Origin of the sequence: Enterococcus sp. FDAARGOS_553 (genome assembly GCF_003812305.1) — a bacterium.
GTDB classification, from domain to species: domain Bacteria; phylum Bacillota; class Bacilli; order Lactobacillales; family Enterococcaceae; genus Enterococcus_D; species Enterococcus_D gallinarum.
Genome location: NZ_CP033740.1, coordinates 1941029 through 2025000, shown reverse-complemented (window position 1 = coordinate 2025000; position 83972 = coordinate 1941029). Strand labels below are relative to the sequence as shown.

The window sequence follows — 83972 nt, the reverse complement described above, 5'->3', positions numbered from 1 at the left end:
GGCTTCATGTAGGCGAGTTGCAGCCTACAATCCGAACTGAGAGAAGCTTTAAGAGATTAGCTTAGCCTCGCGACTTCGCAACTCGTTGTACTTCCCATTGTAGCACGTGTGTAGCCCAGGTCATAAGGGGCATGATGATTTGACGTCATCCCCACCTTCCTCCGGTTTGTCACCGGCAGTCTCGCTAGAGTGCCCAACTAAATGATGGCAACTAACAATAAGGGTTGCGCTCGTTGCGGGACTTAACCCAACATCTCACGACACGAGCTGACGACAACCATGCACCACCTGTCACTTTGCCCCCGAAGGGGAAGCTCTATCTCTAGAGTGGTCAAAGGATGTCAAGACCTGGTAAGGTTCTTCGCGTTGCTTCGAATTAAACCACATGCTCCACCGCTTGTGCGGGCCCCCGTCAATTCCTTTGAGTTTCAACCTTGCGGTCGTACTCCCCAGGCGGAGTGCTTAATGCGTTTGCTGCAGCACTGAAGGGCGGAAACCCTCCAACACTTAGCACTCATCGTTTACGGCGTGGACTACCAGGGTATCTAATCCTGTTCGCTCCCCACGCTTTCGAGCCTCAGCGTCAGTTACAGACCAGAGAGCCGCCTTCGCCACTGGTGTTCCTCCATATATCTACGCATTTCACCGCTACACATGGAATTCCACTCTCCTCTTCTGCACTCAAGTCTCCCAGTTTCCAATGACCCTCCCCGGTTGAGCCGGGGGCTTTCACATCAGACTTAAGAAACCGCCTGCGCTCGCTTTACGCCCAATAAATCCGGACAACGCTTGCCACCTACGTATTACCGCGGCTGCTGGCACGTAGTTAGCCGTGGCTTTCTGGTTAGATACCGTCAAGGGATGAACGTTCTACTCTCATCCTTGTTCTTCTCTAACAACAGAGTTTTACGATCCGAAAACCTTCTTCACTCACGCGGCGTTGCTCGGTCAGACTTTCGTCCATTGCCGAAGATTCCCTACTGCTGCCTCCCGTAGGAGTCTGGGCCGTGTCTCAGTCCCAGTGTGGCCGATCACCCTCTCAGGTCGGCTATGCATCGTGGCCTTGGTGAGCCGTTACCTCACCAACTAGCTAATGCACCGCGGGTCCATCCATCAGTGACGCAAAAGCGCCTTTCAACTTTCTTCCATGCGGAAAATAGTGTTATACGGTATTAGCACCTGTTTCCAAGTGTTATCCCCTTCTGATGGGCAGGTTACCCACGTGTTACTCACCCGTTCGCCACTCTTTTTCTTTCGGTGGAGCAAGCTCCGGTGAAAGAAAAAGCGTTCGACTTGCATGTATTAGGCACGCCGCCAGCGTTCGTCCTGAGCCAGGATCAAACTCTCATAATGATTTGTTTGAACGATCCATAGGATCGTTAAGCTCAAATAAAATTAACTTTGCTAGCTATTGCTTGCATGTATTTTGCTTCATATAATGAAGCGCCCTACACATTGGTTCGTTTGCTTGCTTTGTTCAGTTTTCAAAGGTCTACTGCGCTGCGTTAGCAACTTTTAAATCATATCAGATCAACAAGTGAATGTCAACTCTTTTTTTAAAAGTTTTTTCAAGCGATTGTTATTTAATCACTCTTTATCTCTCAGCGACTTTTATATCTTATCATCTCAAAAGCTTTGTGTCAACAACTTTTTTGAAAGTTTTTTCTAACTTTTTAAGTTTTTTTACCTAATGCTTTCTGACGACTTTGTTATAATAACATCTGTCTTGATCTTCGTCAACATTTATTTTGAAAAAATATTTGAAAGATTTAAACAGTGACTATCACAAAGACAAATACTAATATAGCAATTCTACTGCGAAAAATCAACAAAAAACAAAGCTTTTTCTCAACATTTTTTTTAGCCGAATCTTTCTTCTATTCTTTATCTCATCGTTCGCTTTTATAGCAATAATTGCGTTTTATAACTATTCGTGTTCCTCAATCGTTCCTGTTTATATGAACAAGCAGAAACGCTGTCCATTAAGTAAGATCCCTTATAAAGAAAAAAGGCTCTATAATTTATGGGACTGATGAATCAGAATTGATTCTTCAGCCCCATTTTTATTTTAGGTATTAAAAAACATATCGTTCTCTAGTATGATTAAATCACGACAAAATAAACAACTGAGAGGACGATATGCTATATGAATGATTCTATCAAAAAAATGCTGCGATTAATAGAGAAAGATTTGATGATTACAGAGGTCTCTTACGAGACCTTTCAGAAGAAAAAGACGTTGATCGTCGATGCTGTTTTCTCACCTGCTCCCCATACCTGTAGAAATTGTGGTTCTACTGTGGTAGATGGAAACGGGAAAGTAATTGTAGTGAAAAATGGGAAGAAGGAAACGATTGTCCGCTTTGAACAATACAATCACATGCCTTTGGTTATGCGCTTAAAAAAGCAGCGCTATACCTGTAAAAACTGTCGAACCCATTGGACGGCTCAAAGTTATTTTGTTCAACCCAGACATTCAATCGCGAATCATGTCAGATATAAAATTGCTTCTTTGCTGACTGAAAAAGTATCTTTATCTTTTATTGCGAAAAATTGTCAGGTATCTTTGACCACCGTTATTCGTACGTTGAAAGAGTTTAAAAGCTACTTACCAAAGCAATCTAAGAGGATTCTCCCCAGAGTATTGATGGTTGATGAATTTCGTTCGCACGCTTCCATAGAAGATAAAATGAGCTTTATTTGCGCAGATGGCGAAACAGGACAATTAATTGATGTCTTGCCTACGCGTAAATTGCCTCGATTAACAAGCTATTTCTTAGGCTGCACTAATCCTGAAGAAGTAAAATTTTTAGTCACAGACATGAACGCCGCCTACTTCCAGCTTACCAAACGTATTCTGCCAAATGCGAAAGTAGTGATTGATCGGTTTCATATTATCAAACACATGAATCAAGCCTTTAATGAGTTGCGTATCCGTGAAATGAATGAACTTCGTAAAGTAGGACAGAAAAGTCAGGCAGAAAAACTGAAAAAGAACTGGCGCTTTTTGCTAAAAAATCGTGCAAACATCAACCATTATGAATACAAAACATGGAAAAGTTTTCGATCACCAAAATACCCATTTCTTACGGAAGCGATGATGATTGATCGATTGCTTGGCTTTTCTACGTCCCTGAAGGAGGCGTATCCCTATTTTCATGAATTAGTTGAAGCCTTTCGAGACAAAGACCCTGACTTATTTTTCTCCTTATTGGCAGAACTTCCCGAAACGTTAGATGACGGCTTTCGGGAAAAGCTCCAAAACCTTCTGACCTATGAAGAAGGCATCACCAACGCGATGATCTATCCTTACACCAATGGAAAAATAGAAGCGAAGAATACCCATATAAAGACAATGAAACGAGTATCCTACGGATTTAAATCATTTGAGAACATGAGAATTAGAATCTTTTTGATCAATCAATTAATCAAAGTAAGATAACAAAAAATCTGAGCCAGAATGAGGTTCATTCTGACCCAGATTTGATTTTGTACAACCCATCAGTCCTTATTGACAAAGAGCCAGAAAAAACCAGCTGATTGTCGCTAACCTACAACAACCAGCTGGTTTCTTCGCAGAGGATCTGCGCTATTTCAAAACATCCTTACTAGATTGAACCACAGGAATATATATTCTAAAAATCGTTCCTTGCCCAATCACACTTTCTGCAGTAATGCGCCCTTTATAACTTTCCAATAATTGCTTAGCAATGGATAGTCCTAACCCATTTCCCCCTTTGGTTCTTGCTCTCGCCTTATCCACTCGATAAAATCGATTGAAAATTTTATCCAAGTCATCTTTGCTGATTCCTTCACCAAAATCCTGAATTGCAATCTCAAACGTTTGTCGATCAGAAGAAATAGATAAATGGACCTCTTTGCGATCTGTGGAGTACTTGACGGCGTTATCTAAGATGATAATAATAATTTGTTCGAAATGATTCCGATAAATTTTTAAAGTCAATTCGTGGTAAAGATCATCATCCAATGTGAAAACAAATTCCGGGTAAAGAATTTTAAAATTATTAAATACTTGGTATACGACTTCTTTGGCTTTTGTCGTTTCATTCGCATAGTGGACATCTACTTGCTCAGCTCTGGAAAGGTCGAGCATTTCCTGCACAAGTGTCTTCATTCGACTGATTTCTTGCATGCTGGCTGCAAGCGATTCATCTAATACTTCTGGATCGTCCTTGCCCCAGCGCTGCAACAGACTCATATGTCCTTCAATGATTGCCACTGGCGTCCGTAATTCATGAGAAACGTCCTCTACAAACCGTTCTTGCTGCTCGATATATAGCCGCATACGGTCGAGCATCTCATTAAAGATGTCTGCCAAATCAGATAATTCATCATTTGTATTCAGTTCAGGCATATGCACGGTCGATTGGGGATTCTTTCGAACGGTTTCCATTGTATCCCGCAAAACTTTCAGTGGCTGCAAGAAATAAGCAGATAAGAAAAAACCTAAAACGCTACTGAGAATCAAGGAAACGACTTCAAGTATGATTAGCGTTAACAAGAGCTTACTGCGAATTTCATAAAAGGAGGTCAGTTCATAAAATGTTTGAGCATAACCAATTTTTTCTCTCGTTTCTTTTGAGTAGATTGGCTGGATCGACAAAAAGCCTGTAATATTGTCCAATGTCACGATCGTGGGCGACTTTCGCTGCACATCGATCAGAGAAAGATTATTTTCATGGGTTTTGAAAATCAATTCCTGATTCAGATTATAAACAAATAAGCTCAAAGGAGACTGGCCTAACTCGGAAATAAACGAGTCGATCTTCATTAAGTTCCCATCAATTGTTGAAGTTCGGTCGTAGATGCTCGTATCACCACTATCGTTCTTAGTTAAATTGCGATAGGTACGCACCAATGTCAATTCTTGGTCTGAATTGGCTAACCTAGAAGCTACTTCCGACATCGTACGCTCCACGTTATTTTCTTCTTTAGCCACAAGCAGGTTGATAGACGTTTTGTAGGTGATGACTGCAAAAATTGTAAAAACAACAAATATAAAGAAAGAACTTGCGAAGGCCCACTTCACAGTCAAAGAAGGCCCCTTCAGTTCTTTTAGTTTTTTCATTCTTTTTTTTAAGCTCACGAACGCATCACGTATCCTGTCCCCCGAACAGTTTGGATATAGCTTTCTTCTCCAGGTACGTCGATCTTATTCCGTAGATAACGAATATACACATCGACTACGTTTGTTTCTACTTCTGTTTCATAACCCCAAACTTTGTTCAGCAGAACATCACGGGCTAAGACGACATTGACGTTCTCCATCAAAGTAAGAAGCAACTCGTACTCACGCTTCGTCAATTCAATGACATCACTGCCTCGACGCACCACACGGTTTTCTTTCTCGATGGTTAAATCACGATAAGTGATCGTCGTTTGTTTGGCAACATTTTTGTCTCCTTCAATGTCGATTCGACGTAACAGCGCACGCAAACGAGCTAGTAGCTCTTCAATCGCAAAGGGTTTCACAATATAATCGTCTGCTCCGTGATCTAGCCCTGAGACCCGATCGATCACTGAATCTCTTGCTGTCATCATAATGATTGGCGTATTTTTGGTCTGGCGCACACGACGGCAAACTTCTAATCCGTTTAGTTCTGGTAGCATCAAATCAAGTAAGATGGCATCCCATTCATTGTTCAACGCTGCATCCAATCCAGTTCTGCCATTATAATGTACTTCGGTATTATAGCCTTCATGCTTTAATTCTAATTCCACGAATCGAGCTAAGTTCTTTTCATCTTCAATGATTAGAATATTACTCATTAGTTAGAGCTCCTTTATCGGTTATTCTGCATATAGTTAGACACTATCTGCTTTATTCTATCATGTAACTAAAAAATAAAAAAGAGATTGACCGAAAGTTCTCACTGTTCGGTCATTCTCTTAATTTGTTCTCAATTGTTCGACTTATTCTTCCTCATACCAAGAGTAGTGGTAAATTCCTTCTTTGTCCGTACGTTCATACGTATGGGCACCGAAATAATCCCGCTGTGCTTGGATCAAGTTTGCAGGCAAACGATCTGAGCGATAAGAATCAAAATAAGCAATTGCTGAAGAGAATGTTGGGACTGGTACGCCAGCTTGGACTGCCAATGCTACGACGTCACGAACGGATTGTTGATAGCGTTTTGTGATTTCCTTGAAATAGTCATCAAGCAATAAGTTTTCGATATCCGTATCTTTTTCATAAGCATCGGTGATTTTTTGCAAGAATTGCGCACGAATGATACAACCTGCACGCCAGATTTTAGCAATTTCACCAAATGGCAGTTGCCAATCATACTCTTTTGATGCGGTCCGTAATTGCGCAAAACCTTGTGCATAGCTCATGATTTTGCTGAAATACAATGCTTCCCGAATTTTCTCAACAAATTCTTGTTTGTCTCCTGTAAATTCGAATCCTTCAGGTTTTGGTAAGACTTGGCTAGCATTCACTCGTTCTTCTTTATAAGCAGAAATATAACGCGCAAAAACAGACTCTGTGATCAACGGCAGTGGAACACCAAGATCTAATGCACTTTGACTCGTCCATTTCCCCGTTCCTTTGTTGCCGGCAGCATCTAAAATCACATCAACGATTGGTTTCCCAGTACCTAAATCGTCTTTGCGTGTTAAGATGTCTGCTGTGATTTCGATCAAGTAGCTATCTAATTCCCCTTTATTCCATTCAGAGAAGATCTCCGCCATTTCAGAAACAGATAGCCCTAGAATTTTTTGCATCAAATCATAGGATTCAGCAATTAGCTGCATATCTCCATACTCGATACCATTGTGAACCATTTTTACATAGTGTCCTGCACCATTTGGTCCAATGTAGGTAACACAAGGAGTGCCATCTTCTGCTTTTGCTGAGATTTGTTCCAAAATAGGAGCCACTAACTCATACGCTTCTTTTTGTCCGCCAGGCATGATTGACGGGCCTTTCAATGCGCCTTCTTCTCCACCAGAAACTCCGGTACCGATAAAGTTGATACCAGAATTTGCTAATTCTTCATTACGACGGATCGTATCTTTGAAGAATGTGTTTCCTCCATCGATCAAGATGTCCCCTTTTTCAAGATGAGGCAATAATTCTTGGATGGTTGCGTCTGTCGCAAAACCCGCTTTGACCATCAAAAGAATGCGTCGTGGTGTTTCGATCGATTGTACGAACTCTTCAATCGTATAGGTTGCTTTAAAGTTTTTATCTGGATGTTCTTTTACTACTTCTTCTGTTTTAGATCCTGTACGGTTGAATAGGGCAACTGAATAACCGCGGCTTTCAATGTTCAACGCTAAGTTTTTTCCCATGACTGCCATACCGACAACGCCGATTTGTTGTTTTGTCATCACTCATCCTCCTAAGATTCAGTTATCTGTTTTATTATAGCGCAAAAGATAGTTGTTTTGAACTATTCTCTTTCAAAGAGTAAGAATTATTTCAGAAAAGTTCTAGTTTTCATGAAACTAATCTGAAACAAAAAGAAAAATCCTAAGGCTCCATGGTTAGCCTTAGGATTTTGAAATCCCTTTTTCTGTAAAAAAGGATTATGCTTCTTTTGTTGCTACATCTTTTCCATCGTAATGACCACAGTTTGAGCATACATGGTGGCTTTTTTTCATTTCACCACAGTTTGCACATTCGTTCAAACCGTTGATTGTCAATTTGTAATGAGTACGACGTTTTGCTTTTTTCGCTTTAGAAGTTCTTCTTGCTGGTACTGCCATTTTGCTACACCTCCTTGTAAATGAAAGCAACCTTGAGGCTGCAATTTATTCCAATCCTACGCGTTATCATCTTCTGAATCATTGAACAGTTCCGATAATTTTGCAAGACGAGGATCAATTTGTTGGGCTTGCGCTTCTTTTTGGTTTGCATAGTCTTCTTCTGATAAAACAGCCCAGTCATTTCCTGACGGCATTTCTGTGCTCTTTTTCTCTTCCTCAGTAAGGACTTGCATGGGAATCGCAAGTAATAGGTTATCAGCAACTGAATCATCCAAACTGATCGTCTGACCTTCAATGATCAAGACATCTTCTTCTGGAATCATTTCATCTCGCCGCTGAAATTGCTCTGGTGTCATGAAGAGTTCATCCACTGTAAAATCCATTGGCAAAGCAACTGGAGTCAATGAGCGTGTTGAAGGTAACGTGATGGTTGTCTCCACTCGATAATGTAGGAGATATTCATGTTTTCCAACAGACATCATGCCAGTGATTTTCACAGGAGACAAATCAATGATCTGTCCATCGCGTTTTATCAATTGATTTTTTAAGTTCAACGCTTCGTCGAACATTAGCGGTGTCTCTTGGTATTTTTTTAATTCCAATAAAGACCATTTCATTTTTATCACCCCTAAGCAACAAAAGCAATTATACAGGGGTTATTTCCCTTTGTCAATGAAATTTTCTTGACACCTTTTTCATTTCTACAGCTGTAATTTTACGCACAAAAAAGTGATTGCTTTTAGAGAAAAAAACAACAGACTCGCTACTTATGCACGAGCCTGTTGCCTCCATTAATCAATCTTTCGAAAGAAGATTAGATAGCTGTTGTTTCTCCACGGTAGACGATTCCACGACGAGAATCCACAGTAATCAATTCACCATCTTTGATCGTTGTTGTGGCATCTTTTGCCCCAACGATCACTGGAAGGTCTTTCGCAATGCCGACAACTGCTGCATGAGAAGTCAAACCGCCGTCTTCAACAACAAGTGCTGCTGCTTTCTCGATTGCAGGCATATATTCTTTATCTGTTGTTGGAACAACTAAGATCATGCCATCTTTTGCTTTAGCAATTGCTTCTTCTGCACTGTTGGCTACAACGGCATTAGAAACGATTGATTTTTCACCGATTCCTTGTGCTTCAAGCAATTTAGAACCGATCATTTGAATTTTCATCACGTTCGTTGTTCCACGTTCTCCAACTGGCACACCAGCAGTGATCAAAATCAAATCGCCTTCTTTGGCAAAACCAAGATCCACAGCTTGTTTAGCTGCTAATTCGAACATTTCGTCAGTTGTTGAAGGTTTTTCAGCAACTGTTGGATAAACACCCCAGTTTAACATCAAACCACGTTTTGTACGTTCGTCGAAAGTTACTGCCAAGATATCTGCATCTGGACGATATTTTGAAATCATTTTCGCAGTATAGCCAGATTCAGTTGCAGCAACGATTGTTTTTACGCCAAGATTTTTAGCTGCACGTGCCACAGAAAGACCAATTGTTTCTGTTACATCAGTTTTATCAAATTGGTTGATTTGGAAAGTACTCATTTCTGCTAAAGCATTTTCTGCTTCGATATCGATACGAGCCATCGTTGCAACAGCTTGTACAGGATAGTCTCCGTTTGCTGATTCTCCAGATAACATGGTTGCATCTGTTCCGTCAAAGACTGCATTGGCAACGTCAGAAGCTTCTGCGCGTGTTGGACGAGGATTTTGTTGCATTGATTCTAACATTTGAGTTGCAGTGATAACTGATTTACCTACCGCATTACATTTTTTGATGATTCGTTTTTGAACCATTGGTACTTCTTCTGCTGGAATCTCAACACCCATGTCTCCACGAGCAACCATGATACCGTCAGAAACTTTGATGATTTCATCAATGTTGTCGATACCTTCTTGAGATTCGATTTTAGAGAAGATTTGTACATGAGTCATGTTCTTTTCTTCAAGAATTTCACGAATTTCTAAAACGTCTTGAGCTTTACGTACGAATGAAGCTGCGATGAAGTCGATATCATTGTCTAATCCAAAACGAATATCGTCAGCATCTTTTTCAGTAATACCAGGCAAGCTGATTGATACGCCAGGTGCATTGACCCCTTTACGAGAACCCAACATTCCTGCATTTTTAACAACAACAACTAATTCACGTGCTGCTTCGTCTTTTTCGATGATCTCCATATCGATCAAACCATCATCAAATAAGATATGGCCGCCTACATATACATCATCAAATAATCCAGGATAGGTCACTGCAATCTTTTCTTTTGTTCCTTTGTGTTCTGGGTCCATTGAGATACGTGTTTGGTCACCAACGTTGAATTGGATATAGCCGGCACGACCATAATCTGCTTCAGTTGTGTCTTGAACGGTTGTACGGATTTCTGCTCCTTTAGTATCTAAAAGAATCCCTACATCTTTACCAGTTTTCTTGACCGCTTCACGCACCATTGTCATACGTCCTAATTGTTCTTCATGATCTCCATGAGAAAAATTGAAACGGAAGACATTTGCACCGGCTTCGATCAGTTCAGAAATAATTTCTACACTATTACTTGCTGGTCCTAATGTGCTGACGATTTTTGTTTTTTTCATTACTAAACGCTCCTATTCATTTATTTAAAATAGCTTAATAAGCTTTTTTTACAAAATTACTGTTGCGTTTCATACTTCCTAAACTTAAAAGGAAATTTCCTTGTTCAAGTCGTATAAAGAAATATCTGGTTGGTGACGATTGTTTTCAAGCGTTTCGATGATATCTGCAGCAACCATCTGGTTGTTTTCGATACCGATGCACAATCCGCCTTTGCCTTGTTGAAGCAACTCAACTGCGTAAGCACCAAATTTACTTGCTAGAACGCGGTCTCTTGCGCTTGGTGATCCGCCACGAACAACGTGTCCTAAAATCGATACCCGCGTGTGGAAATCGCCATATTCAGATAATTTATCAGCAAATTCGTTTCCGCCCATCACGCCTTCTGCTAAGACGATCAAGCAGTGTTTCTTACCGCGGTCCCGTCCTTCACGAATTCGGTTCGCAACAACGGCCATATCAAAGTCATGTTCTGGGATGATGATCTCATCTGCCCCACCGGCAACTCCTGACCAAAGCGCAATGTCACCTGCACCACGACCCATTACTTCGATTACGAATGTCCGGACGTGAGAAGTTGCAGTGTCACGAATTCGGTCGATTGATTCCAATACTGTATTGATTGCTGTATCAAAACCGATAGTAAAGTCCGTCCCAGGAATATCATTGTCAATCGTTCCTGGAATACCGATCGCCGGAAAACCATGGCGTGTTAGAGCCATCGCACCATGATAAGAGCCGTCGCCACCAATAACGACCAACCCTTCAATACCGAATTTTTTCAGTTGTTCAATCCCTTTCAACTGACCTTCTTGTGTCGCAAATTCAGGATAGCGCGCAGAGTACAAGAATGTACCGCCTCGTTGGATCTTGTCACCTACATCTGCCACATCAAGACGGCGAATATCTCCAGCTACCAAACCAGCATAGCCGTAATTGATTCCATATACTTCCAGCCCATCAAAGATAGCCTTTCTTACAACTGCCCGAACCGCTGCGTTCATCCCCGGCGCATCGCCGCCACTGGTTAGAATTCCAATGCGTTTCATTATCCATTCACCTCATTAGTAGATTTGTTTAGGGAATTGGAACTCCCTTATTTGATACTTTTCAAGTAATAACCACGAGTAGTATTTTACCATTATTCCAGAGAAATGTCTTGAAATAGTGGGAAAAAGTTGAAAAAAGTGTAAGTAAAATTTAACGTTTTCGGAAAATTACTTGAAAACAACATTTTCCTCTCCCAACAAGTGCCCAAGCTTTCTTTCCATTTCTTCGTCTTTTTTTAGCCAGTTCTCTTCCGTCAGCAACACTTTTTTCCCGTTGCTTTCATAGAACAACACCACAGGAACCCGGCCTCGATGCTTTCTCAGCAACTGCGACAATTCTTGCAAATGGTTCGTCTCAACATCACGTGTGATCTTCAGATAACACGTTTGATCTGTTAGCTGTGCTTGCGCTTTTTCAGCTAGCTCTATTTTATCAGCAATCAGTTGTATTTCACCATTGTAACGACTTACTTCCACTTTTCCTTCAACATACAAGACGGCGTTTTCTGCAACGTCAGATCGTATGTGACGATACAATGTGGGAAAAACAGTGATTGAGACTTCTTTACTAGCATCTGTTCCTTCAAGAAACGCCATTTGCTCTCCTTTTTTTGTACGGATTTCTCGAATTTGACGCACATAAAATAGTATCCGGACACGTTCGTTGGGAACTAAGTCAGCGATTGCTATCGTCTGCTTCAACTGTTGCAGCTTCTGATATTGTTGGACAGGATGCCCTGATAAATAAACCCCTAGATATTCTTCTTCCAACGCTAACTTTTGCTCTAAGTCATAATCAGCGACTTCGGCTTCTTTGAGAGCCATTGTCTCTAACAAATCGAGACTGCCGCCACTATAGGTGATATTTTGGATTTTCCCTTCTAATTGGATAAGTGCTTGCTTCCGATTAGTGACCAATTCATCAAACGCACCAATACTTAACAACGGAAGGATATAATCTTCTTTCAGCCATTTGTTATTCTTTTGATGCAAGCGCAACAGGAATTGATCTAAGGAGGAGAATGTTCCATTCTCCTTTCGTTCATCTAAAATATCTTGAATCAGGTCTCTACGTATTCCTTTAACACTGCTAAAGCCAAAACGAATCTGTTTTTCCGATTGAAGATAGAAACTATAGCCACTCTTGTTGATGGACGGCGGTAAGATTGCTACACCATACCGAGTCGCTTCATTCAAATATTCTTTTAATTTACCTGGATTATTCCTAACCGAGTGCAATAATGCAGCAAAAAATGGTCCTGGATAATGTACCTTTAAATACGCCATTTGGAAGCCGATAAATGAGTAGGCAAACGCATGAGAACGATTGAACCCGTAATTGGCAAAACGCTCAATATAATCGTAAACTTCTTCTGCTTTCTCCGCGGAAAAATGGTTGGCTACGGCTCCTTCAACAAAATGGCGCCGTTCTTCATCTAGGACGTCTTTTTTCTTTTTGCTGATGGCTCGCCGCAAGATATCTGCTTGACCAAGAGAAAAGCCTGCCATTTTAGAAGCAACTTGCATGATTTGTTCTTGATAAACAATGATTCCATAGGTATTTTGTAAAATCGGCACTAAAGCAGCATCCGGATAAACGACTTTTTCTTGTCCTTTTTTCCGTCGAATAAACGTATCGATATTTTGCATAGGCCCTGGCCGATACAACGCATTGACGGCTGCGATATCTTCGATACTTTCAGGTCCAAGTTTTCGCAAAACATTTCTGATCCCCGCTGACTCAAACTGAAAGATTCCGGCAGTATCGCCTTGCTGAAATAGTCGCAGCACAGCTGGGTCATTTAAAGGAATAGATTTCTGGGTAACTGTTTCATTTGTAACTCGCTTGATCCCTCTTAAAGTATTGTCAATGATTGAAAGATTCCGTAATCCTAAAAAATCCATTTTTAACAATCCCACTGTTTCCACATCATTCATTGTGAACTGAGTCAAGAGGATCTCATCACTTCCTTGTTGAAGGGGGACTAGGTCCAAGAGATTCTTGTCGCTGATCACCACACCAGCTGCATGGGTGGAAACATGTCGAGGCAATCCTTCCAGTACCTTAGCCACTGCAAACATCGTTTCATTTCGTTCATTGAAGGTAGCCAGTTCTCGTAATTGATTGGATTGTTCATAAGCTAAAGCCAATGTCATTTTTAATGCGTTAGGAATGGCTTTTGACCAGCGATTGGCTTCGCTTTGTGACAAACCAAACACTCGTGAAACATCCCGCAGCACCATTTTGGCCGCCATCGTTCCAAAAGTAGCAATTTGCGCCATGTACTCCTGACCATATTTTTGACGGACATAATGCAAAATCTCATCACGTCTGTTATCAGGAATATCTAAATCGATATCGGGCATAGTATAGCGTTCGGGATTCAAGAAACGCTCAAACAGCAAGTCATATTCAATTGGATCGACATCGGTGATGGCTAATAAGAAAGCTACTAATGAACCTGCTGCTGAGCCCCGCCCTGCGCCGGTAACAATTTCGTTCTTGTGAGCAAAATCCATCACATCCCAAATGATCAAAAAGTAATCGTCAAATCCCATTGTATGAATAACGGATAGTTCATAATCCAAACGCTGACGGTAAATATCTGTGACCTGCGTAATACGTTCAGACAACTTTTCAAAACACAGTTTTCTAAGAAAATCAGCCGCATTTTCTCCTTCTTCTAAAGGGAAATGCGGGAGCAAACGTTGATGGAGAGGAATCGTCAGAGTACATTCTTCTGCAATTCGCTGATTATTTACCAATGCTTCTGAATTCTCTCCAAATGCCTGAATCAGTTCCGCAGGCTGTTCTAAATAATACGTTTCGGAAGATTGTTCCTTCGCTTTACGAAAATCTTCGATCTGAGTACCGTTCTTAATATGTTCCATGACTTGAACAGCAAATAGTTCTGCTTGTTCCAATGCTGCTACGGGTTGATAAGCGCACAGCTCAAGACCGTGCTGTTGAAACCACTCTCTTTCTGGCGTTGCCGCTGCTTTTTGAACACCCAGGAAAAGACTCTTTTGATCAAAACGAGCGACAAAGTCTGTCAATGCTCGAGAAAGCTGTGCCAAGTCTTCCGATTGATCTGGAGAGAAACCTTGCCCTTGCGGCAAAATACCAAACAGATCTGGTAACGTTAAGTATTCAGATAGATCCAAATGACCGTTGATCATTTTCTCACTGGAAAGGCGCATCAATAATCGGTAGCCAGATAGATTCTTTGCAAAAAGGTACAATGGAAAACGCATAGTGGATGTGCCAAACGTGCAATCGAATAATACACCAATCACAGGTTTGATTCCGGCATTTTGGCATTGCTGATAAAATTCTAAGGCTCCATATAACACATTGTGATCTGCCAGCCCCAAAACTTTATAACCAGCTTTTTTGGCAGCAGCAATATAACGAGGAATTTTGATCGTACTTTGAAGTAAGGAATACGCGCTTAAGGTTGTCAATTGATGATACATAGAAAATCCCTCCGAAAATGATAATTCCGTTTGTTTCTGCTTTATTTCTAATTTGAAAAGAATAAATGAAAATGTGAAAATCTTTACATTGAAATTTTTTGTGATAAACTAAAGTCGAAAAGCAAGATACGCAGAAAAGAGGTGTCGTCATGCGCTACTTAGCAACATTATTTTGGACATTTATCTTAGGCCAAGTTGTCGGCTATCTAGGCAGCTCACTAGCGGGAGCTACTTATGATTTCCAATTGACCTCAATCATCTCTTTGGTAGCAGGTGTACTAATTATCCTTCTTGGTTTGATTGCACCTTCGCCAAAAAAGACAAGTCATTAATAGAAGAAAAACCAGTTACCTTCATTGTAACTGGTTTTTTTTTCTTTTCAACTGAGATCGTGCTTATGAAAATTTTTACGGAAATTAAATGTAGAAAGACAAATATTCAAAAAGACAAACGCACTGGTTACCCAAAACACGGCTGGGTAGCCAAAACTATGGGCAACGGTTGAACCGACCATTGGACCAAGCACTTGTCCAAAGTTAGAAAACATTTGGTTGTAACTATAAATTCGACTAACACCTTCCATTGGGGTGATTTTACTGATCAACGTATTGATCGATGGCATTAACGCACCAGTAGAGAAGCCCAAAAGAAAGCGTAGAACGCCCAATTGGAATGGTGACGTAACAAAGCCCATTGGAATAAAGCAAAGGAATGAAAGCAGTAGTCCTCCTAATAACACTTTATGATTTCCATAGCGGTCCCCTACTTTACCTAATATTGGCGAAGAAATAATAGCTGAAACACCGGCAATCGATACGATCAACCCGCTGACAAATAAAAGGTTTCCTGTATTGCCGCTTAGATCACGGATATATAAAGTCAAAATTGGACTGATACTTGTTACACCAAGTTGCAGGATCAATGAAGTAATAAATAAGCCAATCAATAGTTGTAGGTTTTTGATTTGTCCAAAAATTTCTTTGACAGATAGAAGGTCCCCTTTTTCAACAGGTGCGAAATCTTCTTGAACCAAAAAGATCGTTAGCAGCAATGTGATCAAAAGAACGACCCCTGTGATGATAAATACATTCTTCATACCAAACCACTGTGCTAAAGCACCACCCATAGAAGGCCCGATCAAGTTTCCGGCGATAGCTCCGGTTGCTAATGTTCCTAGTGCCCAGCCACTCTTTTCTTTCGGGGCTTGAGAAGCAATCAATGCTGTCGCATTTGGAATATAACCCGAAAGGATCCCCGTAAAGAAGCGCATAATCAATAGCCAGTAGACATTCGGTACAAAGGCTAATGAGCCCATGGTGACTGTCATACCAGCAGCCGCCCGAATCATCATCAATCTGCGACCTTTCTGATCTGCTAAATTTCCCCAAACCGGTGCAATGATTGCAGCTGCAAACGCAGTCACTGAGATTGCCAGACCTGAAAACAGCTCGATTTGGCTTTTTGGCGCTCCCAACTCTTCAATATATAGCGGAATAAACGGCATAACTAAACTAAAACTTGCACCAGTAAAAAAACAGCCAATCCAAGAAATTAGGAGATTTCGTTTCCAATCAATTTTCATGTCAAAACCCTCTTTCTCTTAAACTATACCGCATTTTTTAAAATAGTAAAATTAAAAAAGACAGAAGATTGTGTGATCTGTCTACAAAATAAAACTATCCCCACTACAACCGATTTCGCCTTCTTTGTTCTTTACAGCCCACATAAAGCAGCTCATCGACCAAAGAAAGAATCCGTTATAGTTTGGATAGTTCATTGTCAAAAGCACGACCAGAAATCAGTGCTCTTTATTGATTGGTACTAGCTGATCACAGCTAAAATAATGAAGTTCAAAATAAAGAGAATATTTACGACCCACAAAATTGGAGATACTTCGCGGAATTTTCCTTTTACGACTTTAACGATTGCGTAAAAGATAAAACCAGCTGCGATTCCATAAGAAATGCTGTAACAAAGTCCCATAAAGATCGAAGCAAAGAATGCTGGAACTGCTTCTTCAAGATCCGACCAATTGATATCCGCAAATGAAGCGAGCATCATCACACCGACTAAAATCAATGCCGGCGCTGTTGCTTGAGCAGGGACCACGGAAATCAATGGTGAAAAGAAACTACTAATGGCAAACAAAGCTGCTACTACCACTGAAGTCAATCCTGTTCGTCCCCCAGCACCGATCCCGGCAGCTGATTCAACATAAGTAGTGGTATTAGATGTTCCAAAGATCGCACCGATCGAAGTTGCAATTGCATCGGCAAAAAGGGCTTTGTCCATCTTTGTATTGAACCCTTTACTATCTTCCAACGCTTCTTCGTCTTTTTGAGAAAAGATTCCAGTACGGCGCCCTGTTCCAATAAATGTGCCGATAGTATCAAATGTATCTGAAAGACTAAAGGCAATAATCGTCATGATCACTTGAGGAATTTTAGCAGAATCACTAAACAATGAACCCATTCCCTCTGGGCCAAACGCAGCGCCAAAAGTTGTTCCAAGTTCATTAATTGAACTTCCCAAAGAGTTTCCTTGCCAATCAATCGTGCTTAAATCGACCACACCCATCAAAATACCAATGATCGTTGTCCCTAAGATACCGATAATAATTGCTCCTCGGACGTTTTTAACCACTAATAACGTTGTTAAAACCAAGCCAATGATTGCCAAGATAACTGGTGCATTATTAAAGTTAGCGAGTGCCGGCACGATGCCTCCATTAAATGAAGCACTAACAATCGTATCACCATCAACAGTTGATCCAGTAACTGCTGCAGTATCCGCGCTGAAACTTAATAGATTGGCATTTTTCAACCCAACGTAAGCAACGAAGATCCCAATCCCACCACCGATGGCATGTTGCATGCTCTCTGGAATGGCATGAATAATCAATTTACGAATTTTAGTGATCGTGATCAAAATATTGATCACACCACAGATAAAGACCATAGCTAATGCTTGTTGCCAAGAATAGCCTAACCCAAAGACAACTGTAAAGGTAAAGAAGGCATTCAATCCCATTCCTGGTGCTTGCGCATACGGTACGTTTGCAAAGAGACCCATGACCAGCGTTCCAATGACAGAGGCAATGATGGTTGCCAGAAAGACTGCTTGAAAAGGCATACCAGATGCGGAAAGAATCGAAGGATTAACAAAAAGAATGTAGCTCATTGCAAAGAAGGTGGTTACCCCAGCCATCACTTCTGTTGAAACAGTTGTTTTATTTTCTTTTAATTTGAAAAACTTTTCCATGTAAATCGTTCACTCCTACAAGATTAGTTAGTGTTTCTGAAAAGAAAAGAATAATTGCACTTTCCATCGAACAATTACAAATTATAGGCGAATCCCCTCTATTCCACAATAAAAAAATTAACAAAAACCAAATATTTTATCTGAATGTTCGTGTTTTATTAAGAAGCTGATTTTTTCCAGAAACTTACCATCCCCCTTTCATCTCTTGTGAAATCAGTAAAATGTGTTACACTTAAACAACTAGAAAAAGAGAATGGAGCGAGTCGAGTGAACAAAAAACTAATTGCCATCGATCTAGACGGCACTACTTTAAATACAGAGTCCCAAATTTCAAAGCGGACATTTGATGTTTTGACACGAGCAACGAAAGCTGGACATTATGTGACCATCGCAACCGGTCGTCCTTTTCGAATGAGTGATCAGTTTTATCGTCAATTAGCCCTAAAAACACCTATGATCAATTTTAATGGAGGTTTGGTACACAAACCTCGTCAAGTATGGGCAAATGAAACAGAATTCTCTGTGTCAAAAGAAATCGCTTTTGAACTAATGGCTCAAAAAGAGAACCTGAACTTAGATTTTGTTGCTGCAGAAAATCGGGAAACCTTTTTTATCGATCAACTTGAAGGCTTTGATCAGCGTTTCTTTTCTTCCGATAGTATTACTGAAGAAAACTTATTGAAGAACATGAAATCTGATCCGACTTCTTTATTGGTCAAAACACAAAATGAATTCGCTGAGTCTGTTGCTCTACGAATCAATGATCAATTCAATGACACGGTTGATGTCCGTACATGGGGCGGTCCTCATGCAATTTTGGAGATTGTTCCAAAAGGGGTCCATAAAGCATTAGGTCTATCAGTGATTTCCGATTATCTGAAGATTGATCCCAAAAATATTATTGCCTTTGGCGATGAACACAATGATCTAGAAATGTTGGAATATGCCGGCTGGGGTGTGGCTATGGCAAATGGAACCGCACAATTAAAATCTATTGCCAATGATGTAACGGATAAAACCAATGCCGAGGACGGCTTAGCTGACTACTTGGAAAATTTATTAGCCCTATAAAAAGACAAAAAGAAACACGAGGATTCGATGTCTCTCCTCTCCAAAGTCTGTATGAAAATGGACTTTAGAGGGACTACATCTGTCCTCGTGTTTTTAAATTGTTTCGTAAATGATTGTTTCTGCCTTAGGAATTTTTTCATCAATGAAGAATACTTTATACCAGGTCAAGAAAGTGTAGATCGTCCAGATTTTCCGTTGAAGTCCTTGTTTACCGGCGCGATGATCAGCCAATAATTGCAAAATCTTTTCTTGGTCAAAGAATTCTGCAGCAAAATCCGCTGTAAATAGTTCTTTGACGGTTTTGTAACCAGTCCCTTCTTTCAGCCATGCTCGAATAGGGACCGGAAAACCTAATTTTTCCCGATTGGCCCATTCTGTTGGGAGGTGACGATTTGCTGCTTGACGAAAGACATCTTTCGTATTGTACTGATTGATCAAATATTTTGTCGGAATCGTCTGAGCTACTTTCATGACTTCAATATCAAGTAATGGCACCCGTAATTCCAAAGAACTAGCCATTGACATCTTATCTGCTTTTAATAAGATGTCTTTGGGCATCCATTGATGAACATCCAAATACTGCATTTTGTTGACTTCTTCATCAAGATCTTTGACTTTTTCATAGTATGGGGCGACGATTTCCGCCACTGATGGTCCACTAGTATAGTCTGGATGCAATATCTCAGTGGCTTCTTGCTCTTCAAAGACCAGCGCTTGCCCGATAAAGAAATCTTTTGCAGGTGCGGTGGCTTCATAGAGATGAATTCGTCCATGGAAGTTTCTCATATTACCAATTGTCCGGCCTAATTTGAATCGAATATTCTTAGGTAATTTTTTCAATCCTTGAGCAAATACACGAATCATCTTGGAGTTCGTATGCCAACCATAAGCAGCATAGCCGGCAAATAATTCATCTGCGCCTTCACCAGATTGTACAACACGAACATGTTGCGAGGCGAGATTAGCTAAAAAGTAGAGCGGGACACAACTCGGATTGGAGTCGGGCTCATCCAAATGATACTGGATCAGTGGAAAAGCGTTGAAGGACATCTCGCCATCAATCACCGCTGCTGTATTGTTCAATCCCAGCATCTTGGTCAATTTTCTAGCTTCAATTGCTTCATTATAGGTCTTGTCATCGAATCCAATTGAGAAAGAATGATCTGGACGCAGAACAGCGGCAACATAACTTGAGTCGACACCGCTTGATAAAAATGACCCTACTTCTACATCACTGATTTTGTGTGCAGCAATCGATTCTTGAACGGTATCATCGATTTTTTGGACCCAATCTTCTTTGCTATAGTTTTCTTTATGACTGTAGTCTGCATCCCAATATTCATGAATGTCCATGACGCCATTTTTATAAGTAAAATAGTGACCTTCTTGTAAGCGATAAACGCCTTTAAAGAATGTTTCGCCATTTAGTGGCGAATATTGAAAAGTCAAATAGGGTTTTAAGGCATCCTTATTCAATTCTTTTTCAAAATCTGGATGTGGTAAAAAACTCTTGATTTCTGAACCAAACATGAATGTACCATTCATTTCCGCGTAATAATAAGGTTTGATTCCGAAATGATCTCTTGCCCCAAAAAGTTCTTGCTTTTCGCGATCCCAAATGGCAAAAGCAAACATGCCGCGAACTCTTTGCAATAAATCAGTTCCCCACTCTTCATACCCATGAAGAAGAACCTCAGTATCTGCATGAGTCGTAAAGACATGTCCAGCTTGGATCAATTCTTCTCTTAAAGATTGAAAGTTATAGATTTCACCATTAAAAATGATTACTTTCGTTCCATCTTCATTATAAATAGGCTGCGTACCGCCTTCTAAGTCAATAATCGATAAACGCCGAAAGCCAAGAGCAACTTGGTCATCAATGAATTTTCCAGAACTATTAGGACCGCGATGAATGATTCGATCCATCATCTGTTCAATGATTTCGGCTTTTTGGTCTTTAGTATTAACGAAACCTACAATTCCGCACATATTTTCACATCCATTTTCATTTTCCTTTTTCATTTTCCCTGAAACAAATCTTATCTTACCATAAATTGAATAAAATTAAATTTAAAAAAATATAATAAATTAATTATTTAACCCAACAAAAAGAGTTTTTCAAGCAAAACCGCTTCATACCGCTTTTTACTCAGATACTAAAGGAGCTTCCTTACAAATTTGTTATTTGATTTTTTTAGATAACTTCTGTTCTCCTTAATAAATTTTTAGTAAACTTCCTCTACCATTCAGTTATTATTGGACAGACGCCAAGCAACGTGTTATTCTGATCATGGAATTTCGTTATCAACTTAACCGTTGCCTTTCGTTACGAATAACACTGAAAGGAGAATGACTATGACATTCTATAACACAGAACTACAATATCGAGTTACTCTAGATACAAAACTGAACCTTTTTATCGTTTTTGATAAAAAAGATGCTAACCGTTTTGCAACTGGTGTGACGATCGAACAAGCTGTACAAGAATTGACTAAAACTGCATAAGGAGTTCATCCAAATGAAGGATACCGATTCGTACTGAAAGCACCTCGCTAAGACTAATAGCAGGTGCTTTCTTGTTTTGTTATGAAATTAAACAGCTACTCCAACTGCTTTTCCTCTTCTGGCTCTTTCTTTTGTCCACTCTGCTGTTCATCCAACTGCATGATCTCATCTACTGATTCATCCTTCAAAAAAACGGATAGTCCCTTAACAGCTAATTTCGTTTGGCGCATGACATAATCTTTTTCAAACTCAGCCATTTTATCACCTTCTGCTTTCTTGTTCTCTTTCTTCTAGTTTAATCGATTTCGTTCAAAAAAAGAAGCAATGGCATGACATTATCAAAACTCGTTTCCTAAGCTCTCACTGCTGCCTGAATCAACTCATTAATTAAATTTTATGAGTCGTGTACGATGCTTTTCTCATACCTCGGGCCCCTCCTCCCCATGTCTTTACTTACAAAACAAAAAAAGCCTATCACCAAGGATAGGCCAAACGCTTCAAAGCGTTACTGTAAGGAGAGTACAGGATTTGAACCTGCGCGCCGGGATGAACCGGGTCGGCGGATTTCGAGTCCGCTGCATTACCACTCTGCCAACTCTCCATAACGTTTATTTTCTACTTTTTTCAGAAAAAGTCAAGAAAAAATCTGCAATCCATCCGAAAAAATGGTTGCAGATTCGTTATTATTGAAAAATAAAAATGTCTGTTCTATCTAAAATCCCAGTGATCGTTTCCTCGATCACCTTAATGATTTGTTCCTCCGTTGGCGTAATGATTCCAGCTGACATCAATGAAGCAATGCCGGTAACAACGATCCAAGCACCATTGTGCAAGGCTGTAATCGCTTCTTCCGATAGATCCGCATACTTTGGTTCGGACTTGATCAATTTTTTGAAATAATCAGACGAAAAATCGTGCATCAATTTCCCTCCGCCATAGTCATCTACGAAAAGAGCAATATACAAGTTGTGTTTTTCTTGTGCGAAGTGAATGTAGTTTAATCCTAAATCAATGACTTTATCACCAGTCCGTTCAACAGGAAACACGTTTTCTGAAAGATCTTTGAAGACCGCTTCAACTAAAGTGTTTTTCAAATCCTGCATGTTTTCAAATTCCAAATAAATCGGTTGTGTTGAAATCCCCATTTGCTTTGCTATATTTCGGGCGGTAAAGTTGCCAAATCCTTCTTTATTGATCAACTCATAAGCGGCCTTCAAAATATGTTCTCTTGTATAGACCTTTCTTCGCATCAATAAATCCCCCTTTTCCTTTATCTAATTGTAACCGAGATTTTCCAAATTGAAAAACAATATACTCATTTCGTTATCTTATAACTGTCTGAATTGTTCTACAATTATATCCACACCGCTATTTGTGAAGTTTTTTACCAATTTAAATAAAATGGTTGCTTTCAAAAAATAAGATATTTTCTTTATTATTAGTTATTTAACTCACCGGATACTTCTCTTGTTGAATTGGAATGAAAAAGGTAAACTAATAGGAGGATTACTTTTCAAGATAGAGAGGCGTTAAAATGCAAGAAACAGATGAGTTATTGTTAGAAACTTGCCTCTTGGCAGGAAAAATCATGATGGAGAATGGTTCCGAAGTTTATCGAGTCGAAGATACCATGAATCGTATCGCTGCTAACGCTGGCGAAGCCAATAGTATCAGTTATGTGACCGCTACAGGCATCTTTATGGGATTACGAAGCAGTCACTACGCTCAAGTTGAAAATGTTCATGATCGTGTGATCAATTTGGAGAAAATAGTGGCCGTCAATCGGCTTTCCCGGTCGTTCGCAGAAAAACAGATCACATTACCGCAGTTGTATGCATCTCTTAAAGAGATCAATCAAGTCACACCAAGCTTTCCTCTCTGGTTACAAGTATTGAGTGCTGGAGTGGTCAGCAGTACATTAATGATTATTTTTGGCGGCAATTGGTCTGATTTCATTGTTACTTTTTTCATTGGCAGCATCGGGTTCATTACAGGTCTCTGGGTGAAAAAAGCGATCGATATCCGCTTTTTGGATATGTTCGTCGCCTCTTTAGTGATTGGCTGCTTAGCGATCCTATCTGTTCGCGGGGGCTTGGCGGGAAATGTTGACAACCTGATCATTGGTGCCGTGATGCCGTTAGTTCCTGGAGTGGCCATCACAAATTCATTTCGTGATATTCTAGCTGGCCATCTGATCAGTGGAACTGCGCGAGGAACTGAAGCTATCTTTACTGCAGCCGCAATCGGCGTAGGAATCGCTACAGTCTTCACCTTGTTTGGGGGGTTATCATGACCATTTTGATTCATGTCTGTTTTAGTTTTTTAAGTACCGTCACCTTTGGCATATTAACAAATATACCGAAACGTGCATTGATTGCAACCGGGATCGCTGGAACTGTTGGATGGATGATTTATTGGCAGCTGCATGAAATGGGTCATGGCATTGGTAGTACCAATTTTTATGCTGCCTTTGCGGTTGGCTGTGTCAGCATCTTTTTTTCACGACGCAAGAAAATGCCCATGATCATCTTCAATATTCCTAGTTTAGTTCCCTTGGTCCCCGGTGGTCCGGCTTATAAAGCTGTTCGTGAATTTGCCTTGGGAGATAACCTTTTGGGATTAGAGAACCTCATGATTGTTTTGATCACTGCAGGAGCAATCGCGGGCGGGTTTATGATGACGAGTGTCGTTGAAAAGACCATCGCAAGTTGGCAAAACAAACGAAGAGCACGACTTGATAAAGAGGAGACAACTAGGAAATAAATATAAAAAATGAAAGCAATAACTAAGGATGAAAACAACTTGCCTATCGATCACTCGTGATAATTTGTACATGAATTGCTAAATTTTTCTTATTTCAGACTTTAGTACAATGCCTTCTTGCTATTCTTCTTTTATAATAAGGGTATCAAATCTTACAAATTTGTTTGACGAATGTCATTTATTTTGCTGGATTTTTCTAATTACACCACGTATAGTGGAATTAGAAACGAATAAAGGAGATGAAAGTCTGTGAGTATCGCCACTTCTCGTCGTATCATTAATACGATATCAATTATAGGATTAGGGCTATCTATTGCCTTAACGATTTACTTCATTAATCTAGGTGTCTTTAAAGATATTAATGCACTGCGTGGTTTGGTAGGCAACTCTGTTATTTTGGGACCAATCATCTTCATGCTGCTACAAATTTTACAAGTTGTAATTCCGATCATTCCTGGTGGGATATCCAGTGCGGCTGGCGTCTTGATTTTTGGACCATATCTTGGATTTGTCTACAATTATGTTGGCATTAGTATTGGTTCAGTGATCATCTTCTTGCTTGGCAGAAGATATGGTAAACCATTCATCCTCAGTATGATCAGTGATAAAACATATGATAAATATATTGGCTGGTTGGATAACCAAAGTCGATTTGAAAAACTCTTTGCACTTGCTATCTTTTTACCGGTAGCCCCGGATGATGCCTTGTGTTTGATGGCTGGACTAACGAATATTTCAGTCAAGAAATTCACTTTGATCATTTTATTGGCAAAACCATTATCAATTTTCTTATATAGTATGGCATTGATTTATGGCGGTACGTTTTTAACAGGGCTATTAGGCGGCTAAGTGCCGGGCTTAATAGCAAAAATAAATACAGGAAATTCCCGAACTATAGATGGTGGTCATTCCTTTCATTACAGGAATCAAACACGATAGTTCGGTTTTTTATAGTCTAGAGTTAGGATGAACAACATGAAATATCTAAAAAATAGTTTGATCAACACTTGGGATTTTCTAAAGGCAAGCGATGCTTATTTTCGAGATGTTCTGCTAATGCATGGTTTCTTGCTTTTTTTGGTTATCCCACTGCTTTCTTCTTCAACAAAATTTATCCTGCGTCGTGGGGGATTAGCCTATTTATCTTTCGACAATATAGGTAGTATTTTTACAGAGCATCCAATGGTTCTATTCTCGCTCTCTCTAATCTTGTTGTTGATTTTATTAGCAGTTTTTTTTGAGTTTACATTCCTGCTTCTGAGTGTCTATTTCATCAAGAAAAAGCAGCCGGTCCGATTGCGACAGCTGTTGCGAATGACATTTTTACAAATTCGCAAATTACGCCCCATGACCTTTTTGTTTTTCTTGTTTTATTTCTTTTTGATTTTGCCAATTGGCGGGCTAAGTTTTAACTCAGATTTGCTCTCTAAAGTGAAAATCCCTGCTTTTATCATGGATTTCATCTTTACGAATCGTGTATTGATTATCGGAGCCGTGGTTCTTGGCTACTTACTTTTGATTTATCTAGGGATTCGTGTGATTTTTGCTTTACCAGAAATGATCTTACGTGACCTTCCTTTTCGACAGGCCATTCGAGAAAGTTTGCAGACAACGAAACGCCGTTTCTTTGCGATTGTTGGCCAATTTGTCTTTATTGGCGGCGCGATCTTATTCATTTCAACAGTAGGATTTACTTTTTTGATTATCCTGCAAGCGATCATTGAAGAACTTTTCGCTGACTATGCGCTGTATTCAGCAGTCTTCATTATGACGCTCCTTCAACTCGTTTTGTTGTTGAATATCATTTTGTCTACCGTTGCCATCTTCTATATCATTGTTGATTTTATGGACGATGAAGGTTTCTTACCTGAGATACCACAATGGTTCAGTGAAGAACCATTGCCAGCAAGAAATTTTCAACGACTAAAAGCCTCTTTGATTACTGTAGTAGCCGTCTTCTTCGGGGTAGGAGTAAGTTTATACAACATGAATTATCTGACCTCTGCCGCTAATACTCGACCATTGACGATCTCGCATCGCGGCGTCAGCAATGCTCAAGGCGTTCAAAATTCATTAGAAGCACTGCGCTTCACTAGTGAGAACTACCATCCTGATTACGTTGAAATGGATGTTCAACAAACTAGCGATGGTCATTTCATTGTTTATCACGATTTTTCATTTAAAGCGTTGACTGGCTTCAATCAGAAACCGGAGCAATCAACTTTGGCACAAGCACAAAAATTAACCGTCTCTGAAAATGGACAAACGGCTCCGATTGCTACATTTGATGACTATTTATCCTTAGCGAATTCGTTGAATCAGAAATTGCTAGTAGAAATCAAGACACAACGAAAAGATACGACAACATTAGTCCATTCATTCCTTGAACGCTACCGTGAAAATCTAGCCGAACATGAACATATTCTACAAAGCTTGACCTATAATGTAGTGGAAGAATTGAAACAAGAGGCTCCGGAACTAACTGCTGGGTATATCATGCCCTTCAACATCGTTGGCCCTCCATTAACAAGTGCTGATTTTTTAACGATGGAATATAGTACGATCAACCGCAACTTTGTTTCATCTGCCAAAACGGATCATAAAGATGTCTTTGTCTGGACTCCAAATGATGATGCCGAGATCAGTCGGATGCAGTTCTACGGTGTGGACGGCATCATTACCGATCGGATGGATATTTTGAACCAAACCCTCAGTGTGTCCACCGATGAAATGACTTACTCAGATAAGCTACTGAACTTTGTGATCGGCGTCGGCTAATTCACGCCAGCTAAAAAGAAAGACTGGACTCTAGTCAATAAAGATGAATCAGTGCCTACAAGCTGACTTTTCAGCATGCTGGCATAATACATTTTTATTAGCGAGTTCCAGTCTTGTTTTTATTAAGCCACAGCCACTGCGGTAATCTTATCAAATTTTACCAACATCCGCTGATTGCACTCCAATACAATGGATTGATCCTCCATCTCATAATCGGTCACTTTCACAAGAGCCGTATGCTCATACAGCTTCTCAATTACACCGACTAGCGTTTTTTTTGCCCCAATAGGTTGACACACATAGGCATTTCCAATTTCAATATCTAGCATCTTACCACCTCAGAACTTCTTTTCTAAAAATATAATAACAAAAATACCGATTTATGCAAGCGCTTTTATTATAAATTTGGCACCTACTTATTTCCGCAGACAAGATGACAAAATCGTTCGCTTCTTATGACTGGTGTGTTCGTGCATCTTCCAGAAAGTCCTAGTAACATAAAGGAAAGGAGATGAGCAGAATGCCAGTAATCCAAACATGTATTTTTGGTCTCTTGACAGTCGCATTATTGATTGGTTTAAAGGAAAATCGTTGATGACTCCTTGATTGGTTAACTGTTCCTAAAGACCACAAATTAATGCCCTATTGTGACGGTCATTTTATGGTTAAATGAATAAGCGTCCTTATTCTGAACCATCCGCTTATATAAATGAAAAACCAGCCCTCAGAAGAATGATCGGAGGACTGGTTCTTTTTAATTAGAACGATAAATTATAGACGTTCGTTCAATTCTTTTGCAAGCTCTTCAAAGCCTGGTTTGCCAAGTAAGGCGAACATGTTTTTCTTATAAGCTTCCACGCCAGGTTGGTCAAATGGATTCACACCATTCAAGTAACCAGAAATACCTACAGCGATTTCGAAGAAATACATTGTATAACCTAATGTGTAGGCATCCATCGTTGGGATCTTAACCAATAAGTTTGGTACATCGCCATCTGTGTGAGCCAATAACGTTCCTTCGAAGGCTTTGGTATTTACAAAATCAACTTCTTTTCCTTGTAAGTAGCCAAGTCCATCAAGGTCAGCTTCTTGCGTAGGAATTGTGATTGATTTACGTGGTTTTTCAACTTTAACAACAGTTTCAAAGATGTTGCGGCGGCCTTCTTGGATATATTGACCCAATGAATGCAAATCAGTTGAGAAGTTAGCACTTGAAGGGTAAATTCCCTTTTGGTCTTTTCCTTCTGATTCTCCAAATAATTGTTTCCACCATTCAGAGAAGTATTGCATTCCTGGTTCATAATTAATCAGCAATTCGGTTACTTTTCCTTTGCGGTAAAGGATGTTACGCATTGCTGCATATTGATACGCTTCATTTTTTTCAAGGTCATCACTGGCATATGCTTCACTAGCGTCTGCTGCACCTTGCATCAAAGCATCGATATCCGCACCGCTAGCAGCGATTGGCAATAGACCTACAGCTGTCAAGACAGAGAAACGTCCGCCAACATCATCAGGAATTACGAATGTTTCCCAATTTTCAGCATCTGCTTCAACTTTAACGGCACCTTTTGCTTTATCTGTCGTTGCATAGATACGTTTGTTTGCTTCTTCTTTGCCATATTTTTCGATCAAGCGTTCTTTGAAGACACGGAATGCGATCGCAGGTTCTGTCGTCGTTCCTGACTTAGAAATGACATTGACAGAGAAATCACGATCACCGATGATTTCGATCAAATCAGCTAAATAAGTCGAAGAAATTGAGTTTCCGGCAAAAAAGATTTGTGGTGCTTTCCGTTCATCTGATGAAAGCAAGTTATAGAATGAATGGTTTAAGAAATCAATCGCAGCTTTTGCCCCTAAATAAGAACCACCGATACCGATAACAACTAATACTTCTGAGTCCGATTGGATTTTTTCTGCTGCTTTTTTGATTCGTGCAAATTCTTCTTTATCATAATTTTTAGGCAAGTCGATCCAGCCTAAAAAGTCGTTACCTGCACCAGTACCTTCACGTAAGAGTTTATCTGCTGCTGTAACTTGACTTTGCATGTAGCTTAATTCGTATTCATTCACGAATGGTGCTACTTTTGAATAGTCAAATTTGATGTGTGACATGATTTGTCCTCCTTGAAAAAAATTAGTTTTTCATACAAGTACTACTTTACGTTTTTTTTGAACTTTTTTCAAGTAATTCCTTATTATATCGCCTATCTGGCAGAGTTAGACAAGTCCTTGAGAAAACATTGCTTTAGCAACTTTTTCAAATCCAGCCACATTTGCTCCTAGCATGAAATTATTTTTTTGATCAAATTCTTCTGCAGTGTCACGGCAAGCATCATAAATATTCTTCATGATCTCATCCAATTTTTGATCGACTTCTGCCTGCTCCCACTGCAAACGTTGTGAGTTTTGACTCATTTCTAAAGCAGAAACCGCTACGCCACCCGCATTAGCCGCTTTCCCAGGACAATAGTAGATTCCTTGCGCAATAAAATATTCTGCCGCTTCAAGAGAGCTTGGCATATTGGCACCTTCAGAAACAATCCGGACACCATTCGCTTTTGCCCGTTTGGCTTGTTCTAGATTGATTTCATTTTGAGTCGCACAAGGGAAGGCTAATTCCGCTTGAACATCGAAGTCCCAGACAGAAGCGCCTTCATGGTACTCTGCTGAGGGGCGTGCGTTGGCATATGCTGTCAAACGTTCCCGTTTCACTTCTTTGATTTCTTTCAATAATGCCAGATCGATACCTTCTTTGTCATAAATGAAGCCAGAAGAATCAGAGCAAGTGATGGCTTTTGCGCCCAACTCATGCAATTTTTCAATCGCATAAATGGCTACATTGCCGCTTCCAGATACAATTGCCTGTTTCCCTTGGAAGTTTTCCTTTAAATCTTTCAACAGATGCTTAACAAAATAGACTGCCCCGTAACCGGTAGCTTCCGTCCGATTTTTACTTCCCCAAAAGTCCAATGGTTTTCCTGTAAGGACACCAGCATCATATTGTTTCAGACGTTTGTAAGCCCCAAAGAGATAGCCAATTTCACGGCCACCAACACCAATGTCCCCCGCAGGCACATCTAAGTCAGGGCCGATATGTTTTGCTAATTCCGTCATGAAACTTTGACAAAAACGCATGACTTCTCCATCTGATTTCCCTTTTGGATCAAAGTCACTTCCGCCTTTGCCGCCACCAATCGGTAATCCAGTCAAACTGTTCTTGAAAATCTGCTCAAAAGCCAAAAATTTCAAGATACTTAAGTTGACGCTGGGATGAAAACGCAGGCCGCCTTTGTAAGGCCCTAATGCAGAATTAAATTGGATCCGATAACCGCGGTTGACTTGCCAATTGCCTTGGTCATCTTGCCATGGCACACGAAATTGAATAAATCGCTCTGGTTCTGTTAATAAATCAACCAAATTCGATTCAATGTATTCTGGATGTTTTTCTAAGAAAGGAATGATTGTTGGTAAAAATTCATCTATCGCTTGTAAAAATTCCGTTTGGTTCTGATCTTTTTCGTGCAGTTTCTCTTGGATCGCTTTTACATACTCTGAAGCATTTGTCATCAGGCACTACCTCCTTTAGTTAAATTCTATTTTATAGAAAATTTCAGAAATTGCATCTATTTTTTACGAAATTGTCAGAATTTTTTTTCGATTCATTGAACAAACAGCTTTCTCCCCGCTTGTTCCTGCAATATGGTACAATCCACAAAGAGGTGAAGGAAGATGAAGAAATCCTATGATGTGATCGTGATTGGTGCTGGTACCAGTGGCATGATGGCCGCTATTTCAGCAGCCGAAAACGGTGCAGACGTATTACTTATAGAAAAAAATAAAAAAGTTGGCAAAAAATTGCTTATGACCGGCGGCGGTCGTTGTAACGTGACCAATCATCGCTCTGTCGATGATTTGATCGCCCATATTCCCGGCAACGGAAAATTTTTATATAGTACATTCTCGCAATTCAATAATTTCGATGTGATGACCTTTTTTGAATCCCATGGTGTCCCTCTGAAAGAAGAAGATCACGGACGGATGTTTCCTGTCACAGACAAATCGAAAACGATCGTTGAAGGCTTATTACAGGCGCTCCATGAGAAACAAGTCACTCTATTGACCAATACAGTCGTCACTAAATTACTTCATGATGAGACTCAGATCCAAGGCGTTCGAACAGAATTCGAAGAATTTACTGCGCCCTGTGTGATCCTGACGACTGGTGGTCGAACTTACCCTTCGACTGGAGCAACTGGAGACGGCTACAAAATGGCCAAAAAAGTAGGGCATACCATCACACCGCTTTATCCTACCGAGTCTCCCCTCATATCAGAGGAGCCATTTATCAAAGCACGCACACTGCAAGGCATCTCTTTACAAGATATTGCTTTATCTGTTTTGGATTCTACAGGAAAAACCGTTGTCTCTCATACCATGGATCTCTTGTTCACGCATTTCGGGCTTTCGGGTCCAGCTGCACTGCGCTGCTCTTCTTTTGTCAATCAAGAATTGAAGAGTCATACACCTGTCACAGTGATGCTGGATTGTTTTCCAGAAAAAACAGCGAGTGAATTGGTGAATGAGCTAACAGTGGCAGCTCATTCGAAGAAAAAATTAGTCAATGCACTGAGCGGCATCTTGCCGGAACGTCTGCTAGAGTTCTTTATCCATCGACTGGCACTTTCTGATCTGGTGGCTGAGCAAACAACTGAAGACCAGCTACAGGCTTTAGCAGCTATCATGAAAGGCTTTTCTGTCACAATTTCTAAAACATTTCCGCTGGAAAAATCTTTTGTGACGGGTGGAGGGATTCATTTAAAAGAAGTGAATCCCAAGACAATGGAAAGTAAGTGTATCAATGGCCTTTATTTCGGCGGCGAATTACTCGATATCAACGGTTATACCGGTGGATTCAATATCACTGCTGCCTTTTGTACTGGTCATGTCGCTGGCAAGCATGCGGCAGAAATGGCGAGCTATTTCCACTATTCACAAGGATAGTCTTTATTCTCTTAACGATCTGACACAATGAAATACAAGGAATTTCGAATCTTTCGCAGACTTGCATCTGAGTAAAGTTGCTGTCACATCCCATTGCTTGCGGGGTAGTGACAAAGCTTCGTTTTTTGGTTTGCATTTCTAGAAATTGCTTATTAGTTGGCGATTTTTGTGAGAAGGCGTAGACTGAAAGAGAACTTAAAGGAGGCTGGACAAATGAAACGTATTTCAAGAGGCAAATTTGAAAAAATGCAGAAACTTTCAAATGAAGATGGGGTGATTGCGGCATTGGCCATTGATCAGCGAGGATCAATGAAAAAAATGATGAAAGCTGCCACAGGGCCCGATAATTTCAAAATGGAACAAATTTATGACTTCAAACGGTTGGTTTCACAAGAATTGACAAAGTATGTCAGCAGCATTTTATTGGATGAAGAATATGGATTTCAAGGCATCGAAGCGAAAAATCCTAATGCTGGTTTGATTCTGTCTTATGAAAAAACCGGTTATGATGTCAATACTCCAGGACGATTGCCGGAGCTGTTGCCAAATGAATCTCTGCAACGTCTAGTCCAAAAAGGAGCTGACGCAGCTAAAGTGCTGGTTTATTACAATCCTGATGAACCGCAAGAGATTCTTGATACGAAACATGCTTTTCTAGAACGTTTAGGTACGGAAGCACAAGCAGCCGATATCCCAATTTTTGTCGAACCAATCGTCTACGACGATGAAATCACCGATGATAAATCACCGGCTTTCGCTAAAATCAAACCTGGAAAAGTCATTCGAACGATTCAAGAATTGACCAAAGACAAATACCATATCGATATTTTAAAAGTTGAAGTACCCGTACAATTTGATTTGGTTGAAGGGTTTCAAAAAGAAGGCTTAGAAGCTGTGTATACCCAAGAAGAAGCTGCCAACTACTTTAGAGAAGCTAGCGATGCCGCTACTCGTCCTTTCATTTACTTAAGTGCAGGGGTTCCTGCAAACATCTTCCGAGAAGAATTACGCTTTGCCGGCGAACACGGGGCAAAGTTCTCTGGTATTCTTGGCGGACGTGCAACTTGGCGAGACAGCGTGGAAATCTATGGAAAACAAGGGGAAAAAGCACTGCTTGATTGGTTAGATACGCAAGGCCGGGAAAATGTCGAAGAACTGAATGCTATTCTAAAAGAATATGCTACCCCATGGTATGAATTTTATGGTGGATTAGATAATATTGAAGTCTTTGATATTTCCGTTATGGAATAATTGTCCATAGAACAAACAACAGAGTCGCTGCATTGAAGTATCCTACTTCAATGCAGCGGCTCTGTTGTTTTGTCTGTTCCTGTTTAGCCAACTTCAGAAATAGCAGTCAGCGAGACAAACTGTCCGCGGACTAATTTGCTCAAATCTGTTGGAGACAGTCCTATTTGTAAACCACGCTTTCCTGCTGAGATGATGATTTCTTCCAAATGTCGCGCACTTTCATCAATATAGGTTGGAAAGAGTTTCTTCATGCCGATCGGTGAACATCCACCGCGAATATACCCTGTGGTCTCTTCTAGGTCTCTTAAGTGCAACATTTCTACTTTTTTGTTGCCGCTGGCTTTAGCAATTTTCTTCAAATCTAATTCGTGATCTCCAGGGATGACTGCGACGATGGGACCCGTTTTATTGCCAACTGCTACCAGCGTTTTATAGATGGCTTCTGGATGAGCGATTTGCTGAGCAACAGACCCTGCATCCAAATGATCTTCTGACCATTCGTACGTATATTCCTGATAGGAGAGTTTCTTTTGTTCTACCATCCGAATCGCATTTGTTTTTTTTACTTTTGCCATGACGCATTCCTCATTTATCCAAACTTCTGGTTCTTTCTTTACAACTTCAATTTTAAGAGTCTCATTTAAGACTGCTCGAAACTATAGGACTAGTCTGTCCCATTTTTTTCTGTTTATGTTCCCGATTGTTTAATTTTTCATTGTTTCGATTGAAAACTCAGCTAAATAATCTTTCATCCGCTCCACTGGAATCTGACCAGGGGCAGAAGCTTGATCCAGCGCAGCAAAAGTCATGACTGAATCGATCAGACTACCACTGACGCGGCTGATTTTGCCTAGATTTCCCATTGACATGACTGCTAAAGGTAATTGATTGAATCCCCGCGCTTTATTGATAATGCCCATCAAACGCAAAACGTCCTGCACATTGTGAGGCATCATTGCTAGTTTTCCGATATCAGCGCCAAATTGATTCATAATCCCGATTTTTAAGATCAACACAGCATCTTCTGGTGTTTTGTCGAAATCGTGACTGCTTAACACCAATTTCACTTGATGTTCTTTGATTTTCTGAATAAAGTTTCTGCCTAAAAACTCAGCTTTTTCCAGTTCTATATCAATCATATCGATCAATCCAGATTCTGCAACGCCTAGACATAAATGTTTATATTGTGTCAAAGTGAAAGAGATTTGTCCCCCTTCTTCGATGGTTCGAAACGTAAACAGAAAAACTTTTGATTTTAGAGTGGTCCGAACGTGAGAAAGTACATCCAGAACGTCGGATAAACTATCGACTTTTTTATAATAATCAGCCCGCCACTCAATGATCTCTGCATCCGAAGTTTCTGCGGCTAGGGCTTGCTTGATAATCTCCTCATTAGTTGTTCCGGTCAGCGGCACACAAATGCGCGGGTGCTTGCCATCCAACTCGATTGACTTTACTTGAACCATCCGTCTCACTCCTTTTTGATTTGGTAAAAGAATACTTTTAAGTAATTCCCTTCTAAAAAGTTAGGATCAACTGCAAAATCACTTGGTAGTCGATATTCTTGTGTACATTGATACGTGACTTGTGCCTGATCCATTGCTTCTTCGATCATTTGTTGAAATTTCTTTGGGGAAAGGTTGGCAGCATTCGTTGAAGCAATCAACAAGCCTTCCTTGTTCATAATCGCCAAACTATCCGTAACCAGTTCACCATAATTTTTTGCGACAGAAAAGACTTTTTTCTTGTTGCGGGCAAAGCTAGGCGGATCTAAAATGATCATATCAAAGGTCAGCTCTTTTTTCTTGGCATACTTAAAATAGCCAAAAACATCCATCACATGAATCTTCTGTTTTTCTGGATCAAAGCCATTGATTGCAAACTGCTCTTTGGTCTTCTCCAAACTGCGCTTGGCAAGATCAACACTCGTTGTCTTTGTCGCACCGCCCATCGCAGCTGCAACAGAAAAAGCACCGGTATAACTAAACATATTGAGCACTGTCATGCCTGCTGACAGCCCTTCGGCGAGTTGTCCGCGTACTTCCTTTTGATCAAGGAAAATCCCGGTCATCAGTCCCTCATTAAGATAGGTAGCATAGTGAACGCCATTTTCTTTCACAATTAGCGGTTCGGGCGCCTCCTCTCCATAGACGGCTGCTGATTCTGGCAGATCAGAGTCAAAGCGGATTTTTTCAACCGCTCCTTTGACTTCTGGAAAAACTTGTTGGAACGCTTGGATCAATAGAGATTTATTTTGGTACAATGTTTCGTTATACCAAGAAAATACGGCAAATTCTCGATAGAGATCAATCGTTAATCCACCTAAGTGGTCGCCTTCTCCATTAACGATACGAAAAGCATCTGTTTCTTCACTGCCATAGTAAGCACTTCTTTTGGCTTTGGCTTTTGCAAAAGCTGCTTCAAAAAAGTCCTTGTTGATCGGACAATCTTCAAAAGCCAATACCCAGCCGATGCCTTTATTCTGTTTCCCTAGATAGCCGGTTCCGACAATTTTCCCTTGCGAATCGACAAAAGAGACCCAATCCTGTGTGTCTTTGACTTGCAGGAGATCATCTTCTTGGATCAATGGGTTTTTTTTATGGAATTTTTTGATTCCTTTTTTGCTTAAATTCATTTTCATCGTTTATCTGCTCCATTCATTCTATTGATAAGTATAGCAAAAACCTGTTTCTTTGTCTGTATTCTTGAAAGTAAAGAAATACTTAATTCCGCACCACGACAGGGAATTCGATTGACACTGTTTCGATGGACTAGTAGAATATAGGATGATGTAAATTCGAATCTTATTCGTTTAAGCTGGAAAGAGAGAGGAAGATTCCCTTGAAAAAAAATAGAGTATCCACTTTTGTGAATACAAGAATGGGCTTTTTTTTCATATTGGCCCTATTATTTTGGTTAAAAAATATCTTTGCTTATTTGGTGGACTTCCACCTTGGGATTGAAAGCACTGTGCAATACTTCATCTTATTTATCAATCCAATCGCAACAACTTTATTTTTACTTTCGATCGCACTGTATGTGAGACGAACAAAAGCAGCCTATATCACCATGATCGCCATCTATTTCTTGATGACACTGCTACTGTTCTCAAATGTCAGTTATTATCGAGAGTTCACGGATTTCATTACCATCAATACGATGCTTGGTGCCGGAAAAGTTGCTAGTGGTCTGGGAGAAAGTGCGATTCGTCTTTTCAGACCTTACGATTTATTGTACTTCGTGGACTTCGTCATTTTGATTGCCGCTCTCGTTATGAAGAAAATCAAAATGGATCAGCGTCCCGTTAAAGCTCGGATGGCTTTTGCTATTTCAACATTGGCAGTAATGATCTTCTCAGGAAATTTATTCTTAGCCGAAGCAGATCGTCCAGAATTATTGACTAGAACTTTTTCTCGTGATTACCTGGTCAAATATTTAGGGATCAATGCATTTACTGTTTATGATGGTGTGCAGACGTATCAAGCTTCTCAAGTTCGAGCAGAAGCTAGTCCCAATGATATGAACGAAGTCGAAAGTTATGTCAAGCAGCATTATGCAGAACCTAATGACGACATGTTCGGGATCGCTAAAGGAAAAAATGTCATTTATGTCCATTTAGAAAGTACACAACAATTTCTGATCGATTATAAATTAAAAGATGAGAATGGCGTAGAACATGAAGTGATGCCATTCATTAATAGTTTGTATCATAGTAAAAGCACATTTAGCTTTGATAATTTCTTCCATCAAGTCAAAGCTGGAAAAACCAGTGACGCGGAAACACTTTTTGAGAATTCACTCTTTGGTTTGAATCAAGGGGCTCTCTTCACGCAACTTGGCGGGAAGAATACCTTTGAAGCAGCACCAGATATTTTAGGACAAACACAAGGCTACACATCAGCCGTTTTTCACGGAAACACTGGTACCTTCTGGAACCGAAACGAGACTTACAAACGCTTTGGCTATGATTACTTCTTCGACGCTTCTTACTATGATGTCAACGAAGATAACTCATTCCAATATGGGTTGCATGACAAACCGTTTTTTGAACAATCAGCGCAATACTTGGAACGGTTGCAACAACCATTTTACGCCAAATTTATTGCTGTCTCTAATCACTACCCATACTCTGAATTTACCAATGATGAAGGTGGCTTCCCGTTAGCAACAACTTCTGATGAAACGATCAACGGGTACTTTGCTACTGCCAACTACTTGGATCGAGCAGTTGAAGAATTCTTCAACTACTTGAAAGAATCTGGTTTGTATGATAATTCTGTGATCGTCTTATACGGTGACCACTACGGTATTTCAAATTCGCGAAACAAAAACTTAGCAGAATTGCTTGGTAAAGATAGCGCTAGCTGGTCTAATTTTGATAATGCAGCCTTACAGCGTGTCCCTTACATGATCCATATTCCTGGACAATCGAAGGGCGGAATCAATCATACGTACGGTGGTCAAGTGGATGCTTTACCAACCTTACTTCATCTGTTAGGTGTAGATACTTCGAAATATATCCAATTAGGTCAAGATTTGTTCTCGAAACAAAACGAACAGCTCGTTGCATTTAGAGACGGTGACTTTGTTACACCAGAGTATACTTATTACGGAGGCGTCCTTTACAGTAACAGTACTGGCATGGCGATCCCAAGTCCTTCTGCAAGCTTACAAAAGCAAGTGGATGAATGGAAAGCCAAAGTTGATAAACAACTGTCGGTCTCTGATCAAATTAATAATGGAGATCTGTTGCGCTTCTATGCGAAAAGCGGATTGAAAGAAGTCGATCCAGATAACTATGATTACAAAAATTCCTTACAAAAATTGAGTGCCAAAGAAAAAGAACTCGGTGCCGATTCAACGAGTGTCTTCTCAAAAAATGGTGAGAAATCGACCGTCGATTTGTATCATACGAAGACCTATAAAGAATACGAAGAAATGGTCAAAGAGACCGATAAATAAGCTTCAATCAAAAGTACCGCTAGCGTTTGATCGCTCGCGGTACTTTTTTGCACAAAAAATCAAGAAGTCTCCGCTGACTTTCTTTTTTTTGTACAAGAACTTCATACTTTATTCAAACTCCCCTTTTATACTAGATAGTAGAATGAGGTGAATTGAATGAAAACTTTTCGTTTTGCTGTAGCCAGCATTCATTATCATAAAAAAGCATTGATCCTCTATGGATTGTTGACCTTTTTTGCCGTGATTGGTTTAATCATTAGTGATACTCTGCTCCACTCATTGAACCAATTATTTACACAAGCCAAAGATTATTTGATTGGCGAAGAAATGCCGGCAAAAATCGCACAAGAGATCCAAACGATTGCATCTATTTATCAGAATCTTTTTCTGTTGATCTTCATCAGTTTCCTATTGGTTTTCACAGGTTTCATTATTTTTTACCAACGAATGAAAAGAAAGGAATTTCAGGCATGGCTGATGAGCGGAGCTTCCTCGCGGCAATGGGTAGGAATGCAGCTCTTGGAAGTCCTCCTGCCACTGCTTGCAATCATCGTCCTCGTCTTTGCATTGCTGATTCTATTTCAGCCTTTCTTTCAACGAGAAATGATTACCAGTCATATCACAACTTTCGACAGAGAAGATGCCTCCTTGCAGATTTGGCAGTCGGTCAATAGCCAAACAACAGCGGATTTCGGCATTACGATTCCACAAACAAGCCAAGCATTCATTCAGAATGTTGAATTGAACAGCAATGAATGGTTGTCAATGATTCTAAAAAGTTTACGCCAAACCTTTGTCCTACTCGTTGGTTCAGTCTCAATCATTACGTTAGTCGTCGTCACCAGCCACTGTTTTTATTGGAGGAATCAGCAATGGAAAAACCAAAAAATCAACTAAACATCCCAGGTCTTTTCTATCTTGCAGCCAATGACCTTGCTGCGAAAGAGACGTTGGCACACTTTCTGCAAACTAACCAAGCGGTTACCATCGAGCCAAAATGGCAGTATGTCCCCTTTCTATCATTGAAAGATAATCTTTCCTTAGCCAATAAAAAAGAAAAACCTTTGGAAGAGCTGTTAACTGCCGTTCATTTAGAACCGACTTTTTTGAAAAGATCCTTAGATGAACTCACTTCTTTAGAAGAAGTTAAAGTACAATTGTTACTGGCACTTTTATTGGAAAAACCGGTCATAGTTTTAGAGACTCTTTCAAAAAATTTACATACCGCCGACATCCAAGCCCTTCTGCCTTTATGCAGTCAACTAGCAAAACAATTTCAGCTATCGATCTATTTAATGAATGAAGATGAACGCTTGGCTCATACCCCCTATATCACAAAACAATGAGACTTTTCTATTTTATAGGTACACAAAAAGGAAACCATCGATGACGATGGTTTCCTTTTTGTCTATCACTGCATAAAAGCATACTGTATGTTTCTAGCTTATTCTTCTATTTCGATATCGGGAAAAGTCACTTTGAAGGTCGTTCCTTGCCCCAATTCGCTATCGACTTCGATTTTACCTTTGTGGAGGCGAACCAACTGTTCCACTATCGATAACCCTAATCCCGATTCACCAAATTGTCGATTTTTTCGAGAAGGATCAACTTTATAGTAGCGATCCCAAATATTTTTGACTTGTTCTTCGGACATACCGATTCCTGTATCAGAAATCTCAATGATCGTTTCTAGATAGCCTTTTTCGATTCGCACGCGGATCTCACCATCTTGTGTGAATTGAATCGCATTTTGGAGTATGTTAACCATAATTTGAACAAACCGGTCATAGTCGGCATAGACGTCGATCGACTCCTCTGTTTCCAGAATCAAACGATCGTTTGCGACTTCTGCTTTGCTTTCCAATTGCGTCAACAGATTGGTCATTGTCTTGGTCGCATCAAACTTCTTAATGACCATAGAAATCTGATTGGTTCTGATTTTTTCATAATCCAGATTTTCATTCACTAAACGAATCAAACGATTGGTCTCATTTTTCATCAAGCGTATCGCATTGTCTCGCTGATTCTCTGGAATTGCATGGTATTCTAATCCTTCTAGCAACCCATTGATAGTGGTTAAAGGCGTACGCATTTCATGGGAAGCATCAGCCATAAATTGCCGTCGTCGTTCTTCCTGACGCTCAATTTCTTCATGCGACTCTTTCAATGACTGGGACATTTGGTTAAAGTCTTCTGCCAATTCATCAAATTCATCGCGATTATGAACAGGTAATGAGATGTCAAAATTTCCATTCGTAATTTCTTTGGTTGCCCGCTTCATCCGATTGATCCGTCGAACTTGGAAAGTCGCGAATAGATAACTGATCAATAGCGAAACAATGATCGAAATCAAGAAGACTTTGAATAAGTTCTGATTAAAAGCACTGACTAGATTCAAAATATTGCTGGCAGATTGTGAAACCACCATCACGCCATAAAAATCCGTCCGATTAACAGAAAAAGGAATCAACACATAGGAAGTCAACTCTCGTTCGCCGAATAAATTGGTATTCGAAGTCATTTGTAATCGACCACCATTTTGCAATGACTGCCAATCTGATTCTGAAATGCTAAAGTCGACCGCTCGTCCCGCCGTATCTAATGGATAGATTTGTTCTTTCGGACTTTTAAAAAAAGCAAAAGAAATATCTTGATTGCTCAGAATATTTTCAGCAAGATGTAGTGAATACTGCAAATATTCATCTCGCGTCATGTTCTGCTGAAAAAATTCTGAGTCACTGATCTGGGAAATTTTTGCTACGGAAGAGGCATACCCCATCAATTGCTCGTAATTGCGCTCTTGCAACGTCTGTCTGGTCATTTGGGTAAACGCTACTCCAATCGTCATCAAAATGACTAGAATCACAGCAAAAAACGCAATCAATTGTTGATAAAGATACCGCATTAGGCAGCACCTGCATCATCAAATTTGTAGCCAACTCCCCAAACAGTCTGAATCACTTGCGGTCCCACTTTTTCAATTTTTTGCCGCAACTTTTTGATATGCGCATCGACGGTACGCTCGTCACCAAAATATTGATAATCCCAAACCAACTCTAGTAATTGTTCCCGGGAAAAGACTTGTCGCGGTTTTTTCGCTAATGTATAAAGCAAATCAAATTCTTTGGGCGTCAGACCATCGATCAATTTGCCGTTCAAATAAGCCTCCCGAGTCTTGGTATTCATTTTAAAGTGATCGGTAACGATATCAAATGTCGTGTCTGAAGTCTCAGAACTTGCCTTCTCAGCAATTTCACTCCGTCGATGCAGGGCTTTGATACGAGCAATCAATGTTAATGGACTAAATGGTTTCGTCACATAATCATCCGCGCCCATTTCCAGCCCAATCACTTGATCACTTTCTGAATCACGGGCAGTCAGCATAATAATGGGCACTGTATTAGAAATCTTGCGAATCTCTCTGGCAACGATCATTCCATCCATGGTAGGCAAATTTAAATCCAGCGTGATCATATCCCATTTTTCTGGAGTTTCGGCAAAAGCTTCCAGTCCCTCTTTGCCATCATATTTGAAAGTCGCATCCCAACCTTCATTCAAAAAAAACATTTGCATCATTTCTGAAACAGATTCATTGTCTTCAATCATTAGAATATTCATTGTCTTCACCCCTATGTTGTTCATCAAATTGTTGCAGCTTTTCTTCGATCAAACCAAAAATCGGTACAATAAACCAAGGAATTGCAATCATTTCTAAGAGAAAGAAATTGGTCCATCCCTGCCACTTCAGTAGGATTCCTATCAATGTCATGACTCCCCCAAACAGCAGAAAATACCGCGTACAGATCTTTTGTGCATACTGCCAATTTCGTTCATTCTGTTTTGCTAAATAAGAACGATAGCCGTAGATAAAATTGATTTTCTTTGAAGGGAGAATCAAAAAAACAAAACCGATCAAAAAGAAAATCGCTCCAATCACTAAAAAAATCATATTCCCACTCCATTCTTTCTCTAGTATACTCGAAAACCTCCTATCTACCAACAACTTCACGGTTTCTTCATAAAGGTTTGCGTTTTTAGCAATCTTTGTTAAGATTGATTTTGTAACTGTCAATAAGAGTAGGAGAAAACTGTATGAATTATAAAGCTTTAGCATTTTTTGATTTAGATGGCACACTACTAGATGAACACTCCCAGATCACCCCCGAAATTTCTGAGGCCATGCATCGCTTACGCCAAAATGATGTTTTACCAATCATTGCAACCGGCAGAACGGAAACAGAAGTTCTTGCTATTCGTGAGGCTGCTGGGATCACCTCAAATATTGTCATGAATGGGGCATTCATTCGTATCGATGGCAAAGAAGTGTTTTCAGACACATTAGATAAAAATCTCTGCGCACGGATGTTGGAAGCCGTGAGAGATCATGGCGACGAACTTTCATATTATAACGAGAATGGTTACTGGGCAACTGGACACAATGATGAGATGATCGAGGCTTACAATTATGTCCGCAGCCCCCTTCCAGAAATCGATCCATTCCGTTATGAAAAAGACCGGATCAATATGATGCTCGTATTAGGTATCGCCAATGAAACAGTCTATAAAGAACAGTTCCCTGAATTGACTTTCTACCGCAATACACCTTTTTCAATTGATGTCGTGAAAAGCGGCACCTCTAAAGGAACGGGAATTAAGACATTAGTGAACTTACTAAATCTCAAAGATGTGCCAACATTTGGCTTTGGTGACGGTAGCAATGACTTCGCTCTTTTAGAAGCTTGCGACTATAAAATTGCCATGGGTAATGGCTTGCCAGAACTAAAAGAGATTGCTGATTTTGTTACTCTTAAAAATACTGAAGGCGGCATCGTGCATGCCTTGAATCATTTTGAATTGATCTAAATCTTTGCATATAGCGCAAATTATGTTATACTAGTGGTTGGTAGCGATACCCCTTTTATCAGGGGGATGTTACGGATTCGACAGGCATAGTTGAGCCTGAATTGCGCTTCGTAGGTTACGTCTACGTTAAAACGTTACAGTTAAATATAACTGCTAAAAACGAAAACTCTTACGCTTTAGCTGCCTAAAAACAGTTAGCGTAGATCCTCTCGGCATCGCCCATGTGCTCGAGTAAGGGTCCTATTCTAAGTGGGATACGTTTTAACTTTCCGTCTGCAAGTTAAAAAAGAGAACATCAGACTAGCAATACAGACTGCCTGTCACTCGGCAAGCTGTAAAGCGAATCCTTAAATGAGCTGACTATGAGCGTAGATTTTTAGGTAGCAATATGTTTGGACGCGGGTTCGACTCCCGCCATCTCCATAGACTAAAATCGAGAAGATTTTCGTAGTTTTTCCAAAGTGAGATGAACCTTGTTTCTACGAGGTTCATCTTGCTTCTTTTTTATTTTTAACCTGTCTTCTCTGAGATTATCAGTTAACAGTCAAGCTGACCAGCATCGCGACAGATGCATTCTTTTAGTCGCTTGTATAAGCAAAGAAGCCTCCTTACTCACAAATCAAGCAAGCGGGCTTCCCTTTGATCAAGCAAATTTATCCTTAGTGTGCTGGAAATTTATTTTAACTAAAATAAGAGAAAAAAACGAAAAGAAAACATCTCTTTCTTACATATATTTTTCTACTTCGTCCAACTCTTTTTGTAATTCTTTCTCATCATACGTTTCGTATTTACCTGCTTCGTGTGCAATCTTCTTGATTTCATGAATCGCTTTTTTCTCAACAATCCACTTCTTCATACTATGTTTTTTAGCATCTGCTTCTAGAGAATCCAATTCTGCTAAATTAGAATCTAACTTGTCCAAAACTTCTCCGATTTTTAACAATGCTTTTGATTCTTTTTCTTCATAGTTTGCCATAGATAACACTCCTTATATATTTGATAAAACTATCTTACGATCATTCTTAAATATTTTCAAGTTAAATGATTCACTAAAGGTTAATGGTACAGATAGCAATAAAATAAACTTTTCAGAGCAAGCATTTGCTCTTACTCATCAGATTGTGAGGGAGTGATCGTATCTTTTATTAGGGGAACCCTTTTCTTATTACTATTTGCTTTTTTACTTAAAATTACTAACGGACTATTTTGGGCTCGATTTCTAACCGAGTTTTAACTGATAGAAATGATCGAAGATATGAGATCGAGCGTAAAGCAGGCAAGTTTTTCTCCATTTTATTTTTAACTATATCCCGCCGATTTTTAGTGATTTCGCTATTATTTTAAGGCTGACATCCCTCGTTAAATAAAATTATTTGGCTTATTTAGTGATAATTTTTTAGATTTCCATTAGTCCGCTATTGTGGCGAATAATTGGCTTTAGCTCAGAATGATACTTGCATCGCTATAAAGGAAGAGTAATCGTGAAACAAAATATTGCTCTTGTCATAAATGATTACGATGAAGCAATTGAATTTAGACTGAAAAGCTTGACCACACACTGATCGAAGATACGTATCAGCCTGAACAAAACAAACATTGAGTTGTACGATCACGCCAGAATTCACCATGGGAGGATCCTATCAAAACATGGTGGACGAAATTTCGTCCATTTAATACAAACTAGCTGATATCATGATAAAATACAAAAACGAAGAGTATTAGGTGTCTACAAAAAGTCTTCCCCAAGCCTTTTGTCCTAATACTCTTCTATGATTAATGCATGTTGCTCCTTAAAGATATTTGAAATAAACCATTTTTGCAACTATTTCGAACAATAGATACGAGTTACTCATTCAATTGTTTTTTGTTTTGTCCTGTCTACTTACATAGAACTTCGTTTTTATCCTACAGATCGGCACGTATGCTTTGTAAAAAACATCTTTTCTTCCAAACGTATATTAATTAACTAAAGGGTCTTTTAAAAAAAAGGCATCCCTATAAATAAAAGGAACACCTGATGTAGCGTATCAACTTAAGAAAATATATAGTGTCTTGTTTTCAACAAATTTATTGATTCTGCCAATCTGCCGGGAAAGTGACATAAACAAAGCGGGCTTCTTCTGCGACTGAAAACTGTATTTTGCTATTTTTAGGAATTAAAATGAGCTCACCTGCACTGGCAGAGACTTTCCGTCCATCAATAATAATATCTAATTTGCCAGAAATAACATAGTCGATTTCATCATAATCGAGCGTCCAGTCAAATGTTGTTTCTTTCATTACCATCAATCCACAACCTAGACGAGGACTCTCTTCGAGTGAGAACAAATCCTTTGTATAAACAATATCATTGGGGTTCCCTGTATCCAAACGATCTTCTTCAGAAACAGTGATCTCTGGTAGCTTGATCGATGCAACACCGCTAGGATCCACTTGTTTTGTTGGCATCAATTGTTCAGTTACGATTTGACGAACCAAAGTTTCGATCATTTTACGATTAAACTCTGTCATATTTTCACCTCATTATTTTGTTTCTATTTCTGGTTTCCCTAACATACGATTAGCCATAAAAATCGCTACAAAAATAGCAGTTATCCCACCGACTAATTTACCGATGATCATAGGAAAAATCATTTCTTTTGCTACCCCGGCCGTAAAGCCTAGATGATCGCCTAAAACAAAAGATGCAGAAACAGCGAAAGCAATGTTGATGATTTTTCCTCTGTTATCCATATCTTTCAACATTTGGAACATTGGGATATTATTTGCTAATGTTGCCACCATACCGGCAGCAGCCACTTCATTCATCCCTAAAACTTTCCCTAATTTCATTAACGGTTTGTTAAACACTTTCGTAATCACAGCAACCAAACAAAATGCCCCAGCTAAAGTCAATGCGATGCTCCCTACGACTTCGATTCCTTCTGTAACAGGTGCAATGTCAGGAATGACTGTAATTCCCACAAGTAACTGAATCGCTCCGACAATCAAACCGATAATCGCAACGATGACAACACCTTGACCAAAAATCTGGAATCCTTTGATCATACCGTTTGGTGCCAACCATAATCCCACGATGATCAATGCAGCAACGATAATGATAGGTAGCAAGTTAGGAAGGATCATAGACATTGGCATTCCTGCGGTTAAACCACCGGCCAATAACCCGAAAGGAATGGTAATAATTCCACTTAACACCCCTGTGGCTAAAAACTGTTGATTTTCTTTTTGAATAATCCCCAACGCAACAGGAATGGTGAAAACAATTGTTGGTCCCATCATAGCCCCAAGGATTGCTCCAGCAAATAACCCTGCTTGAGGATCATTTGCTAATTGCTGTGCCAGAGCAAATCCCCCCATATCATTTGCTAGTAGTGTTGTCGCGAACATTGCCGGATCAGCACCCAGCAATTCATAGACGGGAACAACGATAGGACTTAAAAGATTCGCCAAGACCGGGGCTAACGTGATGATCCCTACCATTGATAACGCTAAAGACCCCATCACCATGATACCTTCTTCAAATTGTTTTCCAAGTCCTAATTTATTCCCGATGCATTTATCAATGCCTCCAATGATCATAAAAAGAACCATAATATACATAATAATTTCATTAATGCTCATAGATTCAACCTCCTTATTCTTCCTCTGCAGCATCGATGACGCCAACGATCATTGCGTCAATAGGTACTTCTGAATTTTCAGCAGAAATTCGAGCAGCATTGCCTTGACTGATCAATACTTTATCGCCAATTCCTGCGCCAGCATTATCCGCTGCAATAATAAAGCCTTGTTTTTGTTCTTCTTGATTCAAAATGTCTACCATCATAAATTTCCACCCGTTTAATTTCTCGTCTTTTCTTGTAGACCACAAACTGCCGGTAACTTTTCCTAAAAGCATGCTTTTTCCCCCTTTATAAGCAACTTTTGAGTGCGCGCATAATCTTGTGCTAATGGTGTCAATTGCGCATTCTTTATTGGAGGAATGCGGTATTCTAGCATTTTTTTCAATTGTTTTTCGGTGATGAAGGTCCGCTTAGGCAATGCCTTAGGCACTGATTTTTTCTGACAGGATTTCCAAAAATCAGCATAGTCTTGCGGGGAGCGATAGAATGTCAGACCAAACTGCTGACATTTGTCTCGATATTCTTGAATTGTCTTTTTCACTTGATATTTAAGCGGTGTTTCTTTCGGAATTGCTGGCAAAGTTTCTAAAACAAGAATTGGTTTTCCTTGTAACAAAAATGAAAGTATTCTTCGGGTCAATAGATCGTTTTCTTGCAGTAAAGCAATACTGGACATTTGAGAAATCGTTAGTTGTTTCACAATCATTCCAGCCGACTCTTGATCTTCACCGGTTCTCCACTGAACAGTGGGAAACTGGGTATATAATTCGGCAGGAATCTCTTTTTTCTCTTGCGAAAAAGCAAGAGAAAGGGTAGGCTTTGGGAGTTGCTGACAGATACGATCAGTAATTTGTTGAACCAGTTCTTCTATTTCAGAAGCTTTCATTGTCCAACCTTCTCTTACTTAATGATGTAACCATGAACACCTTTTGATAAACCACAAGCGTTTGCTTCATCATAATCAATATGCATATACGTCGCGAAATGAGGACTGACACGTATCACTACATCATCAAAAATCAATGGTCGCGTACCTAGTACTTTTACTTGGACGATTTGTCCGTTAGTCACATTGTTTGCTAGGGCATCTTCTGGTGTCATATGGATGTGTCGTTTTGCCACGATCAATCCGCGATCTAATGAAACAGTCGTTGCGCCATTCATCAATGTCACCCCTGGTGTTCCTTCAATCTTTCCACTTTCTCTAACAGGCGCGTTAATACCTAAAATTCGGGTATCTGTCATTGACACTTCGACTTGTGCTTCCTTACGTTCAGGACCTAAATTCACGACATTTTGGAACAGTCCTTTTGGTCCTGCAACAGTGATTCGTTCTTTACATACATATTGACCAGGTTGTGACAAATCTTTTACTTTCGTTAACTGATACCCTGATCCAAATAAATGATCGATTTCTCGACGAGACAAATGGACGTGACGTCCAGAAGCTTCTACTTCAAATGTGTGATTTTGTAGTTGAATTCGTTTGATAACTTCTTCAACAATTTCATTGATTGAATCCAATGTGTTCATCTCCTAGTTCAGTTTTACTACAGTCATTGTTTGGATCAACGCATCCGCCCATTCTTGGAAATACTGATAGCGCCTATCAGGCTTTTCTTCGAACAAGAATAGGATTTTGTTCAATTGAAGTTGGATTTCCTTTGAAGAATAATCCCATTGTCTTCTCTGACTGCTCTCTATCACTACTTGCTCTTGATCAATCGCTTGTTCAATCACCGAGAATTTTCCTTGAATGATATTCTCCAACCAAGCTTGTTGTTTCTCAAAGTACAGCCATAGTTCTGCAGGAAACGTGTCATCTCTCAACATAGGAAAATAAAGAAGATGCTTCAAGTGCTGTATTTCATATTCTATCTTTCGTGATAGTGACTTTGTTTTGATCGAGGAGGTCCGAATAGGACAACTATCGGCTCTTTTCTGAGTACTTGTTGTTACGCTAGTGATGGCTTGAATACTGGTACTTGTCGGTATATTGACAATCGTGATCCCGGCATCTTCTACTTGCTGCCAGACACTTTCAGAACTTGCTAAATTAATGTCATTCACATAGACGATTTGCGGTTTCAATGCAATCAATTTTTCTGCATCAATCGCCATCATATCCATTTGAGGTAATGCCTGAAGCGCTTCATTCAGTGACCCGCTTTGCATGTCAACAGCAACCAATTCATTCGTTTTTCCTATATCATCAATAACTTCTGTTACTGATGGAACCAGTGAAACGATTTTAGTTGCCTCTTTAGGCAATGAGATCTCTTTCCCACTACGGTCTTTCGTCGGCAAATTTTGTTCTGTTTTCTCAGTTGAAGCCGTAGCTTCGTTTTCTTGTTTGCCGCAACCCGCTAATCCAATCCCAGCAACTACTCCGATGGTCATGATCGTCATTAGAATTTTTTTCATCTTTTTTTCCTCGCATTCAACTTTTTTTGAATTTTTTCTTCCAACCCTTACGGATAAATCGATTATTCTTCTTTCCTACGGTTTGTCTATCCCTCCTTTTACTTTGTATCAAAAAACAAAAAAACCACTTTTCCTTTAATAGAAAAAGTGGTTCATTAACAGTACTAACAGTAGATCAAGCCAGTTATCGTCGAAGCCCCTTCTTTTTCCTACAAAAGAATGAATAGACTTATCAAGCCGGTATCCTGACTTAGCTTCTTCTTACTCCCAATCCTTCCAGAATAGAATCATTCTGTGGTTCTATTGGTTTCATCCACCATACAGTAGGTAGGTCTGTAGAGGATTCACACCTCTTTCCCTGACACTTCATAAGTATACGTTTATTGTATCTTCTTTGATAGCTAGTTTTCAAAAGGATTAGCAGACGTCCTTGTCCACTAATACACCCTCATTATAGCGTTTGCGAATATTTTGTCAATCCTCTTAACATCTTACGGGAGGTTCGATAGCATAAGAGATACAAAGATTGTGCTGGCTAGCAAATAAATCAGCTTTCTTTATGCCCTGTAAATCAAAAAAATTTTTTATTAAAAACAGGGTTTCTTTGATCAGCCAACTCATTTTATCTGCTAGATACTGGAGGGTTCCCAGTTTTTTTCTTTCGCCGCTTATACCACCAAATACAAAAAACGAGGAAGCCGCAGGCAGTAAAAAGGAGGATCCACAGAAACTGCTGTTGTTGCTGTTTGACTTTCTTTATGTCATCAGTGACTTTCGGATGATAAGGAATCCGGTGTCCTCTTACCAATAATCGATGACTATTGATCATGTAGGGAGTGCAGGTCAACAATGTGACAAGATCTTTACCAGATTCAATCTGAAGGTCTTGTGTATCGGTGGGGACAACAGTTTTGATTTGATCGACTTGATAAACGAGTGTTTCGCCGTAGACTTCTAAATAAAACTCATCGCCTTCCTGCAATTCTGGCAAATCAGTAAATAGTTTTGCTTGCGGCAATCCACGATGACCCGAAATGACGGCGTGGGTGTTTTTGCCTCCTGTAGGAAAAGAAGTCCCTTCCAGTAATGAGCTGCCTTTTTCCAACAATGCTGAATTGGTCTTGTCAAAAATAGGGACTCGTACATTGATTTTGGGAATCGTTAACACACCGATCGTATGGCTTTCAAAATACGATTTATCTGGTTTTTTACTGATTTTCTCTGCTTCAGAGAATGGATCCAGTCCGGGGGAGCCGCCTTCTTTGGCTAGCTGTTGATTTTTGTCGATCTGCGCTTGCAACTTCGCCATTGCGGCGGCATTTTCTTGATTTGCTTCTGTTTGGTAATGCGCAATGATCTGTTGGTCCAAATAATTATTCAGTGCATCGCTAATGAATGGATAGGAAAAAATCCCTACACCAATCAACAACAAAAGGATCATCAATCGATCGACTATCTGGTGTCCTCTTTTTTGTTTCATCATTTCCTCCTCAAAAAAATTAAAGGAGCTGTGACAAAAGACTTGTCACAGCTCCGTTTTCCGAACAAGTGGTTCAACAAGCGGTTAGAATCAGCTTCTTCAAAAATAGCTTTTCAAAAAAATGGGAAAAGCTATTTTTGAAAATCCTTTCTTATTTCTTGAAGCGGACCACGTCTGTTGCAACCTCCCGTTTTTATCTGACTAGGTCGAAATAGCTGAGATCTGCTTTTGAGGCTGCCAATTTTTCTAGAAGTGAAAATCTAGCAAAACAGAAAATCAACGAGTTTCTTTTCGTTTCATGAAATACAAACCCACAATGATCAAGATCAGCGTACCGCTGCCTAAATAAAGATAGATGCCTTTTCCGCCTGTAGAAGGCAATGTTCCTTTGTGTTTGTTAGGCACTTTTTCAGGAGCAACTAATTCTTCTGTGGTTCCGTAAGAATGCTCATCCACTGTAAATTGGATTCGATTTGTTAGTAATACATAATTTTCTGGCGCTGCAGTTTCTTCCAAATAATAGGAACCATATTTTAGTCCAGTAATGACGACTAAACCATCAGCTTGCGTCGTGAATGTTGTTGCATCTGCTTTGTTTGCCACCCAAGTCACTGTTTTCGCTGCTTCATCGACCTTCAAATAGTTTGCACCCTCACTATTTTGATCACGTACAACGAAAGAGGCACCTGCTAGAGCTTGCGTGGATGAAACATCCCCATCGACTTTGATAAATCGTTTCCCACCGGTGACGACTTCTACTGTTGGTGGCGTTTGGTCATTGGTATGACCATTATCAACATTGGCTTCGTTTTTAAAGCCTTTCGTTGGATCTGCTTTTTCATTTAGATGCATGAAGTAAATAAATTTTAATGTACCTCCTGGTGTTAAAGAAGGGATGAACGCTGGATCGACAGCGACGGTGAAGCCGTTTGTCTGTTCAGTTACTTGATAGTTTTCAGATGCGATCAGTGTATCACCATCATAAAGAGCATAGGCTGTATCTCCTGAAGGTGTATTGTCAAAGGTCAATGCATCATCATGGGTATCTACTAAGTTAAATTTGTTGTATTTATTGGCATTTCCTTCTTTATCAGCAATACCTAATGGAATATTGACCGCAATCTCGTACTTGATCTTTTCACCAATCGCTACATCTTTGCCGTTTAAATTAGGCGTTGTTTTTTCAACGTTTGATGTATCATTTTTAACGGTTTTTTCTACTGGGGTTTGATTATCCGCTTCAATAGTGAAGGGTGTCTTTGTTTGATCATCAATCAATTCAGCATTGTTCGGTGCTTTGACCTCTTCAAGCGTATAGGAACCCACTTCAAGATTCTTCACCGTTAGTTCACCAGTTTTCTCTTCAGATTCTGTAAAATCATCTTCGCCGATTCCATAGCTTTTACCAGTAACAAAATGCTTTGCTTGTCCTTTGTCGGTTGTCCAAGTGTGGAGACCATCTTTTACCCCTTGAATATACTTGGTCGTACTTGGGGAACCTTCATTTTTTGAGAGTACGAATTCTGCACCATTCAACGATTCATTTTCAGCAGTACCTCTTTTTTTCACATGTAATGCCCCATCATTTGAAACGATATTTTTGGGGTAAACATGAACCGTAGATAATTCTTCTGTCCCATAGTTATACGAGCCGTCTGATTGCTTGATCATCTCATAAACCGGGAAGGCAATGACCATATTGGCAGCAGCCGCTACCCCAGATTTTGGTTCTTCTTTGATGACGTAGACAGCATCTTTGTCGTTTTGTTTTTTCGGTACATTTACGGTAATATTGCCATCTGCATCTGTTATACCTTCAGCTATTGGCGAACCTGGGGTTAGACCTTGAACTGCTTGTTTTGCAGCTTCGACAGTTGCCCCGGCTACTCGTTGCGCATAAAATTCTGACGTCACATTATAAATGCGGAAAGTGACATCTGCAAGACCTTGATATTGATCAAAATCACTCATCTCTTTCCCACTATTTTGAATGAGCGGATCCGGAAGATCGGTCATTTTCTTTTTATGAATGACGATTTGGGCATTGCTTGCATTTTCCTCAGCATAAGCTGCTGTACCCAACCCATTGATAAAAACAGGTAATGTTAGTAATAGCGTACTTAGTAAGTACCATACTTTTTTTGCTTGTTTCATTTTCTTTCTCCTCGTTTTTGTTTTTGGTCAATCAGCCCAGCAATGGCAAAACCTATCAATGCTACACCGGCTAAGATCAATCCTGTTGCTTGTTGCTCATTAGTCTTTGGTAAAAAACCAGTATGTTTCTTGTTGATGATTGCCAGTGGGGTAGCTGCTTTTCCATTTGTTGTATAGGAATTTTTTTCAACCACAAACGGAATGGCTTTTTGATTAAGCAAGTAATTTTTTGGGGCTTGGATTTCTTCCAAGAAATAGTGACCATCTTTTAACCCTTTGACGGAAAATTCTCCGGCTTGATCAGAAGTGAATCGTTTAGCTCCCGCTTTTTCTCTTTGCCATTGATAACCATGGGCTGATTCATGCAAATAGGCTCCCGTTTGATTTTTTACGACGAATACGGCATTTGCCAATGTTCGCTGCGGATCTTGACTATCTCTTTTGACGAACCGTTTCCCACCAGTCCGTATGTCAACTTTTTTGTTGATGGTATGTTTATCTGTCAGCAATTGCCCTTCATTTACGATCTCTGTGTCAGGCTCTGCATTCATTACTTTCATTTGGTAAGAGACTTGCAATTTTTGATTGGCAAATTTTTCTAGCTGCTGAATAGAGAAATCCAGGACAAAGCCATGATCCGTTATTTGAAGTGTATATCCTGTCATAACGGATGTTCCTACTTTTACTGTGATCGTTTCTGGTAAGAGAAATAAGGCAGAATCTGCTGTATCCGATAGTTGGAATTGTTGGTAATCCAAGATATTTTCTGGAATATGTGTTGACAGCTGATAACCCACTCTCTCGCCATAGGTAAAATCAGAGGTTTTGGACTGCACTTCTTTTTCAAGAGGCGGCAAATCGTATGCCTTCTCTTCATTTTTTGGGTACAAATGAATCGTGGTCATTTGATTCCCTTTCTGATCAAGAACTGGCAAAACAACGACCAAGTTTCCGGCTTTCTCTTTCACGACATTAGGAGCCTCTGCTTCCACGAATAAATAGACCTTATCCCGCTGCTGGCTGTCCTTGGCTGCTAATGTGAAGCTAAGTAAACCATCTTCTCCTTGGATCTTCTCGGTCTTTCCTTCGGCAATCAGGGATCCGGCTGCAGGACCTTGCTCAGCCAACTTTCTTTGCGCAGCTTCCACCGATTCACCATCTTCCCGTAATTGATAGAAAGAATCGGTGACATCGTATACGTGATAGGTGACATCATTTAAACCGCGGTAAGCTTGAAGCAATGTACCTTCTCCGGAATTGATTTGTTCCTGGGGTAATTGCCCTTCAAGAAATAGTACCTTGTGTAACGTGATGCGAACATTCGCTTGCATTTCTCCTGCTGAAACTTGTTGGGAGAAACCTAGTAACACAACTAGAAAAATGCATACACTAAACCAACGCATGCTTTTCATCCGCTACCCCCTCCTTTCTAATCGCTGGAGGTATAAGTAGATACCAGCGATGGCGATCGAACTAAAGGCGAGTAGATAAATCCCTAATCGACCACTTCCACCTGTTTCCGGCAGTGGAACTTTCGCCTGATTGGTCACATCTAGTGTAATCTGGTTGTTTTTTTCTCCAGCAACTAACACATCAGCGACTTCTTCGCCATCAATCTGTACTGAGCCATCTTCATTGATCACAATTTCAATTGGCTCTTTCAATCCTTGATACCCTTCTGGCGTATATGTTTCCGTCAAGACATATTTTCCCGGCTGTAACTGATCAAAGACAAACGTATCCGTCTCTTCTCCTGATCGTTCAATGTCTGTATTTGGACCCATCAAACGGAATTCCGTCCCTTTTAATGGCGTCTGATCGTCGGCCTTTTTGTGGACGGTCAAGTCAAAGGCTTTTAACTGGTTTTGATGATTCAACGTCCATTCTTTACTTTGTTTATCCACATTTTTGCCGTCGTAGTGAATCTTTCCATATTTATCCACCGTAAATTCATAGTTGCCGGCGATCGTGTCATACCCCAATGGACCTGAATCTTCGACCATTCGGTATTGACCTGGCTGATCTAATATAAAATGGGCTACCCCTGAATCCGTTGTTTTTTCCGTAGCGATCGTTTGATAACGGTCTGAAGAATTTTTCTTTTGCAACGAAAATGTTGCCCCAGATAAATTTACTTCATTTCCGTCTTGCAGCGTATACTTGCGAATGTCGATTGGCAATTCTGAAAATAGATTAACCACGGTCAGTGTGATCACTTGTTCTTCTGTAGAAACCTCATCCCCATCGATTGTCACAATTCCCTCTGAAGTGACTTCGATTTGCCAAGTTGTTTTCCCACGTTCATGTCCAGCAGGAGCTTGCACTTCTGTGAGAGTATAGGTTTCACCTTTTTGCAGTCGGACATTTTGCGGCAAGGAGTAGCTGCCATCTTGATTATCGATCAATGTCGTACGGCCATTTTTGCCAGTTAATTCAAACACAGCACCTACCAGATTTTTTTCGCCAGCAGAAGAGTTTTTGATCACTTTAAGTGCTAATGGCTGAAACTGTTTCGTGTTTTTCCACGTTGTTTCATCTACTTTTTCTTGCTCATAACCGGGGACAGTTAGCTCTCGAGTCGTTTGATAGCTGAAATCTTGTCCCCGATTATTGTATTTGGGTAGACCTAAGGTTTCGGCATAGGCATCATCTGCTGACTTTGAAAGCTGTGTTACACTAGTGCGTTCCCATAAGCTTCCGGTATCATTTGACGGTTGCGAAATCTTGATGTAGCCTGTTTGCCAATTTGTCGTATCTGAAACTTGTTTTCTGGTCACTTCATAGATAACATTTTCTGGGCGGCTGCTCGGATCATGATCATATTCTTCCCAGATTTTTTTGAAATCAAGCTTGACTCCTGGTGCTTTCCCCGATGGCACGCCAAAATCTACCACTTCATCTGCTGTTGCTACTCGTTGGAAGGTTGTTCTGCCATTCATCGGGTACCAGAAATCAGGTTTGAACGTTGCTGATTCTGTCTGGATCCTGACTTGATAATGGATCTGAATTTCTTGATCTTTCCCTAAATAAATTTCATCACTATGAACGGTGTTTCCTTCAAATGAGAGTGTGGGCATGGCTTGTACTTGAAGGGACCCGACACTTTTGACTGCTAATGTATTTGGTTCGTAACTAAACGGTTCAGCAATCGGATCGGTTACTTTGCCGTTTGCCACAGTTCCAGATATCTGAACCGCTTTTCTCGCGAGATAATCAGAAATATCCGGTGCATGATCGGCTGATTCATAGTAAAGATCACCATTCTCATCCGCAGACACCATTTGCCGCATCTTGTTTTCTACTTCTTGTTTGGATAATCCCGCATTAGTATCACTTTGCAGTTGAATGCCTAATCCATGAATTTCAATTCCTCGCTGCTTTAATGCCATTGCTTCACCAATGGTTGCGATAAACGTACTGTTGATCAATTTATTGGTATTTCTTTGGTCTGGAGCATAGTAGCTGTTAGAAATACGAGAAGTACTGCCCGGCTGGTCTTGTCTATTGGTAAATTGGGTGCCGTAATAGCTGCCATTCGTTTCTGTTTGAACTTTGCTGACTTGGTAGGAAAAAGTGGGAACACCATCTGTCAGTAGAACAATCACTTTTTTGTGTCCATTTGGTGTTGCCAACATGTTTCCGGCATCTCGCAGAGCTTTTTGCGTGAAGGTTCCCCCAGTAGTACTGCTTGGAGTAATCGTCTTAATGGCATTTTTGACCGAATCAAAGGGGCCCATCGCGACCGAATCATTCTTGTATCCATCACTTGAATACCCAACATAGCCCATATGAATGTTGTCTGTGATTCCACTTTCTGCTAGCGTATCTACAAATCGATCCACCCCTTTTTGGACCTCGCCAATTCGATTGTTGTCATTCATACTACCTGACCAGTCAACTACTAAAACCAAATCTAACGGTGCGATCTCCTTTTGGACATTTCCGCGAATATTCAGGTATACATCAAATAATCCAGGTGTCGTGGTCTCTTTGGCATACTTGCGAATGGCATAGTCTGCTTGGGAACCAGTCCCACCATATTCAATATAGGAATTGGTTTTGTTCGTTGGTTCCCCGTTCCATTCCGTTTGCCCATCCCATTGTGCAGCTCCGTCTTTGTTTCCTTGATGGTTGCGCACATTCTGATTCCCAGTCGGTTGCCAGCTTGCTGTCGGATAGGTTCCTGACGCATCTGTCGTATACTGAGGCAGGATTGCTTTATGACTGCGATCGAACACTGGATCAGAAGCAACGCTAGGGAGTGAAAAAGGTTTTATCACTTCATCTGCAGCTGTTGATCTTTCAGATACTTCAGATGCTTCAGGTCCTTCTATTTCTCTGTTTTCTGCCAGCGTTTCGTTGGTATTTGATGGATTTATTGATTTTGATTCTTCGGATTCTGCTGAATGTGTATCTGTAGCAGCTGTTTCCTTTACAGCATCCGTTTCTGCTCTAGAAGTATTGTCCTGGGTGTCAGTCGGTTTTTCCTTTGTTGCCTGCGGCATGACAACAGAGACCTTTTGGATCTGACCTTCGTAAATTAATTCTGGTGCTTGCTCGGTCAAAAAAGAATTTTTCTCAACGGGCAGCGTCAGTTGAATGGTCTGATTTAGTTGAGGCTCTATTGTCAGATAGAGGGTATTGTGTTTAATTTGATAACCGTATCCCTCTTGTTTTTCTTCTACTTCTTTTAGCTTGGCATGATCCATTCTTATTTCTTTTTTTATGGGCTCATTTGTTTGATTCGTGAGTGCGACATCTAGTAATAGCTGTGGCTGCTCAGAATCATCTGATATGATTTTGGCAGATAGAATAGCTGCCCCATTAATAGTTTCTGCTCTAACGATTATGGATGTGAAATAGGAGCTAACCAGCATAAATACTGCTCCTAAAACCCACAACTTCCTCAGTAAATTAATTTTCATTCTCCCCTTTCATTTGTGAACCAATAGCAAATCCCAATAGCCTGCATGCTGGAAATTTGTTATTCTAATCAGATACCTAAGTATACATAGAAGGGAAGAATCAAATCACACCAGCTTTCATACCAAGCGGTTTCATTATTGAGATTGCGTTATTGTTTCGTTGATTGTTTTATTAAAGTAAAGGACTTGGGAGGAAATGAAATGATTAGGTTTTTGGAGAAAAATTATCGGAAGATGGAAGAAATCATTCGTGTGTTATCCATTTCTGATAAGTGGATGACTAAAAAAGAACTTGCAAGACACATTGGTAGCAGCGAATCAACGTTTATCCGATATATTGAAGAGATCAAGCAACGCTGGGGAAATGTTTTAACCATCAAAACATCGCATAAATTAGGGTATCGTCTAGAGAATTTCAATGCTACATTGTATCTTCAAACACTCACAGATATGGCGAGAACTTCAACAACGACACAACTCCTTCATGAATTTATTCAACAGCCAGGCAAAACGATCGATTATTATTGTGAGGCAATCAATATCAGTCGATCATCTTTTGCACGAAAACTAAAACATTGCAATAAAGTGTTGGCTGCCTATTCACTTCGGGTCATTGTGGATCGCGGGTATCAGTTAACGAGTCAGGACGATGAGCTGTCTCTGCGGATATTTACGACCTACTTTTTTTTGATGTATTATGGCCATTGTGATTTGCCTTATCACTTTGATAAACAAGAACTAAAACAAGTGATGCGGCGCAATCACTGCATTTTGAATAGTATCAGCTTGGACAACAGCTATGAACATGACTTTTTCATTATGTATTTTATCGTTGATTTGTTAAGAGAGAGTCAAGGATTTCGGCAACGCCCTATCACCAAGATAGCCGTGAAAGCAAAAATCAGTAATGAAGACTATTCATTGATTAAACGCCATTTGAGTGGTATTAGTTTAGAGTCTTGCCAAACAGTCATTGACTACTTTCAAAAAGGGGCTTTCCAGCAATTTTATTCAGAGAATAGATCTGTGATCAGTGAGAAGATACGTGACAATTTGACCTTCAATACTTTTCTGCAGTTGGAACAAATCACAGACGAGGTCGGCGACTTCGTTGTACACTTGCTGACTTGTCTTTATTCCTATGCGCAATTACTGCCCTTTGATACGACAGAGCTGACACAGCGTGCCACTTTTTTTACAAGACATATCAAATTTACACAGCGCCAATTGTATGCACGACTCAAAGCAGAACTGCATTTTTTTTCTGAATTGTTGGAAACGAATCTCATCAGTTATTTGTCTTCTTATGTATTCTGGTTATTGACTTCTTTTCCGGAGATCAATCAGACTTTGGTGTCAAAAAAGATCTTAGTGATCAGCGATATGGGGATCAATCACAGTCAATACATCAGTTACTATGTTCAAGATATTCTTGATCTGCATAAAATTCGTTCAGATATCCTACCCATCAATGGTGAGCAATTAGGTAACTATGACTTGGAATCCTTTGATTTGATCATCACGAATCAGCCGATTTCTGAAACAAACGTTCCCAGTGTTGTTATCAATGACGCCTTACTATTTTCAAATAAAAAAAAATTACTGGACTTATTGTATTTCAAAGATTTTTTTTAATATCTGAAAGTAAAAAAATTATTTCTTGTTTTCTTCTCGTAGTTTTAATGAACGATTATCATAAGAATACGCTTTTCCTTTGAACCGTTTTTTTCAGCATCAGAATAGATAAACTCCCCAGCTACCTACTACAAAAATTTCGACGGCAAATCACACGAAAAAAAGATCTGCGGTAATGACACACCGCGGATCTTTTTATTGGAGAGATGACTCTTCGTTAAACTAAGTTATTTTCTACTTATCTATCTTTGCATCGACCGTTGTGTGGCCGATTATTACACCATCGTTTTTGTTGTGAAACTCTTGGCAACCGCAAAAATCCGGGGCTGTTTCAATTGTAACCACTCTTTCTTCAATTCCAATGAAAAAACTTCTTGGGTTTCATAAGGATTGAAATAGTAAGTACCATTTGTCACATTATAGACCACTCGATACTGAGTATACTCAGATTGACCATTATCTTCGACCATCAGTCCTTTGGGGATCGTGGCATTATTTAAGAGATGGAACATGGCATTGACTGTTTCTTCGGCAGTCTCTCCTACATTCACAAACTGTTTGTGATAAACGGTTCGAACAAATCGTTCAGGGGAAGTCAATCCGCCCGGTAAAATAGATGTTCCATTTCCAAGACCAAAGGGGAGCACCTCTACTCCATTGACTGTTGCGGGAGGAAAATTAGCAGGTCTCGCAGCTAAATAGTTGCCAATATTTTTTACATGCCACTCCAATTCTGGACTGTTAGTCATCACGCCGATTGGATTTTCTTTTATTTCGATAAAACCACGATTGGTTTCAATGACAACACATCTTCCGGTAGTATCCGTTACAATAAAATGCAATGGGACTGTGATACCTAGTAGCGCCGTTTCTATCTGTACTAGATTGATCCTGCTGATTTTTTGGTACAAATCAGGGATGTCTGCTACGTTTCCTAATACCCAATGTAACAATTCATGGGGTGCAAGGTTTATTTTCTCCGCTGTGTATTCGCAATAAACAGCTTCATTCGAAAAGTAGAGTTCAGCAATCGTTAGTCCCTTCTCATTGACCCCATCAATAAAAAGAAATTCTTCTAACTGTTTGCCCGTTCCAACAAAGCCATAGGTATTGGTGACCTGTCCCCCTAGTTGTAAAGACCATTGATACCCCCGTGGCATGACGATTGGTTCGCCGTCTAACAAAAATGCAAAGTCCATCGTCCGAGCAAAAAAAGTCTGTCCATGAGCAGTCAGCGTGAAACTTGTACACATATGTGTGATCTCCTTTTTGTTCATCATAGCTTGGGTTGCGCAGAAGTTCAACTATTTCAGCGTGTTCCCACCAAGAAATTTGACTCCTTTTCAGATCGGAATCACTTGGTTAAAGGTCGCTGGAAAAACAGGATTATTACAATGATAGAAAGAGATTGACAACTCAAACTACAAATGAAACCGCTTGAATTCTTGCCAAGTGGATGTTAAGATAATAATGCACACGTTAACATTATTGGAAAAGGAGGAATTTTATGTCCACGATCACAGAAATCCAAACTTCCTACTATCGGATTCCCTTACCAGAATTAATGGAAGATGCCAAACACGGATTACACACTCACTTTGAGGTGCCAATCGTCAAAGTGCGCACGGATGATGGTAGAGAAGGTATCGGTTATACGTATACGGGTGGTTTCGGAGGAGAGTCGATCGCTAAATTGATCGACAAAGAACTGAAACATATCCTGCTAGGAAAAGATCCTGCTTGTGTGGAAGCTCTTTGGGAACAGATGAATTGGGGCATCCATTACATTGCCCGAGGTGGTCTAGCAAGCTTTGCCATTGCCGCCTGTGATATTGCCCTTTGGGATCTGCGCGCAAAAAAAGCACGAGAACCATTATATAAACTTTTGGGAGGACACAGCAATAAAGTAAACTGCTATGGCGGTGCCATTGACTTGAATTTTCCATTAGAAAAATTATTAGCCAACAATCAAAAATATTTGGATATGGGATTACGGGCTGTCAAAATCAAGTTAGGGCAAGCAACACTGGCGGAAGATATCGCCCGCATCAAAGCCGTTCGTAAATTGATCGGTCCCGATATTACCTTTATGGTGGATGCCAATATGAGCTGGTCCGTTGAACAAGCCGTCAAAGCCGCTAAATTGATGGCGCCTTTTGATATTCTCTTTTTGGAAGAGCCAACGATTCCCGAAGACTACGAAGGATATGCTCGAATCGCTAAAGAAGGTCAAATAGCAGTTGCTGGCGGAGAAAATTTACGAACACCAATTGAATTTGCTCATATGTTATCTTATGGTCAAGTCGATTTTCCTCAACCGGATGCCTCGAATTGTGGAGGGATCACTGGCTGGCTGAAAATTGCGGCATTGACACAGTTGCATAATGTCAGTATCTCGACTCACGGCATGCAAGAGCTTCATGTCAGTCTGCTGGCTGCCATGCCTAATGCCGGATACCTAGAGATGCATAGTTTCCCGATCGATCAATACACCACTCGCCCTCTGATGATTGATCCAGAGGATGGAATGGCTATCGCGCCAGAAGAACCGGGAATTGGTGTGACCTTTGACTGGGACAAATTAGCCCCTCATCAATTGGATTTTTAAGCAATATACACAAAGAGCTGTGACAAATGATTTGTCACAGCTTCTCTAATCTTAATGTACTTAGTTTAAAGAATAAGCGGCAATTCCTCATAGGACAAGCGACGTTCATCAATCAATTCTCGATACCAATAGGCTGATTTTTTCAAAGAACGGGTACGGGCAGCATTTCTTTCGATCCGCACCAGCCCATAACGGTTTTTAAAGGCATTCATCGGTGAGATACAGTCGGTAAAAGCCCAGAGCATATACCCCTCGCAATTCGCCCCTTCTTCCACTGCTTTTAAAAGCCAATAAAGATGTTGGGAAATGAATTGGATCCGATAGTCATCTACTACCTGACCATTCTCATCCATGAACGCCTCTTCATTCTCCCGACCCATGCCATTTTCTGTGATCAGCCAAGGAATGTTGCCGTAATTTTCTTTGAGGTAGTTTGCCATGTCATACATGACTTTCGGATAGATTTCCCACCCTCTAGAACGATTCATTTGTTTGCCGGGAAGATCAAAGTTCTCATAGAATCGCTCCGGATGAAACGGTGTTTCAGCATTCCACTGATAATAAGGTGCCCGCACACGCTTTGGATAGTATTGATTGATTCCTAAAAAATCAACCGTATGTTGTTGGATCACCTCTAAGTCTTCTTTTGCAGGATCAAAATAAATATCATGCTCTTTACATAATGCAATCAGTTCTTCGGGATAAATGCCTTTAATCATCGGATCAAAAAAGACTCGGTTGAAGAAAAGATCGTACATTTTTTTCGCTTGCTGATCTTCTTTCGAAGAAGAACGAGCATACACCATTTCAGGATTCAATACGCAGCCGATTCTGCCTTGATAGCCTTTTTCATGATATGTTTTTATCGCTAATGCAGAAGCTAATGTTTTATGATAATTCCATTGCATCCATTTCTTCGTATTTTGTTCATGGGGCCAGCGAATCGCATCAAGATAGCAACGGGTCTGGATCACGATAGGTTCATTGAAAGTGAACCAGTGCTTGACCCGATCACCATAACGTTCAAAGGCGATTGCTGCATACTTGCTATACAATTCGACAACATACCGAGAACTCCAGCCATCATACGTGTCTAATAAGTAAGCAGGCAATTCATAGTGTTCCAGACACAACATGGGTTCTACTCCTGCAGCAAGCAATGCATTGATCACCGCATCGATATGGGCTGCATATTCTTCATCGACGATCAACTTCTCATAGTCGGTAAAAAAGCGTGCCCAATTGATGGATGTGCGATAATGTGTCAGATGTATCTCTTTCATCAGCTCAATGTCTTCACCATACTGTTCCATGAAGTTCGTTGCAACGGCCGGTCCATAGCCTTCATGCCAGACAAAACGCTCTTGTTGATACCATTGATCCAAGAAAGAATCCTGACCCGCTTTTTTTCCTTGCCAGCCTTCTGTCTGCCAAGCAGAAGAAGCGGCCCCTAAGATAAATGTTTCTGGTATTTCAATTAACATAAGCCTCTCCTTTTTATGCCACTTCGTTCGTTGAACGATTCATTACGATAACGAATGGCAAATAAATAATGATCGATAATAAAATACAGATGATTTGTGTGACCACTGCACCGATGTCTCCTGCTGTAGCTAAGTAGGCATTGACGATTGGCGGCATTGGCCACGGTACCATCACAACCGCTTTTGCTGCAAAACCGATGGATGTAGCAATATAACCCACCGTGCCGGTAATAATCGGGGTCAGAATAAATGGAATCGCCAAGATCGGGTTCAGCATGATCGGCATACCGAAAATAACAGGTTCATTGATATTGAAAATGCCTGGTGCTAAGGACAGCTTCGTGATTTGACGCATATCTTCACGCTTGCCTGCAATCAAGATAGCAATCAGCAAGCCAATGGTGACACCTGATCCTCCCATACTCATATACATATCCCAGAATGGCATCGTAATGATGTTAGGCACTTCTTTTCCTGCCTCAAAGGCTTCTGTATTCACGGCGATAGCCGCTAGCAGTAATGGTTCACGAATTGGTTTGACCATCTGATTGCCGTGGATACCAATGACCCAGAAAACTTGTGCAATAAACATCAACAACAAGATACCAGGCAGACCTTGTACTATCCCTTCTAATGGTTTTTGCACAATATTATAAATGATATCGTAAGCATACATTCCTGTGATGGCTTTGATAGCAAAGCCAACTGTCGCAATGATCGTTACGGTTAATATTGTAGGGAAAAGCGCCGAGAAACTTGCTGAGACATTGGCAGGAACACTTTCCGGCATCTTGATTTGCAATCTTTTTTGGCGGCAAAGCCAGGCATAAAGTTCAATTGATAGGATTGCCACGAACATGCCCAAGAATAAACCTTTCGTATCTGTATATTGTTTCGCTAAAACATTCTCGGCAATAACAGTAGCATCTTCATGTAAGAATTCAAAAACCATCGGATTGACCGATAAGTAAGACATCACTGCAATGATCCCAGGGAAAACACCATCGATTTTGTTCAGTTTTGCCAGTTCGATCCCAATTAAAAAAACAGCATAAATCGTTAGAAAACTAAGTGTTACATAACTGACTGCCGAAGAGATCGGCTTTAGATTTTCTAAAAAGCTGAGCGCATCAATTTTTGCTAAGCCGTTCTCCGAATCAAAAACCATTGCTGAAAATAAGGTCCCAAAGGCACCTGTGATAATGACTGGTATCAAAGCGGCAAAAGCGTTCTTAATTACCATGATGTACCGCCAACTATTGATTCTCGTAGCAACTTTACCTAAGCCATTTGCCAATCGATCCATAAACCCTTCCATTTTTACTCCTCCTAGCTCCTCTATGATTAATCAAAATAAACAAACCAAATGCAACCGATTACAATCTCAATTTACTGGATTTTTTTCATTCTGTAAATCGTCGAAAGAAGCAAAAAGCTGAGTATGTAAACGTCGAGGTTTACATACTCAGCAAAATCGATTATGCTTCAAAAAAGGAGGAAATGATTTGGCTTACTATCATGATATTGCAGCAGATATTCGTACACAAATCAGTCATGGAAAGTATGAGAAGAATCAGAAGCTGCCTAAACAAACTGAATTAGCCATTACGTATAAAACTAGCCGAGTAACCATTCAAAAGGCGTTGAATTTGTTGCAAGTAGAGGGAATCATCTATGCCAAAAAAGGCACTGGCACTTTTGTCAGTGAAGCCTATTCTACCTTCGATTATAACGCCCGAGTGAACCGCGGATTAACCAAGCGCTTAGGAAAGACTGGCAAACTCACAAGCAGAATCATTTCCTTTGATACGCTTTTGGCTGATGAGCAAGAACAAACAAAATTGAGACTTGGTAAAGAAGATCGAATCTATGATATTGTTCGTTTGCGATTATTGGATGACGTCCCGGTCGCGCTGGAATATACCATTATGCCAGTCGCAGTGATTCCCGGCATCACCGAAGAGGTTCTCAAAGCTTCCGTTTATGAATATATTTCCAATACATTGCACTTACCGATTGGCACATCGATTCGAAGGATCAAAGCCGACCGTCCAGATATCTATGACCAGCAGCATTTGATTTGTTCCCCCAATGACCCCATTTTAGAAGTCGAGCAAACGGTTTACTTAGAAAATGGGATACCTTTTGAATTTTCACAATCCCGGCATCGATACGATATGGGTGACTTTATTGTCGCTAATAACTGATCTCTCTTTTGATCGGTCAAAAAGCCCGACATTTCTTGCTGCATTCTGCAAAAATGGTGGGCTTTCCTCGGTTACTGCTATTTTTTTGTTTCTATCACTTGCGATTTCTACCTCATTCTTTCTTATTGCGGCTGTTTCTAGTCGATATACCGAGTGACAACTGCCAATTCCGGCTCATAAGCAGAACCAGTGATCTTTGTTTTCATGACTTTGGAGCCTGGGGTCTGTGAGTGGATCATCTCGTCTGCACCTAAATAAAGACCGACGTGATGGACTTTTCCTTTTCCCTCTTCATATGCGAACAACAATAGATCACCTGGCTGCGCCTGTTCATAGGATCGCTGCACACCCGCTTGCGCTTGTTCAATGGTATCCCGAGGAATCAAAATACCATTGACCCGATGCAAACTATACATAAACCCTGAGCAGTCAAAGCCACTGCTGCTGATCCCTGCCCATACATAAGGCAAATCCAGAAATTGTTCTGCCATCTCGATCAATTGTCGGGGAGTTGTTGAGTTTCCTTGATCGATTCGTTGGGCTTGTGTTTTAGAAATTTCAGCTGGTCCTTCAGGTGTCATCACATGATACCACTCAGCGTCCTCAAAAAGCCAATCCAGCAGGGTTCCGAAAGAAAGGATTCTTTGATGATCTTTGAATTGCAGGACAGCAGTTGGTTTGATTACTGCTACCTTCTGATTTTTCCCCAATCCATATTTCTCGTCTATGACAGTCAATACGTTGCTAGGAACATACCCTGGGTAGCCTCGGGGATTTTTATTACTTGCTTGGTCTAAGACAATGATTTCTGCCCATTCTTCTTTTTCTTGAACGACTTCGACAACGGTCCCATAAAGAATCTCTGAATCAACCAAGTCCTCTTCATAGAGAGTCATTGCATCTGCTGCTGATAAAAACGAATGGACTGCTTCTAAAGGTTGCGCATTGATTTTTGTTAAAACTGCATTTTGCTGCGGCTGTTTCCATAAAAAAGTCATAGCTGCTTGGACTGCTTTTTTCACTAGGTTCTCCTTTGCTGATTTATTGATCATTTTTGCTTGTGCAATCTGGGGAAAGATGAAAGATCCATCTCTTCTAACTTACTGCTTGTTTCTTTACTCTAGGGAAACATTCTTGTAGTCATAGGCTGCACCGACACTATGGACCACTAAGCCTTTGATTTTTGGGGAACGTAAATGAGCCTCTGCGCTTTGAAATAATGGAATCACGCCCAATTTTTCATTCAAAATCTGCTCAGCTTCCACCATATTTTGCCAACGTGCTTGAGGATCGTTGGCATATGCATCGGATGCTTCTGAAATCAAGTTATCATAGGTATCATCCAACCATTTTCCGCGATTGTATGAACTATCTTTTTTGAAAAGTTCCAAGAAATTGATCGGATCTGCATAATCACCGATCCAATTGTTCATGACCATTTCGAAATCTCCGCTATTGGAACGATCTAATCGCACAGAAAAAGGAACATTGGTCACTTCTACAGTCAATCCTTCAAGGGTTTGTTGAAGCGTTCCTTGAATGTATTCGGCTAATTTCTTTGATTGATCGGTATCTGAGGTGAGTAATTCAAAGGTGAGGGTATCTTTTCCTAGTTCGGATTTTGCTTGCTCCCACAATTTCTTGGCTTGTTCTTCATCATAAGGCAGCGAAGTCCCTGCATCTTTAACAAAATCTGTTTTCGTTTCAGGATTAAAGGCTAGATCAGAAGGAACAAATCCAACAGCTGGAAGTGACCCATTACCTAAAATCTGATCAACGATTTGCTGACGATTAAGGCTATAGGAAATTGCTTGCCGCAACTTTTCATTCCGAAACGGTGAGTCCTCCGCTGCTTGATTCATTTCTAAATACTGGGTCGTCGCGCTCGGTTGAACAACATAATCCTTGTGATTTACATTTTGCATCGCCAGTTCCCCACTCAATGTGATGTCATCTGCTTGCCCGCTTTCATACAAATTATAGCTAGTTGAAGATTCTTTGACGACATCAAACTGAACTCCGGATAACTTCACTGACTCTGCATCCCAATACTCAGGATTTTTCTTGAGTGTCCATTGAATATCTGTACCTGGGCCGTCATAATCCTCCAATGTGAAAGGACCATTGTAGACTGCATTCGCACTTGTTAAGGCATATTGATCCCCATGTTCTTGAACAACCGCTTCACTCTGCGGGAAAAAAGTAGGAAAAGCGAGTAAAGATTTAAAATAAGGCGTTGCTTTTTCCAATGTAATCTTCAATTCATGACTCGTGACGGCTTCGATCCCTAGTTCACTTTTATCCTTCGTTCCATCGGAAATAGCTGCAGCATTTTTGACTGGTGCTAGCATGTAGGCATAGTTGGAGGCGGTAGCAGGATCAACCGTTCGTTGCCAGCTAAAGACATAATCCTCTGCTGTGACAGGTTCCCCATTGGACCATTTGGCATCTTCTCTTAATTTGATCGTGTACACCACCCCATCTTCACTGACCATTGCGTCTTCACTCGCACCGGCAATCACGGGTTCATTGTTTTCATCGAGGCGATAAAGTCCTTCATAGGCATTGTTCAAGGTAATAAAACTGTAAGAATCGGTTGCTAACGACAAATCGGCGCTCCCCATTTCAGCAGAAAACTGAACATTCAGCATTGGCTGATTGGCATTTGCTGACTTGGTTGAATCTGTGGTTTTCGATGACGGCTGTTGACAGGCTGCTAGAAAAAAACTACAAACGATGAGTGATCCGATAACTCTTGCTTTGGTTGTCATTCTTGACGCCTCCTATTTTTCAGATAATTCTAAAAATTCCGTTTTGTTAAGTGAAGTTTACCGTGATTCGAATCTTTCTGTCAAATTCCCTTACTTGAAAGAATCTTCAAAGATACCTAGAGAAAGGTCCTATGGAGAGTACTTTCCTAGCTGTTCTTAGGTAGGAAAGAAACATCTTTTTTCACTAGGCAAGTATTTTCCAAGAAAAATACCGACCTAATTGACAATCATTCTCAATTACAGCTATACTAATTGGAAAATGATGATGCAAAGTCAAATCGTGCATTTACCACAAAAAGGAGTGTTGTTCATGTATATCAAAACTGTGACATTTGAAGTTTTAGCAGAAGCAAAAGAAACATTTTCAGAAAAGATCCGCAAAGATATCGCCTCGATGAAAACGTTTGAAGGCTGTCTCCAATCTGAATGTTGGATCAACGAAAAAAAAGCATCAGTCGATTTTCAACTCGTCTCAAAGTGGCAAGAAAAGAAACATTTCCAAGCATGGCTAAAGCGGCCCGAACACTTGCAAAAACACCGTGAAGCTTATCGTGCAGAAAAAGAAGGAAACGGAAAACCTTCCGTAGTAATAAACAAGAGTGGACAAGATTATTCCTTATTTGACGACTCACTTGTATCTTTCAGCAAGAACTGAGTTGAAACTTATTTCAAGAAAGTTCAGCTAAAAAAGAAGGGCAGCGCTTGCCGATGAGAATCCATTTCATCTGACAAGCGTTGTCCTTCGACTGCGTATCGCGTATTTGTCGTGTCAGCCCACCACGGTTAGTTCGTGGAGTGTCTGCCCGGATGGGTCTTTTAACTGCAACCAACCATTGGTCCCTCCGTAGTAAAGAAACAGACCAACCTCATTGACACTTTTTAAAATAACTTCTTCTATCGTGCAATGATCCTTAATCGCTGCTTGATGATCTTGGCGGATTTTTTCTCCTAAGCGAGCAGAAAATCCCAAGGAACCGTCTTTATTATATGGAATTTCTTCGGCTAATTTTGCCCCTTTTTCGATTCGCATTTCATTGCGCTTTTGCCAATAAACAGTTGCCTGACTTCCTTGATAGTCAATATAGAAAGGTCGATCCTGCAATTCTTTTTTCCATTGATGCCTTGCTTTTGTTTTTTTCACTGGATCAAGGGAAGTGGTATTTTGGTAATAGCCAAGTTTATCTAACAATAAGTCAAAATTTTTTGCACAAGTTGCAATGAGCTCACTTTGCTCACCTGGGATCGCTTCACTTTTTTTCTTCAACAAACCATACTTCTCCTGATAATAATGTGCAAGGTAAGGTGCCTGGATTTCCCAGCTAGGAGTAATACTAATGATTCGATCATGGGGCTGAGTCAAGTCCAGCAATGTATCCGTTGTAATAGCTGTTACCGCATGATTCTTAACAAGAAAAAACACAGTATTATCGAGCTGTGTCACACGATCATGATCTGCAATTTGTAATAAACCTTGTTCATTGGGAAGCTTAAACAGTAACTCCTCTTCTTCTAAGATCACTAATTCAGCTCTCATAACATTCTCCTCCAGGCGTACGATTTTAATTTATTGTACCATCATTAAGTCTTTATTGAAATTTATTGGCCGCCTGGCAGTCTATCGCAGCATACAAAAAACGATGATAGCAGAAAATAGGAGCCGTAACTATTAGGCAAGTATTCTGCCCTTGAAAGTTACTGTCCCAGACAGCAAAGGATACTCTTTGCTGAAAAAATTTGGCTAACATCGTAAATATTATTGATTAAATTGTTATTTTTAATTGTTGAGCTCATTATTTTCCTGTTTTTAAACAATAAGCTTCTGTCTTTTTTTAACTAAAAAAACATTCGACTAAAGCTGGTCCATAGATTTCATTATACCGAGCAACGACTCTTCCACATCGTTCCTCGATTTCGTCGTGATCAATGCCATCATATCTTACGACACTCATCACCACACAATTTTCCATTTTGCGGATTACCTCACCGATGATCCTCCTTTGCATACCTACCGGTTTACATTCATACGCTTTTCCTAAAACAATGTTATCACAATTCATAATTTCCACCTTCAAATTTAATTTTTCTAATTATTTTATCATAATATCATCGTTTTTTAATAATTAAAAGTAATACGCATTGATTCGCACAAAAAACCAGTACAGACAAAAAAACCAAACGAATAGAAGTTGCCTCAGAAACAAGCCGGCAATTCAGCAACTTCAAGAACTAAAGTTGCGCTTTCTATCGTTTGGGTATTTCTTTTGTACCAGCGAACACGATTCGCTGCTCGTTTTATCAATTACGCCGTGCAGCTACTAGCGAAGCGGCAAATTTTTCTAAGAAAAGTTGATCGATCTCGTCATAACTACTTGTTTTCGAACTATCGATATCTAATACTCCGATCAGTTGGTCATTGTCCAGCATTGGCACAACGATTTCTGACATTGCTGCCGAGTCACAAGATATGTAGTTCTCATGTTCTTTGACATTATCGACGATCATAGTCTTTTTCTCAGCAGCGGACTCCCCGCAGACCCCTTTTCCTAACTGGATGCGGGTACAAGACACGCGGCCTTGGAAAGGACCTAGAATCAATTCGCCTTCTTGAAACAGATAATAGCCGGCAAAGACCGTATCTGGTAACGTTTCATTCAGCAATGCGGAAGAATTAGCCAGATTCGCTAACCAGTTACTCTCCGCTTCTAACAATCCTTTTAACTGAAGGAGCATCAGCTCGTATGCTTCTTTTTTCTCCATATCCATCACCTCTGCTATTGATTATAAGCAACTCGCAGAGTTTTGTCTTGGTAGAATTCTTGAATTTCGAAAACTCTTTCTTCTAAAATGGTTTCTTTCCTGTTTTCTTGGAAGAAACATTATGAAAACATTACTGTTCTTTCCGCTCCTTTGCTCCTCAAGACCATCCCGATCGTCAAAAAAATCAGGCATCAATAACTGTAAATCTTGTTTGTTGATATTGAGGGACTTCTAACTCATCCAAAATAGCTTTTGCCAATGTTCCGCTAGATGTGACAGATTGTCCGGCATCATTTTGAAGCAAGTGATCTTTTCCTAAAATAGCCGGTTTAGCTTCCCCAGCTTGGAAAAGGTTCCCTGGAGAAATTCCTACCCAATCAACATTTTTAACAGTTAATAAGAAATTGTACTCGTCTAATTGATTTTCTGGAATCGCGATCCAGCTTTCACTATCAGGTGCTTTTTTCAAGTCATTAACATTCAAGTCGCCAGCATCATTCAGTAAACTACCCGCCCCTAAAATGAAGAACAATCTAGTTTTCTTTCCACGGAAAAGATGGATCAAACGGGCTGCTAAGTCGACATGTAGATAGGCTTGATCAGGGCTAGTAGCAAACGCATCAATGATAGCATCAAAACCTTCCAACTCGCCTCTTTTCAATTCAAACGCGTCTTTGGTTATTGTTTTGACAGAATTCCCAAACATTTCCTTTGCTTTTTCTTCATTGCGTACGATAGCTACGACTTCATGTCCTCGTGCACTTGCTTCCCGATAAATCGCTGAACCAGCATTTCCTGTTGCACCAATAATTCCAATTTTCATTGCTCTCTTCCTTTCATCTTTAAACTTGTACATGTAGAAAAATACATGTAACTTTTAAGGTTACATGTTGATTATAAAAAGAAAGCTCCTTTTCGTCAAGCATTTGCTTTTGAAACGGAGCTGTCTCTCTTCATTTTTCAGCAGCCACATTGAGTTTATCTATGATATCTGCTAGTGTGATCTGTTGCATCTCTAACTCAATTTTTTTTTGCAGACGCTCATAGGTCTCATCTAGAACTTCCTGAATGCTACCGCCAATCAAACAATTAGGATTGGTTTTTTTGTCAATATGCAACAATCGTTGGTCCTTTTCAACACTTGAATAAATGTCTAGCAAAGTGATCTCTTCGGGTTTTTTTAGTAATTTAGGTTCAGCTTTTCCCCGTTGGCTCTCAATCAAGCCAGCTGTTCGCAAATCACTCATGATTCGGCGGACATAGGCTGGATTGGTCTCGACACTTTGAGCAATTCGATCACTGGATAGATCGGTTCCCTTCAACATTTCAATATAGGCCAGAATATGAATGGCATCGCTGTATTTCGTTGAGTACTTCATCCCTTTGATGTCCCTTCAAAAATATACTTTTAGCTATCATACCTTTTTTTAGGGAATTGTTCAAAGAGTTGGGGCTTTTCAGCGCTTTTTGTCGTTTGGTTAAGGCAAATAGGTGATAGCTAAGAAGTACAGCTAATGCCGGTTTTTCTTTGCTGATCAACTTCTAATGTCTTTGCCTCTGCTTAATCTTCTTCAAAATCTGCTACTGCAGTGAGAAGCGTGTTGACATGTTGGATATTCTCTTTACCAAATTGTTCATAATCCAATGGATCTCCTGTCAATGTACGGTTGAGGAAGCCAATCACCATCGGCATATTCATCCCTGCATACAGCTCAAATGTCGCACCTTCCATGATTAACCGAGAAGCCGCATTGCATGGGGTTCCTCCTAGCAGATCAGCAAAGACCACAGGGTTTTGACTGTCAGCGATGACAGCTGCTAGTTTTTGGCGAAAATCATCGGCACCTTCTTCTGGTAATAATGGGACTGTCTGGATCTCTGACTGAGGCCCCATGATCATTTCTGTACTTTTTTTCAATTCTTCACAAAACCGGCCATGACTAATCAAGACTAATTGCTTTTCCATCAACTTCCTACCTACTTTCCATCTACTTCGAAATAACTCCTAACGCCGACAGTGCCACACTGACGATCAATACGACGAAAATTGCTTTGGTTGATGTCATGTTTTTCTTTCCTAACATCCAATAGACAATCCCGACAATAGCTGCTGGTAAGAGCCGCGGCAAAATCATATCAATATTGTTTTGCATATTCAATGTGACCTCACCAATACTTGGTGCCCAAGCAAATTTTACATTGACCATTGTTGCCACTAATGCTCCTACCATAAAAACACCCAGTAATGTCGCTGCATCTGTTAATGCTGTTAAGCGGCTTTGCATGGTTGTCACAAGGGAAATACCTTCTTTATAAGCAAATTCCAGTTGTTTCCAACGAAAGATCATGACTACGATTTGTGCAGCGATCCAGATAAAGATGCCGATCGGATTTCCATTGATGGCCATATTCGCAGCCAATGCACCAAAAATCGTTGGCACTAGGGCTGCGAAAATCGAATCACCGATTGCTGCGAAAGGTCCCATCAACCCGGCTTTCAACCCTGAAATGGTATCTTTTGCCTGAAATCCCTCTTTTTCTTCGATCGCTAGATCAATCCCCGTGATAATGGTATTGAAGAAATTTGATGTATTAAAAAACTGTGTATGCGTTTTCATCATTTCTTTTAATTCAGGGGTGTTGTCCCCATAGATTTTACGTAGTTGCGGCAAAATGGTGTACAAGTAACCTGAGCCTTGCATCCGTTCATAGTTCCATCCTAGTTGGAAACCAAATAGGCTGCGCCGATTGATTTGTTGGAAGTCTTTTTTCGTTAATTTAACATTAGATTTCATCGTCTTCAATCTCTCCTTCCGAATGCTGCTCGTTTTGTGCGGTATTAGTTGCTGGACGTGCTTGTCCATTTTTGTAGCTGATAGCGGCAAATGCGAAACCAATTAGTGCGATTGCCAACATTGGTAATGCGTTGAAGGTACCGCTGAAATCTTTTACAACACTTGCTACACTGCTGCCCAATAGTTGGATATTGCTAAATACCGTTGTTAATAATGCTGTCAAAACAAAGCCTAAAATAAGATAAGGAAAATGTTTTTTTACTGGTAAATAACGAAGTAAAATTGCAAAACCTACAGCTGGTAAGACTGCTCCGGCAACGGATAATCCATCGCCTAACCACTTTAAATCACCATTCAAATAACTAACAACGTTTTCGACTAATCCGCCACCGAAAGCCAACGCGAGAAATACAGGAACAAGTCGTGATAGCGCCCACGGTGCTGCGCCCAACAAAAAGTTTCGTTCGATGGCTTTGAAATTCATATTTTCCACGTGGGTATCGATTCTATGAGCAAAATACGTATTCGCAAAACGAGCTAAAATATCTAATTGAATCATCAAACTAGCTACCGGTACAGCAATTGCAGCAATTGCCTGTTCTGGATCCATTCCTAATGCAACAGAGAATGCCGTGGCCAAAACCGTTCCCGAATTGGCGTCGATCCGCGAAGCACCGCCAAAAGTTCCTACACCAAGGACTGTCAGTTGCATACTACCACCAATCAATAAACCGGTTGTGATATCTCCCATCACTAACCCTGAAAAAAGACCAGCAAAAACGGGCGCACTCATTGAAGAATAGATCTGTAATTCATCTAGAATCTGATAACCTGCATATAATGATAATAATAAAATTTGCCACCAATGAATTTCCATATTGATTCTCCTATCTTTCTAAAAGGCTCATAAAGTTTTCAGCTTTATCGCTAGGGACCATTTGTGCAAAAAGTTTCACACCTTTGCTAGCAAGTTCTTTGAAATCAGCAATATCTGCGGGAACAACATTGATTGACTTGGTAATAGACTTTGTTTCAGCTGTTTGGGACATGTTTCCAACATTTATTTCAGTGATCGGCACACCTAATTCCACTAGTTTGAGCAAACGGTCAGGTTTTTTAGCAACAATCAACAACCGTTGAGAATCATATCTTCCAGCCAAAATATTGGCAGCTGCTTTCTCAATCGGCAAGATACTTAACTTGACCCCTGCAGGCGTTGCTAATTTCAAGCCACTCTTTTCGATTGGATTTTCTGCTACATCGTCGTCCACAACCATAATTCGGCTAATATTCAGCTTGGTCGTCCATAAGTTTGCCACTTGTCCATGAATCAATCGTCCATCAATACGTACACCAATAATACTCATACTTTTTTCGCCTCCATCGTTTTATAAACCGGTTCTTTTCTCAAATGTACTTCTTTTGCAAAGCAGCCCTCCGTTTCAAAAATAATGATTGTGTTTTCCCCATGATTCAAAAATCCGCTTGGTACGTACAATGATAAAATGGGGCCCACTTCCCAAAAGCGTCCAACAGTGACATTGTTGACCAGAACAACTCCTTTGCCGAATCCTGTCAAATCAATAAAAGTATCTCTTTTTTCCTCTAGCACAAAGGAATAACGATAAAACCCGGGTTGTTCTGGATGCCAGTCCCGCGTAAAATCAATTGCTGGTGACTTACTGAAGTCTAGCCAGTAATGAGTCCAGTTGGTCACAAAGTGCAGATCAGCCATCACACCTCTACGAATCCCTTTTCGCTGGGTCTCTGCTGTCAGCTTATGTCCATAGTTGACTCGTCCCATATTTTCTACTAGAATATCCAATTGATTTTCTTCTGCTGCTTGCTTAATCAATAAGTCTTCACCAATTTCTCCTTGATATTGCGTTGCAAGGAATGTTTCATTCAAGAAAATCTGGGCACGATCATTTCCATCAATGATCCGGAGCTTTTCTATTTCCGCGTCTCGCCGTTTCTTCGTGCGGTACAACAAATAGCCATAAGGATGGTCCAATTGTTCCATCGTTTGCGGATAAACCGTCTTGACCGGCTGACTGATTTGATCGATAACAGAAAACAAACTTACTTTATCTTGTAGTTGAAGTTCCATTGATAGAGATGTTTTGCTGCGCGGTTCGTGCTGTTCATATTCTGGAAAATGTTCTTTTAGCATTTTCTGCAATGCGTAATACTTTGCTGTCGGATTCCCTTGCTCATCCAATGGTGCATCGTAGTCATAGGAAGTGACCTGCGGTAAATCGACTGCGCCTCTAGCCGAACAACCATTCATAAATCCAAAATTAGTTCCCCCGTGAAACATATATAAATTGACACTACCGATTTCCAAAGCTTCTTTGACTGATTCAGCGAGATCATCTGGGTCTCTCCGAATAATTGGTTCATTCCAGCGATTGAACCAGCCATCCCAGAATTCCATACACATCAAAGGCCATTTTTTGTTGTGCTGATCAAAAAAATCCTGCATCGCTGCAAAGTTTTCTTTTGCCCGGGAACCAAAATTCCCTGTGACCAATACATCATCTTCAATCAAGCTGCCAGCTCGTAAGGCGGCTTGCCAAGGACCATCCGAAGTAAATAAAGGCATATCAATGCCACGGTTTATCAGCATTTCTTTGATAGCTCTCAAATAAGCTTTTTCTTCACCATATGACCCATATTCGTTTTCCACTTGGATCATTAGAATGTTCCCTCCATGACTCAACTGGTAGGGAATGATTTTTGGAAGTAATACATCGTAGTATTCCGCCACATGCGCTAAATAGCTCGGATCACATGCTCTTAATCGTCCAGACTCCTTTAGTAGCCAAGCAGGTAACCCGCCGAATTCCCATTCGGCGCATATATATGGAGAAGGTCGCAGGATGACATACAGACCAAGCTCTTGTGCCAAGGACAAAAAACGCTCTAAATCAAGAATGCCTTCAAACTGAAATAACCCTTTATGCGGTTCGTGCAAATTCCAAGGCACATAGGTTTCGACGGTATTAAATCCAAGCGCTTTCAAATTATAAAGAGAGTGCTCCCAATCATCCGGATGGACCCGAAAATAATGAATCGCACCAGATAGTAGTTTAAAAGGAGAACCATTCATTAAAAACTCTTCTTTTATTTCAATCGTAGCCATGTTCTGCTCCCATTCATTAGTAGTCAGCTTTGCAAGGTGAATTGCTCTATTGGACTGGCTGTACTACTTTCTCATGCCACGAAACGGCAGTTTCTCTTATCACTTCATTCAATTGACGAATGTTTTGTGTCCCTTGTTCTGTCAGCCATTCTAAAGTTGCCGCTTCTCCTTTTTCAACAAAAGGAGCGACTGCATCTTTCCAAGTTGCTCTGCCACAGAGTACACCGTTGAATCGTGCCCCAGCATCTTTGGCAAAACGCAATGTTTCCATGAATAATGCCGCTGAGACCCCAGCACTTAAGAAGATATATGGCAAATCTGTTGCGTCGCTTTGTTCTTTAAAATAAGCGGCAGCTTCTTGACGTGTATAGGCGATCTCCCCTGTTGCATCCCCTTCAACAAATGATATGTTTACTGGTACTTCAACCTTTAAGACATCTACTTTATACTGGGTTTTCGAGAATTCTTTCATCATTTCGATCACTTTGCGCGGCTTTGCTTTGGCATAGGAAAGCGATTTCATGTCTACATTTTTAGCATCATATGACAATAACTCTAAATAAAATGGCAGTCCTTCAGCCATGCATTCGCTTCCAATTCGTTCAACAAAAACTTGCTTGTGAAAATTGATTTCCTCTTCTTCATCGCAATCGTAATACAGCAAAAATTTCACCGCATCAGCACCTGATTCTTTAAACCGAATAACTGAACAATCCGGAAGCAAATCAGGAAAGCGACCAGGAACGGTTTGATCGTAACCGGTTTTCTCATATGCTAGCAAAAGACCGCTCTCTGCTGCACGTTTTTGTGCAGCAGGCAACCCATATTCTGGATCCAATAAAATGGCTGAGGCATAGGGCGTCAATTCTTGTGAAATCAGGGTTTTAAACCGCTCAATCGTTTCTTTCGTCGCTTCCATCCCTAAAGCTGACATCATTTTCTTCAGTGCACCACGCTGATCAATCGCCAGGGCGGTAATAATGCCCTCCGGCGTCGATAAACGTTCCATTGCTTGTCTTTTATTTTCGGACCATTCTAACATGCTTCACACTCTTTCCTAATTTTCATATGGATAAATCGTTACACCTTTGACCACACGATTGACTGTTCCACTTGGCGATGGTGTATCTGGTGTATTACCAACCTTCACCGAACAAAGTAATGCGATCGTTTGGGCTACCATGATATCTGCTAAAGCAAGATAGCCATCCGGCAGTAACGAATCTGCAGCTAATTCAAAGGAATCACCACTAAACAATGAACCCTTTTGACCAATTCCAACAACGCGTTGGGCAATACCGTCATTTTTGATTTCGTCCAGCATATCTACATCGTATTTCTGCGTATATGAGTCATTGCTGACAAACAGGAAAACCAATGTTTGCTCATTGACAAAAGATTTGGGACCATGTCTGAATCCTAAAGATGTATCAAAAACGGTTGCGATTTTTCCAGCAGTCAACTCGAGAACTTTCAATTGCGCTTCTCTAGTCAATCCGCCTAAGCTTCCCGAACCTAAGTAAATGATGCGATGAAAGTCTGATGCCAGATACCCTTGGATCTCTGATTCTCGTTGGATGACTTCTTCTCCTAGTCGGCTTAATTGATGAACATATCTTTCTTTTTGCTGATTGCTTGCTTGATCAAAAATAAGTAGCGCAGTCAGCGTCATACAGCTGAAACTGCTTGTCATAGCAAAACCAGCGTCATTGGCTTTGTTTGGCATTAGTAAAACTAGATTTTCTTTTTTTGTAGGCATTTGTGTAGCCAATAATCCATCTGGTGCACAGGTGATCACGATATGATAGATCTTGTTGACCAGCTGATTGGCCATCTTAACTGCGGCTAGACTTTCTGGACTATTTCCACTGCGGGCAAATGAGACCAAGATCGTTGTCTCATCAGGAATCAGGTATTCTTTTGGCGTAGCAACGATATCGGTCGAACCAATACTTTGAAAAATGAACTGATTCGTATTTCCTTGACTAGTAAGAAACGGAATTAGTGTATCCCCCACATATTGAGAGGTTCCGGCCCCTGTAAAAATGACGCGGATCGGTCGCTCTCCAGCATGTTGTTTCGCATCCGTAAACAAACGATCTAGATCTGCGACTGTTTCTTGATAACGGTCAAACGTCTCATGCCACAGTTCCGGTTGTTGTCGAATTTCTCGGGTAGTATTTTCTGCTCCTAGCTTTTGCAGTTCTTCTTTTGACAACATAAACATTTTCTTTCCTCCAATTCAGTTAGTGGAACGCAGATGCCTGATCTTATAATGAAACTTATCGGCCCGTGCCACACTTAATGTAAATTCAATCACTTCGTTCTCGAGATTATAGGTTGAGCGAACTAAATGGAGCACTGGTGATCCTTCTGGAATATTTAGCAGCTCACTATCTTCTTTCTGGGCAATACTGGCATAAAATTCTTCGTCAGCCGATCGTACCGTTTGATTGAAATCTTCAGAAAACAAATCGTATAACGGTTTTATCGATAGCAGTTCCCGAGATAGTGTCATAAATAGCTTCACTGGCAAATAGGATTTCTCGATCATCATTGGCAGATCGTCGGCTAAGCGCAAACGGTCTAACTGAAACAAAGGTTCACCTAATTGAACATTCATATGCCCCGCTAAATACTTGGTTGCTTCAATCTTTTTGAAGGCCAATATCTTGGTTTCAGGATGTTTGCCCATTGCCCGCATTTGTTCGGTAAAACTATATGCGCCAGCTAGATCAGTCGCATTTGTCCTTAATTCCGAAACAAAGGTTCCTTTTCCATGTTGTCGATAAATGTAGCCCATTTTTTCCAGTTCTTGCAATGCTAGTCGCACCGTCGTGCGACTAACGCCATAAAAACTGGTCAACTCTCTTTCTGATGGCAGCTTATCATGAGCGACCATACTGTTTTCGATTCGTTGTTTCAATATTTCTACCAGCTGATAATAAAGTGATTTTGATTGAAATGTATTTTGCATCGATGTCTCTCCTAACTGGTTATAACCACAATACAAGTATAGTAGTGGTATTTTTTATGAGTCAATACTAAGAACAGTTTTTTTTGTATTTTCATTTTTGGTCTTGTTAATATGATTGGTATCATTGACTTTAACAGGCATAAAAGAAAATGAAAAATGATTTTCCAACTATTTTCATTCAAGAACAACTTCTATTTTTTTCTTTTTCGCACTTCAACTGGTATCTTTTTTTTATTAGCTACACTCCTTCATCAGCAAGCGGTTTATCTCAGACTATCAAAAAAAGCGAATCGAGGAGATCAAATATAGGTCCTCAACTCGCTTATTAAACTGACGATAGCGTTATACGTGCTAGACGATTTCCAAGTGGCTCAAAGATAGCTCTCCAACCCTGTCATATGCGGTAATAATCATTTCTGAAGCTGAGAGATCCGTTATTTGCTGATAAGTTCACCCATTGTGAGAAGTAATTGGCAACAGAGATCCCTTTTTCAGTCAATCCCTTGAGATCCATCCATTCTTGCTTCATTCGGCTATTGTGATATGATTGGCCATTGAATCAGCATGTTTCTGCCCCCTGCAATCCATTGAGCCGCAAGTAAAACAACCTGATTCATTTCTAAAAGATGATTATTCTTCCACAATAGCATCTTTATCCTTCCCAGTTAATCGAATATAAGCTATTTAGAAATTCTTCCCATACTTCTTTTTTCATATCACTCTCTAAGACAAACTCAAAAACTTTTTCAATCTTTAAATTATCGTCATCTAGTCCTACATACCATTTGTAATCAGGGGCCTCATTTTTCATACGATCCTCAAATAACTTTTCTATACATTTGTCAGTAAGAAAGTTATCTGTTTCTTGACTTGTTCGTTTGTAGAATTTCCATATATTGCCATTTGTATACAAAACTTTTTTAAACCATAGTATTTGTCCTAAGAGTTGGCCTAAATCTTGATTCAGTTCATTTCCTGGTTTTTTTGCTTTCTCAAATTCTGATATTAGATCGATTGATTCTAGATCTAATAGCTTCTCATCGACATTTTTTACTTCAACGCAGCCATAAATCAAATTTTTATTCGCTATATTTACACTTCCCCCGGCAAGATTATCTGAATTATCAAACCGTTCATCCAAGATGACAAAATCAGGAAATGAAGATAAGCCATAGAATATCTGACCTTTTGGACTCCTACTTCGCAAGCTTACATCTCTTAAAGATAGCCTAGACATATTTTTGCCAGCCTTAATCATTTCCGCAACTAGATGATATAGGTCATTTTCAATCCAGTTTTGTCTTTTAATCAGGTTTAATTCTCGCATATAGTATTCAAATTTCTGATTTCTCATGAAAAATCATTCCTCTTTATTTACTCATTTCTCTAGCACCTAAATCTCGCTGGACATCGTTTCCCACTTAACACGCTATTTTCATGATCTATTTTTATTGTTTGCCTCCCTTATGAGTTGTTGACATTCAGTATTCATGAATTAATCGTCAGACGGATTAAAGATGGATCTCCAACCCGTCATATGCGGTAATGATCATTTCTGAAGCTGAGAGATCTGCCATCTCTTGATAGGTTCTCCCTCCATTGTGAGAGAAATGATTGGCGACAAAGATCGTCTTTTCAGTCGCTAACTTGCGATCCATCAGCTCCTGTTTCATTTGAATATTTTGCGACCAATTCATATGATTGGCCATCTGGTCAGCATTGGTCTGCCCCGTGCAATCCATTGATACACAATCAAAAATAAACTTATTTGCTTCTAAAAAAGCAAACATCTCTTCCGTCAAGTAGCCTGTATCGTGTCCATAGAGAAGTGTTTTGCCTGTTGGATCTTTGATGACATAGATAAAACAATCTTCGGCAAAATGACCATGTTGTGCCGGTAAAGAATACACTTCATAGCCATTGATCCATGTTTTTTGATACGCTTCCAAAAGATGATACGTCAGGCGTTGTTCATCGTAACGTCCTTCCAATTGGAACGCTCGGTCATAAAAACCTTTCACATAGGCATTGCTATAGACAGCCAATTGAGTCGTGATCCCATTGGCATAGCCGGACATTCGATAAGCTAAATCTTCTCCGTAAAAATGATCTGAGTGCCAGTGGGTCAGCAATAATGCTTCGACGCGATTATAATCCACTCGACCACTCAATCGGTGCAGGTAACTGTCCCCAGGAAAATCGATCAAAAGCTTGCCATCATCCAACAACGCTTGCGTTTGGGTCCGAATCTCCCGGCCTTTTTTCTCCATCGCATGACGGCAGATCCTACAATTACAAAATATGGCTGGAACACGTTCTGCCGCAGCAGTACCCAAATAAGTGACTTTCATCCTCATCCCTCATTTCAATTTTTATCTTTGTTTAGGTATAGCATAATTTTTATCGACTTTCATGACTTTTTCGAGATTCTAATCAAACTTTTCTTCGGATTCAATCGAATCCTCAGTCAGAACAAAAGACAATTTTCGGGATACTGTTAAAAAATATGCAGCTACATGATCAGCCTTATTTACTTGCGCATGAGGCATTAAAGCAAATGATAGACCCCTCCTGACCAAAAGAAAAAAGCCCTTGAAAACAAGGGCTTTTGCTTCATCTGATAATAAATGATTAACGACGAATTTCTTTGATACGAGCTGCTTTTCCGTGTAATGCACGCAAGTAGTACAATTTTGCACGACGTACTTTACCGTAACGAACAACTTCGATTTGTGCAACACGTGGTGTGTGCAATGGGAAGGTACGTTCAACACCTACACCATTTGATACTTTACGAACGGTATAAGTTTCGCTAATACCAGCTCCGCGGCGTTTGATAACAACACCTTCAAATAACTGGATACGTTCGCGCGTTCCTTCAACAACTTTCGCATGAACGCGAACAGTGTCCCCAGGACGGAAAGCTGGGATGTCAGTACGTAATTGTTCTTGAGTTAATTCTTGAATCAATGGATTCATCTTTATCATTCTCCTTATTCCCAAACATTCTTAAAGCAATTTGCTCCAGCGGAATATCGTAATAGTTGAGTTTACACTCACTGAAATATCTTACCATAACTTTCCAGCTCATGTAAAGACAAATTTCTTGTCACCAGCTTTTTTTCCCGACATTTATTTTGTCTCTATAAAAAAGACAACGGACTAGACTGGTGCTTCTAGTATCCGTTGTGGTGGTTTCATTTGATTGCAGGTGCGATTCTAGATACTGAGATTTCTTACTTTGATTCATCCTCTGCCGAAGCTTCTTCGTCGATCTCTTGTAGCATTTTTTTCATTTCTGCTGTTAGGGGATAATCCGCCAACATATCAGGTCGTCGATGATAAGTTCGTCTCAAGGATTCTTTTAAGCGCCATTCTTCGATCAGTTTGTGGTTGCCGTTCATCAAGACTGGTGGGACCGTCATCCCTTGAAATTCTGCTGGTCGCGTGTACTGCGGGTGTTCAAGCAACCCTGTGGAGTGGGAATCAGTCTGCGCAGACGTCTCGTTTCCTAGCACTTCAGGCAGCAAACGAACGGTCGCATCGATCATCACCATCGCGCCTAATTCGCCACCAGTCAAAACATAATCCCCGAGAGAAACTTCATCCGTCACTAGCGAACGAATTCGTTCATCATACCCTTCATAATGTCCGCAGATAAATACC

73 protein-coding genes, 1 tRNA gene, 1 rRNA gene, 1 other RNA gene and 1 riboswitch (2 of these 77 running past the window's edge) are annotated in these 83972 nt (G+C 40.2%); of the genes, 19 read left to right on the top strand and 57 right to left on the bottom strand.

Annotation, left to right across the window (positions count from 1 at the left end; translation table 11 throughout):
• Positions 1-1353: ribosomal RNA gene (locus EGX73_RS10175) — 16S ribosomal RNA — on the bottom strand (it extends 207 nt beyond the left edge of the window).
• A gap of 793 nt (positions 1354-2146) precedes the next feature.
• Between EGX73_RS10175 and EGX73_RS10170 the strand changes: the two genes are divergently transcribed.
• Positions 2147-3442: an ISL3-like element ISEfa5 family transposase gene (locus tag EGX73_RS10170; RefSeq protein WP_123866709.1), complete on the top strand. Its 1296-nt coding sequence runs from the start codon at positions 2147-2149 to the stop codon at positions 3440-3442.
• A 147-nt stretch (positions 3443-3589) separates the two neighbouring features.
• On the opposite strand, the gene EGX73_RS10165 is transcribed toward EGX73_RS10170, so the two are convergent.
• The 8 genes from EGX73_RS10165 to dnaE form a co-directional block, all read right to left on the bottom strand.
• Positions 3590-5089 carry a HAMP domain-containing histidine kinase gene (locus EGX73_RS10165; RefSeq protein WP_003127864.1) on the bottom strand — a complete coding sequence of 500 codons (1500 nt, stop codon included), beginning with the start codon at positions 5087-5089 and terminating at the stop codon, positions 3590-3592.
• Positions 5090-5103: 14 nt separating this feature from the next.
• Positions 5104-5790 (bottom strand): response regulator transcription factor, encoded by a 687-nt coding sequence (locus EGX73_RS10160; RefSeq protein ID WP_003127863.1) that lies wholly within the window; start codon positions 5788-5790, stop codon positions 5104-5106.
• Positions 5791-5934: 144 nt separating this feature from the next.
• Entirely contained in the window at positions 5935-7356 is a 1422-nt protein-coding gene (gene gndA / locus EGX73_RS10155; RefSeq protein WP_003127861.1) for an NADP-dependent phosphogluconate dehydrogenase, read from the bottom strand.
• A 198-nt stretch (positions 7357-7554) separates the two neighbouring features.
• On the bottom strand, positions 7555-7734 hold the full coding sequence (gene rpmF / locus EGX73_RS10150; protein WP_003127860.1) for a 50S ribosomal protein L32: 180 nt from the start codon (positions 7732-7734) through the stop codon (positions 7555-7557).
• A 56-nt stretch (positions 7735-7790) separates the two neighbouring features.
• Positions 7791-8351, bottom strand: coding sequence for a DUF177 domain-containing protein (locus EGX73_RS10145; protein ID WP_086269370.1), 561 nt, complete (start codon positions 8349-8351; stop codon positions 7791-7793).
• Positions 8352-8548: 197 nt separating this feature from the next.
• Positions 8549-10333: a pyruvate kinase gene (pyk, locus tag EGX73_RS10140; RefSeq protein WP_005472102.1), complete on the bottom strand. Its 1785-nt coding sequence runs from the start codon at positions 10331-10333 to the stop codon at positions 8549-8551.
• Positions 10334-10417: 84 nt separating this feature from the next.
• Positions 10418-11380: a 6-phosphofructokinase gene (gene pfkA / locus EGX73_RS10135; protein WP_123866922.1), complete on the bottom strand. Its 963-nt coding sequence runs from the start codon at positions 11378-11380 to the stop codon at positions 10418-10420.
• A 168-nt stretch (positions 11381-11548) separates the two neighbouring features.
• Entirely contained in the window at positions 11549-14857 is a 3309-nt protein-coding gene (gene dnaE / locus EGX73_RS10130) for a DNA polymerase III subunit alpha (RefSeq protein WP_123866921.1), read from the bottom strand.
• 149 nt (positions 14858-15006) lie between these two features.
• Between dnaE and EGX73_RS10125 the strand changes: the two genes are divergently transcribed.
• Positions 15007-15189, top strand: coding sequence for a YjzD family protein (locus tag EGX73_RS10125; protein WP_003127855.1), 183 nt, complete (start codon positions 15007-15009; stop codon positions 15187-15189).
• A gap of 47 nt (positions 15190-15236) precedes the next feature.
• Here the strand turns inward: EGX73_RS10125 and EGX73_RS10120 are convergent, their stop codons facing one another.
• A complete protein-coding gene (locus tag EGX73_RS10120) occupies positions 15237-16439 on the bottom strand; it encodes a multidrug efflux MFS transporter (protein WP_005472097.1) in 1203 nt (400 codons plus the stop codon).
• A gap of 239 nt (positions 16440-16678) precedes the next feature.
• A complete protein-coding gene (locus EGX73_RS10115) occupies positions 16679-18118 on the bottom strand; it encodes an NCS2 family permease (RefSeq protein ID WP_003127853.1) in 1440 nt (479 codons plus the stop codon).
• Between the two features lie 267 nt (positions 18119-18385).
• Here EGX73_RS10115 and EGX73_RS10110 point away from each other — a divergent pair, with 267 nt between their 5' ends.
• Complete coding sequence (locus EGX73_RS10110) at positions 18386-19189, top strand: Cof-type HAD-IIB family hydrolase (RefSeq protein ID WP_003127852.1); 804 nt, start codon at positions 18386-18388, stop codon at positions 19187-19189.
• A 93-nt stretch (positions 19190-19282) separates the two neighbouring features.
• Here EGX73_RS10110 and asnB read toward each other — a convergent pair whose 3' ends face one another.
• The gene (asnB, locus tag EGX73_RS10105; RefSeq protein WP_003127850.1) at positions 19283-21178 is read right to left on the bottom strand and encodes an asparagine synthase (glutamine-hydrolyzing); all 1896 of its coding nucleotides are present in this window, start codon (positions 21176-21178) and stop codon (positions 19283-19285) included.
• A 366-nt stretch (positions 21179-21544) separates the two neighbouring features.
• On the opposite strand from asnB, the gene EGX73_RS15945 reads away from it, so the two are divergent.
• Positions 21545-21694 carry a hypothetical protein gene (locus EGX73_RS15945; protein ID WP_003127849.1) on the top strand — a complete coding sequence of 50 codons (150 nt, stop codon included), beginning with the start codon at positions 21545-21547 and terminating at the stop codon, positions 21692-21694.
• Between the two features lie 95 nt (positions 21695-21789).
• Here EGX73_RS15945 and EGX73_RS15940 read toward each other — a convergent pair whose 3' ends face one another.
• The 3 genes from EGX73_RS15940 to EGX73_RS10095 form a co-directional block, all read right to left on the bottom strand.
• The gene (locus tag EGX73_RS15940) at positions 21790-21951 is read right to left on the bottom strand and encodes a hypothetical protein (protein WP_003127848.1); all 162 of its coding nucleotides are present in this window, start codon (positions 21949-21951) and stop codon (positions 21790-21792) included.
• 256 nt (positions 21952-22207) lie between these two features.
• A tRNA-Ser gene (locus EGX73_RS10100) sits at positions 22208-22295 on the bottom strand.
• An 82-nt stretch (positions 22296-22377) separates the two neighbouring features.
• Positions 22378-22944: a TetR/AcrR family transcriptional regulator gene (locus EGX73_RS10095; RefSeq protein WP_005472096.1), complete on the bottom strand. Its 567-nt coding sequence runs from the start codon at positions 22942-22944 to the stop codon at positions 22378-22380.
• Positions 22945-23228: 284 nt separating this feature from the next.
• Here EGX73_RS10095 and EGX73_RS10090 point away from each other — a divergent pair, with 284 nt between their 5' ends.
• The 4 genes from EGX73_RS10090 (at position 23229) to EGX73_RS10075 (ending at position 27235) form a co-directional block, all read left to right on the top strand.
• Positions 23229-23987 (top strand): threonine/serine exporter family protein, encoded by a 759-nt coding sequence (locus EGX73_RS10090; protein ID WP_003127846.1) that lies wholly within the window; start codon positions 23229-23231, stop codon positions 23985-23987.
• A complete protein-coding gene (locus tag EGX73_RS10085) occupies positions 23984-24457 on the top strand; it encodes a threonine/serine exporter family protein (RefSeq protein ID WP_123866920.1) in 474 nt (157 codons plus the stop codon). Before EGX73_RS10090 ends, EGX73_RS10085 begins: the two co-directional genes overlap by 4 nt.
• 249 nt (positions 24458-24706) lie before the next feature.
• Positions 24707-25306, top strand: a complete 600-nt coding sequence (locus EGX73_RS10080; protein ID WP_003127844.1) for a TVP38/TMEM64 family protein — start codon at positions 24707-24709, stop codon at positions 25304-25306.
• A 126-nt stretch (positions 25307-25432) separates the two neighbouring features.
• Positions 25433-27235 carry a glycerophosphoryl diester phosphodiesterase membrane domain-containing protein gene (locus EGX73_RS10075; RefSeq protein WP_041120568.1) on the top strand — a complete coding sequence of 601 codons (1803 nt, stop codon included), beginning with the start codon at positions 25433-25435 and terminating at the stop codon, positions 27233-27235.
• Positions 27236-27357: 122 nt separating this feature from the next.
• On the opposite strand, the gene EGX73_RS10070 is transcribed toward EGX73_RS10075, so the two are convergent.
• The 3 genes from EGX73_RS10070 to gdhA all read right to left on the bottom strand — a co-directional run bounded on the left by EGX73_RS10070 (position 27358) and on the right by gdhA (position 30808).
• Positions 27358-27564: a hypothetical protein gene (locus EGX73_RS10070; RefSeq protein WP_005472093.1), complete on the bottom strand. Its 207-nt coding sequence runs from the start codon at positions 27562-27564 to the stop codon at positions 27358-27360.
• Between the two features lie 442 nt (positions 27565-28006).
• On the bottom strand, positions 28007-29353 hold the full coding sequence (locus EGX73_RS10065; protein WP_005472008.1) for a glucose-6-phosphate isomerase: 1347 nt from the start codon (positions 29351-29353) through the stop codon (positions 28007-28009).
• Positions 29354-29458: 105 nt separating this feature from the next.
• Positions 29459-30808 carry an NADP-specific glutamate dehydrogenase gene (gene gdhA, locus EGX73_RS10060; RefSeq protein WP_005472006.1) on the bottom strand — a complete coding sequence of 450 codons (1350 nt, stop codon included), beginning with the start codon at positions 30806-30808 and terminating at the stop codon, positions 29459-29461.
• Between the two features lie 162 nt (positions 30809-30970).
• On the opposite strand from gdhA, the gene EGX73_RS10055 reads away from it, so the two are divergent.
• On the top strand, positions 30971-32242 hold the full coding sequence (locus tag EGX73_RS10055; RefSeq protein WP_123866919.1) for an NAD(P)/FAD-dependent oxidoreductase: 1272 nt from the start codon (positions 30971-30973) through the stop codon (positions 32240-32242).
• A gap of 213 nt (positions 32243-32455) precedes the next feature.
• The gene (locus EGX73_RS10050; protein ID WP_003127836.1) at positions 32456-33493 is read left to right on the top strand and encodes a tagatose 1,6-diphosphate aldolase; all 1038 of its coding nucleotides are present in this window, start codon (positions 32456-32458) and stop codon (positions 33491-33493) included.
• An 83-nt stretch (positions 33494-33576) separates the two neighbouring features.
• On the opposite strand, the gene ybaK is transcribed toward EGX73_RS10050, so the two are convergent.
• From ybaK to EGX73_RS10035, 3 genes are all read right to left on the bottom strand, one after another.
• Positions 33577-34068: a Cys-tRNA(Pro) deacylase gene (gene ybaK, locus EGX73_RS10045; RefSeq protein ID WP_003127835.1), complete on the bottom strand. Its 492-nt coding sequence runs from the start codon at positions 34066-34068 to the stop codon at positions 33577-33579.
• A 129-nt stretch (positions 34069-34197) separates the two neighbouring features.
• Entirely contained in the window at positions 34198-34959 is a 762-nt protein-coding gene (aroD, locus tag EGX73_RS10040; protein ID WP_003127834.1) for a type I 3-dehydroquinate dehydratase, read from the bottom strand.
• 5 nt (positions 34960-34964) lie between these two features.
• Positions 34965-36134, bottom strand: a complete 1170-nt coding sequence (locus EGX73_RS10035) for a class I SAM-dependent rRNA methyltransferase (RefSeq protein WP_005472001.1) — start codon at positions 36132-36134, stop codon at positions 34965-34967.
• A gap of 239 nt (positions 36135-36373) precedes the next feature.
• Between EGX73_RS10035 and EGX73_RS10030 the strand changes: the two genes are divergently transcribed.
• The 3 genes from EGX73_RS10030 to EGX73_RS10020 all read left to right on the top strand — a co-directional run bounded on the left by EGX73_RS10030 (position 36374) and on the right by EGX73_RS10020 (position 39801).
• Complete coding sequence (locus tag EGX73_RS10030; RefSeq protein ID WP_123867082.1) at positions 36374-38455, top strand: LTA synthase family protein; 2082 nt, start codon at positions 36374-36376, stop codon at positions 38453-38455.
• A gap of 156 nt (positions 38456-38611) precedes the next feature.
• Complete coding sequence (locus EGX73_RS10025) at positions 38612-39352, top strand: hypothetical protein (protein WP_123866918.1); 741 nt, start codon at positions 38612-38614, stop codon at positions 39350-39352.
• Positions 39328-39801, top strand: coding sequence for a hypothetical protein (locus tag EGX73_RS10020; protein ID WP_021149538.1), 474 nt, complete (start codon positions 39328-39330; stop codon positions 39799-39801). Before EGX73_RS10025 ends, EGX73_RS10020 begins: the two co-directional genes overlap by 25 nt.
• 98 nt (positions 39802-39899) lie before the next feature.
• Here EGX73_RS10020 and EGX73_RS10015 read toward each other — a convergent pair whose 3' ends face one another.
• Genes EGX73_RS10015 through EGX73_RS10005 form a run of 3 tightly spaced genes read right to left on the bottom strand, consistent with a single transcriptional unit; the run spans position 39900 to position 42404 of the window.
• The gene (locus tag EGX73_RS10015; protein ID WP_060815285.1) at positions 39900-41360 is read right to left on the bottom strand and encodes a HAMP domain-containing sensor histidine kinase; all 1461 of its coding nucleotides are present in this window, start codon (positions 41358-41360) and stop codon (positions 39900-39902) included.
• Positions 41360-42073, bottom strand: coding sequence for a response regulator transcription factor (locus EGX73_RS10010; protein ID WP_003127824.1), 714 nt, complete (start codon positions 42071-42073; stop codon positions 41360-41362). Before EGX73_RS10010 ends, EGX73_RS10015 begins: the two co-directional genes overlap by 1 nt.
• On the bottom strand, positions 42054-42404 hold the full coding sequence (locus tag EGX73_RS10005; RefSeq protein WP_003127822.1) for an SdpI family protein: 351 nt from the start codon (positions 42402-42404) through the stop codon (positions 42054-42056). Before EGX73_RS10005 ends, EGX73_RS10010 begins: the two co-directional genes overlap by 20 nt.
• A gap of 143 nt (positions 42405-42547) precedes the next feature.
• Between EGX73_RS10005 and EGX73_RS10000 the strand changes: the two genes are divergently transcribed.
• Together EGX73_RS10000 and ssrA are read left to right on the top strand one after the other, a co-directional pair.
• A complete protein-coding gene (locus tag EGX73_RS10000; protein WP_003127820.1) occupies positions 42548-43318 on the top strand; it encodes a Cof-type HAD-IIB family hydrolase in 771 nt (256 codons plus the stop codon).
• A gap of 62 nt (positions 43319-43380) precedes the next feature.
• Positions 43381-43744: a transfer-messenger RNA gene (gene ssrA / locus EGX73_RS09995) on the top strand.
• A 298-nt stretch (positions 43745-44042) separates the two neighbouring features.
• Here ssrA and EGX73_RS09990 read toward each other — a convergent pair.
• From EGX73_RS09990 to EGX73_RS09940, 11 genes are all read right to left on the bottom strand, one after another.
• A complete protein-coding gene (locus tag EGX73_RS09990; protein ID WP_005471992.1) occupies positions 44043-44294 on the bottom strand; it encodes a hypothetical protein in 252 nt (83 codons plus the stop codon).
• A 1091-nt stretch (positions 44295-45385) separates the two neighbouring features.
• Complete coding sequence (locus tag EGX73_RS09985) at positions 45386-45829, bottom strand: cupin domain-containing protein (protein WP_003127755.1); 444 nt, start codon at positions 45827-45829, stop codon at positions 45386-45388.
• A gap of 12 nt (positions 45830-45841) precedes the next feature.
• Complete coding sequence (gene eutH / locus EGX73_RS09980) at positions 45842-46942, bottom strand: ethanolamine utilization protein EutH (protein ID WP_123866917.1); 1101 nt, start codon at positions 46940-46942, stop codon at positions 45842-45844.
• A 13-nt stretch (positions 46943-46955) separates the two neighbouring features.
• Positions 46956-47219 carry a EutN/CcmL family microcompartment protein gene (locus EGX73_RS09975; RefSeq protein WP_123866916.1) on the bottom strand — a complete coding sequence of 88 codons (264 nt, stop codon included), beginning with the start codon at positions 47217-47219 and terminating at the stop codon, positions 46956-46958.
• Positions 47210-47830: an ethanolamine utilization protein gene (locus EGX73_RS09970; RefSeq protein ID WP_123866915.1), complete on the bottom strand. Its 621-nt coding sequence runs from the start codon at positions 47828-47830 to the stop codon at positions 47210-47212. Before EGX73_RS09970 ends, EGX73_RS09975 begins: the two co-directional genes overlap by 10 nt.
• Before the next feature lie 14 nt (positions 47831-47844).
• Positions 47845-48477 carry an ethanolamine utilization phosphate acetyltransferase EutD gene (gene eutD, locus EGX73_RS09965; protein WP_096710921.1) on the bottom strand — a complete coding sequence of 211 codons (633 nt, stop codon included), beginning with the start codon at positions 48475-48477 and terminating at the stop codon, positions 47845-47847.
• Positions 48478-48480: 3 nt separating this feature from the next.
• Positions 48481-49368 (bottom strand): ABC transporter substrate-binding protein, encoded by an 888-nt coding sequence (locus tag EGX73_RS09960; RefSeq protein WP_029487123.1) that lies wholly within the window; start codon positions 49366-49368, stop codon positions 48481-48483.
• Between the two features lie 217 nt (positions 49369-49585).
• A riboswitch (cobalamin riboswitch) is annotated at positions 49586-49752 on the bottom strand.
• A gap of 238 nt (positions 49753-49990) precedes the next feature.
• The gene (locus tag EGX73_RS09955; protein ID WP_123866914.1) at positions 49991-50848 is read right to left on the bottom strand and encodes a class C sortase; all 858 of its coding nucleotides are present in this window, start codon (positions 50846-50848) and stop codon (positions 49991-49993) included.
• 276 nt (positions 50849-51124) lie between these two features.
• A complete protein-coding gene (locus EGX73_RS09950) occupies positions 51125-53002 on the bottom strand; it encodes a SpaH/EbpB family LPXTG-anchored major pilin (RefSeq protein ID WP_003127746.1) in 1878 nt (625 codons plus the stop codon).
• Entirely contained in the window at positions 52999-54414 is a 1416-nt protein-coding gene (locus tag EGX73_RS09945) for a SpaH/EbpB family LPXTG-anchored major pilin (protein ID WP_123866913.1), read from the bottom strand. The genes EGX73_RS09950 and EGX73_RS09945 overlap by 4 nt, the downstream gene beginning before the upstream one ends.
• A gap of 3 nt (positions 54415-54417) precedes the next feature.
• The gene (locus EGX73_RS09940; RefSeq protein WP_301337270.1) at positions 54418-57879 is read right to left on the bottom strand and encodes a SpaA isopeptide-forming pilin-related protein; all 3462 of its coding nucleotides are present in this window, start codon (positions 57877-57879) and stop codon (positions 54418-54420) included.
• 249 nt (positions 57880-58128) lie between these two features.
• On the opposite strand from EGX73_RS09940, the gene EGX73_RS09935 reads away from it, so the two are divergent.
• Entirely contained in the window at positions 58129-59562 is a 1434-nt protein-coding gene (locus EGX73_RS09935; protein ID WP_034704928.1) for a helix-turn-helix domain-containing protein, read from the top strand.
• 275 nt (positions 59563-59837) lie between these two features.
• On the opposite strand, the gene EGX73_RS09930 is transcribed toward EGX73_RS09935, so the two are convergent.
• Entirely contained in the window at positions 59838-60815 is a 978-nt protein-coding gene (locus EGX73_RS09930; RefSeq protein ID WP_003127742.1) for a choloylglycine hydrolase family protein, read from the bottom strand.
• 254 nt (positions 60816-61069) lie between these two features.
• Here EGX73_RS09930 and EGX73_RS09925 point away from each other — a divergent pair, with 254 nt between their 5' ends.
• Positions 61070-62170, top strand: coding sequence for a mandelate racemase/muconate lactonizing enzyme family protein (locus EGX73_RS09925; RefSeq protein ID WP_003127741.1), 1101 nt, complete (start codon positions 61070-61072; stop codon positions 62168-62170).
• A 65-nt stretch (positions 62171-62235) separates the two neighbouring features.
• Here the strand turns inward: EGX73_RS09925 and EGX73_RS09920 are convergent, their stop codons facing one another.
• Together EGX73_RS09920 and EGX73_RS09915 are read right to left on the bottom strand one after the other, a co-directional pair.
• Positions 62236-63654 (bottom strand): glycoside hydrolase family 1 protein, encoded by a 1419-nt coding sequence (locus EGX73_RS09920; RefSeq protein WP_003127740.1) that lies wholly within the window; start codon positions 63652-63654, stop codon positions 62236-62238.
• 13 nt (positions 63655-63667) lie between these two features.
• On the bottom strand, positions 63668-64972 hold the full coding sequence (locus EGX73_RS09915; RefSeq protein ID WP_003127739.1) for a PTS sugar transporter subunit IIC: 1305 nt from the start codon (positions 64970-64972) through the stop codon (positions 63668-63670).
• A gap of 187 nt (positions 64973-65159) precedes the next feature.
• Here EGX73_RS09915 and EGX73_RS09910 point away from each other — a divergent pair, with 187 nt between their 5' ends.
• Positions 65160-65861: a GntR family transcriptional regulator gene (locus EGX73_RS09910; RefSeq protein WP_003127738.1), complete on the top strand. Its 702-nt coding sequence runs from the start codon at positions 65160-65162 to the stop codon at positions 65859-65861.
• Between the two features lie 137 nt (positions 65862-65998).
• Here EGX73_RS09910 and EGX73_RS09905 read toward each other — a convergent pair whose 3' ends face one another.
• Together EGX73_RS09905 and EGX73_RS09900 are read right to left on the bottom strand one after the other, a co-directional pair.
• Positions 65999-66883, bottom strand: a complete 885-nt coding sequence (locus EGX73_RS09905) for a C40 family peptidase (RefSeq protein WP_003127735.1) — start codon at positions 66881-66883, stop codon at positions 65999-66001.
• 93 nt (positions 66884-66976) lie between these two features.
• On the bottom strand, positions 66977-68632 hold the full coding sequence (locus EGX73_RS09900) for a peptide ABC transporter substrate-binding protein (RefSeq protein ID WP_029487131.1): 1656 nt from the start codon (positions 68630-68632) through the stop codon (positions 66977-66979).
• Positions 68633-68942: 310 nt separating this feature from the next.
• On the opposite strand from EGX73_RS09900, the gene EGX73_RS09895 reads away from it, so the two are divergent.
• Positions 68943-69287, top strand: coding sequence for an antibiotic biosynthesis monooxygenase (locus tag EGX73_RS09895; RefSeq protein WP_081131300.1), 345 nt, complete (start codon positions 68943-68945; stop codon positions 69285-69287).
• Positions 69288-69401: 114 nt separating this feature from the next.
• On the opposite strand, the gene EGX73_RS09890 is transcribed toward EGX73_RS09895, so the two are convergent.
• The 17 genes from EGX73_RS09890 to trmD form a co-directional block, all read right to left on the bottom strand.
• Positions 69402-70166, bottom strand: coding sequence for a hypothetical protein (locus EGX73_RS09890; RefSeq protein ID WP_081131266.1), 765 nt, complete (start codon positions 70164-70166; stop codon positions 69402-69404).
• 295 nt (positions 70167-70461) lie between these two features.
• Positions 70462-70689: a hypothetical protein gene (locus tag EGX73_RS09885; RefSeq protein ID WP_021149510.1), complete on the bottom strand. Its 228-nt coding sequence runs from the start codon at positions 70687-70689 to the stop codon at positions 70462-70464.
• A gap of 238 nt (positions 70690-70927) precedes the next feature.
• The gene (locus EGX73_RS09880) at positions 70928-71395 is read right to left on the bottom strand and encodes a GAF domain-containing protein (RefSeq protein ID WP_029487132.1); all 468 of its coding nucleotides are present in this window, start codon (positions 71393-71395) and stop codon (positions 70928-70930) included.
• A 178-nt stretch (positions 71396-71573) separates the two neighbouring features.
• The gene (locus tag EGX73_RS09875; RefSeq protein WP_003127726.1) at positions 71574-72212 is read right to left on the bottom strand and encodes an NAD(P)H-binding protein; all 639 of its coding nucleotides are present in this window, start codon (positions 72210-72212) and stop codon (positions 71574-71576) included.
• A gap of 130 nt (positions 72213-72342) precedes the next feature.
• Entirely contained in the window at positions 72343-72768 is a 426-nt protein-coding gene (locus EGX73_RS09870; protein ID WP_003127725.1) for an Rrf2 family transcriptional regulator, read from the bottom strand.
• A 182-nt stretch (positions 72769-72950) separates the two neighbouring features.
• Positions 72951-73355, bottom strand: coding sequence for a PTS sugar transporter subunit IIA (locus EGX73_RS09865; RefSeq protein ID WP_003127723.1), 405 nt, complete (start codon positions 73353-73355; stop codon positions 72951-72953).
• Between the two features lie 22 nt (positions 73356-73377).
• On the bottom strand, positions 73378-74184 hold the full coding sequence (locus EGX73_RS09860; protein ID WP_003127721.1) for a PTS system mannose/fructose/sorbose family transporter subunit IID: 807 nt from the start codon (positions 74182-74184) through the stop codon (positions 73378-73380).
• Positions 74174-75061, bottom strand: a complete 888-nt coding sequence (locus EGX73_RS09855) for a PTS sugar transporter subunit IIC (protein ID WP_003127720.1) — start codon at positions 75059-75061, stop codon at positions 74174-74176. Before EGX73_RS09855 ends, EGX73_RS09860 begins: the two co-directional genes overlap by 11 nt.
• A gap of 10 nt (positions 75062-75071) precedes the next feature.
• Entirely contained in the window at positions 75072-75551 is a 480-nt protein-coding gene (locus EGX73_RS09850) for a PTS sugar transporter subunit IIB (protein WP_003127719.1), read from the bottom strand.
• A complete protein-coding gene (locus EGX73_RS09845; RefSeq protein WP_123866911.1) occupies positions 75548-77329 on the bottom strand; it encodes a beta-galactosidase family protein in 1782 nt (593 codons plus the stop codon). Before EGX73_RS09845 ends, EGX73_RS09850 begins: the two co-directional genes overlap by 4 nt.
• A gap of 46 nt (positions 77330-77375) precedes the next feature.
• Positions 77376-78371, bottom strand: coding sequence for a tagatose-bisphosphate aldolase (lacD, locus tag EGX73_RS09840; RefSeq protein WP_123866910.1), 996 nt, complete (start codon positions 78369-78371; stop codon positions 77376-77378).
• A 15-nt stretch (positions 78372-78386) separates the two neighbouring features.
• A complete protein-coding gene (locus tag EGX73_RS09835) occupies positions 78387-79556 on the bottom strand; it encodes an SIS domain-containing protein (protein ID WP_081131261.1) in 1170 nt (389 codons plus the stop codon).
• A gap of 15 nt (positions 79557-79571) precedes the next feature.
• On the bottom strand, positions 79572-80306 hold the full coding sequence (locus EGX73_RS09830) for a GntR family transcriptional regulator (protein ID WP_003127715.1): 735 nt from the start codon (positions 80304-80306) through the stop codon (positions 79572-79574).
• A gap of 652 nt (positions 80307-80958) precedes the next feature.
• Positions 80959-81660, bottom strand: coding sequence for a hypothetical protein (locus EGX73_RS09825; protein WP_123866909.1), 702 nt, complete (start codon positions 81658-81660; stop codon positions 80959-80961).
• 157 nt (positions 81661-81817) lie between these two features.
• On the bottom strand, positions 81818-82657 hold the full coding sequence (locus EGX73_RS09820) for an MBL fold metallo-hydrolase (protein WP_041119389.1): 840 nt from the start codon (positions 82655-82657) through the stop codon (positions 81818-81820).
• 280 nt (positions 82658-82937) lie between these two features.
• Complete coding sequence (gene rplS / locus EGX73_RS09815; RefSeq protein WP_002357176.1) at positions 82938-83285, bottom strand: 50S ribosomal protein L19; 348 nt, start codon at positions 83283-83285, stop codon at positions 82938-82940.
• Positions 83286-83542: 257 nt separating this feature from the next.
• Positions 83543-83972 carry the 3' portion of a tRNA (guanosine(37)-N1)-methyltransferase TrmD gene (gene trmD, locus EGX73_RS09810; RefSeq protein WP_003127691.1) on the bottom strand. 326 nt of this gene lie beyond the right edge of the window, so 430 of the gene's 756 nt are visible here — the last part of the coding sequence; its start codon lies off the right edge, out of view; it ends in the stop codon at positions 83543-83545.

Excerpts from the sequence above, each read along its gene's own strand:
- EGX73_RS10170 (WP_123866709.1), top strand. The coding sequence starts at position 2,147 with ATGAATGATTCTATCAAAAAAATGCTGCGATTAATAGAGAAAGATTTG.
- EGX73_RS10165 (WP_003127864.1), bottom strand. The coding sequence starts at position 5,089 with ATGAAAAAACTAAAAGAACTGAAGGGGCCTTCTTTGACTGTGAAGTGG.
- EGX73_RS10160 (WP_003127863.1), bottom strand. The coding sequence starts at position 5,790 with ATGAGTAATATTCTAATCATTGAAGATGAAAAGAACTTAGCTCGATTC.
- gndA (WP_003127861.1), bottom strand. The coding sequence starts at position 7,356 with ATGACAAAACAACAAATCGGCGTTGTCGGTATGGCAGTCATGGGAAAA.
- rpmF (WP_003127860.1), bottom strand. The coding sequence starts at position 7,734 with ATGGCAGTACCAGCAAGAAGAACTTCTAAAGCGAAAAAAGCAAAACGT.
- EGX73_RS10145 (WP_086269370.1), bottom strand. The coding sequence starts at position 8,351 with ATGAAATGGTCTTTATTGGAATTAAAAAAATACCAAGAGACACCGCTA.
- pyk (WP_005472102.1), bottom strand. The coding sequence starts at position 10,333 with ATGAAAAAAACAAAAATCGTCAGCACATTAGGACCAGCAAGTAATAGT.
- pfkA (WP_123866922.1), bottom strand. The coding sequence starts at position 11,380 with ATGAAACGCATTGGAATTCTAACCAGTGGCGGCGATGCGCCGGGGATG.
- dnaE (WP_123866921.1), bottom strand. The coding sequence starts at position 14,857 with ATGTATCATCAATTGACAACCTTAAGCGCGTATTCCTTACTTCAAAGT.
- EGX73_RS10125 (WP_003127855.1), top strand. The coding sequence starts at position 15,007 with ATGCGCTACTTAGCAACATTATTTTGGACATTTATCTTAGGCCAAGTT.
- EGX73_RS10120 (WP_005472097.1), bottom strand. The coding sequence starts at position 16,439 with ATGAAAATTGATTGGAAACGAAATCTCCTAATTTCTTGGATTGGCTGT.
- EGX73_RS10115 (WP_003127853.1), bottom strand. The coding sequence starts at position 18,118 with ATGGAAAAGTTTTTCAAATTAAAAGAAAATAAAACAACTGTTTCAACA.
- asnB (WP_003127850.1), bottom strand. The coding sequence starts at position 21,178 with ATGTGCGGAATTGTAGGTTTCGTTAATACTAAAGACCAAAAAGCCGAA.
- EGX73_RS15945 (WP_003127849.1), top strand. The coding sequence starts at position 21,545 with ATGACATTCTATAACACAGAACTACAATATCGAGTTACTCTAGATACA.
- EGX73_RS15940 (WP_003127848.1), bottom strand. The coding sequence starts at position 21,951 with ATGGCTGAGTTTGAAAAAGATTATGTCATGCGCCAAACGAAATTAGCT.
- EGX73_RS10095 (WP_005472096.1), bottom strand. The coding sequence starts at position 22,944 with ATGCGAAGAAAGGTCTATACAAGAGAACATATTTTGAAGGCCGCTTAT.
- EGX73_RS10090 (WP_003127846.1), top strand. The coding sequence starts at position 23,229 with ATGCAAGAAACAGATGAGTTATTGTTAGAAACTTGCCTCTTGGCAGGA.
- EGX73_RS10085 (WP_123866920.1), top strand. The coding sequence starts at position 23,984 with ATGACCATTTTGATTCATGTCTGTTTTAGTTTTTTAAGTACCGTCACC.
- EGX73_RS10075 (WP_041120568.1), top strand. The coding sequence starts at position 25,433 with ATGAAATATCTAAAAAATAGTTTGATCAACACTTGGGATTTTCTAAAG.
- EGX73_RS10070 (WP_005472093.1), bottom strand. The coding sequence starts at position 27,564 with ATGCTAGATATTGAAATTGGAAATGCCTATGTGTGTCAACCTATTGGG.
- EGX73_RS10065 (WP_005472008.1), bottom strand. The coding sequence starts at position 29,353 with ATGTCACACATCAAATTTGACTATTCAAAAGTAGCACCATTCGTGAAT.
- gdhA (WP_005472006.1), bottom strand. The coding sequence starts at position 30,808 with ATGACAAATGCTTCAGAGTATGTAAAAGCGATCCAAGAGAAACTGCAC.
- EGX73_RS10055 (WP_123866919.1), top strand. The coding sequence starts at position 30,971 with ATGAAGAAATCCTATGATGTGATCGTGATTGGTGCTGGTACCAGTGGC.
- EGX73_RS10050 (WP_003127836.1), top strand. The coding sequence starts at position 32,456 with ATGAAACGTATTTCAAGAGGCAAATTTGAAAAAATGCAGAAACTTTCA.
- ybaK (WP_003127835.1), bottom strand. The coding sequence starts at position 34,068 with ATGGCAAAAGTAAAAAAAACAAATGCGATTCGGATGGTAGAACAAAAG.
- aroD (WP_003127834.1), bottom strand. The coding sequence starts at position 34,959 with ATGGTTCAAGTAAAGTCAATCGAGTTGGATGGCAAGCACCCGCGCATT.
- EGX73_RS10035 (WP_005472001.1), bottom strand. The coding sequence starts at position 36,134 with ATGAAAATGAATTTAAGCAAAAAAGGAATCAAAAAATTCCATAAAAAA.
- EGX73_RS10030 (WP_123867082.1), top strand. The coding sequence starts at position 36,374 with ATGGGCTTTTTTTTCATATTGGCCCTATTATTTTGGTTAAAAAATATC.
- EGX73_RS10025 (WP_123866918.1), top strand. The coding sequence starts at position 38,612 with ATGAAAACTTTTCGTTTTGCTGTAGCCAGCATTCATTATCATAAAAAA.
- EGX73_RS10020 (WP_021149538.1), top strand. The coding sequence starts at position 39,328 with ATGGAAAAACCAAAAAATCAACTAAACATCCCAGGTCTTTTCTATCTT.
- EGX73_RS10015 (WP_060815285.1), bottom strand. The coding sequence starts at position 41,360 with ATGCGGTATCTTTATCAACAATTGATTGCGTTTTTTGCTGTGATTCTA.
- EGX73_RS10010 (WP_003127824.1), bottom strand. The coding sequence starts at position 42,073 with ATGAATATTCTAATGATTGAAGACAATGAATCTGTTTCAGAAATGATG.
- EGX73_RS10005 (WP_003127822.1), bottom strand. The coding sequence starts at position 42,404 with ATGATTTTTTTAGTGATTGGAGCGATTTTCTTTTTGATCGGTTTTGTT.
- EGX73_RS10000 (WP_003127820.1), top strand. The coding sequence starts at position 42,548 with ATGAATTATAAAGCTTTAGCATTTTTTGATTTAGATGGCACACTACTA.
- EGX73_RS09990 (WP_005471992.1), bottom strand. The coding sequence starts at position 44,294 with ATGGCAAACTATGAAGAAAAAGAATCAAAAGCATTGTTAAAAATCGGA.
- EGX73_RS09985 (WP_003127755.1), bottom strand. The coding sequence starts at position 45,829 with ATGACAGAGTTTAATCGTAAAATGATCGAAACTTTGGTTCGTCAAATC.
- eutH (WP_123866917.1), bottom strand. The coding sequence starts at position 46,942 with ATGAGCATTAATGAAATTATTATGTATATTATGGTTCTTTTTATGATC.
- EGX73_RS09975 (WP_123866916.1), bottom strand. The coding sequence starts at position 47,219 with ATGCTTTTAGGAAAAGTTACCGGCAGTTTGTGGTCTACAAGAAAAGAC.
- EGX73_RS09970 (WP_123866915.1), bottom strand. The coding sequence starts at position 47,830 with ATGAAAGCTTCTGAAATAGAAGAACTGGTTCAACAAATTACTGATCGT.
- eutD (WP_096710921.1), bottom strand. The coding sequence starts at position 48,477 with ATGAACACATTGGATTCAATCAATGAAATTGTTGAAGAAGTTATCAAA.
- EGX73_RS09960 (WP_029487123.1), bottom strand. The coding sequence starts at position 49,368 with ATGAAAAAAATTCTAATGACGATCATGACCATCGGAGTAGTTGCTGGG.
- EGX73_RS09955 (WP_123866914.1), bottom strand. The coding sequence starts at position 50,848 with ATGAAACAAAAAAGAGGACACCAGATAGTCGATCGATTGATGATCCTT.
- EGX73_RS09950 (WP_003127746.1), bottom strand. The coding sequence starts at position 53,002 with ATGAAACAAGCAAAAAAAGTATGGTACTTACTAAGTACGCTATTACTA.
- EGX73_RS09945 (WP_123866913.1), bottom strand. The coding sequence starts at position 54,414 with ATGAAAAGCATGCGTTGGTTTAGTGTATGCATTTTTCTAGTTGTGTTA.
- EGX73_RS09940 (WP_301337270.1), bottom strand. The coding sequence starts at position 57,879 with ATGCTGGTTAGCTCCTATTTCACATCCATAATCGTTAGAGCAGAAACT.
- EGX73_RS09935 (WP_034704928.1), top strand. The coding sequence starts at position 58,129 with ATGATTAGGTTTTTGGAGAAAAATTATCGGAAGATGGAAGAAATCATT.
- EGX73_RS09930 (WP_003127742.1), bottom strand. The coding sequence starts at position 60,815 with ATGTGTACAAGTTTCACGCTGACTGCTCATGGACAGACTTTTTTTGCT.
- EGX73_RS09925 (WP_003127741.1), top strand. The coding sequence starts at position 61,070 with ATGTCCACGATCACAGAAATCCAAACTTCCTACTATCGGATTCCCTTA.
- EGX73_RS09920 (WP_003127740.1), bottom strand. The coding sequence starts at position 63,654 with ATGTTAATTGAAATACCAGAAACATTTATCTTAGGGGCCGCTTCTTCT.
- EGX73_RS09915 (WP_003127739.1), bottom strand. The coding sequence starts at position 64,972 with ATGGAAGGGTTTATGGATCGATTGGCAAATGGCTTAGGTAAAGTTGCT.
- EGX73_RS09900 (WP_029487131.1), bottom strand. The coding sequence starts at position 68,632 with ATGACAACCAAAGCAAGAGTTATCGGATCACTCATCGTTTGTAGTTTT.
- EGX73_RS09895 (WP_081131300.1), top strand. The coding sequence starts at position 68,943 with ATGTATATCAAAACTGTGACATTTGAAGTTTTAGCAGAAGCAAAAGAA.
- EGX73_RS09890 (WP_081131266.1), bottom strand. The coding sequence starts at position 70,166 with ATGAGAGCTGAATTAGTGATCTTAGAAGAAGAGGAGTTACTGTTTAAG.
- EGX73_RS09885 (WP_021149510.1), bottom strand. The coding sequence starts at position 70,689 with ATGAATTGTGATAACATTGTTTTAGGAAAAGCGTATGAATGTAAACCG.
- EGX73_RS09880 (WP_029487132.1), bottom strand. The coding sequence starts at position 71,395 with ATGGATATGGAGAAAAAAGAAGCATACGAGCTGATGCTCCTTCAGTTA.
- EGX73_RS09875 (WP_003127726.1), bottom strand. The coding sequence starts at position 72,212 with ATGAAAATTGGAATTATTGGTGCAACAGGAAATGCTGGTTCAGCGATT.
- EGX73_RS09870 (WP_003127725.1), bottom strand. The coding sequence starts at position 72,768 with ATGAAGTACTCAACGAAATACAGCGATGCCATTCATATTCTGGCCTAT.
- EGX73_RS09865 (WP_003127723.1), bottom strand. The coding sequence starts at position 73,355 with ATGGAAAAGCAATTAGTCTTGATTAGTCATGGCCGGTTTTGTGAAGAA.
- EGX73_RS09860 (WP_003127721.1), bottom strand. The coding sequence starts at position 74,184 with ATGAAATCTAATGTTAAATTAACGAAAAAAGACTTCCAACAAATCAAT.
- EGX73_RS09855 (WP_003127720.1), bottom strand. The coding sequence starts at position 75,061 with ATGGAAATTCATTGGTGGCAAATTTTATTATTATCATTATATGCAGGT.
- EGX73_RS09850 (WP_003127719.1), bottom strand. The coding sequence starts at position 75,551 with ATGAGTATTATTGGTGTACGTATTGATGGACGATTGATTCATGGACAA.
- EGX73_RS09845 (WP_123866911.1), bottom strand. The coding sequence starts at position 77,329 with ATGGCTACGATTGAAATAAAAGAAGAGTTTTTAATGAATGGTTCTCCT.
- lacD (WP_123866910.1), bottom strand. The coding sequence starts at position 78,371 with ATGTTAGAATGGTCCGAAAATAAAAGACAAGCAATGGAACGTTTATCG.
- EGX73_RS09835 (WP_081131261.1), bottom strand. The coding sequence starts at position 79,556 with ATGTTTATGTTGTCAAAAGAAGAACTGCAAAAGCTAGGAGCAGAAAAT.
- EGX73_RS09830 (WP_003127715.1), bottom strand. The coding sequence starts at position 80,306 with ATGCAAAATACATTTCAATCAAAATCACTTTATTATCAGCTGGTAGAA.
- EGX73_RS09825 (WP_123866909.1), bottom strand. The coding sequence starts at position 81,660 with ATGAGAAATCAGAAATTTGAATACTATATGCGAGAATTAAACCTGATT.
- EGX73_RS09820 (WP_041119389.1), bottom strand. The coding sequence starts at position 82,657 with ATGAAAGTCACTTATTTGGGTACTGCTGCGGCAGAACGTGTTCCAGCC.
- rplS (WP_002357176.1), bottom strand. The coding sequence starts at position 83,285 with ATGAATCCATTGATTCAAGAATTAACTCAAGAACAATTACGTACTGAC.